The organism is Mycoplasma sp. 4423, assembly GCF_054353855.1.
Genome location: NZ_JBTHHJ010000001.1, coordinates 1 through 115,343 on the forward strand (window position 1 = coordinate 1; position 115,343 = coordinate 115,343).

Below are 115,343 nucleotides of genomic sequence, written 5' to 3' on the forward strand. Positions count from 1 at the left end.
TCTCTCATCTTTTCACTTCCTTAGACTCCTTCCTTTCACTTCATCAGCGTAAGTTAACTGCTTTAGAGAATATCAAAAAGACAATGTTAGATAAAATGTTTGTTTAAACAAAACACTACATCACAAACCCTCTGATGTAGTGTTTAATTTTATAACAACTAAGTTGTTACTTGCTTATTATCTTTTAATTATTTCACCTGTATCTAAATTATAAATAGTGCTAGGGATATTACTTCCTTTCCGAAAGCAATATAATGATAACAAACAGGATGTTGGTACAATATCACACCAACATCCTGTTTTTGTGGTTTTATGTTTTAGACATAGGAAATACAAAACTTATTTCTTTAGGTAAATATTCATAAAGGTCTTTTACCTGCTGATTACTAGGGTTTATATTAGCGGTTATGGTTTTAGATTTATCAATGTATTTTACATTCATAGTTATACGACTTTTTCGCGAACTTTCTTCAGCCATATATTTAACACCTATTTGTTCTAAATTAATAAGTCAAAAATGTAAATTTTCTGTGTCGTCATTTATGTAATCTGGGACTAAATTATATTGTGAAATCTGAGAATTCTGGTTTCTTGTTTCATACATTAACAAATTCTTACTCTTGAAGAATTCATTAATATCTTCGTTGTTTAAATAAATATTTTGAAACTCTTCTTTGTTAATTTGTTTTAGTTTTTCTTCTGTTAAAGTATTTATGTCAAAATTAACTTTGTCTTTAAATGTTTGATAATATTTCTTAACATAATTTAAATTAAATTTATCTAAAAATAATTTATTGAGTTCATCTACTGATTTAATAAATACATATTTGTCTTTGAATAAGGGTTGAAACATCCCGTTATTTTCTTTGTTATTTTCTCACAAATAATAAAAGTAATTTTCTTTAATTTTCTTAATATCATTTAGTCTTTGATATTCATCTACATATACATAAAATCTTTTTAAATCGTATTCATCATATTCTTTATTATTGTTTGTGTTATTTGTACAACTAGCAACAACCAATGATGTTAATGCAGAAAAAGGAAAAATTCATTTTTTTATAAAATTCTTCATATTATTTTTCCTGTATGGTATATGTTAATGCTAAACTATCATTGATTGAATTATCAAATAAAACATCAGAATATTTTTTAACTTTTAATCGATATATACCTGATTCAGGAGTTACATACTCAAGTATTTCATCGTTAGAGTCACTTGATATGATGCTTTTTACAACAGTTCATTTTCCAGAACTATCTTTTTTTTCTAAATATAAATCATAATCAGAAAATAGTTTATCATTTTGTTTTTGATTTATTGTTTTTAGATTCAATCTTTCTTCATTAATATGAGTATTTTTTCATTCTGCTTTTTCTTTTGCTAACCTTGATCCCTCAACAGAATTAGCTATAACACCACCTAAAACTCCTAAAAACCATCATCAATTTACATTTGCATTATATGTAGGTAAATTTTCATGTTCTTTTAATAAACCTGAATTGAACAATCAAGAACTTGCTCCCTTGATTTTTTTATCTTTTTGAACATAGAATTCTCTAGTAAACAAAACAAAATCATTATCGGATTTCGAAACTTCTTTAGTTACTAAATTATCGGCTGCTTCTAACATATTTTCAAAATCTACAATACCAGAACCATATTTTTCTGTATATCCATTCGCTTTATAATTGAGATTATTTACTTTTGGGGTTCTTGATGAAGCACCTATAATCGATTTTATAGATTGTAATCTAATTTTGTCTTTGTCTAAGAAATCTCTTTCTCTTAATAATGTTGAAACTAAACCTGTAACAACAGGAGATGCAAAGCTTGTACCTTGTGTATCTAAGTAATTTCACTCACCTTTACTATTTTTATGCCATCTTTTATATAAATATCCTGGAGCAACCACATTAGGTTTAGAAGTGGATGTAAAACTTTTAGGTAATAAATAATTAGAATATTTTGCTATCGTTTCGGTAGGTTTTTGTGCTCAATTACTAAAATCAAGAGCTCCTACAACTAAATTATTAAGGGAAAGTTTATATCCATTTAATCATTCGTTTTCTTTTTCTTTTTTATTGTTACCGTTACCTGATGAAAATATATTTACAACTCCATATTTTCTAGATATATAATCTAAAAATAGGTTTTTTTCATTATATATTGGATGTGCATCATCAATTGTATAACCGTAGCTATGGTTTATAACCCTAACCTTTTTATCTTTAACCATTCATTCAATACCTTTTTGTCATTCAGAATCTTCTATAAAGGCAGAAAAGACAAGTTTAGAATATCTATCATATCCTTTTTCCCCAGCTGTTATATTTGAAACTTCATTTGCATGATGGGTAATTGCAAAATCTGGAGTTTCGTTTATCTCAATACCAAATCTATTAAAATTTTGTAGTTTAGTTTCATCCAATCTCCCTATTACTTCTAAAACTCCAACATTCCCTAAGTTATTGTAATATCTTCTATTCTCTCTTTCTATTTGCTTCTTAAAATTTACTATTTCTAAATCTTTTGTGTTATCGATTGTAATATCCCTATCATAGTAAATATCTCAATCAAGAACTTTTTGCTTGCGTGAATTCGTTGTATTAGATAATTGAATATTTTGTATTTCGTTTGGAAATACAATACCTTTATAAATTTCTTTTTTTTCTATAATACTTTTGACAAATTCTTTTCTTTGATTTTCATTATCAAAATAGAATCAAACGATCGGCATCATCGAGCTTGTTTGATAGCTTTTGAAATATAAATTTGATTTTTTAATGTTTTCTATGAATTTATTATTTTTTTGGACAGTTCATTTTTCATCCATAACTGAATTTTCTGCATCATAATTTAATAAAAGTTTTAATTCATAATTATTGTTTACAGGTACATTCCTCACAGAATTAAATAGTTGTCCGTTTTTGTTTATACGAACTTCTAATTTATTATTTTGATATCCTAAATATCAAGGTTTTTCTTGATTTTTTAACACATTTGTAGTTGTTAATGCTGGTATACTAGCAACTGATGTAGTTAAAATACTACTAAATAAAAATATTTTTTTAATTTGCTTTTTCATATTTACTCCTTTTATGTTTAAGTAATAAATAAATTTTTCTTCAATTTCTTAACATTCTTATTCTACATAAAAAAAGGTGAAATTAGAAAAAATAATTTAAAATATATTAAAAAATTTAGAAAATGTGCAAAATCTATGAAAAGGAAGTTTAACAAGAATTAAGATAAAAAATTAAAAAATTTTAGACATTTGTGAAATCAATTACTGATTTTCAAACTTAAAATCTAAATGTTTAAGTCATGTAGGTTATATAAAAATAACTTATGAACAAATATTTGGTATTAATGAGTATAATATGAGATGATTAATACTTAATAAAAATATAAACAAATTTAAATCAAAATCGCCACAGCTATTTGCTGCAACGATACAAAGTTAAATCTGTTAGTTTTATACTTTCTTGTTTATGTGTTTTTCCTGTATTTCCCGTTTTGATGGTGAAAATTCTGTTTACCTATTGTTTATAGGGGTAAACAGAATTTTAAGGTATTTTTTTCTTACTAATTTTTTAATCTTCAAGCGTAAGTTAACTATTCTTAAAAATATTAAGAAAAAATTATTAGAAAAAATGTTTATTTAGGTTAGAATACACAAGAATTTAAACATAAAATATGATAACTTACAATATTAGTAATTTATCAGTTATTTTATTCTGCTAAAAAAGGAGTAAAATATAATTAATATTAAAATATAAATACAGGAGCAATTATGGCAAAATTTAGACGTATTTTTATGATTGTAACAGACGGTTTAGGAATTGGTCCGGATAAAGATCAAATTAAATTCGGTGATGCTGGCGCAAACACTATTCGATCTGCTTCAATGGTTGAAGAATTTCAAATTGATACTTGAAAAAAATTAGGTATCGGTAATATTGCTAATCTTAACGGAAATTATTATGTTCGTAAGCCACTTGCATATATGGCTAAAGTTCAAGAAGTTTCAAATGCAAAAGATACACTAGCTGGACATTGAGAAATGATGGGGGTTAAAACTAATACTCCGTTTCCTACATTTACTGAAAATGGATTCCCACAAGAATTAATTGATGAGTTATCAAAGGCTTTTGATGGAAGACCAATTGTAGGAAACAAAGCTGCTTCTGGAACCGAAATCATTAATGAATTAGCCCACGAAGAAAAAGAACGTGGTGCTATTATAGTATATACATCAATGGATTCGGTATTACAAATTTGTGCTCATGAAGCTTGAACTGGTTTAGATAACTTATATCGTTATGCTAAAGCAGCACGTGAAATTTGCTCATCAAAATCTGAATGAAATGTTGGTAGAATTATATGTCGTCCTTATATAGGTGATTTTGGTAGTTTTGAAAGAACTTTTAACCGACATGATTATGCTAATGCACCAGGTTATACTATTTTAAATAGTTTATATAACAAAGGTATTGAAGTTATTTCAGTTGGTAAAATTAATGATATATTTGTAGGCAGTGGAATTTCTAAGCACTTTCCATCCGAAGGTGATGCAAATGGGATGGATATTACAATTGATTTAGCGACAAAAGACGGTGAAAATCAATTTATTTTCACTAATCTTGTACAATTTGATTCGCATTTTGGACACCGTCGTAATGTGCATGGATATGCACAAAATATAGCTAATTTAGATACAAAACTTGCTAAGTTAATCAATGTAATGCGTGAAGATGATTTATTGATTATAACTTCTGATCATGGAAATGATCCAACCTATCCAGGATTTAACCATACCCGGGAATTACTGCCAGCAACTATTTTCTCTAAGTCATTTAAATCTCCAAAGGTTTTAACTAACTTTAACGGTTTAGGAACATTAGGAAACATTGTAGCACGTAATTTCGATGTTGATATAGTCACTGAAACCGGAGATGATATCTTTGATGAGTTAGTTTAAAAATACAGCAGTATTGCTGTATTTTTAAAAATGATTATAATTTAAATATGAATAAGCAAATTAAAGTAGGAATTGTAGTTGAATATAATCCGATGCATAATGGACATATTTATCAAATTAATTGAATTAAAGAAAAATTTCCTAATGCAAAAATAATCATAGCGATGTCGTATAAATATTCACAACGAGGTGAAATAATTTGCTTACCTTTTTATCAAAGAAAAAAAATGGCTAAAAAATATGGAATTTATAAAGTTATTAAAATAAATAACAAAATCTCAGCACAAGCTGCACATATTTTTGCTTCAGAAGCCATTAAGTTGCTTAATAAAGCAAATATTGATTATCTTGTTTTTGGTTCTGAAACAGATGATATAAACACTTTTATCAATGTTGCTCAAATAATTAAGAATAATCAAGAAAAATATAACCAACTTGTTAAAAAATACCTAAAACAAAAAGGTAATAGTTTTCCGAGAGCAACAAATTTAGCATTAAGCAAATTAAGTGGATTTGAAATTAATCAACCTAATGATATTCTAGGTTTAGAGTATGTTAAAACTATAATAAATAATAATTTTAAAATTATCCCTATTTGCTTAAAACGTACCATCGGATTTCATAGCGAACAAATAAGTAATAATTTTGCTAGTGCGACAAAATTAAGAGCAATGCTAAAAGAAAATCAAAGTATAAAGCCATTTTCTCCTTTTGATATAAATAAAATCAAGCCGAAATTTCTTATAGAAAATACTTATCCAAAATTTCAAAAGATTGTAAGAAAACTATCAGCATCCAAAATAGCTCAATTTCATATGGTAACTGAAGGAATTGAAAATCTTTTTAAAAAACATATTGAACAATCAGATTATCAAAGTTTTATCCAAGCATGTGTGAGCAAAAGATATACTGCAAGTAGAATAAAAAGAACATATTTATATGTTCTTCTTAAAATTAAGAAATTCGTTATTTAATTTTAATAGAATATGCATTGATATTTTTATAAGGAATATCATTTGTGTTAAAAATCATAGTTTTCTTAATTGAATCAACAGTTATTTTAAAATTATAGATATATGGAATAAACAGATTATTAAAAACTGTGATTTTTACAATTTTTGCTATTGGATAATGAAAATAAAAAGTTTTTTGTTCACATTGATTAATAAAATATGAAGTTAAAATTTGATAATAATTAACTTGTGACAATGGTTTTATAGAATTATCATTTGATGTTAAATGTCTTAAAATAAATCCAATATTATTAGGAATCAAGCAATATAATTTAACTAAAAGTTTTATTTTATCTATTAAATAAAAATATCCTGATTTTTCAAAAACCATAAACTTTTTTAAATCAAAGATAGTAGTGTATTTTGATTTAAAAGTTTTTATAATTGCTTTAAATGTATTATTGTAGTTCGATGAAATCTTAAAATCATATAGGTAATCATCAAAAACTTGAAATGTTTCAAAAATAGACAAATTACTTTCGTTTTCTTCATGGATATATATTGATCGATTATATAAACTTTTAAATGCATATAATGTTTTTTTTAAGTAATTAGTTATTTCTTCTTTGTCTTTTTTATTAATTTTATTTATCTTAGATGATATGTTTTTTAGCATTAAATCATCATTGTTGAATACTTCGGAATATTTCTTAGTAATTAAAATTAAGTTATCTCTTAATTCATTTTTGCTAGGATCAAATTTACTTAAATCTAGGTTTTTTGTTACTAACATATCTTCATATATAACATTCTGTGTCGATGTTAGCGTTTTTTGTATTGTTTGACTATCTTCTGAATCATCAAGAATGTTTTCGTTTCGGTTAATTGCATTTGCAATAACCAAAATATTACTAAAGTTCAACTCATAAGCAATTGAAATATTTTTAAATTGCGAAATCAAAGAAAGAAAATTTTGTAATAATTTCAATTTTCTTTCTTTTTCTTTTTTATTTTCAAGTGTATATTTTGAACTTTTTTCAATATACATAAATTCTTCATTGAAAAAATATAAATATATATCAGGAATAACAACAATAAATTTTGTTAATGATTTAGATGTGTTTTTAAGGTGAAAGAACACCGAATCATAATATTCTTGGTTTTTTTGATAGTTACTTTTTGTTATTACTTCACCATCTAAAAATACAAAGTGCTTATTATCAAAATTATGTGAAGTTTGTGATCAAGAATGTCTCGAATAATACATTACTTGGAACCTCCGAACTTTTTAGTTGGATATCTAACTCAGCAAGGTTTATTAAAATATAATGAATCTTTTTAATCCCGTATAATTTTATAACTTGCAAAATCTTCTTATATCTTCAATCTTGCAATTTTGTTTGTTGCATTATATCATAATCAGTATATTCAAGTTCTTTGAGATTATAAACCCTATCTGCAAGTGAAAAAATACTAAAAATCTGTGACATTAAAGTTATTTCATTATCACCTTCACTACTGCGTTCAAGGTATTTTTGATAAATTTTACCTACATCTTTACTTTCTATCGAATTTATAAAAGCAAATTGGTTGTTTAACTTATAGTCTGATATAAAATCGTCAATAATATCCTTAGTTAAATTATCGGTATATGAAGTCATTTTCTCAACTTCATTTTGGATGATAAATAAGTTTTCTGGTAATTTTTCAAGCAAGTAAATTAAGTCGCTTTGTGATATTTTTGTTCCCTTAGAACGAATAAAATTACCTATCTGTGTTCTTATTTCATACTTATTTATTTTATGTAGTTCTATAACCTTAAAAGTGTTCAAAATAAAATCTGTTAAATTATTTCTTGTATATTTAACTTGATTTAATACTAAAATCAAAGTATTTTTGTTCTGTTGCATAAATACTTTTTTAAAATATTCGATTATTTCATTGTCTTTTTCTGAAATTTTTGTAGCAGTTAATAGATTAAGATTATAAACGATAAATAGTTTAGGTTGCTCAAACAAATTTTCACTTGAAATTTCATCTAAAATTTCAAGTAAATTATAATTTTCACGATAAGTAAAGATATTTTCATCTAAAAATTTTTCCTTAATTTTATTAATTTCGCGATTTATAAAAAACTCTTCATCACCTATTATAAAATACATAATAATATTATAACTGATAATGCCACTTTTTATAAAGATACATCATTAAAATAGAGCAAACATAAATTAAAACTACCATAATTTCTTTAACATATAAAAATTCAATTTTGATATTTACTACAAAATATAGCATCATTGAAATAATTGAGTTTACACTGTATATAACTAAAAAAGATGCAAAAGGAAATCAAAATAAAACTAACGATACTATTAAAATTATCTCATATAATATAGCAAAAATAGGTATGATTAAAAAAGAAAGCAAATTTATATTTTTATTCATATAAATTATGAACAAAATTGATATAAATCATAATGCTAATGAAGTAATAATTTTTGTTTTAATTCTAGTTAACTTTTTTGTAAAAAGTAGTAGATAAGTTAAAATAAAGGTGATAAATAATCCAACAGATAAATTAATTTGATTGTTTAAAGCAATACATATAAATGCAGTAAAAAGATATTTATCAGACTTATCCTTGAAATATTTTTTATTTCTAGGGAGTATTTTAAAAACAAAAGCACGGTTAGTTGAAAAACTTCAGTTACACAAAAATCAATAAATTCCTATAACAAAAATTCCAATTCATTTTCTTTTTGTTATTTTCTTTAATATTTTATCAATTATCCCAAAATGTAGTCCACTAATAATAAGCAGATGCATAATACCAATTTTTGATGCATTATCAATTAACGATGATGTTTTATATGTATATCCAAATGTCATTGGGATCAAGGTTTGCTGGTAACCATCAAATTTTGAGTAAAAATTAAAAATATAGTAGCGAAAATCTCAGTTTGTAGCAGGTGAAATATTTGTTGATAGGATTTTTTTATAACTTGTTTCAGCAATGTTTCCTTGCACATTGATAAATTGATAAATTGAATAATTATCATTATAATTTGAAATATAATACTTTAAATTTCAAAAATTTCGTATTGCTATATAGCTTTTATAAACACCAATTACTTGGAATGTGTTATTTACACCTGATGCATAAAAATATCTATATATAAGCATTTTAGATAATAAAATTACAGATAAAATTACTATGAAAATAAGCAGCCGAATTAAGTATTTTCTAAAAATATAAATCTGAATTAGTGAAATAATTATCCAAAAAAGTAAAATCAAAATACTAAATGATGATAAAACAAGATAAAAGAATGTTAAAACCAAAAATGCATTAAATGATGCTATTCTAGAATCAAGAAAGTTCTTAATTTTTCAATTGTTTTCTGGCCAATACCAGAAATTTTTGAAAGCTCGTCTCAAGTTATTATGTATCCTTTACTTTCTTTATAATCAATTATCTTTTGTGCATATGATTTACTTATCCCATAACTTGTTAATTGATTGATTGAATGCAAATCTTCTCAATTAAGTTGATGGTTTTTAAACGGAACATATATTTCTTTATTTTCAATTGCTAAATCATCTAATTTAAATGCAGATACATCTCCATCTGGTAATAGTTTTGTAATAAAGAATAACTGCCGATATGTTAGTGGACTAGAACTTTCGTGAATCCCTGTTTGTTTTACTGCACCTTTTAAGATATATCTTTTTATCATTTCTTTTTTTACTGTATTTTGCTGTGGTGTAGCAAAAAAAGTAAAATAACTAAGTGTACCAAGTGTAGCTGCTATCAAAATTATGCTTATTATATATTTAAAAATTTTTGCTTTCATATTTTATATATAGATTATTTTAAAAAAAGAAAGCAAAAAGAACAAAAAAAGAACTTTTTAAGAACTTGAAATTTAGTAAAATATAAAGAACAAGGAGATTTATGTCATTAAAAGCAGGTATTGTCGGACTTCCAAATGTTGGAAAAAGCACATTGTTTAGTGCGATAACTAAAAAACATGTTGAAGCAAGCAATTATGCATTTACAACTATTGAGCCTAATATTTCATCGGTTCCTTTAATCGATGTAAGATTAAAAAATATAGCTAATTTAGTTAATCCAAAAAGAATAGTATGAGCAACTTTTGATTTTGTTGATATTGCCGGATTAGTCCAAGGTGCTTCAAAAGGTGAAGGATTGGGAAATAAGTTTTTAGCTAACATTCGTGAAGTAGATGCAATTATTCATGTGGTTCGTTGTTTTTTAGATAAAAATATTATGCATGTTTCTAATTCAGTTGATCCAGTTCGCGATAAAGAAATAATTAATATTGAATTAATTTTAGCTGATTTAGAAACAATTAATAATGTGTTAAACCGTGTTGCAAAGAAAGCTAAATCAGGGGACAAAGATGCTATTATCGAGCAAAATGCCGCAATGAAAATAAAAAAAGCACTCGAATCTGAAATACCTGCTAGGGAAGTTGACTTAGATGAATATGAAAGTAAATTTATTAAAGGGTATCATCTATTAACTTATAAACCAATTATTTATGTTGCTAATTTATCATCAGAACAATTTTTGGATTATAATAATGATGCAGTTTATGTGAAACTAAAAAAATCTTTAAAAGATTATGAAAAACTTTTACCGATTTCGGTAAAAGTTGAATCAGAATTAACCGAAATCGAAGATGAAAATGAAAAACAAGAATTTTTATCACTTTATAGAATAAAAACTAGTGGATTAGATTTACTTACCAAACATGCATTCGATTTATTAAATTTACAAACTTATTTTACAGCCGGAGAATTAGAAGCAAGGGCTTGAGTGTTTCATAAAGGATGAAATGCTCCTAAATGTGCCGGAGTAATTCATAGTGATTTTGAAAAAAAATTTATTAAAGCAGAAGTAATTTCTTATAATGATTATATAAATTATCAAGGTGAATTAGGTGCTAAGAATGCTGGAAAAATGAGATCGGAAGGAAAATCATATATAATGCAAGATGGTGATGTTTGTCACTTTAAATTTGGTAAGTAACTTCTTTATGGGGGTTTTGTATAATGGTATTATAGCAGTCTCCAAAACTGATGATAAGGGTTCGATTCCTTTAACCCCTGCCATATCAAAATGATCAAAAAAACCTAGTTGTTGCTAGGTTTTTTATATGCAAATTCCACAATTCTTGGTTTATTAGCAATATCATTAATAATTTTGATGTCATATTTTCATTTTTGATGATTTCATCAGTTTAAATGTAACGGGTTGATTTCAAAAAATATTTTTGCTTCATTTTTTAAATATTTATCAGCTTTTTTAATAATTTGCTGATAAAAATATAAACCATTATTATCAGCAAATAAAGCATTATGTGGTTCAAAATTAAGAACTGATTTATCAAGTTTTTCGTTTGTTGATAAATAAGGTGGATTACTTACGATAACATCGAATTTACCTGTGATGCTATCAAATAAGTCGCAATTGATAATCTTGACTTCTAAATTATTTATCTTCTTATTTAAGTTACTTTGCATAATTGCTTCATCAGAAATATCAGATAAAATTACTTCTGAATTAACAAAATATTTTTTTAATGCTAGTCCGATAAAACCTGAACCACAGCATAAATCTAAAATTCTTAATTTAGCATTTTTAGGATACATCTTTTTCACATATAAAATTAATTCTTCGGTTTCATATCTAGGTATTAAAACATTATATCTCAGATCAATTTTTACATCAGCCATTTCAATATATCCGATTATTTTTTGAACTGGCATACCTTTCATAAGTTGTTGTTCTTCAAAAGAAGATATGTTTTGATCCAAACCATATCTTCTTTTTTCAAGCAATAAATCTGCTTTTGTTGACATTAGATCCCTGCTTCTTTTATTTTTTCATTTTGTTCTTCTGCTAATAATGCATCAATAATCGCATTCAACCTACCTTCCATAATAGGCGCTAAGGATGTTGAATAACTGATGCGATGGTCAGTAACACGATCTTGTGGGTAGTTATAAGTTCGTATTTTTTCAGCACGCGCTCCTGAACCAGCAAGTTTTCTAAATGCTGATTCTTCGGCATGCTTTTTTTGAATTTCCAAATCATAAAGTTTAGATTTTAAAATTCGCATTGCAATCTCTTTATTTTGGATTTGTGATTTTCCTTCTTGACAAGATACTACAATTCCACTTGGAAAGTGTGTAATTCTAACTGCTGAATCAGTTGTATTAACTGATTGACCACCATTACCACTTGAACGGAACACATCAACACGGATATCTTCGGTTTTCACTTCTATTTCTACATCATCATCAATTTCTGGCATTACTGTAACAGTAGCTGTAGATGTATGAACACGTCCTTTTGCTTCGGTTACAGGAATTCTTTGCACACGGTGTACTCCTGATTCAAATTTTAATTTAGAATAAGGTTTTTTTCCTTTCACAGCAAAGGTAACTAATGTAAAACCACCTGCTTCAGCTCCAATTGAATCTAATAATGTAATTTTCATATTATTTTGTGTACATCATTTTGAATACATACGGTATAAATCACCTGCAAAAATATTTGCTTCATCGCCCCCAGCTGCTCCACGAATTTCAACTATTACATCTCTGTTATCATTTTCATCCTGTGGAAGAATTAAAATTTTTAATTCTTCAGTTAATTTGTTCATTAATTCTTCGGTTGTTTGAATTTCAAGTTTAGCAAATGCCAAAATTTCTTCATCTTTTTCTATTGATAACATTTCTTTTGCTTGTGTATGATTTTCTTGAGCATCAAGGTATTTGTTAAAAACTATAACAATATCTTTAATTGAATTAATTTCTTTGCTGATTTTGTTATATTTTTTTATATCCGAAATAATTTCAGGTTTTTCAAGCGACTTTTCAAGTTCTTGATATTTTTCCTTGATTTGATAAAGTGATTTATACATTGTTTGTTCCATAGTATTTTTATTTTATCATAATTTAAATATAAAAGAACCAAAGTGTTCGCTTTGGTAAATTTATTTACGATATTTCGCTGGAACACCATCTAAGTTGATATGACAATATCCAAATGGATTTTTGTTTAAGTAATTTTGATGGTATTCTTCTGCCTTTGTATCATCACTAACAGGTAAAATCTCAATATAATTATCTTTACCTTCAGTTTCTTTAAATGCTTGATTTAGCTTTTCAAATTCAGCTCTTAGTGCAGTTTCATTAGTATATATCCCAACACGGTATTGTACGCCACGGTCATTTCCTTGTTTGTTTAATGAATAAGGATTAATAATTAATAAAAATAGTTTAAAAATATCATTAGGTGTTAAAACATCTGCATCATAAATAATTTTTACAGCTTCAGCATGCGATGAACCATTACATACTTGTCGATATGAAACACCTTCGCTACCACCATTAATATAATGAACACTTGTGCTTAAAACACCTTTGACTTTTTGGAAGAATGCTTCTACTCCTCAAAAGCAACCACCAGCTAAATATACTTCTTTGTTCATAATTTCCTTTCTGTATAAAATTATATATAAATTCTTTAATAAATAAATTTCATTTATTTCTTTCTTTGTTATGAAAATAAAAAAAATTTTCAAATTTTTGGTTTATCTTGTACAATAAAACAAAACAATGTAAAATTTTTTCATCTATTATGATGTTGATTCCTTGTTTGTTATAATTGCTCCGTATATATATATATATATATAGGTTGTGCTTTCACTAAAACCACTTGTATATAGGAAGAAATATATTTATATACCTTTTAAAACATAATAGAGGTTTATATGAATTTAAAAAAACTCAAAACCTTGCTAGTATCTGCATCAGCAGTTGGATTACTAGCAAGTATTTCAGCAACTGATTCACAACCAGCAACTAATAAAGATAGTTCTAAATCAGTTGATAACACAAATAACGATTCTCTTTATCAAATTTTTCCAGGTGTACAACAATCACAATATCAAAAAGATAAAGACTTTTTAATCACAAATGATGTAAATATCATTTTTGAAGAAGGAATTGATGATGCAACAATTGCACGTTTTGATGAAGTATTAAAACTAAAAAAACTGCATTATAAAGCAACACGCAGGTTTATAGCAGGTAAAACTAATATTTTAGTCGGAATCAAAGGTGATAGCACAGATGATTTAGTTGATAAAAAAGTTAAAGAAATAGGAATCAATTTAGATGATAGTTTAAATACTAAAATCGATTCATATCAATTGGATTCTAAAAAAGTTGATATCGACGGACAAGAAACTGATTATATAACAGTTATGGCTAAAAATTCCGATGCTGCTTTTTATGGAGCAACCACCTTGTGACATATCTTTAAACAACTTGATGGGAACAAAATTGCAAGTTTTGAAATCAAAGATTGAGCAGATGTTAAAACTCACGGAGTTGTTGAAGGATATTATGGAAATCCTTGGAGTTTACAAGATCGCCAAGATTATATGAAGTGAGGAAGTTACTATAAACTTAATGCATATATGTATTCTCCAAAAGATGATCCAAAACATCGCATCAAATGAAGAGAGTTATATACACAAGATGAACTTGATCGTTTGATCAAACCGCTTGCAAAACTTGGTAATCAAACCAAAGTAAGGTTTATTTATACCTTACATCCATTTTCAGATAGCAGAATGACTATTGCAAACTATGATAGCGATTTGAAAGTATTGAAAGCGAAATTTAAGCAAGTTATCGATGCAGGTGTTCGTCAAATCGGGGTGTTAGGTGATGATTTTGGTAAACCATTTAAATCAGGTAATGATCAAAATGCTGAAACCCAATCTGAAAATCAACAAAAGAAATTTCTGGAAGATTTAGTTTCTTGATTAAAAGAACTTAAAAAAGATTATCCTGATTTAGTTCTAACCATACCTTATGTAGTTGATGAGTATATGGGTGATGGTCAAAAATATTTTGCAAGTTTTCCACCAGAAGTATCAGTTGTTATGACTTCAGGGGCAATTTTCGGAACCGTAAATAATGATTGATTAAAAAAATATGATCAAACATTATCAAATCAAATACAAACTCAAAATACAGATTCAAAAACAACTGCAAATATGGTGAATCCACCATTATTATGGATAAATTGACCAGTTAGTGATCAAGCCAAAACCAAACTGATTTTAGGTGGATACAAAAACTTTTTAAAACCAGATGTGGATGCTTCTAAGTTTTCAGGATTACTGCTAAATCCGATGCAACAAGAACAACCATCAAAAGTTGCTATTTTTGGTGGAGCAAACTATGCTTGAAAAGTTTGAAAATCCGATGCAGAAGCAGATAAAATCTGAGAAAACTCCTTTAAACATGTACTAAATAATTCCGAATTTGATAACGCAGTTTCAATTGCATTTAGAGAAATTGCAAAACATATGATTCATCAAGATCAGAGTAATTTATCTCCCCCACAACTACAAGAATCACAAAATATCAAGGATATAATTACAACACTGCAAAACAAATTATCTAATGATTCATTTACTGATTCAGATATCAATTCATTAATCGATGCATTTAATACAATTTCAAACTCTTTAAAAATCTTTTCATCTTCTACTTTAAATCCACAGTTAATTGCTCAAATGAAACCATGACTTGATTCTTTTAAAGAATTATCTGCTGGAATTACTATGTTATTAAATGGGTTAAAAAGTTATAAAAATGGTGAGCCAGATAACTTTATTGAATTTGCTAATGTAGGTAAAAATTTGATCGATGCATCTAAAAAACATAGTTTCGATTACTTAGGTAATCAGTTAAATGCTATTCCTGGTTCACAATACATCCAACCACTTGCACAAAAATTAATTGATTGAACCTTAAATAAAATTAATAATCAAACATTGCAACCTAGCAGTTTTACCAGTACTTTTATCACTGAAATGAAAGGTAAACAAGGAAACATCGATCCATCAGTTGTTTTTAATAAAGATAATACAACACAACTTATTTATACTCAATCTAACGACGCTAGTGCTGGCATCAAAGCAGGTGATTGATTTGGAGCAAGATTTAATCATCCTATTTCGCTACATTCTGTTTTTGTTAAATTTGTAGGGGCAGAAGGAAATCACTTTTTAACGTCTAAATTACAATATCAAATAAATAACAGTGACCAATGAGTAGATGTTCCAAATCAAACATCAATAAATTATTCTGATAATGAATCAACAGGTAAAGATATAAGTTTTAATACTATATATAATGTAATTGCAATAAGACTATATGATACAGAAGAAGCACCAAGAAATAATAAAAATTTACGTTTATTAGAATTTCGTGCTAATCCAGATGTAGCTGCAAGTGATATTGCATATAACGGGCTACAATTTAATCCAGCAAATACTACTATGCAATCAAAAGATGCTTATCAACCTGATGCACATAGTGGACCTGCTTATTTAACTGATAATAAATTATCAACAGAAGGATGATATTCTAATGCTAAAAACGGTCAAAATGATACTGTTTTCGTCGGTGACACACTAGGATTCAGTTTACCAAGCAAGCAACTTGTTACATCAATCCGAGTAGAACAAGCTTGATCAAAACCTGCTGATGCATTAAATGATTTTATTGTAGAATATAAGGATGAAAATGAAACAGACTCAAATAAGCAATGAAAACAATTTGGAGCATTTCATCTTAATAATCAACAAATTCAATATATTTCAGGTTATGCCAATGCTAAGGATTTTAGATTTAAGGTCGCAGCACAACAACATGTATGATGAAGATTAGCGGATATTTCGGTGTATGGACCAAATTATACCAGTAAGCAAAAATATCGTATTTCTTCAAACATGAAAGTTTATCAAGATTATAACTTAAACCATGTTTTGGATGTAAATGATCAAAGTTTCGCATGACTGTCACATTCTGATAATGGAAATGTGCAAAATAGTGATTATGTTGATATTGATTTCAACCGTCCGATGCAAGTTGCATCCTTAAGGATTTTGCAAGAGAATGCTGATAAAGTACATAATATCGTTATTCAAGCAAAAAGAAATAACTTACCTATTGATTCAGATGTTCAAAATATCACTGATGCAAAAAATGATCAAAATATCAATATCCCCGATTCGTGGGGTATTATAACTGGAATCAGAATTAAATCAAAAGATAATTTGCAAACTTGATGAAAATTACACGATGTATCATTTGTTGAAAAACCACAGCCATCAAATAAATACTTATTTACCGATATCCAAAATCCAAATCTTGTTACAGATAAAATTGATAATACATTTAAATTATTTAACCAAAATAACCCCGATGCAGCCTCGAATATCACTGTTGCAAAGGACAAATTCATCGGTATTGATTTAGGTGATGTATATAATGTAGATTCAATAACAAAAGATATAACAAATCCAGATACAAATCTAAAACTACAATATTCATCAGACGGATATCAATGAACAGATGTTGAAAATACACTTAGCGCTCCAGTAAGAATGCAATTTGTGAGATTAATAAACAAAAAGACAGGCAATTCGGATACTAATTTATCAGTTGCTTTTAAAAACTTACAAGTTCATATTATAGATGTTAAAACATTTGGATATTTAGTTTCTTCAACCATAGCAAACAATCATAACAACACTGATACAAGAAATTCAAATTATGCTTTCGATGGTGACATTAACACTTCAGTTAGCTTTACATCAACACCTAAAAAAGATAATGAAATTATCTATGATTTAGGTCAACAAATTGATTTAAAATCTTTACGGATTTATGCAAGTAAATCAACTTCAAATTATCCAAGAAATATAGAAGTTTTAGCATCGGCAACTAATGAAACATCTGCTCATTGAACATCGCTTTTTAGTATCAATGATACTACCGATTCAACTAATAACTTAGCAAATGTGCAAGCAGGAACAGAAGATCCAAAATATCCAAATGCTAAATATTGAGGAAAAGATGATATCTCTACAAAAGCTAGATATATAAAACTAAAGATAACCAAAGATTATCCAGCAAATACAGCATTAACAATTAATGAAATTTTAGTTAACAAAGGTGTCTATATCTCTGCCGATAACGATCCAAGGTTTGGAGGAGAAAATTACTCAGAAATTTCAAAAGATACCAAACCTGCTAATACATTAGATTCAAATTTAAATACATATTATGAACCTAAAAATGCTTCTGGTAAGTTAATTTGGTACATCGAAAAAGGTTATTTTGATAACCGTAATTTAAGGGTTGTTTCAGATGGAGATTCATATGCATCAGTTTATGTAAATATTCTTGATACATCTACAAATGCAGTAGAAAAGAAGTTGGTAGGTAAATTATTTACAAATATTGTTGCATTCAAACTACCACATCAAACAAATAAAGCAATTATATCAGTAGAAATTGATTGAGATGCAAGTAAACCTAAGCCAAAAATTACTGAGTTAATAGGCTATGATATTATCCAAACTGCTGAGACTGATAAAAATACTTTAAAAACCTTAGTTCAAGAAAACATTGAATCAACTTATAACAATTGAACAAACGAATCAAAGACAAATTATGATGCAATTAAGGCTATTGCTCAAGAAGCAATTAAGGATGATGAACTCTTAACACAAAAAACTATTGATGATATTAAAACCAGACTAGAAAATGCTAAATCTTCTGCTTTAACTAAAACAACTAAACAACAACAATTACAAGATATTTTAAATTCTGTATTAGAAAACACTGATAATGTTGTTTATACTCTTGATTCATACAGTAAATATCAAAATGCTATTGATGATATTAAAGCAGCACTGAAAAATACAAATGATTTGACCGATTCTACTGTAACATCACTAAAACAAGCATATCAAAAAGCAAAAGAATCACTGGTTGTTTCTGATGTTCAACAACAAATAGCACAACTTAACATCAAAAATTTCGATACTATTAATAAGTTAGAATATACTGAATCTTCTTATAATTTGTTAAAAGAGAAATCAGATGCATTAAAAGCAGAGTTAAGAAAAACTAATCCATCTGCAGTTGAGTTAAAAAAACTTAATGATGCATATATCCATGCATACAAATCCTTAGTAGCATCAGTCAAAGGTGCTAAATTACTAGCATATAATGAGTATTTAGAAAATGATGCTTATGGATTTACAGATAAATATCAACTTCGCTTTCCTAGCTTATCTAAAAATATTGCTGATTTAATTAATCAACAGAGTGTGGTAATAAGTAACCCTGATGCTACTTCTGACCAAATTGATGAAGCTTTAGCATCGTTGAAAACAACTACTAATAAAGCAATTGAGCAAAGAAATCATTTGATTTCAAAATATCAACTTCTTACCAAAACACAAATTCCTAATACCAACAATATCTATACAACAGATTCATATGCTGATTACAGTCGAGTTTTTAATCAAATTAAAAATAATCTAATCGATGTTCAAAGAATTACTGAAAAACAAATCAATGATGCACAAAGTCAGATAACAAATGCACAAGATATGCTGAAAATTAATCCATCTAATTTAAATGATGCAAAAAAATATGCTCTAGCTCAATTAGAAAAATTAGATGATAAACAAGATTTTGCAAACAAAATTAACGCTTCCGATTTAACAGCTGTTAAATTAAGTGAAATTTTAAAACAAATTAATGATCTATATAATGCGCAAGAGACTAAAAAATTACAAGATCAAAGAAATAAAACAAAAGCCTTAATTGATAAAATAAAAGACTTAAAGATAAAATCTGATTTAACTAACCAAATGTCAGATGCAGATAATATCATTGATTTACAAAAAATCTATCTTACAGCAGATGCACAAATAAAAGCAGAAGCAAAAGCACAAGCAGACTTTGATATATATAAAGAAAATATCAAAGGAATTGCAAATCAAATCTTAGATTCAACCAAGAAAGCTCAATTCATCGGTCAAATTGATGCTGCTACTACTAAGCAACAGCTAGATTCACTAAAAACTTTAATAGATAAAGAAATTAATGATGAAAAGCAAGCACAACAAGCAAAAGATGAAAAAACTAAGGAGCAATTAGATCAAGCAAATTCAGATGTTGATGCATTAATCAAAAAACTTCCTGATAATCTGCAAGTAGCATATCTTAATAAACATGAGCAAGTTAAAAATAACATTAATGATGTTAATGCATTAAAAGATGAAGTTCAAAAGAAAATTGATGAAATTAACAAAAATCAAGGATCTAAACCTAATACACCTGAAAATCCTATACCAACTGAAAAACCAGCAGAGAAACCTAAACAACAAATCAAATCATCTAATGGTTGAAAAATAGCTGTAGGAGTTATAGTAGGAATTTTAAGTTTAGGTATCATTAGTGGGTTAACATACTATTTTATAAAGAAAAAACGTAAATAAAATAAGCATCTATGGATGCTTATTTTTGTGTTAAAATAACAATATGGATAATGCATTCAATGAATTTCTAGAATCGATAAACTTAGATTTATATCGCAGTAGATATAAAAATATCAAAATTATGGAAGCAGATATGCCAAAAGAAATCCAAGCACTTGATGCTATATATCAAGTTTATTGAAATAATAATAATTTTCTTGATTTTGATGATTGATATTTAAATTATTATTTAACCGACGATATGAAAGCAAAAATTCTAAATTTCAATAAAAATCATATTGGATTATGCGAATGTTGTTTATTTAAAGGTATAGAAGCAAGGATATATCGAACCTGAGCATCAATTATTACACAAATTCAAGCAGGTTATTGTTGTCAAAGAGTTTTTGGTAAAGAAAATGTATTTCAATCAAGTGACTTAGATCGAAACGGTATCGATATTCTAATAGATTATAAAGGTGTCAAAATCGGGATACAAATTAAAAAGGAAACAGGTAGAAAAGAAATCAGAAACAGGATTTCATTAGTAAGAAAACAAAGCATTGTTAATAAAGTTATTGATATTTATTATACTGTGATAACTGATGAACAAGTTGAAAAATGTAAGTATGTAAAGAAAACCAAAGAACATAATCAAGGTGATTATAAAGATTATGCATATTTGTATGGATTAAATGGAGATAGTCCGTATTTACAAAAACTAAGCAACGGATTTGTAATTTTTACACTTAAATATTTTCAAGAAATTAAAGATTTGATTGATAATAAAGTTCAAATATTGTATATTTAGTTTATTTAATTAAATTTACAATATTTTCAGCAAGTTTTATATAATCAGGATTTATTTCAAATGATAAATAATTTCCACCCATTTCTTTGGTAACATAACATTCGCTACCTGAACCACAAAACGGAATTAAAACATTAAATTTACGATCTTTTGGTCTTGATGCCATAATTAATTTACGAGTTAAATCCATAGGTTTTTGAGTAGGATGGATAATAATATCACATTCATCATGGCTTCTACGTTGCTTCGGATTGCAAAAAATATTATGTGTTTTACAGTAAAAATAACGCTCTTGCAACGCTTTTCCGCCTGCTAAAGTGGATATTTCAAAAACATCCTTAGGTAATGCTCCTTTTTCATGTGGGGTGTAATAGGATTGATAATTTGAATCACTGTTAAAACGACACTTAGTTGAAGTTCGCTTTTTACCAGCAGAGTTTTTTATAAAATTTTCTGTATATGGAACGCGAACATCATCAGTATTAAAGTGAGGTTTATCTTTTCAAAAACAAATTATACTTTCATGTGAACGCTGTCAAAATTTTAAACCTGGAGTAACTTTGTTAGTATAATGTCAAATTAGTCATCGTTGCTTTTTTAGATCTATTTGTGTTGAAATATGTGCTAATATTTCGCTAAAACCATAAATATAACCTAAACCATTTGGCTTTAATATTCGATAACACTCACTAAATCACTGCTTTGCTCAAGTGATATATTCATTAATATCCATTGAATCTTTATTATTACCAAAGTCTTTACCTATATTATATGGTGGATCAATAATAATTATGTCAGCTGATTCATCTGGGATATTTTTTAAACCATCTAAACAATCTTTATTTATAATTCGATTATTAAATTCATAAATTTTGTGCATATTTACTTTCTTTGGATAAATATATAAATTAACATTTGTATATTTATTATAATAATTCTGAAATTTTCATTCCTTTTATAAAACTTTGAATATATTCTCAATCTATTTTACCATCGGTTGTTTGTGGTAGCAGCAATATTGTTTCATCAAAACGCTTTGATTGTCAAGTTCTACCATAAGAAAACTTATAACGGTGCTGATCTAAAATTGTGATCAAAAACATTGCAGTATAGATATTTAAGTGTTTAGATCTTCCAATTGTAATAAACGAATTAGCAATAAAATCATCAGGATGATATAAACTATATCCACCTGAACCATCGCCACCAGTGATAAATCCAATGCAATTTCCTTTGGTGACTAATTCTTCATCGTATTCAACTTTTTCTAAAACTCCGTTATTTGTCTTTTTAGCAGCTACATAATAAATATTATCACCTTTTATTAATTGATGAGTTGTTTTTAATCTACCTTTTTCAAGTTTACATAGGTTATCAAAAACTTCTTTAATATTAAATTCTTTTCAACTACTTATATCAATTTTTTCATCTTTTTGATTATTTTTCAAATAATTTAACAGCTTATCAAATTTTTGTGATTTAGATATATATCAAATTAAATCAAAATCTGATATTTCTTTTTCAACTATATCCATTTCTTTTTTGATTTGAAATATCAAAAATTCTTTGATAGTTTTTTCAAAAGAGAATTTAGTTAAATTTGAATAATTTGTTTTTAGATGCGAATGCACATTTCATTCTGAATCAGGTTTAATAGGTACACTGATAGCTTTGGATTTATCAAAATAATTATTGAATAAAAAATCTAATAATTTTGCTTCATTTTCTGCATATTTTTCATATAAATCAATTCTTCCTTTTGCAGTGACAACTAAGCCATCATCAAAGTTATAAAACTTTACATCTTTTTTATAATCATGTGGTAGATGTGTTTGAAAAACTGCAATAGCAGTATATGTCGATGCATTTGGTTTGAATAAATCAGATGGCATATTAATAACATATTTTAAAGTATGTTTATTTAAAATCATTTGTCTACGATGAGGATCTTTAAAATACATTGATAATGGAGCAATAATTATTCCATATCTGCTGCAGTTATCTAACATCTTAGTTAAAAATGTAATCTCTTTTGGTGTAGGATTACTTGAGCTTTCTTCGCCTGAATAAGGTGGATTTATAAAACCAATAGTTGGTTTAACTTGTGCAATAATTTGATCACTTTTTTTATCATTTATAGAATCAATGTTATAAATTCTAGATTTACCATCACCACGGAATAACATATTAGAAATAGAACAAATAAACATTGTCGGATTAATTTCAAAACCCAAAAGTTGATTCTCTTTTATGTTATTTATTTTTGCTTCTTTGTCTGGTATATTACTATTTTCGATTAAATCAATTAATTTATTCATTGCTGCAATTAAAAATGCACCTGTACCACAACATAAATCCATAATCACATCGTTTGCTTTTATATCAACAAGTTTTGTAAATAATGTAGTGATATGTTTTGGGGTTAAAACAATTCCTTTTTTAACATTAGATACACCTGCATATTTTAAAAATTCTTCATAAAATCTACCAATAATATCATAGTTTGATTTAGAAGCAAATTGATTGTTAAACAAAGGGATAATATTATGTTCAATTTCTTCAAGTATTTTTATTAAGATATTAGTTTGTGAAAGTTCTTTAATTTGTTTATATGTTTGTATATAAGTTTTAAAAATTTCTATTTTTTCTTTAGAAATTCCTTGTGATTCTAAAATAGCTTGTATAGTGTAAAATAAACTATTTAAAATATCTATCCCTTGTTGTGCATATTTATATGTGATAGGAAAATTATTAAGGTAGTTTTTAGGTTTATATAAAGATATCATTAACATTGATAAAATTACAGGGCGTTGCTGACTGTCGAGATTTCTTAATAATTTATTTATTTTCTTACTTGATTTTGTAATATTTGCAATAGCAACTTCTTCATCAAAATCATAAAATAATGATAAGAATTTTTCTTCACTAACAAAATTATTAATTTGCTTTTGATGTAAAATTTCATTATTTGCTATTTTAAAACAATCAAAATAATAAGAATTTTGAGTTGATAAATCACCACTTACTGCAATACCTAAAATTTTGTAATTGTCAAATAATGAGTTATTCAAGAACTTAGATAAATATCATTTTATCCCTGAAATAGCACCTTTTTTAATATCAGCATCATAATGATCTTTGATATTTGTTTTTTCTTCAACTAAAATTAATAAATTTGTTTTCTTATTAAAATAAATTCGATCCGGATAACCTGGTTGATTATTTTTGTTTTTTGAAGCAGTATTAAGAACAAAAAGAATATTTTGATCTAATTTTTTGTTAGTCTGACTATCATCTCAATCAGAAAGATTGTATCCAAGTTGTTGTAATTTATCAGTTACTGATGGTGTTATATTTTTATCTTTTCGCATTATTACCTCATATAAGTCTCATATACAATTTAGATATTAATTATACATTATCTAACAAGGATATTTTCATATTCTTATAATTTATTGTTATTTAGAAGATGAAGGTATTCAAATTTACATCATATATTTAATAAAGATAATGAAAAAAATAAACTAAAAAAGGAATAAAATTTTATCAAAATTTGATAAAATAAAATGTACTATATTTAGTTTGCTAATGTTATATTATGAATGAAAAATAACCATAAATAACTACATAAATTTTTTATGAATTTATGTTTATTTTAACCTAAAAATATTTTAATTGGAGATATTAATGAAAAAGAAATTATTTTCTATTTTAGTTCCTGCTTCTTCGCCTGTTATCTTTGTTGCTGCATGTGCAAATACAAATAATAATGATGATTTCCCGAAGCAAAAATTTTATTTTTTAGATTCAGATGATTTTATGAATCTAATGAATAAACTACAAAATGATTATCAAGCAAATAAAGAATTAATAACAAATAGAAATTTTATCGATAGTTTGTCAAAAAATGTTATTTATTTTAATGAACTAAAATCGCAAAAAGATGATGAGAAGTTAAGAGATAGTAATGATGTTAAAGATAAGTATCAAGAAATTATCAAATTCCTTAATTCTTCTTCTTTTGATTATAAAAACATAAATAATTATTTTAGTAATTTGCTTCATGATTTAGACAATTTAATTAAGAAAATTAATAAAGATAATGCTCAATCAGAATTAAGAAATCAAATTACTAAAATTTTTAATCAAAATAATAATGATTCTTTTAATAATATCAAACAACAAATTTTTGAATCAATGCCTAAAAATATTAACCTTTTTTCAAATAATGAATTTCAAAATAAACTCAATGAAAATTTAAAAACTTTTAATTCTAATTATAAGAATTTACAAAATTTAAGTAAATATAGTTTTAATAACGAAGTACAAATAAGTCAATCTGATTTTAATATTAATAATTTTATAAATTCTAAAAGTATGGATTTTAATTCTCTTAATCAAAAATTCAGTGAACTAAATCAAATTCTAAGTGATGAATTAACACAAAAACAGAAGATATTATACGATAAATTAAAAAATTATGACAACGAAATTAAATCAATGAATATTGATTATAAATTTGATGCAAATTTAATCAAATATTTAAAAACTAAATCTAATTCTTTATTTGTCAATGCCCAAGATGAACAATTTTTATCAACTGTTAATTATATTAATCAGAAGATCAAAGAAATAGAAGAATTTCGAAAACAAAATTCAATTATTTTTAGTGATGAAATAAAAGAGGTTGTTAATAAATATCTTCTTTTAAAGAAAACAAATTTTGATTCATTACCTACATTAAATGAACTAAAAGATGAAGTCGAAAAAGTTAACAAATTAATTACAAATTACTTAATTACAAATAACTATCGTTCAAAAGATATTATTAGATATGCTGAAACATTAAGTCAAAAAATAAATTCAAGTAAATTTCTAACAACAAAACAAAAAGATGTTTTATTAGATCAATCGAAAAACCTTGCTAATACCTTACAAGTTCAATATTTAACAAATGAAATAAAAACACAAGAAAGTAATTTTGCTCAACTAAAGAAAGATTTTATTCAGCAAATAAATGCAAATAATCAATTTAGTACATCAATAAAAACCTATTTTAAAACTCGAGCATATAGCAAAGACAGTTTGCAAGAATTTAATGAATTCAAAGATTATCCATTGCAATTTATCATGCTTTTAGCAAATCTTAAAAGTGAACTACAAAAAACCGATGATGCTATTTCTGCTAAACATGCAAATGCTAAAAAATTATTAGATCTCTTTTTATCTGATTCTGCGATATTATTTAGCAAAATTTATAACAGTGAATTAAATACCTTAGAAGACTTTGATGTTGAAAACATAGATACAAATGTTTTGAGATTAAATGATTTTTATTACACTTTAAAAAGGTTTAATGAAAAAAATATAGATATAAATAAAACATATGATAATTTATCTTCATTATTATTAGATGAGATAGCAAAACATAACACTGTTTCGCTTGCTAAAGATCCAAATGGATATGATGTTAATCAATATTTACATTCAGGTTCAATAAACTTAAATAACTATCGTGTCTTCTTAAACGAAGGCGATGATGATGTTTTTGATTTTGATGTAAGTAATTTAGAATTAAAACAAAATAATCCGAATATCCTTGTAGTTACATTAAATGTATTTTTAAAAAGCAATCGTTTTATTAAAGCAGAAATTAAAAAAGAAATACCTTTTTCCAATGATATTAAACCTTTTATAAACAAAATTATATTAAACAATCTCGATCAATTTTACAGTGTCGATTATGAATCATTATCAAAATTATCCTTGGATGAATTTATCAAACTTACTGATAAAAAGGTGTTTTTTAAACCCAGAATCAATGGGATCGAAAACTTCTTTAACTTTGATATAGAAAGTTATCAAAAATATCAAGACAAGCATCTATACTTTAAATTTAATGTACTTTTTAATAAACAAATCATTAAGACTGCTATTATCCCAACATTGAATACTGTTGATTTTCTTGAAAATAATGCACCCACATCTCAACAAGATGCTAAGGATTTAGCAGAAATTCAAAAGATATTAAAAGGAAGCAAAGAATATTTTTATAGCATCTTGAAATTTAAACCTAATGCATATTATACACATGCACAATATTTAGCTTCAGATGCAATAAAAGCTTTTGATGATGTTTATGATTTACCAAAATTTGGTAAATATCAGATTTTTATCAAGGATGTAATCAATGTAGATAATTATAATGCAACTGCTGATTTAATTTTATGATATAAAATTAATGGTAAAGAAGCACCAATTAAGTTTTTAGGTGATTTATATGCAAATCCGATTCATATGATTAACTTTAAACTACAAGACTTTTTTGATATAAAACCCAAAAATGGTGACAATTTTATAGAAAGTGATTTTGATGGATATAAAGCAATTGATGCAAATGATGCCAGAATCTTCGATAACTTAAATGAAGCCAACATTCAGCAAGTAAGAGTCAATGGACAAGTATGAGGTAATGGTAATGTAAGTAATTATTTTAGTATCATCAATGCAAGAGATTTTATACAACAAAGACACTTTTTAGCAGCTAGTTATTTCTTTAAAATTGAATCAGGAAGTGCTTCAAATAAAACAGATAATAAGGATTTATCGACATATATTCCATTTGGAACAGGTAATTATGACAAAGATGTAGTTATATATCCGATTAACAATAATGATATCAACCGTATTAGAAATAGATATTTTACTTATTATTATGACTTTAAATTAGTTGGAAAAAGAGGTTTAAGTTTTAGAATCGGTTTTATTGATAAGCAACATCAAGATCGCAGATATTCACCAAATCAAACTTTTACCTTAATAAACTTTGTCAATGATTATCAACAACTGCATTATCCACAAATAATGCTTAATAACCTTACTTATGATGATATATCGGTTGATAATAATAAACTTGTAAAACACACTATTTCATACTATCAATCACACCTAGATGATTTAAATCAAATTATCAAGATTAAAAGTAATAACGGAATTTTAACCTATCGCAACTTTGATTTACCAGCCTCAGAAATAAGAATCGATGAAATTCAAGCAATTGATGCAACATCTGCTTATATTCGCTTCGGTGTTAATACTTTCGATGGAAGCAATGCTTCTGGTCATGTAAAATCATTAAGTTGATTTAAAATAAACGGTTTTCAAACAGAAAATCCAACAAACCCACATCAAAATCCTGTTTATTCAAATAATGATGCAAATTCATTAAGAACAATTTATAATGCACCTAATAGTGTTCATCGCGAAAGGGTTCTTGAACTTTATTGAAAAGATGCATTGTGAAGTATAAATAAAGATACAAATACAATTTTTTGAACACTACAACACAAAATTCTTGATCCGATGTTTACACAAAACACATCGAATCGGAAATTAATTCTTAGTTTCAACGGTGGGGCAATAATACAAAATGGATATAATATTAGTATTACAGAAAATCCTGCTTTTGATGTTGAATTTGATTATGATGAAATTAAAGAAAAGCAAATTGTAAATGTTGCTGTAGATGTAACTAAAAATAAAAAGAAATTTACATTTATGGTGCAAGCAAGTTGAAATAATAATAATATCGATTTTGCCTTATGAACCAAGAATCCAGCAAATAAAATTATAATTGATCCCAGAAATGCAACATCATCGGTAACAAAAGAGCTATCTGGATACAAGTTTTTATTTGCTAACGGTGCTGCTACTTTAAAAGTCAAATATGATTCAACACAACAAACTGAAGATTTTCATTGAAATACAAATGCATTTGATTATTCTAAAATAATGGCTAATACTTTTAATCAACCTTATTTATTCTATAACAAACCTGAATATCTTTTTGATCATAATATCTATAATCCAAACCAAAATGTTAGCTTTAAATTTCATGATGGGTATAAAATGCAACTTGAATCAATTCGATTAAAAGAATATGGAAAATACAGTGAATTAGTTCGTGCAATTATCGGTAGATCAATTGCTTATAGTCCTGGAGGAGCAATTGCAACTGCATCGATGCTTGGTAAGGTTAATAATGATCCAAATGATGGAAGATTTTATGTAATCACTAACCATCATGCCCAATCAAGCGGGATTTGAGATTTTTCGCTAATATCAGGTAAAAACTTATTCTTTAGAACTAGTGATATAACAATATCTGCTCCATTTTTACAAGAAGTTACATATGCAACTCGAGGTCGCTATGGATGAACCGATTATACAAGTGCAGGTGGTAATGAAGCAACCACCATATGAATTGGGATTCAACAATATAACAATAATGGTGATCCACTATTAAACACTAATCGTACCCCTGAACGACTCGATGCTACTATTATTATTGTAGATATTAATAAACAAATTGCAAAAGCAAGAAACGAAGGCAAATTTGATTTAGCCTTATATTTAGAAAACTGATTTAAATTAAATAATGCAAAAATTGATTACACCTGAAAATATAACAATATGAATTCACCTGTAACAAAAGATGTTGCATCAATTAGTTATCCAAGAGCAAATCAAACAGCTATATTAGATCACCGTCCGGCTCGATACTATGTTGATTCAACACTAGGGATGGATGTTGGATACCAACAAAATTATGCTCCATTTTACTCAGGTGCTGGAGCATCCGGAACTGGTAGATATATCGGTGATGATTCATTTGCTACCTTATGAAATTCTGGTGTTGGTTTTCTCTACTCGGTAAGTTGAAACTATGATGCATTAAATTACAACTATTTTGGAGTTAACCGAAACGGTGAACACCCATTTGAACTTAAAAACAAACACTCATTTGCTTCTCAAATTATTCGTGCAAATGCAGTGAATCCAAACAAATATGCTTTGCCTTGGTTTATGAAGCAAATAAAGGAGAAATAATGAAAATTCGTAAATTTAAAAAACTATTTCCATTTCTAGGACTTTCTTCTTTATTTTTTGTTTCTGCTTCGTATACACAAAATCATACATCGCATGTTAGTTATAACATTGATCCAGAAGTTAAAGAAATTAATTATTTATACAAAAATTATGTTTTAAACAACCAAATCAACTTGGTTGTTGAAGATGGTATTTCTAATGGTGCTATTGATTTATTGCAAAATTCTTTTAAAACTAAGAATTTTCAAGTTTCCTTACGCAAACAAATTGAAGTTGGCAAAACTAATATTCTTATCGGAAATTCAGGTAATTCTGATAAATTAGTAGATAATATGATTGCAAATGATATTGATTTTAACAATGATATTCAATTTAAAAATGATGCGTATTTATTAACAAGTAGAGATAATATCATAACTGCTTTTGGTTTTAAACAAGGATCAGAATTTTATGCAGCCGCAACATTTACTCAAATCTTTAACCAACTACAAAACCGCACCATTGAAAGTTTTATCATTAAAGATTATTCAGATTACAAGGATCGCGGAATCATTGAAGCCGCAGAAAATAACAACTGAAGCAATAATGAACGCTTTAAATACCTTGATTATGCTCAAAAACACAAACTTAATATGTATTTTTATGGTAATTATTACGATCAATACCTTAATTCTGATTGAAAACAATTATATGATGATAAACAACTTAATGAATTTTTAATTCCTTTTGTTAATAAGAGTTTAAAATCTAACATACAACCTGTTTTTATTTTCAATATATTTAAAAACAATAAGATGACTAGTGAATCATTAAGTAGTGATTTTGAGAACTTCAAAGCAAAAATACAGCAACTAATTGCTAATAAAATCACTAAATTCGGATTTATTATTAATAACAGCAGCGAGATAAATTTAAACATATACCAAGAGTTCTTTAGTAGATTTAACAATTGATATCAAGGCTTACAGATAGATAATAAAGATATTTATATCTTACTTGATAACCTTAATATCATCGATAACTTTGCTAATAATGTTGCAAATTCTGCAGCTGATGTAACAAACTTTTTTGCAAATATTCCGAATGATTTTAAGATTATAACCACCACAAAAGATTCATATGATAAAGATTTTATTGATAATCTTGCTAATTTAATAAATAACAAAAATATTATTTTATGAAACAATTCTCTAAATTCAACATCTGCTCAAAATAACTTTGATCTCAGTGGATTTACAACTAATATAGATAAATATAAAAATATTAAAGGGATTTTGTTAAATCCATCATTATTTTTTGAAAATGCACAAATTCCTTTATATATGTTAAGCAACTACTTGTGAAATGCTAATAATGCTGATTTTAAACAACTTTATAACACTGCTCTTGATGATATCATCGGTAATAAATTAGAAAACAAAGAACTTATCAAATTATTTAAAGATTTTGTTACTAATATCTTTATAAAGGATTGAAGCGATAATACTGATATAGAAAACAAACTAAAAAATTTACAAAGTTTATTATCTTCTCAAAAATACAATATTGAAGATGTTTTAGATATCCAAAATTATTTTAATTCATTAAATGACAATTTAAAAAAATTAGCAAATTACTATTTTCAAAATTCTTTTATCACAACTTTTTCTCCTTGAATTAATGCATTTATCGACTTAAATAATGCTCTTATAAATGCTTTAAATGCATTAATTAATCTTAAAACTAATTCAGATAACCAGTTTGCTAATAACTTGTTTTTAGCACGTAAAAACCTTATTAAAGCAAATACTAAACATCAAATTAATGTAAATCAAACAACAATTAATCCTCAGATTAGTCCGAAAATTTTACAACCTTTTATAAATTATCTTTTATCTACCTTAGATGATATCCAAAATCAAAAACTTCATTTTCACCAAACAACTATAAATGATGTACAACAAACATTTATAACTAGTCGAACTGATACTCCAAATACTGGTGCTGGAAATATTTTTGATCCACAAAACAAAGATCAAATGTTATTTACTAACCCTAATAGAATTAATAAAAATGACTATTTTGGTGTTGAGTTCTCTAAACCATTAACTTTAAATTCTATTTATATACAAATGAAAGATGGTCGCGATCATTTCTTTTATTCTAAATTACAATATCGATCAATTAATGGTATCTGAACAGATGTTAATAATCAAATTTATCAAAGATTTCATGATAACATCGAACCTATTCAGTTAAATAACTTAAATATCAAAAATGTAAGTGCTGTAAGAGTTATTGCAACACAAAATAACCCCGAAGAGGCTTGATTAGGTATAACAAACTTTTTAGTTAACCAAGAGCAACTTGATGCAAATAAAAACAATCACAATGATTATACTGAAGATACAGCCGATGAATCAAGTGATTTATGAAAACGTGAAGGAAGCATCGATTCAATTAAGGATGATGATTTTAATACAAACTGAGCATTTTCGGCACATAGTAATACATCAGCATTCTTACAAAATCAATCTGTTGCATTTATGCTTCCAGAAAAAAGATTAATAACCAGAATCGATTTAATCCAAGGACAACCTAACGGTAGAGATCGTCTAAGTAACTTTAAAATAGAATATTATGATGATGCATCGCATTCATGAAAACTTTTTAGTTCAAAAAATGATTATGGTAATTCATTTAACATCCAAGCTCATGGATATGCAATAACTAACAAATTTAGATTTGTAAATAACACTACTGTTAATAATTCTTGATGAAGAATTACTAGATTAAGGGTAGGTTATGATGACCTAAATCAAAAACAAGTTTTAACACCAGGATTCGAAGGGACTAGAATTTTAGGTCGAGAAAATGTTATAAGTTCAAATCAAAACAATTCTATTGGTTTTATTACTGATAAAACTGAATTTACTTCAGCTGTTTTAGCAAATGCTACAAATAATGGTTATATAAATGTAAATCAAGGTTTTAAAGTAGATTTTAAATATCCAAGTAAAGTTGCTTCAATAAGTATCTTACAAAATCCTAATAACAAACTTTCGAATGTTAAAGTTCAAGGGATTTTAAATGGTGAAACTGTTAATATTTTAGATAATGTTTTTTTAAATGATGATTTAACAAAAATAAATTTACCTATAAATACAGGTATTTTGACTGGAATCAAAGTTTTATCAACTCAAAATACACAGAGTTTTTGAGAAATAAAATCTTTTGATGTCGAATTTAATGGTGATAATACCAATAAGTATTTATATACATCATTAAAAAATTCTAATAATATTACAACTTCTGAATATAATGGAACATTTAGATTATTTTCTTTAGATACTCAAAGTCAAAATCATAATTATCAACTTAATAAGGGCGATTATATCGGAATTGACTTAAAGAAAAATTATCAAATAGCAAATATCGACTTATATTGATCTGAAAATAAAGATATTAGTTTGCTTACATCTGTTAATGGTATTGATTGAACTGAATATAACCCAAATACTGCTGCTAGATACATAATTTTATTTAACAATAGCGATAAAATTGCAACCACAGCATTTAATCATATGGTTATTTACACACAAAACCAAGAACCTTTTGGCAGATTAATTGACACTAACATTAGCAATAATTCAACCGATACTTTCAAAACTAATGCTGCCTTTGATTCTGATTTTAATTCTGTTGTTAAAATTAGCAAAAACTTACGCAGACGCGACTTTTTAACCTATGATTTAGGTTCAAATATTAATTTACATTCAATAAAAATCTTTTCAGATTTGAATAATATCAACTGATTAAGAAATGCAGATATCCAAGTGTCAAACGATAATATAAATTGAACTACAATCTATTCAACACCAACTTATGATACTAAATTTACCTTTAATAAGTTATCTGATACAGATTATGGGTTCTATGATGCTAAATATCCAAATTATCGTTATTGAGGTGTAGATAAATTAAATATAAATGCCCGTTATATCAAAATCTTTATTAATGATAACTATCCAGAAAATCACGGATTAAACTTTAACGAAATAGTTATTAATGATGGTAAAAATATTTTAAATAATAAAATCGAGGGTTTTTCTGGAACAAATATAGATTCACAAAAAGATTATGGTGTTTTAAATCTACTTGACCAAAATTTAGATACTTTTTATAAACCTATTTCTGAAAATGGCAGCTTAACATACGATTTTAGTTATGATACATACACAAACAAAAATCTTGAAATTTTTGCTTTAACCCCTGCAAATGCACAAGTATCAGCAACCATTTATGATGAGCAAAATAAAACTAAAAATACCGTTATTTTAGGCAATTTACTTGCTTATAGCAACGGATTTATTTTACCTACTAATGAACATCATAAAATAATTTCAATCAAGATAAGTTGAAGCAATTTAATACCACAAATTTCTCAAATTGTCTTTGTCGATAAACCCGATACACCAATCAATGTTGATAAATCCAAGTTAGAAAAATTACTTGCAGCAAAAGATGTTAATTATCCAAAATGAACTAATGTAGATATGCAAGCATATGATGAAATATTTGCTAAAGCACAATTGGCAAATGCTTCGGAATACCTAAATCAAGATACTATTAATTATATGATTTTGAAACTTAATAATATTATTTCAAATGCTCATACAAAAGTGGATTTAAGCCAATTATCAACATTAATTTCTAATAAAGTTGATAATAGCCAGCATCAATATACAAACTTATCATATGAGCAATATTTAACTATCTATAACAAAATTTTGGATATTATTAATAGCAAAACTGATATATCAATAAATGCAGCAAATGATTTGATCAATCTTTATAATCAAGCAAAAGATAATTTAAAAAACTCCATTTATAATCAAGAAAATGTTCGTTTAGATTTAAGGGAATTTCAAAATTTAAATACCAATATTTATACACAAAAAAGTTTAAATGAACTTAGGGATGTTGTTGATAAGATTAATCAACAATTAAGTAAAAATACAAGTGAGGAAGAATATAAAGAGTTAAATAATACATTTATCGATAAATATCAACAACTTAAATATAACCAAAATGGTAATAGTATTCAAACATATCAAAACAGCATTAAAAATAAATTTATTGATATTTTAAAGAATCAGTGACCAAATTGAATGCAGTTATCAAAAGATTTAAATAATGAATTTATAGTTAAAGATGCAATCATAACTGATCCGAATACATCGCAGACTGCATGAGATATTAATATTAATTTTCTAAATAACTTGTTTAACAAATTTACACTAGATAAAAGTAATCAAATTCATTCATTGCAGCAAAAGTTATTTATCAATCCGAACTATAAATATATTTTTTCAAATGATGTAATAAAACAAATGGATGCTTTATCAAAAGATACTGAGAATAAAATTAAAAACAATACTTTAAAATATGATGATATCGAAAAGATACTAAAACAATTAGATGTTTATAAAAGTAAAATAGACAAAGATGGTATAAATAAATTAGTGGAAGAAATTACTTTTTCGGATGAAAAAAAACTTTATTATGACATTGTAAAAACTAAAAATTCATCAGAACAATTACTCGGGATAATAGATGCTATTAAAATGTCAATAAATACAGACAATAAAATGATGAATAATTTAGATACTCTAATCAATAAAGTAAATGATTCAAATAAAAAATCAGAATTTTTAAACAAAAAAGCTAATATACATACTGAATTACAATGAAATAACCTTTTAAATGATGTAAATAGCCAAATTATCAAAGAAAAACCTAATAATTTCTTGGATATTGGTTTACCAATCATTCTTGCTCTAATAATTACACCAACTATTTTATTTACCTACTACTTTGGTTATAGATATTTTTCAAAGAAAAATAATTCAAAATCTAGAAAATCAACATCCTAGGATGTTGATTTTGTGTAATTGTCTTGTGTATTAGCAAAGGTTTTGATAAATGTAGTCGATTACCTTGTCTATATTGCTTGTATCAAAGAAATTAATTGCAAATTCTTTTAAATTTTCATCATTTTTAAGAATACTCTTGATTATATTTTTTTGTTCTAACTCAGTTCCGACATTTTTTTTAAGCAACTGTGACAAACAGGACATAATTTCACCAGATTATCTATGTTATCTAGCATCTGATTATTAGAAAGTGAAATATTATGATGAATTTCAAAATAATTTCTGCTTGTTTTTCTGTGCATAAAAGTTCTATGTTCAAGTGGATATCGATTGATGCACCCATAGCAAACATCAGAAGTATTTAACAAAACATAAGAGACTAATTGTCTGTTTCGGTTTACTTTTATATCTAGTCATTCTGTTTTAAATAATTGATTTCTTAGTTTTTTAACATCATATGATGATAAATCTTTATCTAAAACCAGAGAAATAAAGAAATCAATTACAGAATTTAATTTATTAGGTTTATTCTGATATGACAACTGACATTCAATAAAATTTAATTCATCTATTTTTATAGCTTTACCAAACGAATAATTACTTAAAATGATTTTAAATTTATAGTTATTTATAATCCTGATTTGATTTATATATCACTTTAAATTAATTCTTAATTGTGTGTTTCGTCGATTAATATTTTCAACAAACTGCTTTTGTAGTTGTCTAAAATTGATATTTAAAACTGATATCGGAATATTAAATACATCAGTTAATAATTTGATCTTATTGAGTTGAAATTTACTGTTATAAAATAAATCAATACTTAAAAAATTCAGCGATGTATCTATGCTACCTCTACTTTCAAAAAATCCTCTAATAAATCATTTTTTAGGTTCTGTTATACTTTCGCTTTCATTAAAATCTGATGTTTGAAAAATCTTAGCATATAAGCGATTAAAAAAATTATTTTCAGTTAAATCTAAATCGTTTTGTATTAACAAAATAGCTTTTTCTTTTCCATTGAAAGAAAAATTAGTATATTTATAGTTTTGTGTATATTCATGATAATCAATTCAATTGTATCTAGTATCTAGGTTTTTAATGAATTGTAGATATTGATTAGAATACATTAAAAATTCTTGCTTTGACGAATTAACTTTCTTAGATTCTTGATATGAACTAACAGCAGCAAAGTATTTATTATCTTTTGAAATTAAAATTCTACTCATTAACATCCCGTATAAAAATGGATGAATATTTTGATCCAATAACTTACTAACTTTTATCATCGAATAATCTCTTTTCTGCTATCTTATAATATTTTTCATCAATTTCTACACCAATAAATTTTCGATTATTTTTTATCGCGGCAACTCCTGTGCTCCCACTCCCCATAAATGGATCTAAAATAACATCATCTATATTTGTATGAATATTTATAATTTGCTGCATCAATGCTAAACTTTTTTGAGTCGGGTGTTTACTTCTTTCATTCCCTGATACAATTGGGAAAGAAAACAAGGATCGTAAATACACTTTATCATCAGGTTTATTAAAAACCCATTTTGCACCTTTTTTGACGGCTCAGATGGCAAATTCCATATCTTGCACATAGCGACGTTTGATGTTTCTGGGCATCGGGTTATTCTTTTGTCAAATTAAAACATCTTTAGTTATAAATCCTACCTCTCCTAATTCTTTTATGATGAAACTTATATATTTATACGAACAAAAAATAATAAAACTTCCATTTTTCTCAATTAATTTCGAATAAGGTTTAATTCAAGAAAACAAATCAAAATTAATATCTCATAATCCAAAATATACACCTTGTCGTGGGTTATTTAAGGTATTAAAATTATGCTTTGCTGAAATATTATAAGGTGGATCACAGATAATGTGATTAACTTTAATATTCTCTTTTTTAAACTGATTTATTATCTCATATGCATCAGCATGATGGATTCTAATTTTTTCTTGCATTAATCTCTTCCATTTCTAAATCAATATGATCCGCTATTGCTTTAGCTAGCATTGGAGGAACTGCATTACCTATTTGTCTGCAGATACTTGTTTTAGGACCATAAAAAATAAAAGTATCTGGAAAACTTTGGATTCTGGCTGCTTCTCTTGGAGTAATAGCGCGATTTAATACCGGATGTGAATTTCTTCCATTTGATGGAGTATCAAAACGGGTATCAATTGTAGAGGATACATCATCTCATTTTAATCTTGCTCATGTAGTGTTGAATTGTTGTTTACCTCATAGGTGTTTAGGTAAAAAACTTTTATCCCCTTGCTCTGGTATCATAGCAAGTTTTTCTAAAGCGATTTTTGAGTGTTTGGTTGCAATATGATTATACAACTTATCTCCTCTTAGATTTTTTTGGTAACTACTTAGTGGTTTATATAGATACTCACTTTGAAAACTGCCTTCACCAGAACACAGATAATTTAAATCAGAAATAGCATCATAAACACTTATGTGTTTATCAATATTAGATTTGGGGAGCAAAATCTCTTTATCTTTGCATCCAATAATAATTGCACGTTCACGATTTTGTGGAATCCCAAAATTCTTTGCATTTAAAACTCCATAAGAAACATAATAACCTAAATCAGTAAACATTTGATAAATTTGCTTAATAAAATATCCTTTCTGTGCATTCAGTAGATTCTTAACATTTTCAATGATAAAAATCTCAGGACTTATATTTTTTACAATATCAAAATATTCTAAAAATAAGAAATTTCTTGGATCATCAAATCCTAAATTTTTTCCTTTGAGACTATATCCTTGACATGGAGGACCACCAATAATCATATTAATATTAACATCTTTTGATTTTTTAATTATCTGTTTTTTTTATATCTATATTAGTTATATTACCACAAATAACTTCTGAATCAGGAAAATTATTTTTAAAAGTATTAGTAGCATTTTGATCAAAATCTACTGCTATTAATGTTTTAAAATTAGGATTTTGTTCAAATCCCAATGAAAAACCACCTGCTCCACAAAATAAATCTAAGATTCTATACTTCATTTTTTCCTTTATTTTTTAATTATATCTTATTTTAAACATTGATTCTTATAAATAAGATAAATTACATAAAATTTATCATTTTTTATGATAAATATTTTGCTACTAAATATAGATATTTTTTCGAAATTGGTATAATTACACCGTATATATATATATATATATATATATATAAGTTGAATGATTTTACTTATATATAGTTTCAATATATTTATATACCTTTAATATTTATTCGAGGTAATATGAATTTAAAAAAGAAAGTTAAAACTTTACTTGCTGCTGCCGGTAGTGTCGGTTTGATAGCAAGTATCTCAGTTGGTGTGTCAGCTGGTTCACCAGCAACATCAAATAATACTACATATGAAATTTACCCTGGAGTACAAAGCATTACATATCAAAATTCAGATTTTTTAATCTCTAATGATGTAAATATCGTTTTTGAAGACGGTATTGATAATGCAACCATAAATCGCTTCAAGGAAGTTTTAAAACTCAAAAATCTTACTTATAGTCAAACTCGCAGAGTTATCCCTGGTAAGACAAATATTTTAGTAGGAATCAGAAATGATTCTGATAACTTGGTTGATAACCAAGTTAAATCACTTGGAATCACCTTTGATACTGTATTAGATTCAAAAATTGAATCATATCAATTAGATACAAAATCAGTAAAAGATAGCAACTATACCACTAATTACATTACATTAGTTGCTAAAAATACCGAGGCTGCCTTTGATGGTGCTACAACTTTGTGACATATCTTTAAACAACTTGATGGAAGCAAAATCAGAGACTTTGAAATCAAGGATTGAGCTGATGTAGCAACCCGTGGAGTTATCCAAGGATACTATGGCGATGGATGATCATTAGATGCTTCTAAAGATTATATGAAGTGAGGAAGTTACTATAAACTTAATGCATACTTTTATGCACCCAAAGATGATTTAAAAACAAATACTCAATGATCTACATTAAACACAGAAGATGAATTAACTAAAATTAAGGATTTAGCTTCTACATCTGCTGCAACAAAGGTAAGTTTTATTTATACATTAAATCCTTTTGCAGGAACTGATGCATTTACCAAAGCAAACTATGCAGAGAAATTTGAAAAACTTAAAGCTAAATTTAAACAAGTTATCGATGCTGGTGTACGTCAAGTTGGATTAGTTGCCGATGGACCTAATAAACCGTTTGAAAGCACCCAAAGTACTAATAGTACTCCTAATCCTGCTCCTGCTGCACAAGCAACAGATAATGGTTCTGAAGGTGATTCAAGTTCAGGACAAGCTACATCTGGTGCTGTAGCAACACCAGAAAACAACGATAGTCAAACACAGCAAAAAAAATTACTATCAGATTTAGTTGCTTGATTGAAATTAGAAAAACAAGTTTATCCGGATTTAAAAGTTACTCTTCCATATTTAGTTAATGAATATTCTGGTACTGGTGAAGAATATTTTAAAGACTTTCCATCAGAAGTTCAAGTAATTATGGGTGGTGGTAGCGAAAGAACTGTAGATGATACATTTACTAACTCTTATGTTAATCATACCAATTCTTCTGAATCATCTAAGTCATATACACTTAACAGTCCAATTCTTTGAGTTAATTGACCGTATACAGAAACTACACAATCTAAATTAATATTAGGTGGTTATAAAGCATTTTTAAAACCAAATCCAGATACTACTAAATTTACAGGATTATTTTTAAATGCATCTCCATATGAACAAGCATCAAAAATTGCGATGTTTGGTGGAGCAAACTATGGATGAAAGAAATGAAAAACTGATGATGAAATTAATAAGGTATTATCAGCAGCATTTAAACATTCAATTAATAACTCAGAGCAAGATTCACCAGTTTCTTTAGCATATAAAGAAGTAGCTAAACACCTTGTTAACAAAGGACAAGTTTTTAGTCCAGAACCAGATTTAGATGAATCAGCAAATATCCAACAACCTATAAATACATTAGTTCAAAAACTAAATAATGATACTGTGACAGCAACAGATGTAAATCCGCTGATTCAACCTTTTCAAACTATTTTAGATTCTTTAAACACTTTATTAACATCAAAAGATATCCCGCAACTTTTAGTTGAAATCAAACCATGATTACAATCTTTCCAACAACTTACTAAAGGAGTTTCTTCATTATTACAAGCCGTTATTGAATTTAAAAATAATAATAAGGATGAATTTGTACAACTAGTGCAAGCAGCAAAAGATGTAATTTATGATGCTCGTAATCATTACAAAGTAGTGTTATCTGGACAATTAATCCAAGTAGAACCTGCTGTTCAATACATCCAACCACTTGCTGATGTATTAATGAACTGAGCAGACAGTAAAATTGACGGATATACTTTACAACCAACTACTTATACTACTTCATTTATTACTAATATGCAATATCCATCAGGTTCTACAAACCTACAAGATGCTTTCAAACCGTTTAATACTAACCAAATTATTTATCAAGATTCATTTGATGGAACACAATCTACTCTTAAAACCGGAGATTACATCGGTGCTAAATTCAGTGAACCAACCACATTATGAGGGGTTCATCTAAGATTCTGAGCAAATAATCAAGATTATTTTCTAACTTCAATATTACAATATCAATTAGCAGGTTCTAGTCAATGAAATAATATAACATCATATACTTGACCTAATAATCAAAATACTAATATTTCTTATACCGATACTGATGTATATGGAAAAGATTTTACCTTTACTCCAATTGATAATGTAATTGCAGTGAAATTAGTTGATCATGAAACAGGTAATGGACGAAAAAAATGGATGCGTTTATTAGAATTTCGTCCAAACCCACAAAACCCACAAAAATATAATAATGTAACTTATAATTCAAATAATACCACCTTAATTAATAAAAATTCTAATACTACTAATTTAGCAGATGGAAATAAAAATACTGAATCACAATTTTCAAATCCACAAACTAATACTGGTTCAAATGATGATAAAATTTCTGAAGGTAAAACCTTAGGTTTTTCTTTAAATGAACAACAAGTTGTTACTGAAATCCAACTACAACAAGGATGAACTACTAAGACCGATGTCGTATCATCAATCACTGTTGAGTATAAAGATCCATCTGATTCTAATACTTCTACTCAATGAAAACAATTTGGTTCAACTACATTAAATACTAATAATAATAACTCTAATATCCTAGCAATCAGTGGTTATGCAAATGCACAAGATTTTAGATTTAAAGTAAATTCAACTACAAATCATTGATGAAGAATTAATGATATCGCTGTTTATGGACCAAATTATAAAGCTAAACCACAATTATCAATTTCTTCAACCTTAACACCAGATCGTTCAAGTAGTTTTAATAATGCACTTGATTCAAATCCAAATACTGTAGCAATTATCGATCATGCTGCTAGTAATAAAAACATCCAAGCAAATGATTATTTTGATATCGAATTCACCCGTCCGGTGCAACTATCTACATTGAATATTAAACAAGATCCAAATGGTTTAGTTCCAAATCTTATTATTCTTCCTAAGATAAATAATCAAACACCAGATACTAATAAAGTTGAATTAACATCAGTATCTGAAGACCAACAAGTATCAATTCCATCTAAATGAGGACTTGTTACCGGTGTACGTATTAAAGCAAATAAAACTATCGATGCTCCTTGGAGAATTCGTGATATTAGTTATACTGAAATCGAACAATCTACTGATAAGTATCTTGGATCACATCCAGCATCAAATGATAACTTCTTAACCAAAAGAAATGGTGATACCTTTGAATTATTTAATAAAACAACACCACAAACCGCAACTGCTGTTAATTTAAATAAAGATGAAAGTGTGGGATTAGATCTAGGAAATGTTTATACTGTTGATACTATTAATAAAGACATCGGAACATCGCCAGATTCAGCCTTAAAAACACAATACTCAACCGATGGATACATCTGAACTGATATGACTTCCGATACTTTAGCATCGCCAACACAAATGCGTTATGTTCGTATTAAGAACACCAAAACCGATGAATCAAGTAGCGCTATATCAATGCAATTTAAAGATTTAAAAGCACATATTGTCGAATATAAACCATATGGAAGTTTTGTTTCAGGAACCTTAAATGCTGATTTTGGAACCTTAAAAAATGCTTTTGATGGAGATTATAATAGCAAAGTTATTTTTGCTAAACCACCTGTTAAAGATGATAATCTAATCTTTGATTTGGGTCGCGAAGTAACTTTAAAATCATTAAAACTTTTTGCTGATAAATACACCAAAGACTATCCGAGAGATTTGGTTGTTAGTGTTGCTACTACTAATTCTTCTTCTTCTTCATGAACCGATGTGTTAACCATCGGTGATTCTACTACTGATACCGATTCAAATTCGAGATTAGGTGAAACTAATAATGCAACAGATGATTCAAACCATCCAGATGTAAAATATTGAGCATCATCTAATATAACTCCAAATACTAAAGCTAGATACATTAAATTTACTATTAAAGCAAATTATCCAGCAGATCGTAAATTAACCTTTAATCAAATTTTAGTCAATGATGGTGAATATGTAGCAGCTGATAATGATCCAAGATTTACTGGAACATCATATTCAGAAACTTCACAAAATACCACACCTGATAAGATGTTAGATGCTGATATCCATAGTTATTATGAACCTAAATCAGATAATGGAAATATTAAATGATATGTGGAAAAAGATTATTTCGACCGTCGTGATCTAAGAATAGTAAGCGAAGGCGTTCCTTCAAATGCTGAAGTATATGCAAATATCATTGATACTTCTAACACATCTGCTGCTGCGACACAAACTAAATTAGGAACTTTATTTAATAATGTAGTTGAATTTAAAGTACCAAGAGAAAGTAATAAAGCAATCACATCAATTGAAATTAAATGAACTACTAATAAACCTAAGATAGCTGAAATTATTGGATTCTTCAAAAATCAATCTAGCAATACATCTAAAACTGATTTAGATACCATTAAAACCAATCCAGCTGAATATGATAGTTGAACCGATGCAACTAAAGCAAGTTATGATAAAGTTAAAGCATTAGCTACAACTGCTGCTGCAACTGATGAATTATTAACCCAACAAACTGTTAATGAAATTAAAGCGATGGCAGATAGTATTAAAAATTCAGCTGTCACAAAAGCAACTAATACATCTGATTTAGAAACCAAAATAAAAGAACCTGTAACAAATACTGATAATATTTTATATACTCCAGATTCATTTGCTCAATATGATGTAGCATTATCAAATATCCAAAATGCTCTTAAAAATAAAGGTAATATTTCTACTGCTGATGTAACTAATCTTTCAAGTGCATACGATACTGCTAAAAATGCATTAGTAAAATCTGATCTTCCATATCAACAAGCATTGCTTAATGTTAATAATTTTGGAACCTTAAATAAAATTAACTATACTAATGAATCTTATCAAGCTTTAAAAGCAATTGTAGATCAAATTAATACTAAGTTAGCAACTGATGGTCTTGATCCACTTGGATACCGCGATTTAAATAACCAATATAAAACTAAATTCACAGAACTAGTTGCTTCGAATCGTTCTAAGATGCTAAAAGCATACAATGATTATTTAGAAAATAACACCTATGCATTTACCGATCGCTACCAACATCGCTTTAGTTCACTTGCTTCAGCATTAAATGACTTAGTTGATTCGCAACATTATACTATTGCAAATCCTAATGTAACAGCAGATCAAGTAAATAATGCTTTAACTAATCTAAAAGCATTAACTCAAAAATCAATTGCAGAACGTAATCGTTTAATCTACTACTATGAACAACTAACTCAAAAGCAAATTGAAAATACTAATAATCTTTATACACCTGATTCATATGATAACTATCTAAGAGTCTTTAATCAAATTAAAAACTCTCAACAAGATATCAACCGTATTAGTGAACAAGATATCAAAGATGCTCAAGCTCGTATGGAATTAGCACAAGAAAGTTTGGTAATTTCAGAAAATCAATTAGATGCTGCTAAAACCCTTGCTAATTCATTGCTTGCTAATTTAGAAGATAAAGCTGATTTTGCAAGCAAAATATCATCTGCAACCAAAGACGATATTAGCAATATTATCAAACAAATCCGTAGTAATTTAGCTAAACAACTAGCAGATAAGCGAGCAAAAGCTTACGCAGATGCTTCTGAAGCCGTAGCTAAAATTAAAGATATTAATACACGTAATAATCTAATTAAGCAACTAGAAACTGCTAAGGAAGTTTCAGAGTTTAATACTGTTACAGCCAATGCAAATAATGCATATAATCTTGAAGTTCAAAACCAAAAAGCATTCGATGCTGCTAAGGCAGAAGTAGTTGATTTAAATAAACAGGTAACTGACACAAATAAACAAGAAGCCTTTAATTTCAAAATTAATTCAATCACTGATATTAATGATTTTAAAGCAGTTAAAGATGCAATTAATAAACAATTAGCCCAAGAAAAACAAGATCGTGATGCACAAGCTGAAAAAGAGCAAAAGGAACTTGATGCTCTTGATAAACAAGTGCAAGATATGCTTGCAAAACTTCCTGCAAATAATGCACAAGCTCAAGATTTGAAAACTAAATATCAAAATCTTACCAAAACCTTACAATCACTTAGCGACTTTAAAGCAGAACTTACAAAGTTTGAAAATGATCTAAAAACAAAAAATGAGCAAGAACAAGCTGAAAAAGATAAAGCAAAAGAAGAAGAAAATAAAAAACCTGTTGGTAAATCAAGTAATACTGGTGCTATTATAGGTGCTGTTGTTGCTTCATTAGTTGTTTTAAGTATTGTTGGAATCTTTGTATGGTGATTTATGAAAAAGCGCAAGAAATAATCTCTAAGTAGCCGTATAGGCTGCTTTTTGATTATAAAAACACCACATCAGTTGTGGTGTTTTTTTAAAATAAATCAGCAGGTTGATCAGAAAAGTTTTTTGCTCCATAACGTTCTGGGAATAAATAAGAAAGTAAACGTATTTTTTCATAAAATGAATATGGGTTTTGTGGATGATGTCCGTTTCCGATATATCCAATTCTTTGGCCATCAAGTAGCATAATTGATGCAGTTCCTTCTTTAGCGGTAGCACCATATTGATCTTGGGTAACTAAACCAGCTAAATTACCTTGACTATCAAAAACATTTGATCCAGATGAACCAGCAGCTAAATCCACACTGTTTCATCCATACACAATGGTATCATTTTGATGGTTTAAAGAACCGACACTGTTAATTTTTCCTTGGTATCTAAAATTACCTAATAAATACTCACGAAAGCGTGCTTGACCAGTTCCTGTTGGTGAATCAGGGTTTTTAGAATTTTGTCCGGGCATCGAACCGACAATTCAGTTTAAATTATTATAAGCATTTTGATGTAATAATTCATTTGAGATTTTAATTGGTTTAGCATTCTTTCAATCTAAAAAGAATTTGATAATTCGCTTTTGATCCTCGGTAAGTTTTTGTCCTTGGAAAGTAAAATTAGTATCATCGATATTTTTCTCTGCAAAGTTATTTTCAAATCATGAAATATCGATAATAGCTACATCAACATCGGAATATTTTTCTCCAGTTTTAAGTTCATTACCATAATTATCTCGAAAGTCTTTAAAATATGGATCTTTGTATGAATCTTGAATATCTTTACCATTAGCAAAAAAGTGTGAAACAATTTCTATACTTAAATTGCTGATCATATTTTGTCCTAAACCATGACCTTCCAAAATTGGTTGTGTTTTTTGCATATTATCTGCTGTATCAGTCGGTTTTTTTATAAAGATTGGAGATAATATATTATTTCTAGTTCTACGTTCAATATCTAATCCATCTAAACTCTGTCCATTTCGCACTCATGATGCATTAGCATCATCTAATAAATCGATATTATGTGAGTTGGATACAATATAGTAGCGATGATCACTTGCATCATCAGGTTTTACCTTGTTAAATAATCCTCATGTTCCACGACCATGATAATCAAAAGCAAAAGTTCTTCGACGTACATCAGTTAATACATTAAAGGTATCATCAGAATATAAACGTTGAACGATACCATCTTCGCTTTTAAGTTTAGATGTTTGTTGGAATTTATCGTATGAAGCAACAGTTTTTGCTTCTTCTTGTGCTTGTGGACGCGATTGAATGGTTTCAGTTAATGATACCGACATTGAATCTTTAAGTTGTTTTCCTTGATAAGTTGGGTTTTTAGTTGGGTTATTTTTATCATCAACATAATTCATTGTTAAAAAGACATTTCCAACAAAAGCAGATGACTTATTAGCCAAAATATGTTCAGATAAAATATCTGTAAAATAAATATCTGAATGTTTTGGTATAACTTCTAATTTTAACTTCTTACTTGATTCATCATAAGTTACTTTAAATGAATAACGATCTTTCATCATTGCAAATAAAGTTTGGTTAAATAATGCATCTTCGTTTCTTGGAGTAATTGTAAAAGTAGCATCATTTATAGTATGTTTTGCTAAAAGTTCTTTGAAAGAAACTGAAACATTAACAAATGAAAGCAATCCTCTTGGAACTGGAACAGATGAATTACGGTTAGTTTTACTCATAATAATTTTAGTATTTTCTAATTCAAATCTAAAGGTAAAATATACATCATCTTTAAAGTTTTCTCAGTTTTTATATTCATCTAAGTCTTTTTCAATTGATATAGAATGATGGTTATTACCAAAATTAAAAATAGTATGAGAAAGAATTTCACGTGGTGTAAAGAAGAAAAAGTCAAGTTGCTTACCACTATCATCAACTAAAATAAAGTTCTTTTTTTCTTTTGTACTATCATCTTCTAATTTACGATATTTTCACATTCGCTCATATTCAACCAAAGCAAAATGATTTTGCAATGAATAAGGGATTTTGTTTTTTGTTTCATCTTTCATTCAATAACCAATTAAGTCATCAACGGTTAAGTTTTTATTTTGAGTGATTAAATCGTTATCTGAATATGTTGTTGTCATAGTATTTTCAGAATTATCAGTTAATAAATAAGGACTGCTTCCGTTTGATGAATAATTAAAATGATATCTAAATGATTTTTCGACATTAGCAGGAATACTAAATTTATCATAATACATATCCATTCTTTGTTTCTCGGTTGCATAAATTTTTGAAATAGTATATTTAGCATTCTCAAAGTATCCAGAAATTTGGAATTTTCATAATTTTTCAAATGGAACAATCAATTTTAATGTCGGTGGTAAAACATACCCGTATGCTTCAGTACTTTCTGTTTTAATCTCGGGATTTAGTTCGAAAACAATTCATTTGTTTTTGAACAACTTTAGATCCTCATCAGCAAAATCAAATTTTGCTGATCCGTATAATTTTTTATTACTTTCATCTAAATATGTTGTAAATTTAGATAAATTAAAGGTTTTAGTTGAAACACTGGTGCTAAATTTATATTTATCTAAAAATGAAAATCCTGTTTGTTCATCTCCTACTTGTGCAGCAGTAATGATATATTTAGAGATGTTTTTAGGTAAGACTGATGTATCAAATGATGCAGTTTTTTTATTTTTATCTACTGTTGCATCAATAAGTTTTGAATATGGATCAAAGGGGTTCAAGTTTTTTACCAAGAACTTAATTGAACTTATAGTATCATTTAAAGTTTGTGAATATGTAACAACAACTTTATTATTTTCTACCTTAGAAGATAAAATATCTAAAACAGGATTTTTATAGTTATTTGTAAGTGTTCCTGATGAATTATTAAATCCAGGAAAACCTTTGACATCGTAGTATTTGCTATCTCCACCAGTGTTTTTTTGTAAAACTAAGTCAACATAATTATCAAAAATATGTGTTTCATTTGGTGGTAAATATACAGTGTATTTTTTAACATTTGGTAAACCATCGATCGCAGATCTTCCGAATTGTTTGTAGTTAAATGTATTATTATCTTTATATTTAATAAAATATTGCGGAAAATCTACATTTGAACTATCAGATTTTTTTGCTGCAGTAAATTCGAGCAAAACACCACCATTATAATATCTTTTTGCTTGAAAATCATTCTCACTACTAAAACTAAAAGCACTTGATTCGCTTGTATAGTTTTTATTTTCATAAATAGTATTTAATCCAGTAAAATGACTTATATCAGTTGAACCATTACTTAAACCTGTTATTTTTACAAAATCATTTGTAGTTAAATTTGATATTGTAAAAGTAACTAAATTATTATTAACAGTTTCACTAACAGTTGATTCACTTGCTGAATCAAGAGAATCCTTGGTTGCTTTTTTATATTTTAAAGTAAGTGATGTATTATTTGCTAAATTAACAGTCTTGATTTCTAATTTAATGGTATTATCAGCAATAGTAGACTTAATTATTTGAGTTGTTTGTGGTGGAGTTAAAACATCTTTATCAACATGTTTGTAATCACTACCATCGATGAATGAAAAATATTTAGTTAATGAATTATCTGCTTTAATTTCTGAATCAGTTGTGTTTGTATATGTATTTACATTTATTAAATCTTTGCTATACATCCCAAAGATATATGAATCGTTAAAAACTTTTTTAAAGTTATCACTTACGAATGCTTTAGCATTAATATCTAATGTTTTAAATGTTGGATTGATGCTTGGTAAATTCAAAGCAACATTATTTAATTTTAAGGATATAAGTTGATAAGTTGTATTGGCTGATAAATTAGCAAAATTCAAATACAAATTATTACCTTCGGTATAATTTGTAACTTGTAAACTTTTAGAATTAGATAATGATGCATCAAAGGTATGCACATTCGCATCATGTAATCTACTATTTGATGTAAATGAAATTCGCAACGATGCTGATGTTTTTGAAATATCAGTTACATCAATAGAATTAATGGTAAATTCATCTTTGGTTGGCCTTGGTTTTTCGACAGGTTTACTGTTTTCATCAGGGTTAGTAGTTGATGGATTTTGATTACCTGGAGCATTTTCATCAGATGGGTTTTGTTCACTAGGATTACTTGGATTTTGTGGTTCACTATTCGAACCACCTTGACTTGTTTGTGAATTGCCTTGTCCACCTTGATTTTCACCACCTGGTTGATTATCTGGTGGTGTTATAGGATTCATTGGAGTCGTTTCTGAATTATTAGCGGCATTAAATATAACGGTTAAATTACTGTGATATTGAGTTGATGCAATTTCTAAATATGAAATACCTAATTTATTATTATCAGGTTTTGTAATGCTTGAAATATCAAAAGTAAGTAAATGTGTATTTGCATCATATAGTTTCGATGTAAGAGTGCGAGCAATATTTTTAAATTTAATTTTTGCTTCATTTGCAAACATTGATGCATCAACATTAGCAAGTTTTACATATAATTTGCTATTATCATCAGAAAGAGATAATTGAGTAATCTGTGGATCGGTACTTATTGATGCTGTATGAAAGAACAATTTATTTTGGTCATTGTTTGATAATTTTAAAACTGTATCATCAATATTAAGTTGGGATAAATTATAATCAGTATTAGGAGTAAGGTTGGTATATTTAATAGTAATTACATCATCTTTTGATGTAATCGATGCTGGTGCAGTAGGATTTAAAGTAGCAGATAATTTACTTGCATCTAAATTTTTGTTTGTTAGCTTTAATGTGATTGTTGCAGTTGTAGAATCTGAATCAACACTTATGATGTTTGCATCTGTTTTTACATCATATGGATTTTTAGGTGTTTTAAATTGTAATTTAGCTTTATCAGAATCAGAGAATTTTAATTCATTTCCATTAGCAAAAATTTGGTCAATTTGATATTGTGTATCTGCTTTTATGTTTTCAAAAGTTACAGTTAGGATATTAGATAAGATGCTGATATTAGGCATATCATATTGGGTTGGTTTACTTAAATGTAACGAAATATCAGTAGCTTTATAAGTTTTAAATAACTTTATTTTTATAACTGCTGAGTTGTTATTCACATTAACTGTTTCAACTTTTCCATCAAAACTTTGCTGGTTTTTAGTTTCAGGATTTCCACAAGCGATTGTTATAGCAGATACACCTGCACTAACAAATACACTGGAAATAAGTAGTTTCTTTATCTTTTTCATCATTACTCCTATTTTTTAATTGGATTTTCAAATTCGCTGAAGATATCGAGCATTTTATGTTTTTTAGGATACAAACGATTCAATCGTTGCACTTTATAAGCAAATGAACCATTATTATAATCATTTAATTCACCAAAGAAATTAATTCTTTGTGAAGATAGTAAATACGAAGATGCCTCACCATTTTCTTCATTAGCATGAATTCCTAAAAAGTTTCCTTCATGATCATATAACCCTGTCCCTGATGAACCACCTGTTAGTTGATAATTAGCATTAAGTTTAATAATCTCACCACTAGAATTTTTAAAACGTTTAATAAATCCAACTTTTTCTGTTTTAGCATTTGGAACTTTATTACCTGGATAAAACAAGATGTCACCAATAAAGTTTTGACGAACTTGGATATTCTTTTTAGTATTGCGAGTAGTAGAACCTGGGAAAGAAGACATATACATTGTATAATACATATATGGGTGGATATAACGGCCCATTTTAGATACTTTATTATGTTTTAGACTCTTTCATTTGTAGATATGTTCAGCTGTTTTAAATTTCGGATCATTTTCTTTATTTACATCACTTTTATGTTGATTATAATAATTTATCAATTCAGTAATATCAATGATGTGAATTTTAAAATCAGTTCTGTTTTTAGCAGGGACATTTGATAAACTACCGTCCATACTCTTATTGTTGTTATTATCAGATGTCCAAAAAATTGAATTACCAGTATTAGATCAATAACCACCTAAAAATAAGCTAACATCTTCTTTAGAAGTATGTGGTTTTGGAGCAGATATATATCCAGGATTTAATACAGGTACATGGATATTTGTTCCAAAATAATATCGATTATCATTTTCATTATCTGGATCTACTTTACCAATCATCCAAGCTGTCCCCCATCAAGTTCCAAAAGAACGTGTTATAACATGATCTTGAACTGTATTTCGAGGTGAAGAATTTGTATATCATGTTGTAACTTCGATATTAACAGGCGTATCAGAATCACTATAACCAATACTTTTAAATTTTGTCTCTTTATCAAATTCAAATCCATCTATTTTTAATTGATTTTTTGCCTTTGTGTGTTCATTTGTAAATGAAAGTGGTTGTCCATTTTTTAAATACATAATTGACAAATAATTTCAAGTTTTATCAACAAATGTTGAATAACTTGAAGAAAGATTATGTATATACATATCTTTATTAATATGCCCTTGACGAGCTATTAACGAGATTTTTAGTTTATCACCACTTAATGATACTTGTGCTTTAAGATGTTTATTCATCAAATCTTCAAGTTGTTGGTCAGTCAATGTTAAATGATAACTGTCATTTGAATCAATTTTTCTACCAATCTTCTTCAATAAATCTTCGGTTTTTCCTAAGAATTTTATTTTGATATCAGAAATAGTTTTGTTAGCTGCTGCATTAAGTTTATTTCAACTAAAAGATACCGCTCAATCAAAACTACCAAAAGAAAATTGTCTAAAATTAACTTGTTTTGGACTTGCCACAAAAGAAAAATTAATAATTGCTTCTTTATTGCTATCTAAATTTTTGAAATTTCGGATGTCTTTTTCAACATAAACTTCAGTTCTATTAGAATTTTCATTCATTTCTTTATCTAGAACATTTTCTTTCATTGCAGCAAAATTATATTCTTTATGATTATCAAATTCTATAACAGGTAATGGATTATTGTATTGTGTATAAGCTGTTGCTACATAAGTATTAATATCACTAATATAATGTGTTAAAAACAATGTGTTCTTTAAATAAGCATTATTTAATGTTATATAGTTATGTCAATTAAAAGGGATAGATTTTGGTACATTTCCATTTGTATTATCTGTTAACTGTGATTCTTGATATTGCGAATTATTAGTTATATTTAAATTAGTTTGACTAAAAGATGTTCCCAAAGCATCTGAATAAGCATTTTTAGAAACATCTAAACTTGGTTTTAACTCAGTTGTTCCACTTTGCTGAATTAAAGATAATTTACGATGTTTGCTATCACCATCTTTTCCTTCATCATCATAATCTATAACAGATGATAAATCATATTTATTAACAATTTGTACTTGATTTAGTTTTCAAGTAATTCCTTCGGTTAGTCCAGTGAAAGAAAACTTTTTAAGTTCATCAAAGTTTAAAAACACTGATTTTGTGTTTTCTTGGCGAAATTGACGTTCAAATCAATCTCCACCGTCTGATGAATACCCATAACTGCGTTTTTGATCGTCTGTATCAGCCGGAGTATTCTTTTGCACTAAGTCTACAAAAGTAAGTTTAACATATTTGTTTTTAAATTGCTCGACTTCTGAATCGGTAGCATTAAGGTTGATTGCTCCTACATATGTATTAGTAGAAGCATCTGAAAGAGCAAATTGTATTTTTGTAATAGTTGGATTAAAGGTTTGATTTGAACTTCAAGCAACTTCTTCGGGAACATTAAAAGAATAATTGTTATTTAATGCTGTGACATCAGAAATAATGTATTTATTGTATCCTTGATTAAAGTTAATAATACCTTCAGATTCAATATGTCCGTTTTTATAAGTTCCAACAACTGCTATATCTGCATCATAGACATTTACATCAGGTTTGATGGTAATAAGATATTTATCATTGCTTTGATTAGGTAAATAACTTACATTAACATTAACTTTGTTATTGTTAATACTAAATGAACTTACATTATATGTAGCAGTTGTTCCTGTTTTATTTATAACTTTAACACTACCACTAAACTCTACTGCTTGATTTGCATACATTATGTTAGAAATAGTATTGTTTGAATTACCATTACTTACATCAACTAAAATATTTTGTGATGTTCCATTATATTTAGTTGTGTAATTTTGTCCGTTAAAGGTAAATTTGAAATCATTGTTTTTAGAAGTTGGTAAATGGTCAAAAGCAAACCACAACATTTTATTATTAATCAATGATATTTCTTTAATATGTAAGTTATCCTTAGCATTAAATTTACTTACCTGTTCATCGTATTTAGTAAATGAATCTAAAAGACTATAGTTCAATGCATTAAATTGCACACTGTTATCACTAGTAGTAAAAGTTTGATTATTCAAAGATATATTTTGACTTCCAATTTGGATGTTATCAAGATAATATGTTGTATGTGATGCAAGATTGTAAACATCAAAAATTAGATTAGTATTATTTACAGCAGGATTGCTAAAATCTAAACGATGCCCACTTGCATCCTGTAGTGATAATGTAACATTATCTGATGCATCGAGTGATGTATCTAATGAAACATTTATTCTTGCTTTATCACTTTGGATATTAGAAATACTAGAATTTTGTATATGATATGTTTTTTGTTCTTTTGCTGGTGTGCTTGGTTCTATTTGTTGTTGCGATGTTGTAAATGATAAATTACTACTTGGTAGAGCTAAAGAATTCCCATTTAATGATACGGATGTTAAGGTATAAGTTGTATTCGGTTTAAGTGAATAAAAAGTTGTAGATAAAATACTAGTTTCAGTTATTAAAAGATTTTGAGTATGATTTTGTCCATCTGAAATAGTAATTAAAAGATTGTTTTTATTTGCATCAGCAAGTGTATGATTAGAAAAATTTAAATTTAATGTAGCATCGGTTGCATTAACATTACTTCACGATACATTTGAGATACTAAAATTATCTTTTTTAGGATTTGGGTTATTTTCTTTTTCTGATGAATTATTTGGTTTTTGATTACCATCTAAATTAAGGTTACCTGGTGGTGTGGTCTGTTCGACATCTCCTGGATTAGGATTTGTTTCTTGTGAATCACCAGGATTTTCTGGATTATGTTTTTCAGGATCTGATGGATTAGGTGTTGATGGTTGGTTCCCTGGTTGTGCTTTCTCACCTGATGTCGGGGGGGGAGTTTGTTCATTATCTTTAGGTGTTTGTGGTTGTTCTACATTATTTTGTGGTTTAGTTTTAAATAAAAATTGGTTTTGTAACTTTGCTGTTTTCAATGATTTACCATTGTATTTAATATCAAAGGTATATATTTTATTAGAAAATAAACCGTTTATGATAAAAGTAACGGATTTTTTATCGACTGATAAGGTTCCGTTAACATTTTGATTATTATAAACTAACGAAAAATAACCATTTGAAGAAACTGGATGATCTAAAAATGCTTTAATTGTAACCGAATCTGATGTACTTTGAGTTTGTACACTTTTAAGATGTATCTGTTTTTTTTCATATACTTCTGTGTTTGCATTAGTGCAAGCTACAGCAGAAACTGTTGTAAAACCTAAAAAAGTAGGAACTATATATTTTCTAAATTTCTTTTTTCGCATAATAATCCTTTATAATTTAATGATATCAAAATTCTCATAATTTTTTGTTTTTATAGCATATATAGATATTTTAATAACAATTATGTGCAAATATTTAGTTAAAATATCATTTTTTATTTGCTTTTATTTTAGATATATAAGTGATAACTTAATATCTAAAAACAAATATTGAAATTTTGTATAGTATAATACTTTTTTATAAAAATGGTTGAATTTTATTTGATATGCATATAAAAAGTCGGATATTAACCGACTATTTATATGCTAATTTTTCTGAGTGTATTTTTGGTGAATAAGATCTTAAGAATTCTGTCATTAAATCAATTGTTGCTTGGATATCTACTAAAGATGCAACACCAATAGGACTATGTAAATATCTTTGTGGAATTGAAATAGTCATTACAGCAGTCCCACCTAGTGCAAATTGTAATTCTGCTGCATCGGTTCCACCACCACCTGCTACATATTTATATGCAGGTATTTGTTTATTTTTTGCAACTTCAAAGAGATATTCAATTAATTTAGCATCTGGTAAGGTTCCAGAATCTTTTACTAAAATTGATACTCCGTTTCCACAAACTGGTGTACCAGATTTAGCACCAGTTGTATCGTGTGCAGCACCTGTATCGACTGCAAATGCTACATCTGGATTAATAATTGATACGGATGTTCTAGCTCCACGAGTTCCAACCTCTTCTTGAACTGTTCCGACTAAATAGACATCACATTCTAATTGTAAATCAGCGATATTTTTAGCTATAAATTCTAATGCTGTAACTCCAGCACGATTATCCATTGCTTTACCACCAACTAAATCATTTGCAAGTTCTACATATTCACCACTAATGAAAATTTTATCTCCAATATCGATTTTTGCATCCAAAACTTCTTGCTTACTTTTAAAACCTAAATCTACATATAGATCATCAGTCTTAACTGCATTTTTAAGTGATTCGTTTGTTTGGATATGGATGCTGGTGTGTCCAAAAACACCTGTAAATCTTTGATTTTGCGAATTCACCACAATTGCTTTAGTTCCAATTACAACAGAAGGTCATTGTCCACCAATTGCTGTTACCATTAAATTACCATTATCAGCAATTAAGCGAACCATATATCCTACTTCATCCATATGTGCAGCAATCATTACTTTTGGAGCATTTTCTACTTTTGATTTTTTGTAAAAAATCACTGAACCTAATTTATCTCTAGAAACTTCAAAACCCTTAATATTTCTTTTAAGTTCATCTACTACTGGCTCTTCAAAACGCGACATTGCTTCAATTGACATATATTTTTTTAGTCTGGTAGATAATTCTTGATATTTTGCTTGCATTTATTCTCCTAATAAAAAAATCAGCAATGCTGATTATATGGTGCCTTAGACAGGACTTGAACCTGCATGGATTTCTCCGGCGGATTTTGAGTCCGCAGTGTCTGCCATTCCACCACTAAGGCAACTAACTAAATAATACACTTTTTTAGCAAATTTTAAAACAAAAGTGATGATTTTTCATTTTTATCATTTAGTAAATATAATATTTAGAATATTAAATAAATATATTTATATTAATATTGGAATTATTTACATACTTTTTTAAAACTACAAATTAATTTAATATAATCTTTTTTTTAAAAGTATAAAATATCAACATCATATATCAAGCAAAAAGGAGATAATATGAAACTTACAGGAATCGGAGCATCTCGTGGAGTTGCTATCGCTAACGTATTCAAAATCGAAGAATTACCTGTTGAAATTACTAAAAATACAAATAATATAGATTCAGAATTAAAAGCATATGATAATGCAACTGATAAAGTGATTGCAAAACTTGAGCATACTAAAAGTTTAGCAAGCGATCCAGAACATGCGGCAATTTTTGATGCACATATTGGATTTGTAATGGATCCGGCTGCTAAGGAAAGTATTGAAAATAAAATCAAAAACGAATCATTAACTGCTGAATATGCTGTAAATGAAGTATATACAGAGTTTGCGAATATGTTTGCAGGTATCGATGATGAATATATGCGTGAGCGTGTTGCAGATATCAAGGATGTGCTTAAAAAGTTATTATTTGCTTTAAACAATATCGAAGAACCAGATTTAACATCAATTAATTCTGAAGTTGTAATTGTTGCCGAAGATTTAAGCCCATCACAAACTGTACAATTAAACAAAAAATTCGTTAAGGGATTTGTTACAAATATTGGTGGACCTACATCGCATACAGCAATTATGGCTCGTAGTTTAGCAATTCCTTCAGTTGTTGGAACAAATTCAGTAATGGAATATACTAAAAACGGTGATGTAATTGCTTTAGATGGATCAAAAGGAACTGTTATTATTAACCCTACTGAACAAGAACAAAAGGTATATTTAAAAGCACAAACAGAATATCAAGAATATTTAAACAAACTTAAAAACTTAAAAGGAAAAACTTCACAAACAACTGATTTTCACCATGTTGAACTTGCTGCAAATATTGGTTCTCCAAAAGATTTACAAGACGTTTTAGATAACGATGCTGAAGCAATTGGATTGTTTAGATCAGAATTTTTATATATGGATAATGAACACTGACCAACTGAAGAAGAACAATTTTTAGCTTATAAAGAAGCAGTACAAAAAATGAATGGTAAAAGAGTAGTGATTAGAACACTAGATATCGGTGGGGATAAAACTTTAAAATACTTTGCTTTCCCGAAAGAAATGAATCCTTTCTTAGGATATCGTGCAATTCGTTTTTGTCTACAAAATCCAGATATTTTCAAAACTCAACTTCGTGCATTAGTTCGTGCAAGTGAGTTTGGTAAAGTTGCAATAATGTTTCCGATGATAACTAATGTTGATGAGTTTTTAGCAGCAAAAGAACTTTATAACCAAGCATATGATGAAGTTTATGTAACTAATAAAAACATTGCTGCAAAGGATAAAATTGAAGTAGGTATGATGATGGAAACACCTGCTGCAGCAGTACTTTCTGATATGTTTTCAAAATATGCTGACTTTTTATCAATTGGAACAAATGATTTAATTCAATACTCAATGGCTGCAGATCGGATGAATGAAAATATTTCTTATTTATATCAACCACTTAATCCATCGATTTTGAGATTAATTAAACATATCATCGACGGTGGACATAAGCACGGAAAATGAGTTGGTATGTGTGGAGAAATGGCTGGTGATCGTAATGCTTTACCTATTTTATTAGGTTTAGGCTTAGATGAATTCTCTATGTCAGCAAATAATATCTTAGCAAGTAGAGAATTAGTAAATCAACTTTCTTATAAACAAATGCAACAACTTGCTCAAAAAGCAATTGAATGTGAAAACCAAGAACAAGTTCAGAAATTATTAGCAGAATCTTTATCATAATTTAAAAGTTAAAATCAAGCACATATGGTGCTTGTTTTCATCCTTTTATACGAAAAATCAAGTAAATTATGATATAATAGCAAAATAAAATCATCCGAGGTAAAGATGGCAGTAAAAAATATTTCTAGGCATGCATTAAGAATAAAAAACATCGAAATTATTTATAAACATGAATTACTTGATATTCCTTATAACCTTGAAGCTATTATTAATGAATTTCAAATAAATTTTGAACAAAAACTTTTCTTTATCAAGGTCAAAAATTCAGTTGTTTTTGTTAAAAAAATACTGCAGAAGTTATTAAACGAGGATTGACCGTGACAACGACTTAGTCCACTTATTCGTGCAATATTAATAAATGCATGTGTAGAACTTTATTCTATACAACCAAAAATTGTAATAAATGAAGCCGTGATTATTACTAAAGAATATTTTGGACAGCCATCTAAATTATACAAAACCTCTAATGACGAACTTTTATATCAATTTGTCAATGCTATTTTAGAGAATTTTTATAAAGCAGTTATTGTACTCGATTCTGAAAGCAGAAATGCAAACTAATGAAACTTTATTAAAATATATTTTTTTAAAGCATCAAAGTTTATTTAACTTTATATTCAAAACTTTTATTGATTTAGATGTTATTGAAAAATATGATTTATCGAAAATACAATGAATTGAAATTAAAAATAATTTTAATGGTTTTAATGCAACTATAAATAACTTTTTACAAGGTTTTATAGTTAAAAACACAAATAAATTAATGCTTAAAAACTTTTTTATCTATATGTTTTTGCAACTTATTTATAGAAACAAAAAGCATAAATTTATTAAAACATGTTCGTTTTTTGATGAAATTCAAAATGAGATAGCTTTTAATAATAAAAAACGCAGTTATTACTATGATTTTTTAGATGAATTTAAAAAAATACCTAACTATAATATATTTTTGATTAAGATATTAAGGAGGTTGTTATAATGAATGACTGGATTCGTAAGCAATTCCCAATCCTTAATAAAATTACTTATTTTGACAGTGCTGCATTGGTTTTAAAACCGATTTCTGCAACAAATGCAATTTATAACTATTATAAAAATATCTCAATTTCTTCAAGAACAGCTGACACGCCACTTGGAAATTTAGTGAATTCAAAAATCGCATCTGTTAGAAATAAAGTGGCGAAACTAATTGATAGTAAGGATCATGAAATAATCTTTACCAGTGGAACAACTGAATCGATTAATTTGTTTGTAAATATGTTTTCGCATTTATTAAAACCAAATGATGTAATTTTATTAAATGCTTTTAATCATTCTTCAAACCTTATTCCGTGAATTGAAGTGTCAAAAAAAATAGGATGCAAAATCCATATTAGTAATAATTTACTTGAAGATTTGCAAACCTTTAAAAATATTAAAATTCTAGCATTCGCTCAAGAAAATAACACATTTAATCAAAATTTTGACATCAAAAAAATATCACAAATAGCACATTCAAAGAATATTTATGTCTTTAACGATGCTGCACAATCAATTAGTCATCAAAAAGTTTCATTAAATGATTCAGATATCATTGTTTTTAGCACAAATAAGTTTTACGGTCCTACCGGTATGGGTGTTTTAGCAATTAAGGAAACACTTTTAAAGAAGTTAAAACCAGTAAAATTTGGTGGTGGTAGTGTTACAGAAGTTCATAAAGATGCATCATGGGTTTTAAAAGATACCATCAATGCATTTGAACCAGGAACCCCTGATATTGCAGGTTTTTTTATGTTTGATAAAGCACTTGAGTTTTTTGGCAAAGTAGGTTATCAAAAAACTCAAGAAATTTTAAAAGATCTATCTTTTTATTTACACAGAAAACTGATGAATTTACCTAATATAACTGTTTCAAGTAAACCAGGTGATTTTATCGCATTAATTAATGTTAAAGGAATTAATGCACAAGATGCTGCAGGATATTTGGGAAGCAAAAATATTTATACAATTGCTGGGATTTTTTGTGCTCCTTATATAAGAAATATCATTAAAGAACACTCGTTTTTAAGAATTTCTTTAGGTATTTATAATAATTATTCAGATATTGATAAATTAATTGATGCTTTAGCAAATGGAGGTGATTTTTATGCATTTTAATCCGAATATAGCACGCGAAACGATAATGAATCACTATCTTAAACCAAAGAATAAAACAAAACTTGATACATCAAATGTTTTTTATAGCACTAGTTGTTCGGATAAGTTATTAGTTGATTTAAAATGGGATCAAAACATCCTAATAGATGCAAGTTTTGATGGGCTCGGATGTGCACCTTTTTTAGCAGGTGCTGATATGTTTTTAGATGCTGTTAAAGGCAAAACAAAAGAACAAATCGACTTACTAGTAGATATTTTCACCAAATTTGTTAATGGTGAAAATATCAGTGATGAACATATGGATTTATTAGGTGATTTATGAGTTTTTTATAACATCAAAAGTCAACCAAATCGCATTCATTGCACCTTAATGATAACTAAAGCATTTAAAGATGTCTAGACCTTATATTTTTCACATTGATTTTGATTCATATTTTGTTTCTGCTATTAGAACTTTAAAACCTAATTTGCTTAATAAACCAGTAGCGATTGCAAATAAAGGAATCCATTCGGTTGCTGTTTCAGTGAGTTATGAACTTAGACAACTTGGTATCAAAGCGGGGGCAAAAATATCAGAAATATTAAAAAAAGAACCAAAAACAATCATTGAACAACCTCGTTTTGATTTATATATTGCAACTTCAAATGCGATTTTTAGATATATTAAAAAGTTCTATGCTGCTAAATTTGAAATCGGGTCAATTGACGAATGCTACATCCAAGTTCATAGCAGCATTGATAGCGATGAAAAAGCTTTACAACTTGCTAAAAGATTGCAAGATGATATCAAAAATAACTTTAAAATCCCTATTAGTATTGGAATTTCTAAAACTAAGTTTTATGCAAAAATGACAACTAATTTATTTAAACCAAAGGGAATTGCTGTAACTAATAGCAAAAATTATCAAGAACGTTTCTTTAGTCTACCGATTACTAAATTTCACGGTATCGGAGAAAAACTTGGTAATCACTTTAAAAACCTTGAAATAAATACCATTGGGGATTTAGCAACATTAACTTATAATGATATAAGACTGACATCAATTTTTAAAACATCTGGATATAAATTCATAGATGCTTTAAATTATTTTGCTGATTCAGATGTTAGTGATGAAATTCCTGAAGTCAAAGGGATTAGTCACGATATCACCTTTAACAAAAAAGACATAAACACTGAAGATATTTTGCAAAATATAGCAATACAAGCACAAAAAGTATCAAGAAGGTTGCAAAAATTATATAAACTAGGTAATCAAATTAGCTTTGGTGTACGAACATTTAGTGATGGTTGAATTGCAAAACATATGGTAGTTGAAAAATTTATCAATGAAGCAGATGAAATTATTAAATATTGTAAGCAACTTTTTTATGATAATTTTTTAGATACCAAAATCATCGGAATCAGCATCCGTGTATCAAACTTAATCAATTCCTTTGAAAACTACCGTAGTTTAAGTATTTTAGAAACACCAAAAGTATGTAAATCTAACTACATTGTAGATCAAATTATTAATAAAGTGAATACAAAAATGAAAATGAAGAGTTTAAAAACTTTGGCGGACTATAACATCGAACGAATTAAAAAAAGAAGGGGACAATCTGATTCAATTGAAGTAGGTGTCTTTAAGAGGTAAATTATGAAAATAGGTATATATGGTGGTTCATTTGATCCAATTCATATTGGTCATATAAAGCTTGCAAAATATGCAATTAAAGAACTTAATTTAGATAAACTACTATTTGTTCCGACTTTTACATCACCGTTTAAGTCTAAAACAAAATTAGTTAAACCATATCAAAAAGCAGAAATGATTCAGCTGGTTTTAGAAGAGAAAATGCAATTATGTGACTTTGAAATTAAGCGAAATAATGTCTCATATACCATTGATACAGTAAAATATCTAAGGCAAAAATATCCTAATGATCAACTTTTTTTATTAATCGGGAGTGATAATTTACCAAAATTAAATAAATGAAAAGACATTGATATTATCTCTCAACTCACACAAATAACCGTATTTCGTCGTGATAAAAACATTAATAAAATTAACTTAAAAAAATATAATGGAATTTTGTTAAATAACCCTCTTTATGATTTTGCATCAAGTGATTTTAAAAACGGAATGCTATCGCATGTAGATAAAAAAGTTTTAAACTACATTCAAAAAGACGGTTTATATTTAGAACAAATTATTCATAATAGCCTTTCTGCTTTGCGTGCCAAGCATTCTGTAGCAACAGCTGATTTTGCTGTCAAACTTGCTAAAGCTCATAATTATCCTGCTAAGGATGCTTATATCGCAGGATTAACACATGATATTGCAAAAGAATGGGATGTTAAAAGATCGCTGCAAGCAATTAAAGAGTTTGAACCAGATATTAAAGAAGAAAATCCAGCATTTTTACACCAAATCTGTTCATATATATGATTAAAGCATGGATATATGCTACATAATCAAGCCATTTTACAAGCTGTTCGTTATCATACCCAATTACATCCGAATATGAGCAAGTTAGATAAAATTATTTTTGTCGCCGATAAAATTTGTCAAGGACGACGTTTTACTGGAATTCAAAAAATACGAGATCTTGCGTTAACTAATTTAGATGCTGGCTTTAAAGAAGTTGTAAAACAAACCTATGATTTTAATATTTCAAAAGGTGTAAAATTCTCTAATGAATCACTAAATTTATACAACTTATATATGAAAGATTAAAATGGAAAAAATTAGATTACAAAAACTACTTTCACAAGCTGGAATCGCATCAAGACGTGAAGCAGAAACATTAATTGAAAAAGGTTATGTAACAGTAAATGGTATGGTAGCTAAATTAGGTGATAAAGCAGATTTTAGCGATAATGTGTTTGTGAAAAATAAACCTATATTTCAGCAACAAAAAGTTTATTATGTTTTAAACAAACCAACAAAAACTATTACAACTTTAAAAGATAATTTCAATAGACCTTCTGTGATAGATTTAATGAATGTTCCTTATAAAGTGTTCCCAGTAGGGCGTCTTGATTATGATACTACTGGAGCACTAATAATGACAAATGATGGTGATTTAGCAAATAAATTAATGCATCCAAGATATCAGATCCCCAGAGTGTATCGAGCGAGAATAAACGAAAAACTTAGTGTAAAAGAATTAAAGAAACTTAATTCAATAGTTAAAGTTAATGGAGTTAAAAGTGTGCAGGATGTTATCCCTTGTGGAAGCGATTCACCAAAAAGTTATTTTGTTGTTTTAACACAAGGAACATATCATCATGTTAAAGAATTATTTAAATTGGTAGATAAGTTAGTTATCAATCTAAAAAGACTTGAATATGCAGGAATCACAGTAGAAAAAATGCCAATTGGAACCTATCGACCACTTACCTTAAAAGAAGTTAAGGATTTGAAAAATTTAGTTAGATTACAAGAAGAAAAATTGCAAAAAAGAGAAAATAATTCGTAATTTTCTCTTTTTTGCTTGTTCACAGGGACAAAAAAATACTTAATTCTAGCTGTTTATAATAACTTTAAACAAAAAATTGTGTATAATTTAATAAATTTTTAATTTATTAAATTGGAGGGGATATGGCAGAAAATCAAGAGAAAAAAACAAAAATTAAAGAATATGACTATGAAGAAGATAACCACATCGTCTTTAAGAAAAAAGAACCAATAATAGAAGAAGACGAAGAAGAAATTCCACAAAATAATGCAGAATATCAAGTTTCATCACAAATCATCAGCGAATCAAAAGACGGTTTGCATCCAATTCTAGTCGATGATGAGATGAAAACATCCTTTTTAGAATATGCTATGAGTGTTATTGTTTCTAGAGCACTCCCAGATGTTCGCGATGGACTAAAACCAGTACACCGTAGAATTTTATATGATATGTCTGAGTTAGGTATTACTCCTGGTTCGCAACACCGTAAATCAGCGCGTATTGTTGGAGATGTACTCGGAAAATATCACCCTCATGGTGATTCATCGGTTTATGAAGCAATGGTTCGTATGGCACAGGATTTTTCAATGCGTTATCCGTTAGTTGATGGACACGGAAACTTTGGATCAATCGATGGTGACCAAGCTGCTGCGATGCGTTATACCGAAGCTCGTATGTCTAAGTTATCTGCTGAAATGCTAGAAGGAATAAAAAAAGAAACAGTTGATTTTGTGGATAACTATGATGCAAGCGAAAAAGAGCCTGCTGTACTTCCTTCTCGCTTTCCAAACCTACTTGTATCTGGTTCATCTGGTATTGCTGTTGGTATGGCAACCGAAATCCCTCCACATAATTTAGGTGAAACTATTGATGCTACAGTTGCTTTAGCCAAAAATCCTAACATCAGCACCAAAGAGTTAATGCAACATATAAAAGGTCCTGATTTTCCTACGGGAGCAATAATTTTAGGTACTCGTGGGATTATTGATACTTATGAAACAGGACGTGGCAGCATTATAGTTCGCTCTAAAACTAATATTATAGAAAAAGCGAATGGTAAATCACAAATTATAGTTTCGCAAATACCATATGCGATTAAAAAAACCACTTTAATTCAAAAAATTGTTGAACAACATAAAAATAAAGAAATTGAAGGAATTGCTGATTTACGCGATGAATCAAATCGCGATGGAATTCGCATTGTGATTGATATTAAGCGTGGCTTCAACCCACATATTATTTTAAATAAGTTATATCAAAAAACTTATTTACAGACTGCATACAGTGCTAATTTAGTTGCTTTAGTCAATGGTGAACCGAAACTACTTACATTAAAAACTGCTCTTAATGAATATTTAAAACATCAAAAAGATGTTGTTACCCGTAGATTAAAATTTGATTTAACCCGTGCCGAAGAACGAGCGCATATCTTAGAAGGTTTAAAAATTGCTATTTTTAATATTGATGAAGTTATTGCAATCATTAAAGCATCCAAAACTGATTTAATTGCACAAGAAAAGCTTAGTATGCGTTTTGAGTTAAGCGAAAAACAAACTAAAGCAATTTTAGATATGAATTTGCGTCGTTTAACAGGATTAAGTATCGAAAAGATGCAAGAAGAATTAAAAAATTTATTAACTGAAATTGCTCATTATAAAAATATATTAGCACACGAAGATAAATTAATTGATTTAATTATTAGTGAACTACAGGAAATTAAAGCAAAATTTAATGATGCTCGTCGCACACAAATTGATATTTCTGGTGCTGGTAAAATAACTGAAGAAGATTTAATCCCTGAAAATGATATTGTAATCACAACGTCAGTAAATGGTTATGTGAAACGTATTAACTTAGATGAATATAACACACAAAAACGTGGTGGAGTTGGTTCGGTTGCTATGAAAACATATAAAGACGATGATATCGCGATGATTATTCAAGCAAAAACCCATACTGATTTATTGTTATTTTCAAATTTTGGTAGAGCATATAAACTTCGTGGGCACCAAATTCCAGAAGGAACCAAACAAAGTAAAGGTGTTCCTTTTATAAATGTTTTAGAAACCTTAGATGTTAATAATGGTGAAAAGATTATTTCTATTATTAGTGTTGATGATTATGAGCAAAATCAATATTTAACTACTGTAACAAAGTTTGGTATCTTTAAGAAAACTGATATAGCTTCTTTTAAAGTTGTTCGTCGCAATGGACTTATTGCCTTCAAACTAGCTGATGCAGATGAATTAGTATGTGCATTCTTATCATCTGATGAAGATCATATTTTAGTTGCAAATAACTATCGTAATATTGCAATCTTTAAAAATGATGATATTCGAGCATTAGGTCGTAATAGCATCGGTGTAAGAGCAATAAAACTTGAAGAAAATCAATATGTTGTATCTGCTTCATCGAACCGTGATGGCAATTTAGTGCTTTCTCTTGGTTCAAAAGGTTATGGAAAACTTACTGATGAAGGTGAATATAATTTAACTAAACGTAATGTTAAAGGTCTTGTAGGAATTGATAATATAAAAGCTGGAAATCTTATTTATGCAGGATTTGTAAGTTTAGAAGATGAATTATTGATAATTACTTCACAAGGGATAACTATTAGAACACAAATTACACAAATACCTAAATCATCACGTCAAACTAAAGGTTCTCGTATTATTAATTTAAAAGACAATGATGAAATAGTTGCAGTTGATGTAATTAAATTAAGATAGGAAGCAATGAATAAAAAAGATAATAAGAAGTCTTTACTTTATGAATCATTTACAGAAGCATCGAAATTCTTTAAAAAAGGTAACTTAATTATACTTGCCGTTGGTTTTTTGGCTGGGACAGTATTTAATGCAGTAGTTTCTTCATTAGCAAACGATGTTATTATGTCTGCAATTGCACATAATATCCTTGGTGATAAATTTAAAGACTTAGAAAGTTTAGTGTGAAAAGGTATTAAATACGGGAAATTTTTAGGTGCAATAATTAATTTTGTAATCATTTCATTCACCTTATTTATTATGTTAATGTCTTATTTTATAATAAAAACTGGTATCAAAAGGTATAGATTAAAGAAAAATCCACCTGTTGCAATCGAACCTGAAGTAGTTAAACCTACCACAGATGAATTAATTTTAGAGCAACTGAAATTAATTAATCAAAACTTAAATAAAGAACCACAAAATCAACAATCAGATGTCGACTATCAATCAGAATAAAAATGTTTTTACCTATATCATAGGTAAAAACATATTTTTATAACAATTCAATACCTTTGTCTTTCATTTCTTCGATGTGTTCTTTTGGTCAATAACTTGACTGAACTTCACCGATATGTGCTTTTTCAAGTAAGAACATACTTAAACGACTTTGACCGATTCCACCCCCAATAGTTAATGGTAATTGATCATTAAGGATTTTATAATGAAACGGTGACAGGTTTAACAAATTTTCTTTATCCATATTCGATTGTCTTAACATCGATTCAGCATCCACGCGTATTCCCATCGATGATAACTCGATTGCTTTATCTAAAACATAAGAATACACCAACAAATCACCATTTAATTTTCAATCATCATAGTCAAATGCACGTTTTGAATGAACTATACCTGATTTAAGATTTTCACCTATGCTATAAACGAAAACAGCTCCCTTTTCCTTTACAATTACATCTTCACGTTGTTCAGGTGATAAATTTGGATATAAATCTTCTAAATCTTGAGCACTAATAAAAAATAAGTTTTCAGCAAGTTTATCAGTAAGTTTTGGAAATTCTTCTTGCAATGCATACTTAGTAGCTTTAACAGCATCATAAATTTTACTTACAATCTTTTTTAGAAAACCTAAATTACGATCATCACGCGAAATAATTCTTTCTCAGTCTCATTGATCTACATAATATGAATGAGTCGAATCGAGCTCTTCTTCACGACGGATTGCATTCATATCAGTATAAATACCTTCACCATCTAAATATTGATATTGTTTTAATGCATGACGCTTTCATTTTGCTAACGAATGCACGACTTCTAAGCGAACATTAGAATCTTTTGGATTAAATCAGACTGCCTTTTCACCTGATAGACCATCATTTAGTCCTGTTTTTGCATCTAAAAATAACGGTGCAGTTGCTCTAGTCAAGTTTAATGCTACCTTAATATTTGCTTGAAAAATTTGTTTAAGATCTTGAATAGCTATTTGTGTTTCTTTAATGTCTAATTTTGATTTATACATAGCAATTTAATTTTAAACTAATTTATTTTTGTTGATAATTTTTTTCTTTATTTATGAACAATTTTACATCCATCTTTTTTTTAAAAAAACTAAAAATATACATAGTATGGCAATAATAAGTTCTATTTATACATTCGTTTTATTAAATTATCCACAAGTTTATACACAAAAAAAATAATTTTGTTCTTTAACACCTATAAAAATCAAAAAATCGTTATAATTATAAAATAATATATGAACAAAAATTTAGCAAATTTATTGAGACCACGGAAATTAGATGATATTGTCGGTCAAAATCATATTAAAAAATTGCTTAAGGAGGTAATTGAAAACAAAATTACTTCTAGTTTTTTGTTTTTCGGTGAAAGTGGAACAGGTAAAACAACAACTGCTTTTGTTTTAGCAAATGAGTTAAATTTAAAAGCGGGGTATTTTAATGCATCGATTGATAATAAAGCAGATTTAATAAAAATTTTAGATGATTGCGATGTTATAATAATCGATGAAATCCATCGTTTGAATCGTGATAAGCAAGATATATTACTATCTTATTTAGAGTTTGATAAAATAATTGTTTATGCTACAACAACAGAAAATCCTTATTTTAAAGTTGTTCCTGCTGTTCGTAGCAGAATGCAGATTTTGCAGTTTAATAAAATAGATGTTCAAGATATCGCTTTAACGCTAGAGAAAATTATAAAAGAAAATTATCCTTATTTAAAAATAAGCAAGGAAAATTTAGTCAATTTAGCAGCTTTTTCAAGTGGTGATTTAAGAGCAAGTATAAATAACTTACAATTACTTGCACTATTAAAAAAAGATGGAAAAGAAGTTAGTAAAAATGACTTAAAAACTATAATACCAAATATCAATTTTTATAGCGATAATAAGCAAAGTGCTCACTATAATAACCTTTCAGCATTTCACAAATCACTTCGTGGTAGTGATATTGATGCTGCATTATATTATGGTTTTTTAATTTTACAAAGTGGTGATAATGATGGTTTGTTTCGAAGGATGCTTGCTGTTGCATACGAAGATATTGGATTAGCAAATCCAATGGTAGGTGCAAAAACTGAAGCAGCCATAAGAGTTTTTGAAAGACTAGGTATCCCCGAGGGGGAACTTGCTATTACATCAGCAATAATCGAACTTGCTTCGTCTCCTAAAAGTAATTCCGTTGTTTTAGCACGTGATAAAGTTAAGCAAACCATTTTAAATGGTAACATTTACCAAATACCATCTTATTTAAAAGACTCACATTATAAATCTGCAGTAAAATTAGGTGATGGAGTTGGTTATCAATACCCACATGACTATTTTAAACATTGAAATAATCAACAATATTTACCAAAACAACTACAAAATACTAAATTTTACATTCCAAGCAGCAACAAAAATGAACAAAACATTTTAGAATATTGAAACAATTTAAAAGCAGAATGAAAAAAACACTATAAAAAGGAATAATAATGTTAAAACTTGAAGATATAAATACACTCGAAGATCTTAAACAAGCAAAAGCTAAAATTTATTCATCAGATGGACAAATATATCAACTACAACAAAGTCTAAAAACTGCACCAGTTGAACAAAAAAAACAAATCGGTAAACAAATTAATGAATTAAAGAAAACATATGAAGAGTTTTTTAAAAATGCTGAAGAAAGATTGGAAAAAATAGAAATAGATCGTAAAATAAACTCAGAATTTATTGATATTAGCAAACCTGTATACAAACCTGGTAGCTTGCATCCGATAACATTAATCGAAGAACACATTAAGACTTGGTTTATTCAGCATGGTTATTATCAGCAAGAAAGTGGTGAAATAGTTTCTGATTTATATAATTTTGAGAAACTTAATATCCCCATCAATCATCCGGCTCGAGCAATGCATGATTCACTTTATTTAAATGCTACAACATTATTAAGAACTCATAATACTGGAATTACTGCAAAAGTTCTACACGAAAATAAAAATATCGAAATTTCAACATTTGCATTAGGTAAGGTGTATCGAAATGATGAAGATGATGCTACTCATTCACATCAGTTTACACAACTCGACTTTGTTTGTGTTGGTAACGTTAGTTTTCCAAATCTCATATGAACTTTAAAATCCTTTCTATCCTATGTTTTGGAAGAAGAAATTGATATAAGGTTGCGTCCTAGTTATTTTCCATTTACCGAGCCTAGTGTGGAGGTAGATATGTTTTATAAAAATCATTGAATAGAAGTTTTAGGTGCTGGAATGCTGCATCCGAAAGTGCTACAAATGGCAGGATTTGATGCTAAATTTAATGCTTTTGCTGCTGGTGTAGGAGTCGAAAGACTTGCAATGATTAAATATGGATTTAATGATATTAGGGATTTATATCGTAATGATTTAAGAATTTTGGAGCAATTTAGCAATGAAAGATAGTTTTTTACAAATCTTACAAAAAGAAGGTAAAAAAAGTTATTTTGATAATATTTTTCATTCTTTAAAAGAAGCAGAATTAAATAACCAAACCATCTACCCACACCAAATGGACATATTTAAGCCTTTTGAATTTTTTCAAGTTAATGAAACTAAAGTTGTTATTCTAGGTCAAGATCCTTATTATAATGATGATAGCGCAGACGGATTGGCTTTTTCTAGTTGAAAAGACGAAACACCAAAGAGTTTAGCAAACATTTTTAAAGTCCTTAAACAAGATTATCCAGATATTGTCATAAAAACTAATTCACTAGTTAATTGAGCTAAGCAAGGTGTATTATTGATGAATACAGTTTTAACAGTTATAAAAGGTAAACCTAATTCACATAAATATATCGGATGACAAAAATTTACATCAGTAATCCTAGATAAAATCATCGAGGCAAATAGTGATATAATTTTTGTTATACTAGGCAAACAAGCAAAAGAAACTGTATATAATTTATCTAACTTCGATAAAATTAAACAACAAAATATCATCGAATCCTCACATCCTTCACCGTTGTCATTTAATAAAGGATTTAATAATTCACAAATATTTTTAAAAGTTAATCATCTTTTAAAAATTCAAAATAAAACAGAAATCGATTGAAATTTACCACATGAGGAGGTTTTTAATGCTCGTTTCACTAAAACATCTAAATAGTTATTTACCAGATATCAAACTTACTGCAGAAGAAACTACAAATGCATTAAATGAAATAGGTTTTGAAGTTGAGGATGTGAGAAAATTTGCTAATATAGAAGATATTTTATTTGCAAAAGTTATTAATGTCTTCAAAAATCCAAATTCTGATCGTTTAGATGTTGTTGAATTAAAAACTAAAAAAGGACAAATTACAATCCAAACAACTAATCGAATCTTAAAGGTAGGTGATTTAGTTGTTTGTTTTCCTGTTGGTGCAAAAAGAGGTGAAATTATCTTTGGTGAAAAAACACTTAAAGGTTATCCATCACAAGGGATGTTAGCATCTTGATCAGAATTAGGTTATAAATGAGACTTACTGTCAAAAAAAGATGAGTTGTTAGTCTTACCAAATGATTTTGCAAGCATAAACGATGATCCAATGCAACTTTTAAGTATCGATGATTATCTAATCGAAATAGCAATCAATGCAAACCGCAATGATGCAAATTCATATTTTATTCTTGCTAAAGAACTTGCTGCATATTTTAACACTAAATTTGTTTTTGAATCAAAAGAACAAGAACCAAATTTTATAAGTGATTTTAAAGCAGCCAATGGAATAGCAAAAAATCTTAGTTTTACTGAAATAAAAGGAAAATTAAAAACAAGTATTTACGAAAAAACTTTATTAGCAAAACACGATATTTCTTCTTTATTTGATTGAAGTGTTAACCTAACAAATTTAACATTAATTAATATCGGTGTTCCAGTACACGTTTATAATGCTGCAAAACTACAAAAAAATATTACTGCAAAATTGTATTCTGGTGAGATTGAGATATTAGGTGGTAAAAAAGTTGCTGTTGATAATGTTTTAGCTATTTCAGATGACAGCAATATTATTTCACTTGCTTCTGTTATCGGTCTAGAAACCACAAAAACTGATTTAGATACAGAAAACTATTTATTTGAAGTAGGTGTTTTTGATCCTAAATACATTCGTCACAGCACAAAAGAAATAAGGATAAGCACAACTGCATCAAGTCAAGGTTCAAGGGTTATAACTGCTTACCTTGCTTCAGTTGCGATGGAATTTATTCGTTTTTATTGCAAAAATTTACAGATTTCACAAATAATTAACCCTATTATTTATCATAAGCAACCAAGCATTATATATAATGCAGAACTTTTAAAGAAATATGCAGGTATAAATGAAATAAATGTTTTTGATAATGCTTTAAAAAAACTAACTTTGCTTGGATTTAGATTTGAAAATAATAAAATAACTCCCCCTGAATATCGTTATGATATAGAAGTTTTTGAAGATATAATCGAAGAAATTTTTAGATTTTATTCATATGCAAAATTCAAACCACAACCAATTAAAACTGTTCCTGCTCATATACAAAAAATTAATAATTCTAAATCATATTTTCAGCACCAAGGATATAATGAAGTACGAACCTTTACTCTTGTTTCAAAAGAAAAAAATAAATTAAATCCTTTTTCATTTGAAAAACAAATCAATTTAATGACTTTTGTTTCAAAAGAACGCGAATGTATTCGTAATTCGATTATTACATCACTTTCAGAAGTTGTAGCATACAATCAAAAGCGTAAAATGAGCAATATTAACATTTTTGAATATGGAATGATTTCAGAAAATATAATGGTTTGAGGACTTGTGAGCACAACAAAGACTTTTGAACAACTAAAACAAGATGTTATTAATTTCTTAGGTTTTGATGTTAAATTTACTGCACTAAAGGATAATGATTATATTCATCCAAATGTTTCTGCTTATATAAAATACAATAATACGATTATCGGATGAATTGGAAAAATCCATCCCAAATATGATCAAACAAATGCTTTTTATGCAGAATTTATGGATATAAAAGCAAATAATAAGATTAAATATATCCCAGTAGATTTAAGCCCATTAAAAACTCTTGATTTAACTTTTACACTTAAAAATACCGATTATATAGGTAATATTGTTTCAAATTTAAGATGTCTTGGTCAAATTTATGACATCCAACAAATTGATAATTATCAACAAACAAATACTCGCAATGTTACATTAAGAATTAGTGCAAATGATGAAGTTATACAAAGATTAAATGAAAAATTTAATAAGTAGGTAAAAAATGTATTCAAAAATTAAACTACATGATAAAGTTGTTTCCGATGCGATCAATAACGAACTACAAAGACAAGAGGACCACATCGAATTAATTGCAAGCGAAAACTATGTTTCTGAAGATATCTTAAAGGCACAAGGAAGTGTGTTAACAAACAAATACGGAGAAGGATATCCTAACAAACGCTATTATGGTGGATGTGAAAATGTAGATGTGATCGAACAAGCTGCTATTGATCGTTTAAAACTATTATATGGTGTTAAATATGCAAATGTGCAACCATATTCTGGTTCAGTTGCTAACGCTGCTGCTATTGCTGCATGTGTACCTTCAGGTGGGAAAATTATGGGATTATCCTTAAATAGCGGTGGGCACTTAACTCACGGATATAAAATTTCTTTTAGTGGGATTTTTTATCAATCAGTTTCATATGATTTATCCAAAGATGAATTATTAGATTATGATGCAATCGAAGAATTAGCTATTAAAGAAAAACCGGATTTGATTATTTGTGGATATTCATCATATTCAAGATTAATAGACTTTAAACGTTTTCGGCAAATTGCTGATAAAGTCGGTGCCAAGTTGCTTGCAGATATTGCGCATTTAGCAGGATTGATAGCTGGTGGAGTATTTCCATCTCCGGTTAATTATGCACATATTATTACATCTACAACTCATAAAACTTTACGAGGTGGTCGTGGGGGAATAATTATGACTAATGATGCTGAATTGGCTAAAAAAATTGATCGTTGAGTGTTTCCTGGTTATCAAGGTGGTCCATTGTTTCATGCTATTGCTGGTAAAGCAGTTGCTTTCTACGAAGCATTACAACCACAATTTAAGCAATATGCTAAAGATATCATTAATAACTCGAAGCGTTTTTGCGATGCATTCAAGCGTCGTGGAGCAGTAATTATTAGTGGAGGAACTGATAATCATTTATTTATGATTAATGTATTAAAAACCTATCAAATAAACGGTTTAGAAGCCGAAAAAGTATTACATAAAATTAATATTACAGCAAATAAGAATACTATTCCATTTGATACTCTATCACCTTTTTTAGCAAGTGGAATCCGCCTTGGTACTGCTGCTATGACTAGTCGTGGTTTTAAACAATGAGCATTATTAGCAGACATTATTGATACAGCTTTAAAAAATATACACCTTATTAATTCAGATACCAAAGCAGGACAAAGACTACTTAGTTCATTAAAAAACAAGGTTGTCAAAATTACTAGTGAGCATCCGATTAAAAAATCGTATTTATAAAATCACATCTATTTTTGGATGTGATTTTCTGTAAGATAATCATATATATTATCAGCAAATACTTTTAACTTATGATTGATACCAGGTTCATTGATTGAATGTGCCGCACCATTAATAAAAGTTAATTTAACATTATTTAGTTCTTTAGCTAATAAATATGCACCTATTGGTCTGGTATCTACATCTTGACGACCATGCACAATATATGTTCTAATATCTTTTATTTTATGTGCATTTTCAAGAATATAATTATCCGAAGGTAAAAGTGATTTATTTAAAAAGAAATGTAATTGATTGTAAAATAAATCTTTGTGTTCTTCTTGAAGAACAGGTACTTGGCGAATTTGTTTTCGGCTTAAATACCTTTCTTGTGGTTCAATTGTAACAATTGATTCTTCTCACTCGCAAAAGTTTTGAATCAATTTAATCTCTTTTTCTTTTGCGTTCTTAGATTTTAAGATTTTAGTTCAAGCATTATAGTATTTTTCCAAAACTTTTGCACCATCATATTTAGCAACTGCATTATAAAATTTCTTATATGCTTCTGGATAAAAGGTTGCCGCTCCATTAGGTTCATATAGAAAATCAATGTCTTCTTGACGTGCTAAGAAAATTCCACGCAGCAACATAGAAGCAACATTTTCTGGGTATCTAATAGCATAAAGTAATGCTAATGTAGTCCCCCAACTTCCTGCAAATAAGGTTACTTTATTTAACTTAAAATGTTTTCTAATTCGCTCAATATCTTCAATTTGATCATCTATCGTATTTGAATCAGGAATTCATTTTGGTTTGCTAGAACCACATCCCCTTTGATCAAAAGAAATTAAATAAAACTTACTTTTATCAAAAATTCTTAAATATGGATTTGTATTAAAAGCACCTGGTCCACCATGTAAAATAATTACAGGATATCCGCTAAAGCGGTTTCCACTAACACGATAATACAATTTATATCCATCTCCAACATCAAGATAATCACTCAAAGTTAAGATATTTTTATCATTTCATTGATTCATTATTTGTTTTCATTAGGTCTAGAAAAGACATAATAACCATTTTCTGTAACTAGAACATCATCCTCGATTCTAGCACCACCTAAACCTTCGATATATATTCCGGGTTCAACTGTTATTATCATACCAGGTTCTAAAACATAATTAGAAAATTTTGAAACGTTAGGAAACTCATGAACATCAATACCTAACCCATGTCCAGTAGAATGCACAAAGTATTGTCCATAACCTTTTGCTTCAATATAATCACGGCATACTTTATCAATTTGTGATGCTTTGATACCAGGACGAACCGCTTTTCTCCCTGCTGCTGCTGCTTCTTTAACGATTTCTAAGATTTCAAGTTGCTTTGGATTTGCTAGTTTTTCATCACCTAAAATAAAGGTACGTGTAATATCTGCTGTATATCCTTTGTATTGAGCTCCAAAATCTATTTTTAGTAAATTGTTATTAACAAGTTTTTTATCAGTTGGATGATGATGAGGTTCCGCAGAAGCTTCAGCAGTTGCGACAATTTCCTCAAATCCTTCTTTTTCTGCACCTTTTAACTTTAATAAATAATTCAGTTTAAAAGCAACTTCTTTTTCACTCATACCAGGTTTGATTCACTCTTTAAGTTCATTGAGTGCCTGCATAGAAATATCTACAGCTTTTTGTATTAACTCAATTTCTCCATCATCTTTTAATATTCTAAGATGTTGCGCTGAAACTCACTCAATATGATCGGGATTTACTCAAGATAAAATTTGATCTTGAACTTGTTTTACTAAATATTCTTTTTCAAGTGCTATTTTCTTAAAGTTCTTTGCTGCAAATCAATTTTTAACTGCATCACCTTTAATTAAAACAATTTCTGCATTCTTTGCATTTTTTTGTGCATACTCAATATATCTTCCATCAACAAATAAGGTTGCTTCATCTTTTTCAATAGCGATGAATCCATCAGTTGTTTGAACTCCGGCATATCAAAGTCTTGTTTGTGGTGCTTCAGAAATTAAAACTTCTACACCAGTTTTAGCGAACATTTCATCTAATTTTTTACGATTCATAAAACTCCTAAATTAAAAAACGCAGTTATTGCTGCATTATTTCTTTTCTTTATGTGCTGTATGCGCATTACATTTATGACAGTGTTTTGCTAACTCTACTTTTTCAGGATGAGTTTTTTTATTTTTCTTTGAAATATAATTTTCCATTTTGCACTTTGTACATGCTAATGTATAACCTTCTCTTGGCATATAACTCCTTTATTTATTTAGTATTACAATTTTACCAAAATATTTTTTTTGCTTACTTAAATTTACAAATATTTTACTAAATATCTATTTCAAACATAATTTGTGAATAAATTTGTTAATAATTTGAAATTATGAGATGTTTTAAAAATCAATAAGAAAAAAATGGTAGAATTAAAATACAAAATATTTTAGAGGTTTTATGACGCGCAGTGAGTTTAAAATTGTAGAATCATTTACTAATATATTAGGACTAAAAAATAATACTGATGGTACCATTCCTCTTTATAAAAAAACATCTGATACTAAATATGAAGCAACAAAACCAGATGGGTATTATTTCTATGATGGTGTAATTTTTATCTTAGATGCTAAAGCAGAAGGGGTAAAATTTGAAAAGCAAATTTATGACTATATGAAGTTTGAAAAACATAAGAATACCATCGGTTTTCAATATAACGGTATAAACTTAAATGTTTTTATTAAGAATGATAAAGGTGAAATAAAATTATTAGATAATGAATCTGAAGTAAAAAACCATAAATACTACAAAGACACCTACTTTAAAGATATCAAAGAAAATAATGAAGTTTTAATCAGTAATTATGCAATGCAGCTTGCAAATTCTTTTCGTAATGCTAAAATAAACAAGCAAATGACTGTTCCATTTATTGGTGCTGTGATGCTTTGTTATAAATTTCAAGGAGATGATAAGTTAAATCGTGAATCAACAAGTTTGCTGCTTTCTAGTATTTTGGATGCTCTAAAAGATACTCCACTTACTGAAGATATATCAAAACAAGAAAAGAAGAATAATATCTATAAATACCTTGATGATAAGACATTGAAAATGGCTAAAATTTCTGACTTAATTGAAATAGTTGATTCGATTCGTAATATTTATAACCTTATTAATATCAGTCACAAAGACTATAAAGGCCACGATATAATGAATGCTTTTTTAAAAGTTTTTCGTAAATGAAATTCAGCTAATTCAAATGAAAAAGGAGAAGTTTTTACACCCGATCACATCGCTCAAATAATGTACGAATTAATTGATGTTGATCCATTTAACGATGTTATAATGGACCCAACATGTGGGAGTGGTACCTTTTTAGTAAATGCAATGTTTAATATGTTTTCTAGCATAAATGATTTTTATTTAAAGCAAACAAATATAAATGCAAAAGAAAAAGAATATCAAATTGATAAAGCTTGCATCGAAGTAAAGGAAAAAAGAATCATTGGAATCGAATATGACGAATTTAATTCGACATTAGCAGGAATTAATATGCTATTACACGGTGATGGAAGTTCGCGAATTTATCAAGATGACTGCTTTAAAAGACTTGAAAGATTAAAATATGAGTATTCTAAGGTTTTAATGAATCCACCCTTTAGTCAAAGTGATAATGAATTAAAGTTTTTATATACAACTTTAAAATATTTAAAACCAGATGGGTTAATTGCATGTATTATACCTAAAACAAACCTAAACGGTAGAGATGCAAAAAATGTTGCATATCTCAAAAAAATATTTGAAATGTCTAAAATTACACAAATTATTTCACTTCCTAGGGATTTATTTCAACCTAATGCAGGTGTCAATACATCAGTGATAGTTTTAAAAAAATATGATTCACGAACACTCAAGAAAATAGATGCACTAAGACAAAATGCAGATGCATTATTAGCACACTGACATAATCAAGATATTTTGTTAGTAGATTTTACTAATGATGGATTTATCTATACTAATGAAAAACGATTGAAAACTAAATTATATGAAGAAAAAGTAGCAAGACTTAAAGAAGTTCTTAAGGGTAAATACACAGAATTTCAAGCTGTAATGCAAAATTTAAAATATGATGAAGAACTTGCATTTGAAAAATTTACAACAAATCGCCCTTTTGAAGTAAATAAAAACACTTTTATAAAATATATAAGAGAAAATTTATCTGCCAAAATTTTATGCGGCATCAGTAATAAATTAATTTTCTCACCTGTAGATATGCAAAAATATCAAAATATTAAATTTAAATATTTTAAAATATCTGATGTAATTGAATTTATTTCAAAAGGAATGCAAAAGAAATCAATTGATCGTAAATTAGAAAATAAATATGAGAACGGAATCCCAATAATAGTAGCAAAAAAAGACAATAACGGTATTGGTGGTTTACTTATAAAAGAAAAAGTATCTCAGACATTCAGTGATAAAATTTGCATCATTAACGGAGGAGATGGTGGTGGTGGGAAAACCTATTATTGTGATTTCGAATTTGGTGCCACTTCTTTTGTGAATATTTGTGATATTGTTCCTAAATACAAATCTGAATTTGATAATAAACCATTAGCTAAGTTTTACCTTGCTACCGTTATCAGTGAAAGACTCTTTAAATCAATCGGCCATGGTCGAACCTTACGAAGTGAAATTCCGAATGTAGAAATTAAACTACCCGTTAATTCTTATAATCAATTGGATATCGATTATATGAATGATTACATTTCATCTTTAAAAATCTTTAAGTAAAAAAGCAAGTAGTAGTGCTTCCGCCTACTTGCTTTGTTTACTTACTAAGATAAGCGACTATTTCAAAATGTGGGGTGTTTGGAAACATATCATAACCTTTGATGTAATTAATTTTAAAACCTTGTTGTTGTAAGTTTTGTAAATCACGTATAAAACTTCTTGGTTCACATGACATATAAATAAATGAATTTATATTATTCAATCATTTGGTCAATTTTGCATCTAAACCAGCTCTGGGTGGGTCTAAAACGACAATAGTATCATTAATATCTAAATTATACAAATCTATAACTTGATAAACATCGCCATTTATATATTTAGCCGATCTAAATCCATTTACATATGCATTATCTTTTGCTGCAGCAATTGCTTCTCTTGAAATATCTACACCTAAGATTTTATGTCTTTTATAAGCAACTAATTGTGAGATAATTCCAACACCACAATATAAATCGATGAAATTTCGTTTAAAGTTTTCTGATACTTTTTTATGCATATCATTAAAAATTTTGGTAGCCATCTCAATATTTATTTGAAAAAACGAATTTATATGCACATCAAAGGATTTTTTATTTATCAAAATTGAAAAAGGTTTTTTCTCAAAAATTAATTTTAATTTTTGATTTTGATAAAAATACAATTGAATAATATTTTCAATAGATTTTAAAGTATTGATTATTTCACTATAAACATTTTGTTCATTAGAAAGATTGAATAACACTTGCGCTTCGTTTATATGATTTATTCTTAAAGTTATTTCTCGAAATGCTTCTAAAACTTTATAACGACGACTTTTTTGTGAATATTGATTCAATGCATTAATTATTTTATCTAATGTTCCATTTAAAGAAATATTATTTTGGATTTTTATATCATCAGTTACTAAAATATTATTTGAATTACTATCATATTCTCCATAATGCAAAATATTATCAATCAACTTTAATGGAACCTTAATTTTGTTACGGTAATGAGTTTCTTGGATTGCCGGTTGAAATGCATCAATTACTGATTCGTTAATATTTAAATTACGAATCAGATGTGATTTAAGATAATTCTCTTTAAAAGCAAGTTGTTGGTTATATGCTAAATTAATCAGAGGAGCACTGTTGATGCAAGAATATGATTTATCACGATGTTCAGATTTAGTGATTAATTCGACTACTTTTGCAAAAGCAAATTTAGTAGTTTCTTTATAAATTTGCACTTTTGCCTTTTCACCGACAAAAAGATCATGCACAAAAATAGGTTTAGCATGCTCGCGACATACACCTAATCCTTGATAACTTAACTCTGTACAAGTAACTGTGATGATTTTATTGAGCATAAGCAAGATATAAAATATCTACCTTTCCATATCTTTTGCTTTTATAAACTATAAAGTCATCAGGAATGACTACTTCAGAAACTTTATTTGTCTCAATTATTATTTCTCCATCAATATTTAATGTTTTTGCTTGTGAAATTAATTGCAAAGTATCATTAAGTAATTTGTAATCTAAATATGGAGCATCAAGATAGATGAAGTCAAATTTCATTGTATTGACTTGCAAAAAATTCAAAGCATCCGATGCTACAGCATTAATTGTATCTATTTTTAGACTCTGCAAATTTTCTTGTAGCACTCTAAAGACCTTTATATTTTTTTCCACTGCATATACTTTCAAAGCACCCCTACTTAATGCTTCTATCGCAATCGCACCCGAACCAGAAAAAAGATCTAAAAAACTTTTATTTTCTATTTTAAACTGCAATGAAGCAAAAACAGCCTCACGAACTTTATCTGTTGTAGGCCTTGTATCTTTTAAATCAGGCTGACTAATCTTTCTACTACGATATAAACCACTTATTATCCGTAACATTACCCCTCCAAAAATAACTACATTATAGTTATTTTATCATAATTTAAAACTTGAAAAATGTTGAATATTAATTTTTAGGTATCACTTCTCCGTATAAATTTATGCTTTCACGAAATGAAGCACTATTTTGATTTGTTTTAGTAAAATTTGTTGGCTGTAATACATTCGCATTATATATAATAGCAATTTGCTCAGTTGCTCCACCTTGAAAAAAAGCATATTTTGTGTTTTGTCACAATGTTTGTTCACGGGGTTGTAAAATTAATTTATAATTACCTCCATTTTTATTTAACTCATCTAAGATGTAGTTAACCGAATTTCCTTGTTTATCGTTTATTTCAGTTAAACCTATAACATCAAAACCAACTTTTTTAATCAAGGTGGCAATAGCATCTATTTTAAAGTCAGCAGTACTTTTGTAATCAGTAGTTTTTTTACCATAATTTTCGATATTTCAGTGTGCTATTCTTATAGTATTTGCTGGTTTTGGATAATTTGAATCAGTTGATTTTGCTGTATTTACTGTAATATTTTTTACTTTTACATCTGTAAAAACAGGTGCATGATCAGAAATTCTATATCTTATATTTCAATTAAAATTTTTGTCTTTATCATAACCTGCATATTGATTAGTATTTTTTATATATTCTTTAAATGCTTTATAAGTGTCAACTTTAAATTTTAAATTAGCATCATCAGATGTTGTAATAGTATCATAATATGAATCTTCGCCGTTTAAATAATACATTTTATCATACGGATTTGCATAACCACCTTTTGTGTTTAACGATGTGTATCAATCCGGGTTTTTTGGTGAATCTGAAACAAGTACTCGATGAACATCAGATGAGAAATATTTATCTACTTTAAAGTTGGATGAATCAATATTTGTATCTCCTCCAAAAATTACAAGTGATTCATTGTTGCTATCTAAGTTTTTATAATAATTCAATAACTGCGGGATAGCAACAAATTCAGAAAATTCTTGAGCTCCGTTCTTTTTAACTACCAAATTGTTAAAACGACTTTTATATAATTCTGATGTTGTTTTAACAAACGATTCGCTATATTTGCTAGAGTTTTTAAGTTTCGCTCCAGGTGAATCAAGGTGATCAAAAACAGTTATTATCGGTGGCATTTGGGTGTTATTTTTTATTTCAAACTTTACTCCAAACGGTGGTCTTACAAAAACAGTTTGATTTTTATCTAATTTAGTGCTACTAGTATTTAAGTTTCTTTGTGAGTTATCAGAATAATCATCTTTTGAATCTGTTGTTAATGTAAATGTTTGACTTTCTTCTTGATTTGTTCTTTTGTTAAAGTAAGTTACTGTAAAGGTTTTTTTATCTTTATCTAATGATGTTGCAAAATATTTTGAATCATTTTGATCACCAGCAATGTTTGTTTGATCAAAACCTTTATTAAAATTCAATATTTGGTTGCTTGATTCGTTTGATTGTCCAAAAAAACCTAAGAAATTACCTTTATACAAATAAAGTTTATGTTTATATTTTGAACCTTGTGATTTATCATATTTTTCTGCTATTTTGTTAAATTCTTTGACATTTAAAACAAACACTCCACTTGTTTGTTCTGGATTCTTATTATCTTTTTGCTTATTAGGAGTTTGTTGTTTTGAATTATCGACTTGATTATTTTCATCATCACTATCAAGGTTAATAACTTGAGTCTCTATTTTATCTGGATTATTTTTATTTTTATATGTTATGGTAATTTTTTCGGTATCTGTATCTCAATTCATCTTAAAATGAGTTGGTTTTGATGCATCTGAACCAATTATATATTTAGCATAATCATCTTTATTAAAAGTAATATAATCTCCTAAGTCTTCGTTGTGCTTATCAAAGCTAAAACTACCATCTGAATATACTAAATCCGGAAGTTGTTTATTATCAGAAGTTAAATCATCTAACATATTCATAAATTCATCAGCATTATCAGAATAAACTTTAAAAGGCTCGCTGATAGTTTGTAATTGCTCTGATTTATTAATTTGCTCTTGTTTCAACGAATCAGGTGTATCAACTTGTTGACCATTTTCAATATTAAAACTTGATCAATAAATATCATTTGAAATAATTGGTTCTTGTTTAGGTATATATTGTGCAATTTTATAAGAAAATGCAATAACATTACCTTTTATCACATAATATATTTGTCCATTGATAAATGTTTTAGTTCCATTATTTGTTGTTGGTTCATTTGCATTTGCAGGCTGATATTCTGAATCGGTTTTTAAACTAAAAACATCAAAAATTGAATCACTGCCTAGTTCTTTCACTTTCAAATATTTTGTTTCAACTGGTTGTTTAACTAATTTTCTTGTTTCGTAGTTATAAAAAAGTTTTTCATTCTTTGAAATTAATTCTTTAAGATTATCAACTGAGACGAGTTTAAAAAGATTGTTTGCATTATCTTTTGCCCATTTATCAATAGGTTTTGTATCTTCTTGTTTTTGTTGATTATTATTCTCTCCAAATTGATCTGTTTTTTCAGGTGACTTCTCCTTTTTTTTATCTTCTGATAGTTTACCATCTTCTGGATTGTTAGTAGGTTTAGTTGGATTAGATTGCTGTGGTGTATTTTTAATCGGATTAGTTTCACTTGGATTTGTTGAAGTAGGGGGTTTTGATTGCTCTTTTGGATTTATAACAGGTGATGTACTACCTTTATTAGGATTTTTATCTTTATTAGGTGTGGATTTATCAAATCCATCACTTTTTTGAGTGCTATTTTCACCATTGCAAGCGACAGCAACTACAACCGATGTAGAAGCTAAAATAACAGCAGAAAATCATCATTTTTTATACTTTGACATTACAACTCCTTTATCATAATAATTATAAATTTTTATAACTAAAACTTTAACAAATCACATCACTTTTTGCAAAAATTGTATTTTTGATAACATAGTTTTCATTTATATGGAATAAAATTCCCATTTATAAGATTTTTAATGACAAATCACTGCTTTTTTGTTTTATCTATTACATTTATAAAACAAAAATTGCAAAAATTTCAATAAAGTAACTAATAAATTTATAAATACAATTTATTATAGTAATATTTAAATATAGGAGAAAAATGTCTAAATTAATATGTCCAATCCGAGGTCAATTAAATATCAATGAAAAAGCAAAAGATGGTAAAACATCAACTGAAGAAAAATTAAGAATTGATTTAATAAACATATTGCTTTCAAAAAATTATAACAAAGATGCTATATACTTAGAAGAAAAAATGCAAGTAGGTAGCAAAGGTTCACATCCAAAACTAATTGATTTAGCGATTAAGGATGGTGATTCATATTTATTAGTAGCAGAAGTTAAAAGAGATGATATCAGTGAAAAAGAAATAAAAGAAGCAATCTTATATCAGTTGCAAACTGCAATAGATCTAAAGAAAGCCAAATACGGTATTTTTTATAATGGTAGTCATCAAAAACTTTTTTATAAAGGCAATGAATACAATTTATCAATGCTACCTAATTATGGCGAAGAGTTTAAAACTGCTTTATTTAAATTTGATGAATTAGTCCCAATACAAAATGCAAAAGTGTTATTTGATGAGTTAGATTTGATTATTCATTCACTTGGTTATGGAAAAAATGAACGATATAAAGGTCTTTTTCAGGTGATATTAGCGAAATATTATGATGAACAATTTCATAAACATGATTTAAAATTTACTGCATTAACTACAAATATTGCAGTATTTGAAAAATTATGAGCAGATGCATATGATTATTATCAAAGAAATTTTGTGCAAGGACAGCAAGTACAAAAAGAACTTATTTTTAAATATGATGACTTGCAAAAAGTAATAAAACTTTTACAACCATATTCATTTATTAAAAGTAAATCCAGCGTACCACAAGATTTCTTTATGAAGTTTAGTTCAAAAATTTTAGATAAAATTAATATGGCACAATATTATACACCTGTTGCTATAATTGATTTTATAGTTAATATTTTAGATATTAAACCCTATCAAGCTGTCATTGATCCAGCTGGTGGTAGTGCAGATTTTTTAACTGGGGTTATCCAAAAATACAAAAATAATCCAGATTATAAAGATATGAAAGACAATTTATATTATTGAGATATTTCAAAAGACGCTTGTTCTGTTGCATTCTTTAATATGGTATTAAACGGTGATGGTAGAACTAAAATTCATCAAATCGATAGCATTGCAAATTGAAATAAAAATAACAGCTTTTTTGATTTTGTCATTACAAATCCACCTTTTGGTAGCAAAGTTAAATTTATGGGGAATCAAAGTATTCTAAAACATTACAAACTTAATGAACATTGTAACGGACAATTAGGGGTTTTATTTATCGAAAGAGCAATGAATCTGCTTAAGGAGAATGGAATTTTAGCAATTGTGCTGCCTAGTGGTTATTTAAATAATCAACAACAAAGATATATCAGAAAATACTTAATTGATAATTTTCATATTTTAGCAGATATCTCTTTTCCAGAAGGGGTATTTAAGGGTGCTGAAACAGGTGTAAAAACTGATGTATTATTTGTAAAGAAAACTAAACGAATACACAATTATAAAATTTTTACAGATGTAGTCAAAAACATCGGTTTTGACTTTAATACAAAAAATTTACCTCCTATTTATAAAATAAATGAAGAAAATGGTGAAATTCTAAAAGATGCGAATAATGAAGCAATTTTAAACACTGATTTACCTGAAATTCTAAAAAGAATGCAGCAGTTTGCTTATGATGAAAAAATCATTGGATTGTCACAGGTTAATCACTCAATAAATTACGGATATACCTATATGCAAGACTTAGACAGTTCATTAAAGTTAAAACCAGAATTATCAAACACAAAAATTTCTTTAATTTTAAATGATAAAAGTTTATATTCTCTGCGAGAATATAAACAAAATAATCAAAACGGATTAATTATTGAAAAAAAGACAAAAAACCTTGAAAAATCAATTATAAAAAGCAAAATTTATTCATACATCCCGATTGCTCAAACACATAGCAAAGGTTTATATACACTTTCAAACAAGCTACGTGGATGACAAATTCAAAATATTTCAAGAGCGAAGCAAATAGGTCACAAAGACAGCATTTATTTACCTTATTTATATGGTTCATATGATAAATTCTTTTATTTTAATTTGGATAATTCAGATGTCATTATCTCAAATGGTTTTTATCGAATTTATATCAATGACGAAAAGGTAAGGTATTCATTTTTTAAATTTTTATTTGATCAAAGTTATCAAATCCAATTTCAAGCTTTTGCTACTGGTCACATTCAAACCAATATTATCGAAGAACGGATATTAGACTTTCGTTTTAAATTACTTGATAAAGAAGAAATCAACCAAGTAAAACAAATGATAAAAGTATTCGATGAATGCATTAAAGTACGTGGATAACACTGCATCATAGGAATAAAAATAAACTAGCATTAGCTAGTTTGTTTTCTTCTTCTGTGTCTTAAAACAACAAGGATGATAATTCAAATAAGTCCTAAGGTCAAAATACTTGCAAGAGGGATATATGGTTTTAGTTTTGCTGAAACAATTGATTGAGAATCAATCAATGAATCTAGTTTGCTATTAATTAACTCATAACCATTTAAATTATCATTGGAATTAAATTGTTCTTTTAATGCTGCTACTTCATTTGTTGGTTTAAGTCTATCAAACTTGCTTTCTATTAAAGTTTGTAAGTATGATTTACGTTGTGTTTCTGTTTGATATGCATTATTTGCATATGAGAGTTTTTCTCTTAATGTATTTAAATCATTTGCATCGTATTTTACTGAATTTAATTCAGAAATATGAGTAACTGCTTGTAATCTTGCAGCAACATCTTCTAATGCTTTATTTAAAACTGATTTTTCACTTGCTTCTTGTTTTAAGGTTTCTAAGACATCATCATATAACTTTTGGTATGAATCTAAATAAGATGTTGAATCCAGTTTGTCTGTATATGTATCAATGTTTTTTTGATCACTTAACTTACTAATACTTTCTTCGATTTTAGAACGATATTCATTTTTTAATTTATCTTCTGATGCTTTTGCTTGAACTACTTCATTTTTATATTTTCTTAAATCGATAACATTTTTAATTTCTACATATTCATTATTATCATATTTAACAATATTTTGCGGTTGCTCAAGTTGTTTAACAGTTGATTTTATTTGATTTGTTAATGAAATTATTTCATCGGATTCGATGCTTAGAGCGATGTTAAGCAAACGATATAAAGCTTCATAGTCATTTAAATTCTCGATTTTATTATATAAACTTGTATATGTTTTAATATATGCAGGTGTAGTAAGTTTTTTTAGCATATTTGGGATTAATTCTTTTAACGATTCTTTACGTTCTGATTCGGATGTATATGCATCTGTAACATCTGCTAAGAATACTCTTAATTTTGGTATGCTGTTTGCTTTCAAAAGGCTTACTTCATTATATAAACTGATGTGATCAAGGTTTTCTAAAAGTGGCATATAGTTATGAATCTGAGTTTGTAATTTTGTCTTTTCAACTGATTCTTTGTTTAAAACTTCATCTAATTTATCATTTAAAGCAATTGAAGAATTTAAATTTGTTGTTTTATAAAACTTATCAGAATATATTTTGATGTTTTTTGGTTCTTCTAATAAAGCAACCTTAGCAGCAATTTGTTTTCTTAGATTTTCCTTTTGCACATCTTCACTATGTTTTGCTGCTGCAACTTTTGCTTTATAAACTCTTAGATCTTCTAGATTATCGATGTTAGCGAAATTCTTGGTATTATAGGTAAAAATATGCTCAAAGTCTTCTAATGAATTTAATAAATCACTGATTTGTTCTTTTAACAAACGAACTTCACTGTGTTCAGAATCATATACTTCAGAAATTTTTGCATACAATGCTTCATAGTAGTTAAGTTGATTGATTTGGTTGCTGTGATGGTATTTTTTGTTATATAAAATAATGTTATAGTTATCTTCTAAACCTCTTAGTTTATTTTCAATTAAGGTTTTTAATTCTGTTTTTCGTTGTTTTTCACTTTGTAAAGCATTAGAGGTATCTGTATAATACTCTCTTAAATCATTTAAATTAGTTAGTTTCAATAAATTGTTTTCATTATAAACAACTATATGATTAAAGTCTTCTAATTGTGGATATAATGATGTAATTTTAATTCGTAATTGCTCTCTTTCTTGTTCTTCTTGTTTTAAAACATCAGAAAGTTTAGCACTAAGTGGAGTGTAATTTATGAGTAAATCGCTGTTTTGCGAATTAGCATATTTTTCTGTATATGTTTGTATATTTTGCGAATCTTCTAGCTTTGCTAATTGTGAATCAATCTGTGCTTTAATTCTTGCTTTTTCTGCTGCTTCCTGTGCAAGTGCTGTATTTAATTCATCTAAGAAGTTTTGTAAATCTATCTTACTGGTAGTTGTAAACAATCGTTTAGCATTTAATTTAATAATATGCTGCGCTTCTTCTAAGTGTGGTAATTTTTCTTTAATTTCTTCACGGATGTTAAACTTAATTGTATCTTCGTTGATAACATCAACTAATGCATCATTAAGAGCATGCAACGAATCAATATGTGTATTTTGATTTAATTTATGAGCTCATTTGATAAAGGTGTCAAAATCGTGTAATTTAGCAATTTTATCTGCTGTTTGTCCAAATAACTTGCTAAATTCACTTTCTTCAACTGCTGATTCAGCATCAATTTTGGTTTTAAACAATCTTAAATCATTTAATTCCTTAGAGTTTTTAATGCTGCGATATTCAGTGTTTAATGTAGCAATTTGATCAAATAATCTTAACTTACTTAATACAGTTTCAATGTGATCTTGAAGTTTTTGTTTTTCATGTGTTTCTTCAGCATACATATTATCTGTTTCTTTTAATAATTCACGAAGTTGGGTTAAAGTGGTAGCAGTTTGCAATTTATCTTTAACTTTCTTGATATTACCTTGATCTTGCAATTTTGCTAAAATATCGTTAATTTTTGCTTTTAACTGTATTCTTTCAGTCTCTTCAGTTTTTAATGCTTGATCTATTTTATAATCTAAACCAAAATAACTATTTAGATTAGGATTTTTTTCAACTTTTGTATTTAAATCATTGAAGCTCTTGATATTATCAGGATCTTCTAATTTTGTTAAATTAGTCTTTATGTTATTTTTATATTTTTCTTTTTCTGAATTCTCCTTAGTTTGAGCTGCTGTTACTTTATTTAATAATTGTTGTAAGTTGCTTTGTCCGTTTGTTCGCGATAAAACATCCATATTATATTTACTAATATGATCAAAGTCTTCTAGTGATTCAACAATCTTTTTGATTTTTTCTCTTAAATCATACTCTTTTTGATCTTCTGCTTTAGCATTATCTACCTGGGTTTTCAATGCTCTTAAAGCATTTAACTCAGTTGTATTCTTACGTTTTAATGCTAAATTAATCACATTATTAAAATCATAGAATTTTAACAACTCGTCTATTATTTCCTTGTGTAACTTATCCTTTTCTTCATCTTCTTTTTTAATTAAATTTTGTGCTTCGTTATTTAATTCACGCAATTTATTTAAATCAGATGTAACATTGGGTTTTTTGGTTGTTATAGTCGTTTTATGAGTTGCATCTTCAAGTTGGTTAGCAAGTGTATCAATATTATTTGATAACTGCTGACGCATTTGTTCTTCTTGTTGCAATGCTTGATCAAGGTCAGTTTTTAATGCTCTAAAATCATTTAAATTATTGGTTTTCTTAGCATAATCAAATTGACGTTTATAAGTATCTAAATTGTTTTTATCTTGTAATTTCTTTATATTTTCTTCTATTTCTTTTTTAAGAGCTTCTTTTTGTGCTGCTTCTTCTTTTATTTCCTGTTTAACTTGATCTAAGAGTATTTTCAAACTAGTTGAATTTTTATATTCGTTTAATTGATCATAAATGCTATTTATAGTATTTTGATCATTAAGTTTTGGAACTTCAATTGTTTTAATTTCAGAAATTAAGTGTTGTTGTAATGTTTCTTCAGCAAATTGTGCATAAACTTCTTTGTCTAAATTACGCAATTCAACAAGTTTTTTAGCAGAATCCATTTTAGCTTTCAACTTTTGCTTTTCTGTTGCATTTGTTAATTTATCATAATCTTCTTTAATCTTTGCTTTTAGCCGCTCTTTTTCTTGTTCTTCTTTTGCAACTTGTGATTTAACATTAGCAAATAACTCATCGAGATCTTTTGGTTGTGTAGTTTTAATAAAATCATCACTTAACAATGAACGATTAATCGGGTCCTCAAGTTTTTTTGCCTCTTCTAGTGCTTTTGCACGCACCGATTCAAGTCGTTCTTCTTCTACCTTAACTGCATCAATATGTTTACTTAGTTTTTCTAATTCAGCAATTGTGTTTGAATTTGCTAATGATGCACGATTTGATAATTGATTATCAGGATACATTAAATGATCAATTTTATCTTTTATTTCTTGCTTTAATTGTTCTTTTTTAACTTGTTCTTGATCTAAAAGTTCTTGTGCTCTTTCTCTTAAAACACGCATGTGTGGAAGTTTTGTATCAGTTGTTTTTTTGTTTTCTATTTCTTGACGGTTATTATCTAATTCTAACTTGTTATATAACTGATCAATTTGGTTTGTTAATGAATTCTTTTCGAATGTCTCATCTTTTATTCTTTGTTCAGTAGCACTTTTGGTTTCTCTTAATTTAATTAAATTATTAGATGTGTTTGCTAAATCAGTATCAACTTGATTTTGATTTTCAGGATCTTCAAGTTGATTTTTAAGTTTAGCAATCTCTGCTCTCAATTCAGATTTTTCTTGTGTTTCTTTATCTATTAGAAGTTGTGCTTGATTTTTAGCATTATTAAGTTGTTCAATTGTGCTATTTTGATTATACATATTATTAACTTGTAATTGATGCTCTGATAAATCAAGTTGCGATACACTTTGCTCTATTTCGCTACGAAGTTGTGCTTTTTCAGCTTTTTCAGCATCTAAGCGAGCTTGTACCTGAGGTAAAAAATCGCGATAATCATTTAAGTTTTTGCTTGATAAATTATTTAAAAACTCATTAACAAAGCTTTGATTTTCAGATTTCTCTAATTTTGAAAGAATGCTTCTTATTTTGTTTTCAGTGTCTTGTTTTTCGTGATTTTCTGCTGCTATTTGATCATTCATCTCTGATTCTAATGCATAAACAGAGTTAACATTTAAATTCTTGGTATTATATAAATTCTTAAGTTTTTGCAACTTAGCATCTAAATAAGAATGTTTATTTACATCTTGAATTTGTGCTAGTAAGTTAGGAAGTTTTGTAGAAGTGTATGTGGCACGAGCATTTTCTTCGCTATCCACTGCAGCTTGAACTTTTATTTTTAATTGATCAAGTCCGACTTTTTGAGTTGCTGCTAATAACTTGTCATTATATTTGACAACATTATTATAATCTTGAAGCGAATTAAGTAGTTGTGTAATATCATAACGTTTTTGATCTTCATCTGCGATTTCAATCAATTGGTTATTAAATTCTTCAAGTTTTAATAAATCGGTTATCGGATGATATTTTGCTTCTTGCTCATCAGCAATCTTTCGATTATGCATATTAGCAAGTAGTTTTTTAATATTATTATTTGCTTGATCGCGACGATGTATTTCGGAAGCTTTCGCTTCTTGTGCTTGCTGTAAAATACTTTCAATTGTTGATCTGCCGCGTAGATCATCGATTGCTTTATTTTGATATTTGCTTTGATTTTTGTTTGTCGGATCTTCTAAAGTCGCTACAACTTGCTTAATTTGTGCTTTTAAAGCGAGTTCTTCAGCTTCAGTTGCAACAGCAGAATTTACATCATTTAATAAAGTTTGTAAATTAGCAATGCTGCTAGTGGTATTAAGTTTATTTTGAAAATTACTTTGATTTTCTGAGTAAGTTAATTTAGTGATTACATTAAGAATTTGTTTCTTTAAATCGGATTTTAGATTATCTTCTTCTTGTTTAAAGTTATTTATCTTAGTTTTAAGTGTTTCTAAAGAATTAATAGTATGTGATGAATTTAAATCATTATCAACTTCTTGGATATGGTTTGTTTGCTCTAATTTAGATTTAATTGCTTGAATTTGATTAGTTAAAAGTGCTTTTTGTAGATTTTCATTATTTAAAAATCCTTGTGCTTTGTTTTTTAATGCAGTTAACTGAGCAACAGATAAATCAGCATTATTCAATTCATTTTGAACATCTGATTTATGATTTTGTAATTCTAATAATGCAAGTGTTGAATTAATTTGGTTTCTTAATTCAGTTTTTTCTGTATTAACTAAATTTTCTGCTTGTGTTTTCAAGTTTTCAAGAGCATTAATTTGAGAAGTAGATGATAAATTATTTCTAATTAATTCCTTGTTTGAATCTTTTCCTAATTGATCAATTAAAACATCAATATCATTTTTTAATTGTTGAGTTTGTTGCTCTTCGTCACGAAGATATTGTTCAGCAGTTTGTTTTAGTGTTTCTAATGTAGGAATAGTTGCATTTTGTCTTTGATTAGTAATAGGATTGATATGATTATCAAGTTGTAATCTTGAAACTAAATTATCTAATTCAGTATTTAATGCTACTTTTTTAGCATCTTCTTGTGCTTTTAGATTATCAGCTTGTATTTTTAAACTTTGCAATTGTGCAATTGTTTGTGAAGTAGGTAAAGAATTATTAATGGTATCTTGGTTATTTTGAATTTCCAATAAACCTGCTGTATGAGTTATATCTGAACGAAGTTGAGCTTTTTGATTATCTTCACTAGTTTTAAATTCATTAGCTTTTTGTAATAATTGCTCTAGTGCTGCAACAGTATCTGAACTAGTTAAGCCTGTATTAATTTCATTTTTATGAGTTTCTAGTTCTAAATTTGTTAAAACAGCATTAATTTGTGCTTTTAGCTTTTCTTTTTGTTCTTGTTCAATAGTTTCTTGAATTTTCTTTTCTAATCCGATAAAGAAGTTAAGGTTATCAGTGGTTTTTAACTTATTAAATTTATCAGTATATAAAGTAATGTTTTCTTGTTTGGTAAGTTGTCTAATTTTTTCATCTATTTGAACTTTTAACTCTTGTTTTAAATGACTTTCATTATTTACAGCAGCAGATGAATTAGTATACATTTTTTCAAGTGCCGACACACCACGAGTTTTCTTTAAGGTTTTTTCATTATATAAAATTAAATTTGAAAAATCTTCTAGGTTAGTAATATTTTGTCTGATTAAAGTTCTTAAATTATTTTCTTGTTCATCGATTTGTTTTTGCTGCTCTACTTTGGTTTTTAAAGAGCGAAGTTGCACTAAATTAGTTGTTGTTTTTAATTCTTCTGATAATGGTTTTGAGTTTTCGCTATCATAAAAATTACTTAAAAGGCCCTTTATTTGTGTTTGTAAATCAGTTTTTTCTCTTTGTTCTTGAGCTAACATCTCATCAGATTGAGTTTTAAGATGCTGTAGACTATATAATAAAGTTGTTTTAGGTAATTTTTCAGTTAATGTATTAATATGTTCAGGATCTTCAAATAATGTTTTATTATGTTCAATTTGTTGTTTTAGTTGTGTCTTCTGATTATTTTCTCTTGTATATTGAGCATTAATTTCATTATATAAAGATTGTAAGACATTTGTATCTGCAAATTCATCAAATTTATTATGTAACTTAACTAACTCAGGGATATCTTCTAATTTTGCCAATTCTTCTTTAATCTTCTTTATCAATTCATTTTGTTTATTCAAATCAGTTAATCAAGTTTGTTTTATTAATGCTGCTTTTTTATTTAAAATATCACGATAAAATGCATCAACTTGGTGTTGACTTAGATTTTCTGGGTGTGTAATTTGACTTTGCACACTTGATATTTTATTTTCATATTCTTGATATGATTCAGATGTATATACAATCGGGTTATTTAATGCTTTATTGGTAATTTCGTGTTGCACTAAAGTAAGATCAACCTTTTTATTATAGTGATCTCTTGCATAAATTAATGCATCTTTAATAGCATCTAAACTTGCTTGTGTATATGATTGATCTTTACTTTGATTTGCTTCGGTAATTTGTTTTAAAGCATTAGTAGCAGTAGTTTTTCAATGTAAAAATTCATTTCTAGATGCTTCAGTTCATAAATTATAATCACTCGGATCAACTTTATTAACTTCATTTTGTAAAGCTGTTTTATCTGTAGATACCGATGCAACTTGCACTGGATCAAAGTCATAAACTTCTAGTATCTTAGGTCTTTTAGTTTCTCAAGCAATTTTAATTTGCACAACTTTTTGATTTTGAGGTAGGATAAATTCATTAAGGTTGTTAGTTAATGTTCCTAAGAGATGGAAGGTGTTTGTTTCATTTTCTTTACGATAATATACCTTTGCAAGCGAATTGCTTTCAATGGTTAAAATACGTAAATGTTTATTAATAAGTGACTTATCATCGATGGTATAAATTAATTCACCGTTTTCTTGTTTTGGTTGATAATAAGTACTTAAATCCTTATCATGAAGAAAATCTAATTTACTATCATCGGTTGGTTCATATTTAGTTCCTAAAAAATAGTTACTAGTATAGTTAGGTTGTTGGATTTTATTATGATTTACGACTATTTCATTGATTTTAAGTTTTTTATTGCTTGGATAATTAGCTTTTATTAAAATCTTGATATATCTAGCTTTTTGATTTGAAATCGAATCGTTTCCTCAATATTTAAACCCTGGATAACGATGGTCATTGATAAGTTTAGGATTCACAGCATATTTAGAATCGTAAGAACCAGTAGCGACATTTTTTAATATTGTTGTTGAATCAGCATCGGTAGTAGTATCTCCAATACTAAAAACAGTGTGTCAAGAACTTTTATCAGATGAAACTTGCACATCCATATCCCTTGGATAATCAGATGTATCATCTTGAGTATATAAACGTAGAGATTTTATGTCTGTTTGACGCCCTAAATCGTAAATAATATAATTATTTGCATTAATATTTGGACCAAATTGATCGTATGTAAAAACCGAACCATCTAGTTCATTATTTCGTTCTGTTTGTGGATTTTGTGTGATATCTGTTGAATCAAATTTTGGATTTAAAGCAAGGTTTTCTACTGTAACAGTTATCTTTTTAAAACTTAAAGTTAAATCCGAACTTCCTGAGTTAAATAAAGCAATATAGCGGGCTTTAGTGTTTGCAGCAATAGTATCTGATGCAGCATCAACTCATTCATAACCATTATCAGAATATTGTAATTTTAATGCATTAGAATTAGCGGTTGAATTGTCATATTCTTTATTAAATGTCTGAATATTTTGAATTTTACTTAAATCTAAACCGATTCTCTCGTTTGCTTTTAAGGTAATATCTTGCTTTTCTTCAGGACTTTTTTGATGGTATAACTCAAATGTATCGTATCCATCATATTTAGCAAGCAAATCATTAACTGCTGCATTTTCACTATAAACATAATCAGTACTGTCTTGTTTATTTTCTGTGAATGCAATGGTATTAATATTAAATCCAAAATTTTCTGCTTTTAAGGTTCTTAAACGAAGTCCTGTAACGGTTCCAAAATTATCTGCTTTTGAAATATTAATTGTAATATCATCACCAGATAAATCATATGTTTTTCAAGGAATATAAACATTATTGATTTTCTTTTCTATACTTATTTGGCTGGTGCGATCTCCTGCTCCTGGATTTTGATCATTGACATATTTATATAACAGACGAATTGATTTAAGATTTTTTGGATTTGAAAAATTAATATCAAAACCATCATTTTGACTTAATGAACCACCTGTTGATGTCGCTTTTAATCAAGCGAATGTGTGATCATCACCATCAAACATTAAATTAGGACCTTTATTATCGTGTATTAACAAACGATTAATATCAGCAGTAGTATAGTTGTATCTATCATTATTAGTTAAAAATACTCTTATTTCATCTATACGTCATCAATGCTGAACCTCTGATGTGTTTTTAATTCTAAAATCTTTTGCATGTGCATATCCTGTTACAACTGTTGAATTTTCACCTCATTTTAAATGAGTTGAACCAAATTGTTTTCATTGTCTGCTGGTATCTTTTTCATCTTCATCTTTATATTCGATGATTGCATCTTGTGGTAAATCAGTTGCAGAATCGAATGATTGGTTGATATAAATATGTGAAACTCATTGCTTTTTATCTAAACTAAAACCTACTGTAGCATCCCTTGGAATGTTTGCACCAACATTAACATCACTGCTTCCTTGTTTACCTTGAACCACCTTGGTAAATGCAGCACCTGTTGAATCTAAATCATCAAACATTTTATCAGTGCTTTTGTTTTGATAAACAAGATACATTAAATTAGTAGTATTATCAGCATTATAACTAACATGTGAATATCTTTCTCATGTTTTATTTGATGTTAATTCACCTGAATTAATAACGAATTCTTGTAAACGAACTCATTTTTGTCTAGGAGTAGTATCATTGTTTATTAATCTTACTTTTGTTACATTTGCTATATTTTGATTATTTAAAACAATCGGATTATATTGATTTGCAGATGTAACATTAACATTTCAACCATTTACATCGGTTCAACTGCTATTTGTAGATGTTTGATATTGAACTTTTGCATTTATAAAGTAATCTTCACGCAGTCCTAAATATTTCACTTGTAATGATTTAAGGCTGATTGGTTGATTAAATTCAACACCAAAATAATCATTTTGATGTAATTGTCCACTACTATTTTTTAAAATAACTTGATACGGGTTTCCTTTGTAAAAAACTGTGTCGGTTCCGCCTTTACCCAGACTATCTTGACGTTGCAAATTAGTTATAAATGTTTGTGTCAATTTTATAGGCGGGATAAAAAGTGATGATTCAATTCTTGGTTTCAATCAAGAAACTAATCAATCTAAAAATGGCATCAAATGTGAACTACCAACAATAGCATCATATGATTGTCCATTGTAGGTGATTTTATGAGTTGTTTTTAACTCATTAAGTAATTCTATTCCACGATTATAATAACTGATAAAGTCATTGCTGCTATTTTCCTGCTTTTTAATTACTGATAAAAGCAGCGCTTTTGCTGTTTGTGAAAGATTTATAAATGTATCAAGATAAACCGACATTTCCTTGTTAAATTCAGCATTTTGTGATGTTTTAAGAATACTTGCTGCTTTTTCAAAATCATGAAAATCTGTAATCAATGCTTCTGCTTTTGTTTTATCAAAATGATTCGATGCTAAATTTGTTTTAAAAGCATCTATTTTAGTTTGGATTTCTTCAGACTCATCAATACTTGGATAATTACTAATATCTGGTTTTTTAATATGTTTAGCAAGTTTTAAGTATGATTGAGTTTCAATATCAAAAATATTGCTTTTATTAAGTGCGTTAGAAAATGCTGCTTGATAAATATTATTTATTTCAGTATCATTTCTTCAGATCTTTCATCCAAAATTCGCAGCAGCAAATGCAGCAATTTTTGATGCTTGTGCTTGTTGCATCGGATTAATTAATACACCCTGCAAGTTGTCTGCTGTTACATCAGTTCCAAAAAATTCTTTATAACCACCTAATATCAGTTGTGCAGGTGCATCTGAATTATTTGGTCAATTAACTCATGCAACAGGGGTTTTGTTGGTTGTAGTTTTAAATGTTGTTAAAGATGTATTATGAACCCCTGCATAAGTGCCAGTTGCTGAATTAATTATTTCAACTTCAGAAGGAAAATTAGCATAAGAGTTTGATGTTATAGTTGTATTTCTATTAGCAGGTGCATAAATTAAATTAGTACTTAAGTCACTCGTAATTTGTTGTTTTTCTTTTAATCAAGTAATTAAATCATTTAGTATTTTTGTTTCATAATGTACTTGTTGCGAAGTATTTTCAGAAAAGGGTTGGTTTTCTGCAAATAAACCAAATTTTCTTATCCCTGCTGTAATAAGTTGTTCAAATTTAGTTTTAATCTTTGATAAATTTTCATCGTAATTAGCAACTGTTATTTTATCATTTGAATCAAAAGGATCAAGCATATAAACTAAATTTATTTTAGTTTTCTTGGATTCTTGGATTAACTTTGAAAATTTATTTGTAAGTTCATCAGATGTATATTCTGTTTTTCATTGATCTCTTGTTTTTTGATCATCTTTATCAAAATATAGATATGAGTTAAGTTTATAATAACTACCTCATTTCATAAAATCTATTTTTGCATTCAAATCTCAAGGGGTTCCGTTATTATAGCTAAACACTCCACGAAGTTTTACATCTGAATAATCTTGAATATTAAATGTCTCGATTTGATCGCCATCAAGTTGATTAAGAATATGTCAAAAAGTTGTAGCACCGTAAAATGCTGCTGTGTTGTTTTTTGCTAACAAAGTAATGTAATTATGTTTTGAAGATAAAATATATGAATCATTACGTGATTTCAAAGATGCATTAAAATCAAGCCCTAATAAACTTGCTTTTTTATCAATATATGTATCGGTGTTGTCGGTTGTTCCAACTAAAATGTTTGTTTTACCATCACTATCTTCAAATGAATGACTTTCTGTAACAGTTAAATTTCTTATTTGTAAAGCTTCTTTAATTCTTGATTTAACTGCCTCATCAATTCCTTTTTCAAAAACTAAATTAACTTCTTTAGATAATAAATATTTTTTATTATCTGCATATGTTATAGATTTAACAGTCGGATAAATTTGATATATTTTATGATTGCTTGAATTATTTGGTTGTTGATTTGTTGCACTAGTAGCAGATATAGTTAATCCTACTGCCGCAGCAGCTGTTGCTGTTAAAACAAGTTTAGATTTCTTTAATCGCATTAATTACCTCTTTGTTAGATAATTAAAACACCAAAATTATTTTCTGGTTAAATTAAGGTGTTTAATTATTATCAAAATTTTCATTGTATATAATATGTAATATTATATAATAATTTAAATTCATAAGATACAATTTTTAATTTATTTATATAATAAGAACAAAAAAATTAATTTTTTATGAAAAAATTATCAACTTTTATCATAAAAACTAGTTAAATATTTTTGTATTTTTATACTTTTTTATAGATAAATAATTATTAAATTTCTTCATTTAAAAATAAGATTTTAAGCTAAGAAAATTTACAATATAATCAACTTTTTATTTAAAACATATAAAATATAATATTATTTCAGGAGAATGATGAAGCGATTTTTAAGCGGGATTAAACCAACAGGTAATTTAACATTAGGAAACTATATTGGTGCAATAAAAAATTTTATTAATCTACAAAATGAATTTCAATCACTGGTTTTTGTAGCGGATTTACATGCTTTAACAACCGGTACAGTCGATCCAAAAGAACTACGACAAGCACGAAAAAGTATTATTGCGATGTATTTAGCATGTGGATTAAATGCTGATAAAACAATTATATTTTATCAATCAGATGTTTATGAACACACCTTATTGCAATGACTTTGTACTTCTGAAACCACAATTGGAGAACTATCTCGTATGACACAATTTAAAGATAAGTCACAAAAACTTAAACAAGGTAATGGTACTGAAAAAATCCCATCAGGACTTTTAATGTATCCGACGTTAATGGCTGCCGATATTTTGCTTTATAATCCTGATTTGGTTCCCATTGGTGAAGATCAAACACAACATCTTGAACTAACACGCAAAATCGCTGAAAGACTTAATAAAAACTATAAAATGGATTTTAAAATCCCTAATGCATATGTCGCAAAAGTTGGTGCAAGAATTAAATCCTTAAGTAATCCTAATGTAAAAATGTCTAAATCTGAAAGTGAAAGTGATAAAGGTATTATTTACCTACTTGAAAACCCACAAAGTGCTTATAATAAAATTCTAAAAGCGGTAACTGATTCAGAAAACAAAGTATATATTTCTGATGACAAACCTGGGATATTAAACTTATTAAACATCCATGCAGCATTAAATAACATTACTTTACAAGAAAGTGCAAAAATGTTTGAAAATGCAAATTACAAAGAATTTAAATCTGCTGTGGCTTTAGATGTGAAAAATCTATTAATTAAAATTCAAGCAAATTATCACGATGCTTTGTTGAAAGTTGATTTAGTAGCAGAGCAAGGAGCAATTCAAGCTAAAGAAATAGCAAAACCAATCATAAACAAACTAATGCAAAATATGGGATTTAACGGAGAAAACGATGAAAGCAGATAAACATTTAAACCACACTACATCGCATCTATTAGCAGCAGCAATTTTAAAATTATATCCAAATACTAAATTAGGTTTTGGTCCTGCAACTGATGAAGGTTTTTATTATGATTTTGAATTTTTTGAACCTTTTTCAGATACACAATTAGCTAAAGTTGAAAAAATGATGAAAAAGCTTGCAGCAAGAAATTTAATTATGCAGCAAGTATCTATTGATGAATATGATTTTATCGATAAACCATATAAAAAAGAATTATATAATGAATTAAAAACAGCAGGAAAAGATATTACTTTTTATGCATTAAAGGACCCACAAAATAATGAAACTATTTTTGTGGATCTTTGTGCTGGTGGACATATTGAAAATACTAAAAATATCAAACATTTTAAACTTTTAAACCTTGCTGGAGCATATTGAAGAGGTAATTCCGATAACATCCAGCTCACTAGAATTTATGGTACATCGTGAGAAAATGCTGAACAACTTAGTGATTATTTAGCCCTTTTACAAGATCGCAAGGAAAGAGATCACCGTAAAATAGGTAAAGAATTAAAGTTATTTATGTTTAATAAACTCGGTGGACAAGGATTACCATTTTGATTGGAAGATGGAATGTATATTCATAATGAAATAAGAAATTTAGTATTACAAAATGATCGAAAATATGGATTTACCGAAGTTTTAACACCACATTTTGGAGAAAAACAACTTTACCAAATTTCTGGTCATTTAGAACACTACCAAGATGATATGTTTAAACCTATTAATATGGATGAAAATGAGCAACTTATTGCTCGTCCGATGACTTGTCCACATCATATCATATGCTATAGCAGTGAAAAACGCTCATATCGCGATTTACCAATTCGTTATAGTGAACAATCACAACTTTATCGTTATGAAAAATCAGGTGCTTTAACAGGATTAGAAAGAGTTCGTGGAATGCTACTTACTGAAGGACATCTTTTTGTAAGAAAAGATCAAATAGCATCAGAATTTAAGGCAATGTATTCATTGATTAAAGAAACATTACAAGCATTTAAAATCCAAATTAGTTATGTTTCATTATCACTTCGTGATAAAACTGATACTCAAAAATATTATAATGATGATCACATGTGAGATGAAGCAGAAGCACAATTACGGGATGTGCTCAATGATTTAGGTGTAAATTATGTCGAAAAAGTTGGTGAGGCTGCTTTTTATGGACCAAAAATGGATATTCAAATTTTTACAGCACTAGGACACGAAATAACAGTTTCTACCTTACAATTAGACTTTTTACTACCACAACGTTTTGATATCACATTTACTAATTCAAACAATCAAGAAGAAAGACCTGTTTTAATTCACCGTGGTTTAATCGGAACCTATGAAAGATTTGTTGCTATTTTAATCGAGCAAACAAAAGGAGTTTTACCTTTTTGACTGGCACCTAAGCAAGTTACTGTAATCCCTGCAACAAACCATAATGATGACATTGAATATGCAAAAGATATAAATGATAAACTTTTTGCTAACTTCATCAGATCAAAAGTAGATTTAAGAGATGAAAGATTAGCTAAAAAAGTACGCGAAGCACAAATGTCTAAATCGAAATTCCAAGTAATAGTAGGTGAAAAAGAAAGAATCACCAACCAAATTTCTTATCGCTCTTATGCAAGCGAACAAACTATTACAATAGGTTTAAAAGAATTTATGCAAATGCTTTTTAAACTAAAGGAAAACCGTGAATAAAAAGACTCGTAATTGATGAGTATTAGGTTTTAACATTTATTTTGTTGCAATAATTATTTTTATAGTTATTTTTAGTGGTAAAGTGGTTCCTTGAAGGATAATAACTAATTTTGTCGTTCCAGGATGAGCATTAATTGTACTTTCTACATTGGTAACTATTTTTACCTTAATTCCTGTATTTTTACTTATTTTTTATAAAAAATATAAAGCATATCATTTTCAGTATTTAGTTATGGTTTTAGGTCTTTCTCTAACAATAGCATGAGTTCCAAGTGCTTATAATGAAAATAAGGATTTGCAGTGATCGTTATACCAATATGATACTATTCCTGTATTCTTTATTTATGTTTTATTTTACTTTTTAGCTTCTTATTATATAAATCCTAAAAACATTGAAAAACTTCGTAATAAATACTTGAATAAACAAAAGAAAACATCGTAATATTACGATGTTTTTAATCTGGGATATCACACCCATTAAATGGTTCAAAATCAAAATAAATCTTCTTTAATGCTTGTTTTTTATCAGTATCCTTTAATATATCAAATTCTTCTACTAGCACTAACAAATCTTTTGTTGAACCATCAACATAAGCAAGTCTAAAAATCTGTTTTGCTTGCTCTAGAATGTTTTCTGCTTGTGAATTTGCTTGATACTCAAAGGTAGCATCGAGTTCAAACAACTCTTTTATCTTTACGAATGCTTGTTCTCTTGTGAGATTTTTACCAATATAATTAAAGTCTTTCAAATAATAAAACATATAAAAAATGAAACGATATAACGGTTTTGAAAAACCTGCATTTGAACGGTAATTATTTCAAGTTACTTCGTGATAAACTGGATTATTTTTATCAACTTCGATAGCAAACACTTTTAAAAAAGCATTGTATACTGAAACAACATCCACAGAGCGGATTTGGATGACATCAATGTCATCTAAAATATCTTGATATGTATACATTATTCTCCTTTTTGCAGCTCAAACATCATATCTCGCAACTGAATAGCACGCTCATAATCTTGTTGCTTTGCTGCTGCTTCCATTTGTTTTCTTAATTCTTTAATCACATCATCTTTTTTAGCAAATTGATTTTCTTTGGTTTGTTTTTTCTTTCTTAAAATTAAATCTATTGCTCCTTGCATCCCGTCAGCATAAATAGAAGGTGGTATTGCTTTTGTGATTGTTTTAGGAGTTATATTATGAATTTTATTATATTCAAGTTGTTTTTGTCTTTTTAACTTGTTGTCATCCAAAGTAATTTGGATTGCTTCGGTAATATTATCCGTATATAAAACAGCCTGTCCATTTGCATTCCGTGATGCGCGTCCGATAATTTGGATTAATGATGAGGCAGTTCGCATAAAACCTTGTGAACCAGCATCTAAAATTAAAACTTTTGATACTTCTGGAATATCAATTCCTTCACGTAGTAAGTTAATTCCGATTAAAACCTCGATTTGTCCGATACGTAATTTACGAATCAGTTCGTTTCGTTCAAAGGTATTGAATTCCGAATGAATATATGCCGCCTTTATACCAAGTGAAATAAGATATTCCGTAATCTTTTCTGAACTTTCTTTAGTAATAGTAATTACAACAGTTTTACCACCACTTTGTCGTTGCTGAATAATAGTATCATGAATGTCCTGAATTTGGTTTACGGTGGATTTAATCACCACCTCTGGGTCAGTTAAACCTGTTGGTCTAATAAACATCTTAGTTACATTATTTTGTGCCTTATTTAGCTCGTATTCAGCAGGAGTTGCTGAAATATAGATTTTAAAAAAATCAAAATTATTTTCAGTTTCTTCAAACTTCAAAGGGCGATTTTCTAATGCAGATGGAAGTCTAAAACCATAATCTACCAAGGTTTGCTTTCGCGAATGATCCCCTTTATACATTGCATTAAGTTGTGGAATAGACATATGCGATTCATCGATGAAAACCAACGATTCAGGGGGGAAATAATCTAAAAGTGTGTATGGTCGCTCACCAAAAGTTCTACCATCTAAATACATTGAATAATTTTCTATCCCTTTGCACATCTTAAATTCAGATAACTCATCTAAATCATTGCTAATTCTTTGATTCAGTCTTTGCGCTTCCAGCAGTTTGTTTTCTTTATAAAAGTCAGCAAGCCGTTGATGTAATTCAGAACGGATTTTAGGGATAATTTGATCATATATGCTATCATCGGTTGCATAAGCATCTCCGGGAACTAGCACAAAGATTTTCTTTTTTTCAATTACATGTTTATTTAAAGCATGAATAATAGCTATTTCTTCAATAATGTCATCAAAAAAACTAACTCGCACAGCAACTTCTTCATTATCTGATGGTCTGATGATAACTTCATCACCTTTAACAGAAAATTCACCAGGCTTTGCTTCAACATCGTTTCGGTTGTATAAAATTTTAATAAGTTTATAAATAAAATCTTTTTTGCTTATTTGCAATCCTACATAGAAACGATAAAAAGATTCGCGGTATACATCTGGATTTAATGCACCATAAATCGCACTAACTGATGCTACTACAATTACATCTTTGCGAGTAATCAATGAGTTTATTGAACTCAATCGCATTACTTCAATTTGCTCATTTGTACGCGAATCTTTTTCTATATAAGTATCTGTATTAGGTTTGTAAGCTTCAGGTCTAAAGTAATCAAAATATGATATATAGTATTCAACAGCATTATCAGGAAAGAAGTTTTTTAATTCAGAATAAAGTTGACTAGCTAAGGTTTTATTGTGCGATAAAACTAAAACAGGTTTATCAAACTCTTTAATCACATTTGCTATTGTAAAGGTTTTTCCAGAACCAGTGACACCGTGAAGCACTTGATGTTTATGGTGCTTGTTTATGCCGTTCACAAGAAATGATATAGCCTGTGGTTGATCACCAGATGGTTGATACTGCGCATTTAATTTGAAGATACTCATATGATTTTATTATATCACATTTGCTAAAAACTATAATTAGCATAGAAAAAATGCATAAAAATGCACTTTTTTGCTATTCTTGCTCACTTGTATATCTTTCAACTTCATAAGCGCAATCATCAATCACTGATTCAACTTGATCAAAACTATCAATAATGCAACCAGCGGCGCGTTCATGACCACCACCGCCTCATTTTAAGGCTACATTACGAACTATTGGACCATTTGAGCGAAATTCAACACGCACCCTACCATCTTCTTCTTCTAAAAATTGCACTCAAATCGGAAACCCTTTGATATTCGCAATCGAATTTACACGCAATGAACCTTGAGAAGTTTTTCCATATTTTTTTGTGGTAAGCAAGTCATTTTGAATGTATGCTACCCCTTCGCGAGTTTTTAAAGTAGACATCAATCAGGCATTAAATTTTAAGTCTTCCAAGGTTGTTTGAGATAAATTCTTATGAATAAAATCTGCATCTAATCCTGCTTGATATAAATGTGCAACTAAATTAAAAGTCCTTGCACAAGTGTTATTATATAAAAAGCGTCCTGAATCGGTATAAATCCCTAAATATAAATAATTAGCAGCCTTTGGTGTTATTTTTCAATTGCTTTCAACTGCTAATTCAGTTACCATTTCATCAGCGGCTACATATGTTGAATCAACCCATCTAATAGCATTTTCCGCTAAATCATCTTCATTAGGATGGTGATCTATCCTAATAACTTGAGCAAACAAGTTTTTATCTAAAACATCACTAAATTCAATTCTCTCTTTGAAATTAGCATCCACAACAATCCCAAGTGATTTTGCCAAGATTTCATCATTAGGGATCAAATCGTGTTCAAAATTCATAAACTTAAAAGCATCTTGATGGTCACCAATTGCATAAACCATCTTATGTGGGAAGTTATCTTGAATTAACTCTTTTAGTGCAAATTGTGAACCTAGACAATCTCCATCGGGACGAATGTGATGAAAAATAACTATATTATCATATTTTTCAATTGCATTTTTAATATCTGTTAAATTACCTACTCGCATTTTTCCTCTCAATCACTTATGCTTTGATTCAAGTCCTTTAAAACATCATTAACTTGGTTTCAGTTTTCTAATGTAATTCCTGCTGCATTATCGTGTCCACCACCATTATATTTGTTTGCAACAACATTTACTAACGGTCCACTTGAACGTAATCTACCACGTATTCTACCATCTTCAAGTTGGATAAATAAAGCTCAACATAAATTATTTTCAATATTTGCTAACTCATTGACATATAATGCTGCCTGTAAGGAATTGATTTCAAATTCATTTAAAAAATCTTGTTTGATTTCATAATATAAAACTCTGTTTGATTGTTTGAATTCTGAAAGAATTTTACCAATTATTTTTATATCTTTTAAACTTCTCTTACTTAGTTGTCTCAAAATGTTTTGTGGATGGAACCCATTTTGCATTAAAAATGCTACAAGTTGATATGTTCGCTGCGATGTGTCAGGAAATAAAAAGCGTCCTGAATCTGTATTAATACCTAAATAAATATGTTCTGATGCACTCTTTGATACTTTTCAACCTGCATCATAAGCTAATTGCGCAATCATCTCAGCAGCCGCTACATAATGCTCATCAATTCAATTATATTCATAATCAATATCTGCTTCATTTGGATGATGATCAATTCTTAATCTTGCAGTAGTTAATTTTTGATATAAAAGTTCAGCACACTGAATCCGATCTCCACTTGATGCATCAACAACTATTGCTAATGAATTGTTAAAATCGATGTCTTCAATTTTATCAAAATCATAGTTCATAAAATCAAAAACGCCTACATTATCACCTACCGTATAAACTTTTTTATTTGGAAAGTTTGTTTTAATAAGTTCTTTTAAACCAAATTGAGAACCTAAACAGTCACCATCAGGACGAATATGGTGAAAAATAATTATATTTTCATATTTATTAATTGCATCAATTGCTACTTTTGAATTACCTATCTTCATATAACTCCTTACTGTGCTTTTTTATGTAATTATTTATTTTCTGCATCATCTGTTTTTTAAATTCATTAGTATTATATCCATCATTAAATATATTTAATAATTTCTTATAAATTTGTTCATTCGATAGATTATTTAAGTTGTTTTTAAATTTATTTAATTCGGTGTTATTAAAAACATCTGAATTTTGCATATTTAAAATCAAGTTATTAATTTTATCATTTATATCCTGTTTTAAAAGCATTAAATCACTCATAGTTATATAATACACATCTGAAAATGTAGTTAAAAAGTTAAAATAATTTTTTATTTTTAGAAAATCTGATTCATCCAAAATCGGTTCAAATGATAATGTTTTAAAAAACGATGTATCAATTGCCTGGAATATTTGTCTCATATCATCAAAAAATGGTCCAAAATATGCTATAAGTTCTTTTTGAACTTTTAACAGTTTTTCTCAATTTGACTGTATATTAGTCAAATTAGATTTTTCTTTAACATTTTGACTAATCAATTGCTGATATTTTTGCAATCTTTTATCAAGGTGATTATTAGAATTTACATCCTTTGCTAAATTATAAAATAAATTCTTTTTTCCTTGGTCTGCAAGTGCGATAAAACCTTGGAATTGATTATAAAAAATATATATATCAGAATTAATATCTCTTGGAAAATATTGTGAATTTATATATATAAAATGATTATACAATAATCCTTGTGATAATAAATTAAAATCCCCAAGATATAAAAAATCATTGGTTGTGTCTTTTAAAGAACGAAAACGATTCTCGTTTTCTCCGTGTATAAACTTATATTTTTCTAAAAAAGTTAATGAAGCAATACCTTGGTTTGAATCATTTATTTTCTCTAGTGGGATTATAGATAATTCGTTCTTTAAAAGATTAAATAATTTATGTTTTGCCTGTATCGATGCTGCAAATTTTGTTAAATCTTTTGCTGCAACTTCTCCGCTTCCTTGTCTTAATTGCTCAAATGTTTGCTTAAAAGAATTATCAAAATAGGCAACTAAGGCAAGTAAATATTTATATCTCGGATTATTTTCTTTTCTTGTATTAAGATAAAAATTATGAAAATCCTTTAGTTCAGATTCCGTGCTAATCGAACTACATGAAACAGCAGTCAAAAAAATTGATGGGAGTGAAAATCATAAAAGCAGTTTAAATTTCTTTTTAAACATATATATTAATTCTATCATTTTTTGGTTTTTTTAATTAAGAATTTTTCTAAATTAACAAACTAGAATATGAATACTTCTAGTACTTATATCTTATTAACTGTGAAATTTATATAACTTCTGCTAAATTTTCCTTTTTGTTATTTCATTATTAATTATACTTTGATAAGCTTTGATATATATTTATATATGTCATTCCAACATAATACATAACAAGTTATTATCTAAAGTGACTATTTTCGCTTATTTTTTAATAACAAAAGAAAGAAAAAAATATATAATTGTAAAACTATATGATTATAAAAATTAGGGGGATTTATGGATAAAAAAGATAAATTTGTGCAATTTAGGCAAGAAGAAATTGCATATGCAATAGCAAAAGCAAAACAGAAACAACAAAAACAAATCTATAAAGAACAACAAAAACAACTCCCTTGAATTAAACGTGATTTAACAAAAAACTTATTTATCTCATTTTTAGTTTTAATTTTGATTATTGGTTTATTATTAATAGCATTCTTTATCGGTAAAACCTTATAGGAAGTTATCTTGGATGATGTAATTTTAGTATTATTAATAATTATTTTAATTTTATTAACTGTAATTATAATAATAATTTTATGACCTACCATACACACATTTTTTAGTTTAAAATTAAAAAAGAATAAATATGATAAACTCGGTAAAAGTAGTCAAATCCGTTTAATCAATCAGTTGCGAGAAACAGTTGAATATTTATCAAAACATAAAATAGGTGCATTAATTACCATTGAGAACACAGAAAATATTGATAATTTGAGAACTGATGGTGTTGTTTTAGATGCAAATATTTCTAGTTCTCTGCTTATTTCAATTTTTAACAAAGAATCTCCTTTACATGATGGGGCAGTAGTAATACGTGAAAATCGGATATTTTATGCTGCTACATTTTATAAAATTACAAGTAAATCAGTAAGTGCAGATTACGGTTCGCGTCATCGTGCTGCAATTGGTATTTCTGAACAATCTGATGCAGTTACAATTGTTGTTTCTGAAGAAAATGGTTCGATAAGGATTTTGAAACGTAGTAGCATTGAAGTAATCAAAATGAATGAATTTCAAGAACAATTGATTAAGTATCTTAAGGAGTAATTATGGAAAACAACACAGTTGAAATTACCCTTGCTACTCTTATTGGTAAACTTAAAATTTTAACAAAAGAAAAAAGTGTTAAGAAAATTCGGGATCTTGAAGAAGATACACCACACGCTGACTTCGCCAAAGCGGTTGAATCACTTCCTGATGAACATCAAATTTATATTTTGCGTATTTTAAAAACTGAAGAAGCTGCTGAGGTTTTTTCATACTTAGATGATGATGTAAAAATTAAACTTGTTAATTTATTTACTGATGACTTAGGACAAAAAGTTTTACAAGAAATCGAAACTGATGAATTAGCAGACATTTTAGAAGAATTACCAGCAAATTTAACTCGCAAAATTCTTTCACAGACACCTAAGGAAAAAAGAGAAAAAATTAATCAAATTCTTTCTTTCAATGATGATCAAGTCGGAAGTTACATGAGCGTGGATATTTCAATCCTTAAATCCAATTGAACTTGTAAAAAAGCGATTGCTAAAATTAAAAGAGATTATAATCAAAATATTTTAATGGGTTATAATTTTTACATAACTGATCCACATGGTTTTTTATTAGGTGATGTAACATTAGAAGAACTTGTTTTTTCCGATGAAGATGTCTTGCTTGAAGATATATATAATGCTGTTGCAAGTGTTAAACCTACTGATGATAAAGAATTTGCAGCACAGGTTTTTTCAAACCATGATAAAGCAACTTTACCAGTTGTAACGAGTGATAACCGACTTATCGGGATGATCACTTCCGATGATGTTATCGATATTATTCAAGATGAAGCAACTGAGGATATTTATAAAATGGCTGGTATTAATGCTGATGCAGCAGAAGAAAGTTATTTAAAAACATCAATTTTGAAAATTATCAAATCCCGTGTTTTATGACTTATTATCCTTATGCTATCTGCAACTGCATCACAATTTATTATTCAAGAATTTACAAATCTTTCTGAAAATGTCATAAAAGGACTTGGTATTACAGTATCAACAGCGATTATAGTTTCACTTATTCCTATTATCTCAGGTGCCGCCGGAAATGCCGGTTCACAATCGTCAACAACAATTACCAGAGCTGCTGCATTAGGTGACTTTACTAAAAAAGAATATCGAAAGGTAATTTTCAAAGAACTTAATGTAGGTTTGATAATTGGTGCAATAATGTTTACGGTAAATGTTATGCGTCTATATGTTTATTATGGTATTTACAGTGCTTCACCAAAATTTAAAGATGAAATTGGTGACTGAGCAACATTATCATTTATCATTATTGCTAGTTCTTTATCTTTATGATTTGTAGTAATTTTTGCTAAGTTTTTAGGAACTACTATTCCACTTTTAGCAATACGTTTCAAAAAAGATCCTGCTGTTATGTCAGCACCTATTTTAACCACTCTTTCTGATGCTTTATCAACCTTGGTTTTCTTTGGACTGAATTTATTTGTTTTATGATTTGCCTGAAAAGTTGGTATCATATCATCAAAATCACACAACGAACATCATAGCAAAGAATTATTAGACATCGGCATCCCGATAATTCAAAATATGAATATTTATAGACCTATTAACTTACCAAATCTAGGAGTTTAATTATGGATAATACAGTAGATATTGAAAAATTAAAGTTATTAGCAGAACGCTATAACGAAATTAATGATGAATTAAAAGAAATAAAAAAGGAGATGAATCAACTTGTATCTGGTACTCAAGTTGCTATTCACGAAAGACTTTCTGATGGTGGATTCGTAATATATGAAAAACCTGAAAACAAAGAAGTGATTAGTAAAAACTTAATAAATGCAATGCTTATCGATATAATTATGCGCTTAAGTAAAGGTGAGCTAGAGAAAGCTCCAAACATTGAAGAATTGAAAACTCAAATCGCTTTAGGTTGTCGACTTGAAAAAACATTTAAATGAAGATTACAAATTAAAAGAAAATAAGGAGATATATGAATATTATTAGGTTTGAAGAAACCCCGACTGCAAACCAAGGCTCAGTTACAACTAATACCACTGCTTCTCCGTTTGGTGGTACTGGGATTATTATTTGAGTTATTTTTGGTGTAGTTATTCTTGCACTAATAGGTTATTTTGTTTATCAATCAATTAAAACTAAGGTTGAAAACAAAAGAACAAAGGCTGCTGCTGCTGAATATGAACGAAATTCGAAGTTATATTGGTATGAGACTACTGTTAAGTTAAATAAATTGATTGATTTAAATCACCAAACACATGAAAATTTTGTTGTAAGTATTGGTGAATACAAAATGTCACATATCAATATGGCTACAAAAAGCCTTCTTAATGATATCTTAGATGAATATGAATTTAAAAATTTTATTATTCAAAATCCTAAATTTCAAAAAGAAGTGCAAGAAATACAGATGCTAAGAGATTTAAATTCTAATCTTTGAGAAAAGAAATTTAGTATTCTGCTTGCTGACTTTAAAAAATATGTACCAGAAGCACAAAAAATAGCAACGGAAGCTGCACGAACAAATGTAGATGATTTAAAAACACCTGAACAAATCGAATCTGCTTTTGAAGAAAAATATAAAGAAAGATTGTTAGAAAAACGTAATGCAATGAATTAAATCATTAAATGTTCCTAATAAACTTACTTTAATAAGAATTATTTTAGTTATACCAATTATTATCCTTATTAGTATTAATGCAACGATTTTCTTTGCAAATAAAGATATTTTAAATCAAACTAATTCGCTTTTAGCTATTATGTATTTAATTTTTAACATCCTTATTTTTATTATCTTTATCACTGCGATGATTACTGATTATTATGATGGTAAAATAGCACGTAAAAACCGTATTATTACTGCTTTTGGTAAGTTATGAGATCCTCTGGCTGATAAAATAATGACAACTTCTGTTTTAATTTATCTTTCTGTTATTTCTTATACGCCAATTTGGTCAACAGTATTATTCATATTACGTGACATAATTGTTGATGGATGTCGTGGGTTATTGATAAAAAATAATCAGGAAATTTCAGCAAACTTTTGAGGTAAACTAAAGACTTTATTAATGAGTTTTGCTATACCTATATTACTTTTATTTGTAATTATTATGCAATTTATACCTAATATTTCATATTATCATAGTTATTTATATTACTGAATTTATATAATAAACATTCCATTATTTATAGCACAATTATTCTCGTTATTTTCTGGATATATTTATATAAAATTAGCAACAAAATTTTTCTTTTAAGACAAAAAGTTGGTGTTACCAACTTTTTATGTAAATAAATCTAAATCATAATAAATTGCATATAATATTTTGCTTCAATATAACAAACCAATTAGTTCTCCTAATGCTTCTTCATCGTTATTAGCTATTTCTATCTCAACAGATTTAGAATCATCAATATATGAAATAAAATAGTTATTAAAAGAATTAAGACTGGTATTTTTAAAGGCATGTAAGGTAAAATTAGAAAGATTTGATAATAAATCATCAAAATCAATATTTGAAGATAATTGATAATCAAAATATTTACGTTTAAATACAAAATAAAATAAGGTTTTTGGTAAACCGTTTGATAAAATAGATTGACCTATGCTAGAAATATCCCGAGAAAAAACACAACTATCATTAAAAACTTTTTTTCTTACTGTAAGCATATTAAAATGGTAAGCAAACACCTTTGATAAATTTTCTAAAAAATCATCATAACCAACAAAGATATTTAATGAAATATCTTTTTTTGTGTTGTTTTCATTATAAAAATTAACTAAATGTAAAAACATACCTAGTGCTTTGTTAAAATATGAATCGTTTGCATAAATGCTTTCAGAAATGTTTTTATACCCGTGAATTAATTTATTTAAATTTACTCCTTGTGTAGCTAATAATACTAAATATAACTCTGAGAAAAAAGAAAATTGGTTATGAACTGATGATGAGACAAACAATATATTAGAATCAGGGATATTATATTTTGCTAAATTAGCAAACCATTCTTTTTTACCAATAAAATAAATAAGTTTTTGCACAAAAAATTCACTTGCATGCTGGTTAAATTTTGATAGAACTAATTCAACCAGCCATTTACTTTTTAATTTATTGATGTTATCAAATACATCTAAAAACATTATTCCTGTATGTTTTATATCACAGTGATGAAAATATGCATAAATCTTAGATTCAATGTTAACTTTTGTATCTTCGTTATTAATAAAAATTAATTTTATCTTTACATCAGAATAAAAATCATATTTACCAAAAATAAATTCAAGTGCTGATTGAAGCATCAATTGTGTCTGTTTTGATGCTATTACTAGCAAATATTTAATATTATTTTTATATAATAAATTACAAAAATTAATAATATTATTAAATCCTTTAACACTATAATTTATTGCTATATCATCAAATCCTAGGTGTTGTGAACCTTTAAAATTTAAACTTTTAAGTTTACTGATAATATTAGTGTTAAAAATGTATAATTCTTTTTGTAGATATTTTGCTTTATATAAAGTATTTATTTTAACCTTTGACATCTTTATTTACATCCTGGTTATTTTCTCGTTTTGCAAATTCCTTGATGCGTATGTTCATATAATTAATTAAGTTTCTAAAACCTTTTGAAGTTTCTTTTAATCAATAATTTCCATATGTTCTTAATTCATTAGGATGATTTTTTTTATAACTTCCATATCCATAGTTTTTGTTTATATTAAAATATAAACAGACAAAATTTACGATATCTCCTATTTTGAATATATCGTAAATTTTGCAAGGTTTATAATCGCTAATATCTTCGCGATAAATAAAAAACTTAGTAAAATCCTTGGTTTGCAATGAAACATATTGTGGACCTACTTTAAACACTTTTGCTATAACAATATCACCGACCTTGTATTTCATTATATAATTATATCTTATTATTTTAAAATTACCCGTCTTTTAGATTCGAATTGATAATCACTAGCATATAATGAACCGTCACTAAAATCTAACTTTATTGCATTCTTAATTGGCTCAAAATAAGCATAATATACTTTCAAGCGTTTATTTTGATAAATTATATATGCACCCGGATTGCTTGAAAAACAACGTATGATATTAAATGCTTGTTGTTTACTCATATAACTAGTTAAAAGTGCATCATCTTTACTTAACTTAGGAGACAAAACTACTTTGGATACATCTTGTTTTATAGGATTTATTTT

General features: G+C 27.8%; 68 protein-coding genes and 2 tRNA genes (1 of these 70 running past the window's edge). 35 read left to right on the plus strand and 35 right to left on the minus strand.

Features of this window, described 5'->3' with window-relative positions:
• Nucleotides 1-310: 310 nt before the first annotated feature.
• Both ACXYRN_RS00005 and ACXYRN_RS00010 read right to left on the minus strand, forming a co-directional pair.
• Nucleotides 311-1,075 (minus strand): hypothetical protein, encoded by a 765-nt coding sequence (locus tag ACXYRN_RS00005; RefSeq protein WP_435130601.1) that lies wholly within the window; start codon nt 1,073-1,075, stop codon nt 311-313.
• Between the two features lies 1 nt (nt 1,076).
• Nucleotides 1,077-3,089 (minus strand): S8 family serine peptidase, encoded by a 2,013-nt coding sequence (locus tag ACXYRN_RS00010; RefSeq protein WP_458607190.1) that lies wholly within the window; start codon nt 3,087-3,089, stop codon nt 1,077-1,079.
• 708 nt (nt 3,090-3,797) lie between these two features.
• Here ACXYRN_RS00010 and ACXYRN_RS00015 point away from each other — a divergent pair.
• Entirely contained in the window at nt 3,798-4,985 is a 1,188-nt protein-coding gene (locus tag ACXYRN_RS00015) for a phosphopentomutase (RefSeq protein ID WP_435130604.1), read from the plus strand.
• Nucleotides 4,986-5,032: 47 nt separating this feature from the next.
• Nucleotides 5,033-5,959, plus strand: a complete 927-nt coding sequence (locus ACXYRN_RS00020; RefSeq protein WP_458607191.1) for a nucleotidyltransferase — start codon at nt 5,033-5,035, stop codon at nt 5,957-5,959.
• Here ACXYRN_RS00020 and ACXYRN_RS00025 read toward each other — a convergent pair.
• The 4 genes from ACXYRN_RS00025 to ACXYRN_RS00040 form a co-directional block, all read right to left on the minus strand.
• A complete protein-coding gene (locus tag ACXYRN_RS00025; protein WP_458607192.1) occupies nt 5,952-7,205 on the minus strand; it encodes a hypothetical protein in 1,254 nt (417 codons plus the stop codon). The genes ACXYRN_RS00020 and ACXYRN_RS00025 overlap by 8 nt on opposite strands.
• Nucleotides 7,165-8,100 (minus strand): DNA polymerase III subunit delta, encoded by a 936-nt coding sequence (gene holA, locus ACXYRN_RS00030; protein WP_458598095.1) that lies wholly within the window; start codon nt 8,098-8,100, stop codon nt 7,165-7,167. Before holA ends, ACXYRN_RS00025 begins: the two co-directional genes overlap by 41 nt.
• A 7-nt stretch (nt 8,101-8,107) precedes the next feature.
• Nucleotides 8,108-9,121 (minus strand): ComEC/Rec2 family competence protein, encoded by a 1,014-nt coding sequence (locus ACXYRN_RS00035; RefSeq protein ID WP_458607193.1) that lies wholly within the window; start codon nt 9,119-9,121, stop codon nt 8,108-8,110.
• Nucleotides 9,122-9,297: 176 nt separating this feature from the next.
• On the minus strand, nt 9,298-9,792 hold the full coding sequence (locus ACXYRN_RS00040; RefSeq protein WP_458598091.1) for an MAG0490 family ComEA-like DNA-binding protein: 495 nt from the start codon (nt 9,790-9,792) through the stop codon (nt 9,298-9,300).
• Nucleotides 9,793-9,893: 101 nt separating this feature from the next.
• Here ACXYRN_RS00040 and ychF point away from each other — a divergent pair, with 101 nt between their 5' ends.
• Together ychF and ACXYRN_RS00050 are read left to right on the plus strand one after the other, a co-directional pair.
• Nucleotides 9,894-10,994, plus strand: a complete 1,101-nt coding sequence (ychF, locus tag ACXYRN_RS00045) for a redox-regulated ATPase YchF (RefSeq protein ID WP_458598089.1) — start codon at nt 9,894-9,896, stop codon at nt 10,992-10,994.
• Nucleotides 10,995-11,003: 9 nt separating this feature from the next.
• Nucleotides 11,004-11,077: transfer RNA gene (locus ACXYRN_RS00050), tRNA-Trp, on the plus strand.
• Nucleotides 11,078-11,098: 21 nt separating this feature from the next.
• On the opposite strand, the gene prmC is transcribed toward ACXYRN_RS00050, so the two are convergent.
• Genes prmC through msrA form a run of 3 tightly spaced genes read right to left on the minus strand, consistent with a single transcriptional unit; the run spans nt 11,099 to nt 13,464 of the window.
• The gene (prmC, locus tag ACXYRN_RS00055; RefSeq protein ID WP_458607194.1) at nt 11,099-11,827 is read right to left on the minus strand and encodes a peptide chain release factor N(5)-glutamine methyltransferase; all 729 of its coding nucleotides are present in this window, start codon (nt 11,825-11,827) and stop codon (nt 11,099-11,101) included.
• Nucleotides 11,827-12,906, minus strand: coding sequence for a peptide chain release factor 1 (gene prfA, locus ACXYRN_RS00060; RefSeq protein WP_458607195.1), 1,080 nt, complete (start codon nt 12,904-12,906; stop codon nt 11,827-11,829). Before prfA ends, prmC begins: the two co-directional genes overlap by 1 nt.
• 60 nt (nt 12,907-12,966) lie before the next feature.
• Nucleotides 12,967-13,464 carry a peptide-methionine (S)-S-oxide reductase MsrA gene (msrA, locus tag ACXYRN_RS00065; protein WP_458607196.1) on the minus strand — a complete coding sequence of 166 codons (498 nt, stop codon included), beginning with the start codon at nt 13,462-13,464 and terminating at the stop codon, nt 12,967-12,969.
• 282 nt (nt 13,465-13,746) lie between these two features.
• Here msrA and ACXYRN_RS00070 point away from each other — a divergent pair, with 282 nt between their 5' ends.
• Both ACXYRN_RS00070 and ACXYRN_RS00075 read left to right on the plus strand, forming a co-directional pair.
• A complete protein-coding gene (locus tag ACXYRN_RS00070; RefSeq protein ID WP_458607197.1) occupies nt 13,747-20,358 on the plus strand; it encodes a beta-N-acetylglucosaminidase domain-containing protein in 6,612 nt (2,203 codons plus the stop codon).
• Nucleotides 20,359-20,401: 43 nt separating this feature from the next.
• Complete coding sequence (locus ACXYRN_RS00075; protein WP_458607198.1) at nt 20,402-21,148, plus strand: TaqI family restriction endonuclease; 747 nt, start codon at nt 20,402-20,404, stop codon at nt 21,146-21,148.
• Between the two features lies 1 nt (nt 21,149).
• On the opposite strand, the gene ACXYRN_RS00080 is transcribed toward ACXYRN_RS00075, so the two are convergent.
• Both ACXYRN_RS00080 and ACXYRN_RS00085 read right to left on the minus strand, forming a co-directional pair.
• Nucleotides 21,150-22,028: a DNA-methyltransferase gene (locus ACXYRN_RS00080; RefSeq protein WP_458607199.1), complete on the minus strand. Its 879-nt coding sequence runs from the start codon at nt 22,026-22,028 to the stop codon at nt 21,150-21,152.
• A 46-nt stretch (nt 22,029-22,074) separates the two neighbouring features.
• Nucleotides 22,075-24,519, minus strand: a complete 2,445-nt coding sequence (locus ACXYRN_RS00085) for an N-6 DNA methylase (RefSeq protein ID WP_458607200.1) — start codon at nt 24,517-24,519, stop codon at nt 22,075-22,077.
• A 316-nt stretch (nt 24,520-24,835) separates the two neighbouring features.
• Here ACXYRN_RS00085 and ACXYRN_RS00090 point away from each other — a divergent pair, with 316 nt between their 5' ends.
• Nucleotides 24,836-30,037 (plus strand): MGA_1079 family surface serine endopeptidase, encoded by a 5,202-nt coding sequence (locus tag ACXYRN_RS00090; protein ID WP_458607201.1) that lies wholly within the window; start codon nt 24,836-24,838, stop codon nt 30,035-30,037.
• Entirely contained in the window at nt 30,037-35,952 is a 5,916-nt protein-coding gene (locus tag ACXYRN_RS00095) for a beta-N-acetylglucosaminidase domain-containing protein (RefSeq protein ID WP_458607202.1), read from the plus strand. Before ACXYRN_RS00090 ends, ACXYRN_RS00095 begins: the two co-directional genes overlap by 1 nt.
• A gap of 155 nt (nt 35,953-36,107) precedes the next feature.
• On the opposite strand, the gene ACXYRN_RS00100 is transcribed toward ACXYRN_RS00095, so the two are convergent.
• From ACXYRN_RS00100 to ACXYRN_RS00115, 4 genes are read right to left on the minus strand one after another with little or no spacing between them, the layout of a single operon-like run.
• A complete protein-coding gene (locus ACXYRN_RS00100; RefSeq protein WP_458607203.1) occupies nt 36,108-37,241 on the minus strand; it encodes an HNH endonuclease in 1,134 nt (377 codons plus the stop codon).
• A complete protein-coding gene (locus ACXYRN_RS00105) occupies nt 37,228-37,935 on the minus strand; it encodes a DNA-methyltransferase (RefSeq protein ID WP_458607204.1) in 708 nt (235 codons plus the stop codon). The genes ACXYRN_RS00100 and ACXYRN_RS00105 overlap by 14 nt, the downstream gene beginning before the upstream one ends.
• A complete protein-coding gene (locus ACXYRN_RS00110) occupies nt 37,919-38,776 on the minus strand; it encodes a DNA cytosine methyltransferase (RefSeq protein WP_458607205.1) in 858 nt (285 codons plus the stop codon). Before ACXYRN_RS00110 ends, ACXYRN_RS00105 begins: the two co-directional genes overlap by 17 nt.
• A 25-nt stretch (nt 38,777-38,801) precedes the next feature.
• Nucleotides 38,802-38,999 carry a DNA cytosine methyltransferase gene (locus ACXYRN_RS00115; RefSeq protein ID WP_458607206.1) on the minus strand — a complete coding sequence of 66 codons (198 nt, stop codon included), beginning with the start codon at nt 38,997-38,999 and terminating at the stop codon, nt 38,802-38,804.
• Between the two features lie 239 nt (nt 39,000-39,238).
• Here ACXYRN_RS00115 and ACXYRN_RS00120 point away from each other — a divergent pair, with 239 nt between their 5' ends.
• Nucleotides 39,239-45,910, plus strand: a complete 6,672-nt coding sequence (locus ACXYRN_RS00120) for a beta-N-acetylglucosaminidase domain-containing protein (protein WP_458607207.1) — start codon at nt 39,239-39,241, stop codon at nt 45,908-45,910.
• 64 nt (nt 45,911-45,974) lie between these two features.
• Here the strand turns inward: ACXYRN_RS00120 and ACXYRN_RS00125 are convergent, their stop codons facing one another.
• The 4 genes from ACXYRN_RS00125 to ACXYRN_RS00140 all read right to left on the minus strand — a co-directional run bounded on the left by ACXYRN_RS00125 (nt 45,975) and on the right by ACXYRN_RS00140 (nt 56,953).
• Nucleotides 45,975-51,161 carry a hypothetical protein gene (locus ACXYRN_RS00125; RefSeq protein ID WP_458607208.1) on the minus strand — a complete coding sequence of 1,729 codons (5,187 nt, stop codon included), beginning with the start codon at nt 51,159-51,161 and terminating at the stop codon, nt 45,975-45,977.
• A gap of 8 nt (nt 51,162-51,169) precedes the next feature.
• On the minus strand, nt 51,170-55,495 hold the full coding sequence (locus ACXYRN_RS00130; protein WP_458607209.1) for a proline-rich domain-containing protein: 4,326 nt from the start codon (nt 55,493-55,495) through the stop codon (nt 51,170-51,172).
• A 253-nt stretch (nt 55,496-55,748) separates the two neighbouring features.
• The gene (locus ACXYRN_RS00135; protein WP_458607210.1) at nt 55,749-56,831 is read right to left on the minus strand and encodes a M42 family metallopeptidase; all 1,083 of its coding nucleotides are present in this window, start codon (nt 56,829-56,831) and stop codon (nt 55,749-55,751) included.
• A gap of 38 nt (nt 56,832-56,869) precedes the next feature.
• Nucleotides 56,870-56,953 (minus strand) — tRNA-Leu (locus ACXYRN_RS00140).
• A 223-nt stretch (nt 56,954-57,176) separates the two neighbouring features.
• Here ACXYRN_RS00140 and ptsP point away from each other — a divergent pair.
• The 10 genes from ptsP to ACXYRN_RS00190 all read left to right on the plus strand — a co-directional run bounded on the left by ptsP (nt 57,177) and on the right by ACXYRN_RS00190 (nt 67,681).
• Nucleotides 57,177-58,880, plus strand: coding sequence for a phosphoenolpyruvate--protein phosphotransferase (gene ptsP, locus ACXYRN_RS00145; RefSeq protein ID WP_458607211.1), 1,704 nt, complete (start codon nt 57,177-57,179; stop codon nt 58,878-58,880).
• A gap of 105 nt (nt 58,881-58,985) precedes the next feature.
• Nucleotides 58,986-59,441, plus strand: a complete 456-nt coding sequence (locus ACXYRN_RS00150) for a transcription antitermination factor NusB (protein WP_458607212.1) — start codon at nt 58,986-58,988, stop codon at nt 59,439-59,441.
• Nucleotides 59,431-59,859, plus strand: coding sequence for a hypothetical protein (locus ACXYRN_RS00155; protein ID WP_458607213.1), 429 nt, complete (start codon nt 59,431-59,433; stop codon nt 59,857-59,859). The genes ACXYRN_RS00150 and ACXYRN_RS00155 overlap by 11 nt, the downstream gene beginning before the upstream one ends.
• Nucleotides 59,859-61,016: an aminotransferase class V-fold PLP-dependent enzyme gene (locus ACXYRN_RS00160; RefSeq protein WP_458607214.1), complete on the plus strand. Its 1,158-nt coding sequence runs from the start codon at nt 59,859-59,861 to the stop codon at nt 61,014-61,016. The genes ACXYRN_RS00155 and ACXYRN_RS00160 overlap by 1 nt, the downstream gene beginning before the upstream one ends.
• Nucleotides 61,006-61,416 carry an iron-sulfur cluster assembly scaffold protein gene (locus tag ACXYRN_RS00165; protein WP_458607215.1) on the plus strand — a complete coding sequence of 137 codons (411 nt, stop codon included), beginning with the start codon at nt 61,006-61,008 and terminating at the stop codon, nt 61,414-61,416. Before ACXYRN_RS00160 ends, ACXYRN_RS00165 begins: the two co-directional genes overlap by 11 nt.
• On the plus strand, nt 61,409-62,650 hold the full coding sequence (locus tag ACXYRN_RS00170; RefSeq protein ID WP_458607216.1) for a Y-family DNA polymerase: 1,242 nt from the start codon (nt 61,409-61,411) through the stop codon (nt 62,648-62,650). Before ACXYRN_RS00165 ends, ACXYRN_RS00170 begins: the two co-directional genes overlap by 8 nt.
• Before the next feature lie 3 nt (nt 62,651-62,653).
• Nucleotides 62,654-63,733 (plus strand): nicotinate-nucleotide adenylyltransferase, encoded by a 1,080-nt coding sequence (locus tag ACXYRN_RS00175; RefSeq protein WP_458607217.1) that lies wholly within the window; start codon nt 62,654-62,656, stop codon nt 63,731-63,733.
• Nucleotide 63,734: 1 nt separating this feature from the next.
• Nucleotides 63,735-64,478, plus strand: a complete 744-nt coding sequence (locus ACXYRN_RS00180; RefSeq protein ID WP_458607218.1) for a pseudouridine synthase — start codon at nt 63,735-63,737, stop codon at nt 64,476-64,478.
• A gap of 122 nt (nt 64,479-64,600) precedes the next feature.
• Nucleotides 64,601-67,186 (plus strand): DNA gyrase subunit A, encoded by a 2,586-nt coding sequence (gene gyrA / locus ACXYRN_RS00185; RefSeq protein WP_458607219.1) that lies wholly within the window; start codon nt 64,601-64,603, stop codon nt 67,184-67,186.
• A gap of 6 nt (nt 67,187-67,192) precedes the next feature.
• Nucleotides 67,193-67,681, plus strand: coding sequence for a large conductance mechanosensitive channel protein MscL (locus tag ACXYRN_RS00190; RefSeq protein WP_458607220.1), 489 nt, complete (start codon nt 67,193-67,195; stop codon nt 67,679-67,681).
• 37 nt (nt 67,682-67,718) lie between these two features.
• Here ACXYRN_RS00190 and asnA read toward each other — a convergent pair whose 3' ends face one another.
• A complete protein-coding gene (asnA, locus tag ACXYRN_RS00195) occupies nt 67,719-68,699 on the minus strand; it encodes an aspartate--ammonia ligase (protein ID WP_458607221.1) in 981 nt (326 codons plus the stop codon).
• A gap of 234 nt (nt 68,700-68,933) precedes the next feature.
• On the opposite strand from asnA, the gene ACXYRN_RS00200 reads away from it, so the two are divergent.
• The 5 genes from ACXYRN_RS00200 to glyA are packed head-to-tail and all read left to right on the plus strand — an operon-like array spanning nt 68,934 to nt 75,226.
• Entirely contained in the window at nt 68,934-70,169 is a 1,236-nt protein-coding gene (locus tag ACXYRN_RS00200; protein ID WP_458607222.1) for a replication-associated recombination protein A, read from the plus strand.
• Nucleotides 70,170-70,171: 2 nt separating this feature from the next.
• A complete protein-coding gene (gene pheS / locus ACXYRN_RS00205; protein WP_458607223.1) occupies nt 70,172-71,122 on the plus strand; it encodes a phenylalanine--tRNA ligase subunit alpha in 951 nt (316 codons plus the stop codon).
• Nucleotides 71,112-71,825, plus strand: a complete 714-nt coding sequence (locus ACXYRN_RS00210) for a uracil-DNA glycosylase (RefSeq protein WP_458607224.1) — start codon at nt 71,112-71,114, stop codon at nt 71,823-71,825. The genes pheS and ACXYRN_RS00210 overlap by 11 nt, the downstream gene beginning before the upstream one ends.
• Nucleotides 71,797-73,950, plus strand: coding sequence for a phenylalanine--tRNA ligase subunit beta (locus ACXYRN_RS00215; RefSeq protein ID WP_458607225.1), 2,154 nt, complete (start codon nt 71,797-71,799; stop codon nt 73,948-73,950). The genes ACXYRN_RS00210 and ACXYRN_RS00215 overlap by 29 nt, the downstream gene beginning before the upstream one ends.
• 7 nt (nt 73,951-73,957) lie before the next feature.
• The gene (glyA, locus tag ACXYRN_RS00220; RefSeq protein ID WP_458607226.1) at nt 73,958-75,226 is read left to right on the plus strand and encodes a serine hydroxymethyltransferase; all 1,269 of its coding nucleotides are present in this window, start codon (nt 73,958-73,960) and stop codon (nt 75,224-75,226) included.
• Between the two features lie 8 nt (nt 75,227-75,234).
• Here glyA and ACXYRN_RS00225 read toward each other — a convergent pair whose 3' ends face one another.
• From ACXYRN_RS00225 to rpmG, 3 genes are read right to left on the minus strand one after another with little or no spacing between them, the layout of a single operon-like run.
• Complete coding sequence (locus tag ACXYRN_RS00225; RefSeq protein WP_458607227.1) at nt 75,235-76,245, minus strand: alpha/beta fold hydrolase; 1,011 nt, start codon at nt 76,243-76,245, stop codon at nt 75,235-75,237.
• On the minus strand, nt 76,245-77,291 hold the full coding sequence (locus tag ACXYRN_RS00230) for a M24 family metallopeptidase (protein WP_458607228.1): 1,047 nt from the start codon (nt 77,289-77,291) through the stop codon (nt 76,245-76,247). Before ACXYRN_RS00230 ends, ACXYRN_RS00225 begins: the two co-directional genes overlap by 1 nt.
• Before the next feature lie 36 nt (nt 77,292-77,327).
• Nucleotides 77,328-77,480 (minus strand): 50S ribosomal protein L33, encoded by a 153-nt coding sequence (rpmG, locus tag ACXYRN_RS00235; RefSeq protein WP_458607229.1) that lies wholly within the window; start codon nt 77,478-77,480, stop codon nt 77,328-77,330.
• A gap of 199 nt (nt 77,481-77,679) precedes the next feature.
• Between rpmG and ACXYRN_RS00240 the strand changes: the two genes are divergently transcribed.
• Entirely contained in the window at nt 77,680-80,010 is a 2,331-nt protein-coding gene (locus ACXYRN_RS00240) for an HsdM family class I SAM-dependent methyltransferase (protein ID WP_458607230.1), read from the plus strand.
• Between the two features lie 37 nt (nt 80,011-80,047).
• Here the strand turns inward: ACXYRN_RS00240 and rlmD are convergent, their stop codons facing one another.
• From rlmD to ACXYRN_RS00255, 3 genes are all read right to left on the minus strand, one after another.
• Entirely contained in the window at nt 80,048-81,337 is a 1,290-nt protein-coding gene (gene rlmD, locus ACXYRN_RS00245; protein ID WP_458607231.1) for a 23S rRNA (uracil(1939)-C(5))-methyltransferase RlmD, read from the minus strand.
• The gene (gene rsmD / locus ACXYRN_RS00250; protein WP_435128396.1) at nt 81,327-81,872 is read right to left on the minus strand and encodes a 16S rRNA (guanine(966)-N(2))-methyltransferase RsmD; all 546 of its coding nucleotides are present in this window, start codon (nt 81,870-81,872) and stop codon (nt 81,327-81,329) included. Before rsmD ends, rlmD begins: the two co-directional genes overlap by 11 nt.
• Nucleotides 81,873-81,939: 67 nt before the next feature.
• Nucleotides 81,940-84,711, minus strand: coding sequence for an exonuclease/endonuclease/phosphatase family protein (locus ACXYRN_RS00255; protein WP_458607232.1), 2,772 nt, complete (start codon nt 84,709-84,711; stop codon nt 81,940-81,942).
• A gap of 266 nt (nt 84,712-84,977) precedes the next feature.
• Between ACXYRN_RS00255 and ACXYRN_RS00260 the strand changes: the two genes are divergently transcribed.
• A complete protein-coding gene (locus ACXYRN_RS00260; protein WP_458607233.1) occupies nt 84,978-87,305 on the plus strand; it encodes an HsdM family class I SAM-dependent methyltransferase in 2,328 nt (775 codons plus the stop codon).
• Between the two features lie 32 nt (nt 87,306-87,337).
• Here the strand turns inward: ACXYRN_RS00260 and ACXYRN_RS00265 are convergent, their stop codons facing one another.
• Nucleotides 87,338-99,757: a beta-N-acetylglucosaminidase domain-containing protein gene (locus tag ACXYRN_RS00265; protein WP_458607234.1), complete on the minus strand. Its 12,420-nt coding sequence runs from the start codon at nt 99,755-99,757 to the stop codon at nt 87,338-87,340.
• Nucleotides 99,758-100,118: 361 nt separating this feature from the next.
• On the opposite strand from ACXYRN_RS00265, the gene trpS reads away from it, so the two are divergent.
• Genes trpS through ACXYRN_RS00280 form a run of 3 tightly spaced genes read left to right on the plus strand, consistent with a single transcriptional unit; the run spans nt 100,119 to nt 103,309 of the window.
• Nucleotides 100,119-101,132 carry a tryptophan--tRNA ligase gene (trpS, locus tag ACXYRN_RS00270; protein WP_458607235.1) on the plus strand — a complete coding sequence of 338 codons (1,014 nt, stop codon included), beginning with the start codon at nt 100,119-100,121 and terminating at the stop codon, nt 101,130-101,132.
• Nucleotides 101,119-102,867 carry a threonine--tRNA ligase gene (gene thrS / locus ACXYRN_RS00275; protein ID WP_458607236.1) on the plus strand — a complete coding sequence of 583 codons (1,749 nt, stop codon included), beginning with the start codon at nt 101,119-101,121 and terminating at the stop codon, nt 102,865-102,867. Before trpS ends, thrS begins: the two co-directional genes overlap by 14 nt.
• Entirely contained in the window at nt 102,860-103,309 is a 450-nt protein-coding gene (locus ACXYRN_RS00280; RefSeq protein ID WP_458597440.1) for a hypothetical protein, read from the plus strand. The genes thrS and ACXYRN_RS00280 overlap by 8 nt, the downstream gene beginning before the upstream one ends.
• 13 nt (nt 103,310-103,322) lie before the next feature.
• Here the strand turns inward: ACXYRN_RS00280 and ACXYRN_RS00285 are convergent, their stop codons facing one another.
• The 5 genes from ACXYRN_RS00285 to ACXYRN_RS00305 form a co-directional block, all read right to left on the minus strand.
• Entirely contained in the window at nt 103,323-103,829 is a 507-nt protein-coding gene (locus tag ACXYRN_RS00285; RefSeq protein ID WP_458607237.1) for a hypothetical protein, read from the minus strand.
• Nucleotides 103,829-105,814, minus strand: a complete 1,986-nt coding sequence (gene uvrB, locus ACXYRN_RS00290; RefSeq protein WP_458607238.1) for an excinuclease ABC subunit UvrB — start codon at nt 105,812-105,814, stop codon at nt 103,829-103,831. Before uvrB ends, ACXYRN_RS00285 begins: the two co-directional genes overlap by 1 nt.
• 73 nt (nt 105,815-105,887) lie before the next feature.
• Nucleotides 105,888-106,862 (minus strand): DHH family phosphoesterase, encoded by a 975-nt coding sequence (locus tag ACXYRN_RS00295; protein WP_435128423.1) that lies wholly within the window; start codon nt 106,860-106,862, stop codon nt 105,888-105,890.
• Nucleotides 106,853-107,824 (minus strand): DHH family phosphoesterase, encoded by a 972-nt coding sequence (locus tag ACXYRN_RS00300; protein ID WP_458607239.1) that lies wholly within the window; start codon nt 107,822-107,824, stop codon nt 106,853-106,855. The genes ACXYRN_RS00295 and ACXYRN_RS00300 overlap by 10 nt, the downstream gene beginning before the upstream one ends.
• Nucleotides 107,811-109,019 carry a hypothetical protein gene (locus ACXYRN_RS00305; protein ID WP_458607240.1) on the minus strand — a complete coding sequence of 403 codons (1,209 nt, stop codon included), beginning with the start codon at nt 109,017-109,019 and terminating at the stop codon, nt 107,811-107,813. The genes ACXYRN_RS00300 and ACXYRN_RS00305 overlap by 14 nt, the downstream gene beginning before the upstream one ends.
• A gap of 315 nt (nt 109,020-109,334) precedes the next feature.
• Between ACXYRN_RS00305 and ACXYRN_RS00310 the strand changes: the two genes are divergently transcribed.
• From ACXYRN_RS00310 to pgsA, 6 genes are read left to right on the plus strand one after another with little or no spacing between them, the layout of a single operon-like run.
• Nucleotides 109,335-109,556: a hypothetical protein gene (locus ACXYRN_RS00310; protein ID WP_458597448.1), complete on the plus strand. Its 222-nt coding sequence runs from the start codon at nt 109,335-109,337 to the stop codon at nt 109,554-109,556.
• Between the two features lie 9 nt (nt 109,557-109,565).
• A complete protein-coding gene (locus ACXYRN_RS00315) occupies nt 109,566-110,147 on the plus strand; it encodes a diadenylate cyclase (protein ID WP_458607241.1) in 582 nt (193 codons plus the stop codon).
• Nucleotides 110,148-110,149: 2 nt separating this feature from the next.
• Nucleotides 110,150-111,736 (plus strand): magnesium transporter, encoded by a 1,587-nt coding sequence (gene mgtE / locus ACXYRN_RS00320; protein WP_458607242.1) that lies wholly within the window; start codon nt 110,150-110,152, stop codon nt 111,734-111,736.
• 2 nt (nt 111,737-111,738) lie between these two features.
• Nucleotides 111,739-112,089 (plus strand): hypothetical protein, encoded by a 351-nt coding sequence (locus tag ACXYRN_RS00325; protein WP_435128440.1) that lies wholly within the window; start codon nt 111,739-111,741, stop codon nt 112,087-112,089.
• Between the two features lie 8 nt (nt 112,090-112,097).
• Nucleotides 112,098-112,742 carry an MHJ_0274 family protein gene (locus ACXYRN_RS00330; protein WP_458607243.1) on the plus strand — a complete coding sequence of 215 codons (645 nt, stop codon included), beginning with the start codon at nt 112,098-112,100 and terminating at the stop codon, nt 112,740-112,742.
• On the plus strand, nt 112,729-113,379 hold the full coding sequence (gene pgsA, locus ACXYRN_RS00335) for a CDP-diacylglycerol--glycerol-3-phosphate 3-phosphatidyltransferase (protein WP_458607244.1): 651 nt from the start codon (nt 112,729-112,731) through the stop codon (nt 113,377-113,379). The genes ACXYRN_RS00330 and pgsA overlap by 14 nt, the downstream gene beginning before the upstream one ends.
• 26 nt (nt 113,380-113,405) lie before the next feature.
• Here pgsA and ACXYRN_RS00340 read toward each other — a convergent pair whose 3' ends face one another.
• The 3 genes in view from ACXYRN_RS00340 to fmt are tightly spaced (at most 17 nt apart) and all read right to left on the minus strand, a layout consistent with a single transcriptional unit that may run on beyond the window.
• Complete coding sequence (locus ACXYRN_RS00340; protein WP_458607245.1) at nt 113,406-114,671, minus strand: hypothetical protein; 1,266 nt, start codon at nt 114,669-114,671, stop codon at nt 113,406-113,408.
• Nucleotides 114,658-115,038 carry a S1 domain-containing protein gene (locus tag ACXYRN_RS00345; protein WP_458607246.1) on the minus strand — a complete coding sequence of 127 codons (381 nt, stop codon included), beginning with the start codon at nt 115,036-115,038 and terminating at the stop codon, nt 114,658-114,660. The genes ACXYRN_RS00340 and ACXYRN_RS00345 overlap by 14 nt, the downstream gene beginning before the upstream one ends.
• A 17-nt stretch (nt 115,039-115,055) precedes the next feature.
• Nucleotides 115,056-115,343, minus strand: the end of a protein-coding gene (fmt, locus tag ACXYRN_RS00350; RefSeq protein WP_435128455.1) for a methionyl-tRNA formyltransferase. The gene runs 549 nt beyond the window's last position; 288 of the gene's 837 nt are visible here — the last part of the coding sequence; its start codon lies beyond the right edge, outside the window; its stop codon occupies nt 115,056-115,058.